The organism is Brochothrix thermosphacta DSM 20171 = FSL F6-1036 (assembly GCF_036884295.1).
Classification (GTDB): Bacteria; Bacillota; Bacilli; order Lactobacillales; family Listeriaceae; genus Brochothrix; species Brochothrix thermosphacta.
On the sequence record NZ_CP145608.1, the window covers coordinates 1,153,432 to 1,268,774 of the forward strand.

The 115,343-nt window shown below is 36.3% G+C and carries 117 protein-coding genes and 1 pseudogene (1 of these 118 running past the window's edge); 98 read left to right on the forward strand and 20 right to left on the reverse strand.

The genetic code is table 11. The features are described from left to right. The 11 genes and pseudogenes from pyrR to V6S17_RS06010 all read left to right on the forward strand — a co-directional run. On the forward strand, positions 1 to 132 hold the final stretch of the coding sequence (pyrR, locus tag V6S17_RS05960) for a bifunctional pyr operon transcriptional regulator/uracil phosphoribosyltransferase PyrR (protein ID WP_029092453.1). Its footprint begins 423 nt before the window's first position; only the last 132 of its 555 coding nucleotides appear in the window; the start codon falls outside the window, past its left edge; its stop codon occupies positions 130 to 132. A gap of 137 nt (positions 133 to 269) precedes the next feature. After that, positions 270 to 1,544, forward strand: a complete 1,275-nt coding sequence (locus V6S17_RS05965) for a uracil-xanthine permease family protein (protein ID WP_029092452.1) — start codon at positions 270 to 272, stop codon at positions 1,542 to 1,544. Between the two features lie 14 nt (positions 1,545 to 1,558). Then, complete coding sequence (locus V6S17_RS05970) at positions 1,559 to 2,452, forward strand: aspartate carbamoyltransferase catalytic subunit (RefSeq protein ID WP_029092451.1); 894 nt, start codon at positions 1,559 to 1,561, stop codon at positions 2,450 to 2,452. A gap of 1 nt (position 2,453) precedes the next feature. After that, complete coding sequence (locus V6S17_RS05975) at positions 2,454 to 3,740, forward strand: dihydroorotase (protein ID WP_029092450.1); 1,287 nt, start codon at positions 2,454 to 2,456, stop codon at positions 3,738 to 3,740. Positions 3,741 to 3,754: 14 nt separating this feature from the next. Beyond that, positions 3,755 to 4,846: a glutamine-hydrolyzing carbamoyl-phosphate synthase small subunit gene (gene carA / locus V6S17_RS05980; protein WP_029092449.1), complete on the forward strand. Its 1,092-nt coding sequence runs from the start codon at positions 3,755 to 3,757 to the stop codon at positions 4,844 to 4,846. After that, positions 4,839 to 8,015, forward strand: a complete 3,177-nt coding sequence (gene carB, locus V6S17_RS05985; RefSeq protein ID WP_029092448.1) for a carbamoyl-phosphate synthase large subunit — start codon at positions 4,839 to 4,841, stop codon at positions 8,013 to 8,015. The genes carA and carB overlap by 8 nt, the downstream gene beginning before the upstream one ends. A gap of 248 nt (positions 8,016 to 8,263) precedes the next feature. Next, positions 8,264 to 9,031: pseudogene (locus V6S17_RS05990) on the forward strand (dihydroorotate dehydrogenase electron transfer subunit); the annotation flags it as partial. After that, entirely contained in the window at positions 9,028 to 9,954 is a 927-nt protein-coding gene (locus V6S17_RS05995; protein ID WP_029092446.1) for a dihydroorotate dehydrogenase, read from the forward strand. The pseudogene V6S17_RS05990 and the gene V6S17_RS05995, both read left to right, overlap by 4 nt. Then, positions 9,947 to 10,663 (forward strand): orotidine-5'-phosphate decarboxylase, encoded by a 717-nt coding sequence (gene pyrF, locus V6S17_RS06000; RefSeq protein WP_029092445.1) that lies wholly within the window; start codon positions 9,947 to 9,949, stop codon positions 10,661 to 10,663. Before V6S17_RS05995 ends, pyrF begins: the two co-directional genes overlap by 8 nt. After that, entirely contained in the window at positions 10,650 to 11,279 is a 630-nt protein-coding gene (gene pyrE / locus V6S17_RS06005) for an orotate phosphoribosyltransferase (RefSeq protein ID WP_029092444.1), read from the forward strand. The genes pyrF and pyrE overlap by 14 nt, the downstream gene beginning before the upstream one ends. Positions 11,280 to 11,372: 93 nt before the next feature. Further along, the gene (locus V6S17_RS06010) at positions 11,373 to 11,723 is read left to right on the forward strand and encodes a DUF2200 domain-containing protein (RefSeq protein WP_029092443.1); all 351 of its coding nucleotides are present in this window, start codon (positions 11,373 to 11,375) and stop codon (positions 11,721 to 11,723) included. 46 nt (positions 11,724 to 11,769) lie between these two features. On the opposite strand, the gene V6S17_RS06015 is transcribed toward V6S17_RS06010, so the two are convergent. The 4 genes from V6S17_RS06015 to V6S17_RS12670 all read right to left on the reverse strand — a co-directional run bounded on the left by V6S17_RS06015 (position 11,770) and on the right by V6S17_RS12670 (position 15,226). Then, positions 11,770 to 12,084: a YxeA family protein gene (locus V6S17_RS06015; RefSeq protein WP_029092442.1), complete on the reverse strand. Its 315-nt coding sequence runs from the start codon at positions 12,082 to 12,084 to the stop codon at positions 11,770 to 11,772. A 13-nt stretch (positions 12,085 to 12,097) separates the two neighbouring features. Further along, a complete protein-coding gene (locus tag V6S17_RS06020) occupies positions 12,098 to 12,706 on the reverse strand; it encodes an ATP-binding cassette domain-containing protein (RefSeq protein ID WP_338515865.1) in 609 nt (202 codons plus the stop codon). 2 nt (positions 12,707 to 12,708) lie between these two features. Further along, on the reverse strand, positions 12,709 to 14,802 hold the full coding sequence (locus V6S17_RS06025) for a DUF1430 domain-containing protein (RefSeq protein ID WP_029092440.1): 2,094 nt from the start codon (positions 14,800 to 14,802) through the stop codon (positions 12,709 to 12,711). A gap of 226 nt (positions 14,803 to 15,028) precedes the next feature. Continuing rightward, entirely contained in the window at positions 15,029 to 15,226 is a 198-nt protein-coding gene (locus V6S17_RS12670; RefSeq protein ID WP_211250374.1) for a lactococcin 972 family bacteriocin, read from the reverse strand. 895 nt (positions 15,227 to 16,121) lie between these two features. On the opposite strand from V6S17_RS12670, the gene V6S17_RS06030 reads away from it, so the two are divergent. From V6S17_RS06030 to V6S17_RS06070, 9 genes are all read left to right on the forward strand, one after another. After that, positions 16,122 to 16,751 carry a hypothetical protein gene (locus V6S17_RS06030; protein ID WP_029092438.1) on the forward strand — a complete coding sequence of 210 codons (630 nt, stop codon included), beginning with the start codon at positions 16,122 to 16,124 and terminating at the stop codon, positions 16,749 to 16,751. Positions 16,752 to 16,775: 24 nt separating this feature from the next. Continuing rightward, positions 16,776 to 17,399, forward strand: a complete 624-nt coding sequence (locus tag V6S17_RS06035; RefSeq protein ID WP_029092437.1) for a hypothetical protein — start codon at positions 16,776 to 16,778, stop codon at positions 17,397 to 17,399. A 12-nt stretch (positions 17,400 to 17,411) separates the two neighbouring features. Further along, entirely contained in the window at positions 17,412 to 17,987 is a 576-nt protein-coding gene (locus tag V6S17_RS06040) for a hypothetical protein (protein ID WP_029092436.1), read from the forward strand. Between the two features lie 289 nt (positions 17,988 to 18,276). Next, positions 18,277 to 19,494, forward strand: coding sequence for an MFS transporter (locus tag V6S17_RS06045; RefSeq protein WP_029092435.1), 1,218 nt, complete (start codon positions 18,277 to 18,279; stop codon positions 19,492 to 19,494). A gap of 407 nt (positions 19,495 to 19,901) precedes the next feature. Beyond that, positions 19,902 to 20,426, forward strand: coding sequence for an SdpA family antimicrobial peptide system protein (locus tag V6S17_RS06050; RefSeq protein ID WP_029092434.1), 525 nt, complete (start codon positions 19,902 to 19,904; stop codon positions 20,424 to 20,426). After that, a complete protein-coding gene (locus V6S17_RS06055; RefSeq protein WP_029092433.1) occupies positions 20,419 to 21,309 on the forward strand; it encodes a sporulation-delaying protein SdpB family protein in 891 nt (296 codons plus the stop codon). Before V6S17_RS06050 ends, V6S17_RS06055 begins: the two co-directional genes overlap by 8 nt. A 1-nt stretch (position 21,310) precedes the next feature. Next, complete coding sequence (locus tag V6S17_RS06060; protein ID WP_051536017.1) at positions 21,311 to 21,937, forward strand: hypothetical protein; 627 nt, start codon at positions 21,311 to 21,313, stop codon at positions 21,935 to 21,937. Between the two features lie 704 nt (positions 21,938 to 22,641). Then, positions 22,642 to 23,271: a hypothetical protein gene (locus tag V6S17_RS06065; protein ID WP_029092432.1), complete on the forward strand. Its 630-nt coding sequence runs from the start codon at positions 22,642 to 22,644 to the stop codon at positions 23,269 to 23,271. 66 nt (positions 23,272 to 23,337) lie between these two features. Next, positions 23,338 to 23,967: a hypothetical protein gene (locus tag V6S17_RS06070; protein ID WP_029092431.1), complete on the forward strand. Its 630-nt coding sequence runs from the start codon at positions 23,338 to 23,340 to the stop codon at positions 23,965 to 23,967. 383 nt (positions 23,968 to 24,350) lie between these two features. Here the strand turns inward: V6S17_RS06070 and V6S17_RS06075 are convergent, their stop codons facing one another. The 3 genes from V6S17_RS06075 to V6S17_RS06085 all read right to left on the reverse strand — a co-directional run bounded on the left by V6S17_RS06075 (position 24,351) and on the right by V6S17_RS06085 (position 27,939). After that, the gene (locus V6S17_RS06075; protein ID WP_029092430.1) at positions 24,351 to 25,124 is read right to left on the reverse strand and encodes an acetoin reductase; all 774 of its coding nucleotides are present in this window, start codon (positions 25,122 to 25,124) and stop codon (positions 24,351 to 24,353) included. A gap of 89 nt (positions 25,125 to 25,213) precedes the next feature. Further along, positions 25,214 to 26,092: a DMT family transporter gene (locus V6S17_RS06080; protein WP_029092429.1), complete on the reverse strand. Its 879-nt coding sequence runs from the start codon at positions 26,090 to 26,092 to the stop codon at positions 25,214 to 25,216. A gap of 143 nt (positions 26,093 to 26,235) precedes the next feature. After that, entirely contained in the window at positions 26,236 to 27,939 is a 1,704-nt protein-coding gene (locus V6S17_RS06085; protein WP_029092428.1) for an Rqc2 family fibronectin-binding protein, read from the reverse strand. 183 nt (positions 27,940 to 28,122) lie between these two features. Between V6S17_RS06085 and gmk the strand changes: the two genes are divergently transcribed. The 14 genes from gmk to V6S17_RS06155 all read left to right on the forward strand — a co-directional run bounded on the left by gmk (position 28,123) and on the right by V6S17_RS06155 (position 43,788). Continuing rightward, positions 28,123 to 28,743 (forward strand): guanylate kinase, encoded by a 621-nt coding sequence (gene gmk / locus V6S17_RS06090; protein ID WP_029092427.1) that lies wholly within the window; start codon positions 28,123 to 28,125, stop codon positions 28,741 to 28,743. A gap of 35 nt (positions 28,744 to 28,778) precedes the next feature. Then, positions 28,779 to 28,991, forward strand: a complete 213-nt coding sequence (gene rpoZ, locus V6S17_RS06095) for a DNA-directed RNA polymerase subunit omega (RefSeq protein ID WP_029092426.1) — start codon at positions 28,779 to 28,781, stop codon at positions 28,989 to 28,991. 134 nt (positions 28,992 to 29,125) lie between these two features. Further along, positions 29,126 to 30,331 (forward strand): bifunctional phosphopantothenoylcysteine decarboxylase/phosphopantothenate--cysteine ligase CoaBC, encoded by a 1,206-nt coding sequence (coaBC, locus tag V6S17_RS06100; RefSeq protein ID WP_029092425.1) that lies wholly within the window; start codon positions 29,126 to 29,128, stop codon positions 30,329 to 30,331. Then, the gene (gene priA, locus V6S17_RS06105; protein ID WP_029092424.1) at positions 30,332 to 32,740 is read left to right on the forward strand and encodes a primosomal protein N'; all 2,409 of its coding nucleotides are present in this window, start codon (positions 30,332 to 30,334) and stop codon (positions 32,738 to 32,740) included. It abuts the gene before it with no gap. 15 nt (positions 32,741 to 32,755) lie between these two features. Beyond that, positions 32,756 to 33,700: a methionyl-tRNA formyltransferase gene (gene fmt / locus V6S17_RS06110; RefSeq protein WP_029092423.1), complete on the forward strand. Its 945-nt coding sequence runs from the start codon at positions 32,756 to 32,758 to the stop codon at positions 33,698 to 33,700. Further along, complete coding sequence (gene rsmB, locus V6S17_RS06115; protein ID WP_029092422.1) at positions 33,693 to 35,030, forward strand: 16S rRNA (cytosine(967)-C(5))-methyltransferase RsmB; 1,338 nt, start codon at positions 33,693 to 33,695, stop codon at positions 35,028 to 35,030. Before fmt ends, rsmB begins: the two co-directional genes overlap by 8 nt. Before the next feature lie 20 nt (positions 35,031 to 35,050). Beyond that, positions 35,051 to 35,803, forward strand: a complete 753-nt coding sequence (locus tag V6S17_RS06120) for a Stp1/IreP family PP2C-type Ser/Thr phosphatase (RefSeq protein ID WP_029092421.1) — start codon at positions 35,051 to 35,053, stop codon at positions 35,801 to 35,803. Further along, entirely contained in the window at positions 35,800 to 37,818 is a 2,019-nt protein-coding gene (gene pknB / locus V6S17_RS06125; RefSeq protein WP_029092420.1) for a Stk1 family PASTA domain-containing Ser/Thr kinase, read from the forward strand. Before V6S17_RS06120 ends, pknB begins: the two co-directional genes overlap by 4 nt. Before the next feature lie 18 nt (positions 37,819 to 37,836). Further along, the gene (rsgA, locus tag V6S17_RS06130; RefSeq protein ID WP_029092419.1) at positions 37,837 to 38,721 is read left to right on the forward strand and encodes a ribosome small subunit-dependent GTPase A; all 885 of its coding nucleotides are present in this window, start codon (positions 37,837 to 37,839) and stop codon (positions 38,719 to 38,721) included. Between the two features lies 1 nt (position 38,722). Beyond that, the gene (gene rpe, locus V6S17_RS06135) at positions 38,723 to 39,376 is read left to right on the forward strand and encodes a ribulose-phosphate 3-epimerase (RefSeq protein ID WP_029092418.1); all 654 of its coding nucleotides are present in this window, start codon (positions 38,723 to 38,725) and stop codon (positions 39,374 to 39,376) included. A gap of 14 nt (positions 39,377 to 39,390) precedes the next feature. Then, a complete protein-coding gene (locus tag V6S17_RS06140; RefSeq protein WP_029092417.1) occupies positions 39,391 to 40,029 on the forward strand; it encodes a thiamine diphosphokinase in 639 nt (212 codons plus the stop codon). 1,053 nt (positions 40,030 to 41,082) lie between these two features. Next, complete coding sequence (locus V6S17_RS06145; RefSeq protein ID WP_029092416.1) at positions 41,083 to 41,397, forward strand: hypothetical protein; 315 nt, start codon at positions 41,083 to 41,085, stop codon at positions 41,395 to 41,397. Between the two features lie 65 nt (positions 41,398 to 41,462). Next, positions 41,463 to 42,422: an IS30 family transposase gene (locus V6S17_RS06150; RefSeq protein ID WP_069124469.1), complete on the forward strand. Its 960-nt coding sequence runs from the start codon at positions 41,463 to 41,465 to the stop codon at positions 42,420 to 42,422. A gap of 511 nt (positions 42,423 to 42,933) precedes the next feature. After that, positions 42,934 to 43,788, forward strand: coding sequence for a MutS-related protein (locus tag V6S17_RS06155; protein ID WP_161633714.1), 855 nt, complete (start codon positions 42,934 to 42,936; stop codon positions 43,786 to 43,788). A gap of 164 nt (positions 43,789 to 43,952) precedes the next feature. Here the strand turns inward: V6S17_RS06155 and rpmB are convergent, their stop codons facing one another. Next, entirely contained in the window at positions 43,953 to 44,141 is a 189-nt protein-coding gene (rpmB, locus tag V6S17_RS06160) for a 50S ribosomal protein L28 (RefSeq protein ID WP_029091972.1), read from the reverse strand. Positions 44,142 to 44,406: 265 nt separating this feature from the next. Here rpmB and V6S17_RS06165 point away from each other — a divergent pair, with 265 nt between their 5' ends. The 17 genes from V6S17_RS06165 (at position 44,407) to V6S17_RS06245 (ending at position 62,307) form a co-directional block, all read left to right on the forward strand. Next, the gene (locus tag V6S17_RS06165; protein WP_029091971.1) at positions 44,407 to 44,769 is read left to right on the forward strand and encodes an Asp23/Gls24 family envelope stress response protein; all 363 of its coding nucleotides are present in this window, start codon (positions 44,407 to 44,409) and stop codon (positions 44,767 to 44,769) included. A gap of 33 nt (positions 44,770 to 44,802) precedes the next feature. Further along, positions 44,803 to 46,458, forward strand: a complete 1,656-nt coding sequence (locus tag V6S17_RS06170; protein ID WP_029091970.1) for a DAK2 domain-containing protein — start codon at positions 44,803 to 44,805, stop codon at positions 46,456 to 46,458. Between the two features lie 72 nt (positions 46,459 to 46,530). Next, positions 46,531 to 48,591: an ATP-dependent DNA helicase RecG gene (recG, locus tag V6S17_RS06175; RefSeq protein WP_036027516.1), complete on the forward strand. Its 2,061-nt coding sequence runs from the start codon at positions 46,531 to 46,533 to the stop codon at positions 48,589 to 48,591. A gap of 103 nt (positions 48,592 to 48,694) precedes the next feature. Further along, entirely contained in the window at positions 48,695 to 49,270 is a 576-nt protein-coding gene (gene fapR / locus V6S17_RS06180) for a transcription factor FapR (protein ID WP_029091968.1), read from the forward strand. 29 nt (positions 49,271 to 49,299) lie between these two features. Further along, entirely contained in the window at positions 49,300 to 50,310 is a 1,011-nt protein-coding gene (gene plsX, locus V6S17_RS06185) for a phosphate acyltransferase PlsX (RefSeq protein WP_029091967.1), read from the forward strand. Then, entirely contained in the window at positions 50,303 to 51,238 is a 936-nt protein-coding gene (gene fabD, locus V6S17_RS06190; protein ID WP_029091966.1) for an ACP S-malonyltransferase, read from the forward strand. Before plsX ends, fabD begins: the two co-directional genes overlap by 8 nt. Beyond that, a complete protein-coding gene (gene fabG, locus V6S17_RS06195) occupies positions 51,239 to 51,985 on the forward strand; it encodes a 3-oxoacyl-[acyl-carrier-protein] reductase (RefSeq protein ID WP_029091965.1) in 747 nt (248 codons plus the stop codon). A 309-nt stretch (positions 51,986 to 52,294) separates the two neighbouring features. Next, positions 52,295 to 52,531 (forward strand): acyl carrier protein, encoded by a 237-nt coding sequence (locus V6S17_RS06200; protein WP_029091964.1) that lies wholly within the window; start codon positions 52,295 to 52,297, stop codon positions 52,529 to 52,531. Between the two features lie 85 nt (positions 52,532 to 52,616). Beyond that, entirely contained in the window at positions 52,617 to 53,318 is a 702-nt protein-coding gene (gene rnc, locus V6S17_RS06205) for a ribonuclease III (RefSeq protein ID WP_029091963.1), read from the forward strand. A gap of 16 nt (positions 53,319 to 53,334) precedes the next feature. Beyond that, positions 53,335 to 56,898, forward strand: coding sequence for a chromosome segregation protein SMC (gene smc / locus V6S17_RS06210; RefSeq protein WP_029091962.1), 3,564 nt, complete (start codon positions 53,335 to 53,337; stop codon positions 56,896 to 56,898). A gap of 24 nt (positions 56,899 to 56,922) precedes the next feature. Next, a complete protein-coding gene (gene ftsY, locus V6S17_RS06215) occupies positions 56,923 to 57,915 on the forward strand; it encodes a signal recognition particle-docking protein FtsY (protein WP_029091961.1) in 993 nt (330 codons plus the stop codon). Between the two features lie 347 nt (positions 57,916 to 58,262). Then, positions 58,263 to 59,198, forward strand: coding sequence for an ABC transporter ATP-binding protein (locus V6S17_RS06220; RefSeq protein WP_051535998.1), 936 nt, complete (start codon positions 58,263 to 58,265; stop codon positions 59,196 to 59,198). Beyond that, positions 59,185 to 59,973 (forward strand): ABC transporter permease, encoded by a 789-nt coding sequence (locus tag V6S17_RS06225; protein WP_029091960.1) that lies wholly within the window; start codon positions 59,185 to 59,187, stop codon positions 59,971 to 59,973. The genes V6S17_RS06220 and V6S17_RS06225 overlap by 14 nt, the downstream gene beginning before the upstream one ends. Before the next feature lie 83 nt (positions 59,974 to 60,056). Next, complete coding sequence (locus V6S17_RS06230; RefSeq protein ID WP_176718508.1) at positions 60,057 to 60,755, forward strand: ABC-2 family transporter protein; 699 nt, start codon at positions 60,057 to 60,059, stop codon at positions 60,753 to 60,755. A 300-nt stretch (positions 60,756 to 61,055) separates the two neighbouring features. Then, positions 61,056 to 61,889, forward strand: a complete 834-nt coding sequence (locus V6S17_RS06235; protein ID WP_338515867.1) for an MFS transporter — start codon at positions 61,056 to 61,058, stop codon at positions 61,887 to 61,889. Next, positions 61,889 to 62,161: a hypothetical protein gene (locus V6S17_RS06240; RefSeq protein WP_029091957.1), complete on the forward strand. Its 273-nt coding sequence runs from the start codon at positions 61,889 to 61,891 to the stop codon at positions 62,159 to 62,161. Before V6S17_RS06235 ends, V6S17_RS06240 begins: the two co-directional genes overlap by 1 nt. After that, positions 62,161 to 62,307 (forward strand): DUF2087 domain-containing protein, encoded by a 147-nt coding sequence (locus V6S17_RS06245; protein WP_141690155.1) that lies wholly within the window; start codon positions 62,161 to 62,163, stop codon positions 62,305 to 62,307. Before V6S17_RS06240 ends, V6S17_RS06245 begins: the two co-directional genes overlap by 1 nt. On the opposite strand, the gene V6S17_RS06250 is transcribed toward V6S17_RS06245, so the two are convergent. Beyond that, positions 62,299 to 63,258, reverse strand: coding sequence for an IS30 family transposase (locus V6S17_RS06250; RefSeq protein WP_069124469.1), 960 nt, complete (start codon positions 63,256 to 63,258; stop codon positions 62,299 to 62,301). The genes V6S17_RS06245 and V6S17_RS06250 overlap by 9 nt on opposite strands. Before the next feature lie 69 nt (positions 63,259 to 63,327). On the opposite strand from V6S17_RS06250, the gene V6S17_RS06255 reads away from it, so the two are divergent. Further along, positions 63,328 to 63,501, forward strand: coding sequence for a DUF2087 domain-containing protein (locus tag V6S17_RS06255; protein WP_081311928.1), 174 nt, complete (start codon positions 63,328 to 63,330; stop codon positions 63,499 to 63,501). Between the two features lie 61 nt (positions 63,502 to 63,562). Here the strand turns inward: V6S17_RS06255 and V6S17_RS06260 are convergent, their stop codons facing one another. After that, a complete protein-coding gene (locus tag V6S17_RS06260; RefSeq protein WP_280512620.1) occupies positions 63,563 to 63,916 on the reverse strand; it encodes a restriction endonuclease subunit S in 354 nt (117 codons plus the stop codon). A gap of 329 nt (positions 63,917 to 64,245) precedes the next feature. On the opposite strand from V6S17_RS06260, the gene V6S17_RS06265 reads away from it, so the two are divergent. From V6S17_RS06265 to V6S17_RS06285, 5 genes are all read left to right on the forward strand, one after another. After that, positions 64,246 to 64,629 carry a hypothetical protein gene (locus V6S17_RS06265; protein WP_029091028.1) on the forward strand — a complete coding sequence of 128 codons (384 nt, stop codon included), beginning with the start codon at positions 64,246 to 64,248 and terminating at the stop codon, positions 64,627 to 64,629. 94 nt (positions 64,630 to 64,723) lie between these two features. Continuing rightward, positions 64,724 to 65,467 (forward strand): hypothetical protein, encoded by a 744-nt coding sequence (locus tag V6S17_RS06270; protein ID WP_029091027.1) that lies wholly within the window; start codon positions 64,724 to 64,726, stop codon positions 65,465 to 65,467. Next, complete coding sequence (locus V6S17_RS06275; protein WP_029091026.1) at positions 65,468 to 66,127, forward strand: ABC transporter ATP-binding protein; 660 nt, start codon at positions 65,468 to 65,470, stop codon at positions 66,125 to 66,127. 134 nt (positions 66,128 to 66,261) lie between these two features. Continuing rightward, positions 66,262 to 66,798, forward strand: a complete 537-nt coding sequence (locus tag V6S17_RS06280; protein ID WP_036026967.1) for a hypothetical protein — start codon at positions 66,262 to 66,264, stop codon at positions 66,796 to 66,798. Positions 66,799 to 66,835: 37 nt separating this feature from the next. Continuing rightward, positions 66,836 to 67,414: a hypothetical protein gene (locus tag V6S17_RS06285; RefSeq protein WP_029091024.1), complete on the forward strand. Its 579-nt coding sequence runs from the start codon at positions 66,836 to 66,838 to the stop codon at positions 67,412 to 67,414. Positions 67,415 to 67,531: 117 nt separating this feature from the next. On the opposite strand, the gene V6S17_RS06290 is transcribed toward V6S17_RS06285, so the two are convergent. Continuing rightward, positions 67,532 to 67,714, reverse strand: a complete 183-nt coding sequence (locus V6S17_RS06290; protein WP_029091023.1) for a hypothetical protein — start codon at positions 67,712 to 67,714, stop codon at positions 67,532 to 67,534. Further along, positions 67,714 to 68,046, reverse strand: coding sequence for a winged helix-turn-helix transcriptional regulator (locus V6S17_RS06295; protein ID WP_051457492.1), 333 nt, complete (start codon positions 68,044 to 68,046; stop codon positions 67,714 to 67,716). The genes V6S17_RS06290 and V6S17_RS06295 overlap by 1 nt, the downstream gene beginning before the upstream one ends. A 144-nt stretch (positions 68,047 to 68,190) precedes the next feature. On the opposite strand from V6S17_RS06295, the gene V6S17_RS06300 reads away from it, so the two are divergent. Beyond that, entirely contained in the window at positions 68,191 to 68,829 is a 639-nt protein-coding gene (locus tag V6S17_RS06300; RefSeq protein ID WP_029091021.1) for a nitroreductase family protein, read from the forward strand. Positions 68,830 to 68,932: 103 nt separating this feature from the next. Here the strand turns inward: V6S17_RS06300 and V6S17_RS06305 are convergent, their stop codons facing one another. After that, on the reverse strand, positions 68,933 to 69,571 hold the full coding sequence (locus tag V6S17_RS06305) for a membrane protein (RefSeq protein WP_029091020.1): 639 nt from the start codon (positions 69,569 to 69,571) through the stop codon (positions 68,933 to 68,935). Positions 69,572 to 69,683: 112 nt separating this feature from the next. On the opposite strand from V6S17_RS06305, the gene yeiL reads away from it, so the two are divergent. The 13 genes from yeiL to rplS all read left to right on the forward strand — a co-directional run bounded on the left by yeiL (position 69,684) and on the right by rplS (position 78,135). Continuing rightward, on the forward strand, positions 69,684 to 70,355 hold the full coding sequence (yeiL, locus tag V6S17_RS06310) for a transcriptional regulator YeiL (protein WP_029091019.1): 672 nt from the start codon (positions 69,684 to 69,686) through the stop codon (positions 70,353 to 70,355). Between the two features lie 60 nt (positions 70,356 to 70,415). Then, entirely contained in the window at positions 70,416 to 71,315 is a 900-nt protein-coding gene (locus V6S17_RS06315) for a LysR family transcriptional regulator (RefSeq protein ID WP_029091018.1), read from the forward strand. 111 nt (positions 71,316 to 71,426) lie between these two features. Next, the gene (locus tag V6S17_RS06320) at positions 71,427 to 71,879 is read left to right on the forward strand and encodes a carboxymuconolactone decarboxylase family protein (protein ID WP_211250334.1); all 453 of its coding nucleotides are present in this window, start codon (positions 71,427 to 71,429) and stop codon (positions 71,877 to 71,879) included. Between the two features lie 33 nt (positions 71,880 to 71,912). Beyond that, positions 71,913 to 72,182 carry a carboxymuconolactone decarboxylase family protein gene (locus V6S17_RS12675; protein WP_211250337.1) on the forward strand — a complete coding sequence of 90 codons (270 nt, stop codon included), beginning with the start codon at positions 71,913 to 71,915 and terminating at the stop codon, positions 72,180 to 72,182. Positions 72,183 to 72,210: 28 nt separating this feature from the next. Further along, positions 72,211 to 73,191: an aldo/keto reductase gene (locus tag V6S17_RS06325; RefSeq protein ID WP_029091017.1), complete on the forward strand. Its 981-nt coding sequence runs from the start codon at positions 72,211 to 72,213 to the stop codon at positions 73,189 to 73,191. 33 nt (positions 73,192 to 73,224) lie between these two features. Beyond that, complete coding sequence (locus V6S17_RS06330; protein WP_029091016.1) at positions 73,225 to 73,632, forward strand: cupin domain-containing protein; 408 nt, start codon at positions 73,225 to 73,227, stop codon at positions 73,630 to 73,632. 180 nt (positions 73,633 to 73,812) lie between these two features. Next, positions 73,813 to 74,151, forward strand: a complete 339-nt coding sequence (locus V6S17_RS06335; protein ID WP_029091015.1) for a putative DNA-binding protein — start codon at positions 73,813 to 73,815, stop codon at positions 74,149 to 74,151. An 11-nt stretch (positions 74,152 to 74,162) separates the two neighbouring features. After that, the gene (gene ffh, locus V6S17_RS06340) at positions 74,163 to 75,527 is read left to right on the forward strand and encodes a signal recognition particle protein (protein ID WP_029091014.1); all 1,365 of its coding nucleotides are present in this window, start codon (positions 74,163 to 74,165) and stop codon (positions 75,525 to 75,527) included. A gap of 97 nt (positions 75,528 to 75,624) precedes the next feature. Then, the gene (rpsP, locus tag V6S17_RS06345; RefSeq protein WP_029091013.1) at positions 75,625 to 75,897 is read left to right on the forward strand and encodes a 30S ribosomal protein S16; all 273 of its coding nucleotides are present in this window, start codon (positions 75,625 to 75,627) and stop codon (positions 75,895 to 75,897) included. Between the two features lie 95 nt (positions 75,898 to 75,992). Further along, the gene (locus V6S17_RS06350) at positions 75,993 to 76,385 is read left to right on the forward strand and encodes a YlqD family protein (RefSeq protein WP_029091012.1); all 393 of its coding nucleotides are present in this window, start codon (positions 75,993 to 75,995) and stop codon (positions 76,383 to 76,385) included. A gap of 6 nt (positions 76,386 to 76,391) precedes the next feature. Next, positions 76,392 to 76,910 carry a ribosome maturation factor RimM gene (rimM, locus tag V6S17_RS06355; RefSeq protein ID WP_029091011.1) on the forward strand — a complete coding sequence of 173 codons (519 nt, stop codon included), beginning with the start codon at positions 76,392 to 76,394 and terminating at the stop codon, positions 76,908 to 76,910. Then, the gene (trmD, locus tag V6S17_RS06360; RefSeq protein WP_029091010.1) at positions 76,910 to 77,659 is read left to right on the forward strand and encodes a tRNA (guanosine(37)-N1)-methyltransferase TrmD; all 750 of its coding nucleotides are present in this window, start codon (positions 76,910 to 76,912) and stop codon (positions 77,657 to 77,659) included. The genes rimM and trmD overlap by 1 nt, the downstream gene beginning before the upstream one ends. Positions 77,660 to 77,790: 131 nt before the next feature. Then, positions 77,791 to 78,135: a 50S ribosomal protein L19 gene (rplS, locus tag V6S17_RS06365; protein ID WP_029091009.1), complete on the forward strand. Its 345-nt coding sequence runs from the start codon at positions 77,791 to 77,793 to the stop codon at positions 78,133 to 78,135. Between the two features lie 509 nt (positions 78,136 to 78,644). Here rplS and V6S17_RS06370 read toward each other — a convergent pair. Together V6S17_RS06370 and V6S17_RS06375 are read right to left on the reverse strand one after the other, a co-directional pair. Then, positions 78,645 to 79,622 (reverse strand): WYL domain-containing protein, encoded by a 978-nt coding sequence (locus V6S17_RS06370; protein ID WP_029091008.1) that lies wholly within the window; start codon positions 79,620 to 79,622, stop codon positions 78,645 to 78,647. Next, the gene (locus tag V6S17_RS06375) at positions 79,615 to 80,856 is read right to left on the reverse strand and encodes a hypothetical protein (RefSeq protein WP_029091007.1); all 1,242 of its coding nucleotides are present in this window, start codon (positions 80,854 to 80,856) and stop codon (positions 79,615 to 79,617) included. The genes V6S17_RS06370 and V6S17_RS06375 overlap by 8 nt, the downstream gene beginning before the upstream one ends. A 142-nt stretch (positions 80,857 to 80,998) precedes the next feature. On the opposite strand from V6S17_RS06375, the gene V6S17_RS06380 reads away from it, so the two are divergent. From V6S17_RS06380 to V6S17_RS06420, 9 genes are all read left to right on the forward strand, one after another. Further along, on the forward strand, positions 80,999 to 82,231 hold the full coding sequence (locus tag V6S17_RS06380; protein WP_029091006.1) for an RtcB family protein: 1,233 nt from the start codon (positions 80,999 to 81,001) through the stop codon (positions 82,229 to 82,231). Between the two features lie 15 nt (positions 82,232 to 82,246). Continuing rightward, the gene (locus V6S17_RS06385) at positions 82,247 to 84,322 is read left to right on the forward strand and encodes a hypothetical protein (protein ID WP_029091005.1); all 2,076 of its coding nucleotides are present in this window, start codon (positions 82,247 to 82,249) and stop codon (positions 84,320 to 84,322) included. 243 nt (positions 84,323 to 84,565) lie between these two features. Beyond that, on the forward strand, positions 84,566 to 84,934 hold the full coding sequence (locus V6S17_RS06390; RefSeq protein ID WP_029091004.1) for a YccF domain-containing protein: 369 nt from the start codon (positions 84,566 to 84,568) through the stop codon (positions 84,932 to 84,934). Between the two features lie 33 nt (positions 84,935 to 84,967). After that, positions 84,968 to 85,426 carry a hypothetical protein gene (locus tag V6S17_RS06395; RefSeq protein WP_029091003.1) on the forward strand — a complete coding sequence of 153 codons (459 nt, stop codon included), beginning with the start codon at positions 84,968 to 84,970 and terminating at the stop codon, positions 85,424 to 85,426. A 203-nt stretch (positions 85,427 to 85,629) separates the two neighbouring features. Next, positions 85,630 to 86,373, forward strand: a complete 744-nt coding sequence (locus V6S17_RS06400) for a DM13 domain-containing protein (protein WP_029091002.1) — start codon at positions 85,630 to 85,632, stop codon at positions 86,371 to 86,373. Continuing rightward, positions 86,374 to 86,820: a DoxX family membrane protein gene (locus V6S17_RS06405; RefSeq protein WP_029091001.1), complete on the forward strand. Its 447-nt coding sequence runs from the start codon at positions 86,374 to 86,376 to the stop codon at positions 86,818 to 86,820. Positions 86,821 to 86,898: 78 nt separating this feature from the next. Beyond that, positions 86,899 to 87,588: a response regulator transcription factor gene (locus V6S17_RS06410; RefSeq protein WP_029091000.1), complete on the forward strand. Its 690-nt coding sequence runs from the start codon at positions 86,899 to 86,901 to the stop codon at positions 87,586 to 87,588. Continuing rightward, positions 87,585 to 88,616, forward strand: a complete 1,032-nt coding sequence (locus V6S17_RS06415) for a sensor histidine kinase (RefSeq protein WP_029090999.1) — start codon at positions 87,585 to 87,587, stop codon at positions 88,614 to 88,616. The genes V6S17_RS06410 and V6S17_RS06415 overlap by 4 nt, the downstream gene beginning before the upstream one ends. A 188-nt stretch (positions 88,617 to 88,804) precedes the next feature. Continuing rightward, complete coding sequence (locus tag V6S17_RS06420) at positions 88,805 to 89,770, forward strand: D-2-hydroxyacid dehydrogenase (protein ID WP_029090998.1); 966 nt, start codon at positions 88,805 to 88,807, stop codon at positions 89,768 to 89,770. Positions 89,771 to 89,876: 106 nt separating this feature from the next. Here V6S17_RS06420 and V6S17_RS06425 read toward each other — a convergent pair whose 3' ends face one another. Beyond that, positions 89,877 to 90,863 carry an ROK family transcriptional regulator gene (locus tag V6S17_RS06425; protein ID WP_029090997.1) on the reverse strand — a complete coding sequence of 329 codons (987 nt, stop codon included), beginning with the start codon at positions 90,861 to 90,863 and terminating at the stop codon, positions 89,877 to 89,879. Between the two features lie 196 nt (positions 90,864 to 91,059). On the opposite strand from V6S17_RS06425, the gene V6S17_RS06430 reads away from it, so the two are divergent. Then, positions 91,060 to 91,869 (forward strand): HAD-IIB family hydrolase, encoded by an 810-nt coding sequence (locus tag V6S17_RS06430; protein WP_029090996.1) that lies wholly within the window; start codon positions 91,060 to 91,062, stop codon positions 91,867 to 91,869. A 434-nt stretch (positions 91,870 to 92,303) separates the two neighbouring features. Here the strand turns inward: V6S17_RS06430 and V6S17_RS06435 are convergent, their stop codons facing one another. From V6S17_RS06435 to V6S17_RS06445, 3 genes are all read right to left on the reverse strand, one after another. Beyond that, positions 92,304 to 92,660: a hypothetical protein gene (locus V6S17_RS06435; RefSeq protein WP_029090995.1), complete on the reverse strand. Its 357-nt coding sequence runs from the start codon at positions 92,658 to 92,660 to the stop codon at positions 92,304 to 92,306. A 24-nt stretch (positions 92,661 to 92,684) separates the two neighbouring features. Further along, positions 92,685 to 92,972 carry a helix-turn-helix domain-containing protein gene (locus V6S17_RS06440; RefSeq protein ID WP_029090994.1) on the reverse strand — a complete coding sequence of 96 codons (288 nt, stop codon included), beginning with the start codon at positions 92,970 to 92,972 and terminating at the stop codon, positions 92,685 to 92,687. A 557-nt stretch (positions 92,973 to 93,529) separates the two neighbouring features. After that, a complete protein-coding gene (locus V6S17_RS06445; protein WP_029090993.1) occupies positions 93,530 to 94,399 on the reverse strand; it encodes a LysR family transcriptional regulator in 870 nt (289 codons plus the stop codon). Between the two features lie 335 nt (positions 94,400 to 94,734). Between V6S17_RS06445 and V6S17_RS06450 the strand changes: the two genes are divergently transcribed. The 11 genes from V6S17_RS06450 (at position 94,735) to V6S17_RS06505 (ending at position 105,532) form a co-directional block, all read left to right on the forward strand. After that, positions 94,735 to 95,229 carry a kinase gene (locus tag V6S17_RS06450; protein WP_029090992.1) on the forward strand — a complete coding sequence of 165 codons (495 nt, stop codon included), beginning with the start codon at positions 94,735 to 94,737 and terminating at the stop codon, positions 95,227 to 95,229. 237 nt (positions 95,230 to 95,466) lie between these two features. After that, on the forward strand, positions 95,467 to 95,973 hold the full coding sequence (gene lepB, locus V6S17_RS06455; protein ID WP_029090991.1) for a signal peptidase I: 507 nt from the start codon (positions 95,467 to 95,469) through the stop codon (positions 95,971 to 95,973). A gap of 278 nt (positions 95,974 to 96,251) precedes the next feature. Further along, positions 96,252 to 96,782 (forward strand): signal peptidase I, encoded by a 531-nt coding sequence (lepB, locus tag V6S17_RS06460; RefSeq protein WP_051457496.1) that lies wholly within the window; start codon positions 96,252 to 96,254, stop codon positions 96,780 to 96,782. 11 nt (positions 96,783 to 96,793) lie between these two features. Beyond that, positions 96,794 to 97,690, forward strand: coding sequence for a ribosome biogenesis GTPase YlqF (ylqF, locus tag V6S17_RS06465; protein ID WP_051535950.1), 897 nt, complete (start codon positions 96,794 to 96,796; stop codon positions 97,688 to 97,690). Further along, positions 97,674 to 98,447, forward strand: a complete 774-nt coding sequence (locus V6S17_RS06470; RefSeq protein WP_029090989.1) for a ribonuclease HII — start codon at positions 97,674 to 97,676, stop codon at positions 98,445 to 98,447. Before ylqF ends, V6S17_RS06470 begins: the two co-directional genes overlap by 17 nt. 77 nt (positions 98,448 to 98,524) lie before the next feature. Continuing rightward, positions 98,525 to 99,307: a DNA-processing protein DprA gene (gene dprA / locus V6S17_RS06475; protein WP_051457497.1), complete on the forward strand. Its 783-nt coding sequence runs from the start codon at positions 98,525 to 98,527 to the stop codon at positions 99,305 to 99,307. Between the two features lie 335 nt (positions 99,308 to 99,642). Next, a complete protein-coding gene (topA, locus tag V6S17_RS06480) occupies positions 99,643 to 101,721 on the forward strand; it encodes a type I DNA topoisomerase (RefSeq protein ID WP_029090988.1) in 2,079 nt (692 codons plus the stop codon). Positions 101,722 to 101,873: 152 nt separating this feature from the next. Next, positions 101,874 to 102,773, forward strand: coding sequence for a tyrosine recombinase XerC (gene xerC / locus V6S17_RS06485; RefSeq protein WP_029090987.1), 900 nt, complete (start codon positions 101,874 to 101,876; stop codon positions 102,771 to 102,773). Positions 102,774 to 102,999: 226 nt separating this feature from the next. Then, complete coding sequence (codY, locus tag V6S17_RS06490; RefSeq protein WP_029090986.1) at positions 103,000 to 103,782, forward strand: GTP-sensing pleiotropic transcriptional regulator CodY; 783 nt, start codon at positions 103,000 to 103,002, stop codon at positions 103,780 to 103,782. A gap of 127 nt (positions 103,783 to 103,909) precedes the next feature. Then, positions 103,910 to 104,332 carry an acyl-CoA thioesterase gene (locus V6S17_RS06495; protein ID WP_029090985.1) on the forward strand — a complete coding sequence of 141 codons (423 nt, stop codon included), beginning with the start codon at positions 103,910 to 103,912 and terminating at the stop codon, positions 104,330 to 104,332. Continuing rightward, entirely contained in the window at positions 104,333 to 105,532 is a 1,200-nt protein-coding gene (locus V6S17_RS06505; protein WP_051457498.1) for an aldose 1-epimerase family protein, read from the forward strand. Positions 105,533 to 105,657: 125 nt separating this feature from the next. On the opposite strand, the gene plsY is transcribed toward V6S17_RS06505, so the two are convergent. Beyond that, on the reverse strand, positions 105,658 to 106,269 hold the full coding sequence (gene plsY, locus V6S17_RS06510) for a glycerol-3-phosphate 1-O-acyltransferase PlsY (RefSeq protein WP_036026961.1): 612 nt from the start codon (positions 106,267 to 106,269) through the stop codon (positions 105,658 to 105,660). A gap of 517 nt (positions 106,270 to 106,786) precedes the next feature. On the opposite strand from plsY, the gene parE reads away from it, so the two are divergent. The 6 genes from parE to glnA all read left to right on the forward strand — a co-directional run bounded on the left by parE (position 106,787) and on the right by glnA (position 114,782). Beyond that, positions 106,787 to 108,766, forward strand: a complete 1,980-nt coding sequence (gene parE / locus V6S17_RS06515) for a DNA topoisomerase IV subunit B (RefSeq protein WP_029090982.1) — start codon at positions 106,787 to 106,789, stop codon at positions 108,764 to 108,766. Continuing rightward, positions 108,753 to 111,182, forward strand: a complete 2,430-nt coding sequence (gene parC / locus V6S17_RS06520) for a DNA topoisomerase IV subunit A (RefSeq protein ID WP_029090981.1) — start codon at positions 108,753 to 108,755, stop codon at positions 111,180 to 111,182. The genes parE and parC overlap by 14 nt, the downstream gene beginning before the upstream one ends. 17 nt (positions 111,183 to 111,199) lie before the next feature. Continuing rightward, the gene (locus V6S17_RS06525; RefSeq protein WP_029090980.1) at positions 111,200 to 111,931 is read left to right on the forward strand and encodes a glycerophosphodiester phosphodiesterase family protein; all 732 of its coding nucleotides are present in this window, start codon (positions 111,200 to 111,202) and stop codon (positions 111,929 to 111,931) included. Then, positions 111,924 to 112,856 (forward strand): tRNA (adenosine(37)-N6)-dimethylallyltransferase MiaA, encoded by a 933-nt coding sequence (miaA, locus tag V6S17_RS06530; protein ID WP_029090979.1) that lies wholly within the window; start codon positions 111,924 to 111,926, stop codon positions 112,854 to 112,856. Before V6S17_RS06525 ends, miaA begins: the two co-directional genes overlap by 8 nt. A gap of 203 nt (positions 112,857 to 113,059) precedes the next feature. Further along, positions 113,060 to 113,419 (forward strand): MerR family transcriptional regulator, encoded by a 360-nt coding sequence (locus V6S17_RS06535; RefSeq protein ID WP_029090978.1) that lies wholly within the window; start codon positions 113,060 to 113,062, stop codon positions 113,417 to 113,419. Between the two features lie 31 nt (positions 113,420 to 113,450). Beyond that, positions 113,451 to 114,782, forward strand: coding sequence for a type I glutamate--ammonia ligase (gene glnA, locus V6S17_RS06540; protein WP_029090977.1), 1,332 nt, complete (start codon positions 113,451 to 113,453; stop codon positions 114,780 to 114,782). The last annotated feature ends 561 nt before the right edge of the window (positions 114,783 to 115,343 follow it).

The following is a 115,343-nucleotide window of genomic DNA, read 5'->3' on the forward strand; positions in this document are numbered from 1 at the left end:
CGTGAACTACCCATTCGAGCTGATTATGTAGGAAAGAACATTCCGACAGCTCAAAGCGAAAGTGTACACGTTCACCTGTTAGAACATGATAAATTAGAACAAGATGAAGTATTAATCGATAAAACAGAATAACAACTCTTTTAAATTAGTCCAGAGAGGCTGATAAGGAGTTCCCAATAGTGATGGCGCTTTTGTGCCGTCTGCTATGCCGAACTCTTATGACCTCTCATAAGAGTTATTTTTTTGCAAAAAAAGGAGAAGATAAATATATGTCAGTTAAAAAAGCAGTTTTAGATATTCATGAAAAGCCAACAATACCACAATGGTTGATTCTTAGTATACAGCACTTATTCGCAATGTTTGGTTCAACAGTTTTAGTCCCACGTTTGGTCGGAATGGACCCAGGAGTAGCACTTGTATCAAGTGGTTTAGGGTCACTTGCTTACATCCTCATCACACGCGGTAAGATACCTGCGTATCTTGGCTCATCGTTTACGTTTATTGCATCATTACAACTTATCGGGGCACAATTTGGACCGGGTGGAATAATGATGGGAACTTTATCAGTCGGAATCGTCTACGCGATTGTTTCACTCATTGTCTATAAATATGGCATTGGCTGGATGAACACTGTTCTACCACCCATCGTAGTTGGACCTGTCATTATGGTTATTGGGTTAAGCCTAGCGCCTACAGCTGCTGGAATGGCAATGAACACTTCAGGAGGCTTGGAAAATTATAGCGTACAAAGTTTAATCGTAGCAGCAGTGACGTTAGCAGTGACAATCTTCACAATGATGTTTTTCAAAGGAATTCTTAGCCTGATCCCGATTCTCGTCGGAATAGTCGCAGGCTATATCGTCAGCATATTTGCAGGCATGGTTGATTTTTCACAAGTAACGAGCGCCGCACTTTTCTCAGTACCGAACTTCTCAATACCATTCATCACGGATACACCAGTAGTTAATGCTAGCGTGATTCTCCTAATGGCACCTTTAGCCTTTGTCACGATGGCCGAACATATGGGACATCAATTTGTCCTCAATAAAATCACGAACCGTAATTTCTTTGAAGATCCAGGCTTACACAAATCATTGCTTGGGGACGGAACAGCTTCAATCATTGCTTCGTTAATCGGTGGACCACCAGTAACATCTTATGGTGAAAATTTAGGTGTACTAGCAATCACAAGCGTTTACAGCATTTACGTTATCGCAGGGGCAGGGTTCTTCGCAGTACTGTTTGGCTTTATCGGTTATGTCAGTGCCTTCATTAACTCGATTCCAGCCGCAGTATTAGGTGGTGTATCATTCTTACTATTCGGTGTTATCGCAGCAAATGGTATGAAAATTTTAATCGACAACCAAGTCGACTTTGATGACAATCGTAACTTAGTTATTGCATCAGTTATCCTCGTTATCGGAATCGGTGGTGTTATGCTTAGCTTCGGCGGTTCAGGCATGAAGCTTGAAGGGATGTCTTTAGCAGCAATCATCGGTATCATCATTAACCTTGTCATTCCAAAAACTAAAAAAGAAGCCTAAAGGAGGTCATCCGGTTGAAAAATTTTGTAGCTATTGAAGAGTTAGACTTAACGGAGGTACATCAACTACTCGATCGGGCAACCGCCTTTAAACAAGGCGAAACTGCCACACCAACACCTGTATTTGTTGCTAACCTGTTCTTTGAGAGTTCGACACGAACGCATTTGAGTTTTGAAGTAGCTGAAAGACGAATGGGCATGCAAGTTATCCCATTTGATGCCTCTCAATCAAGCATTAATAAAGGCGAAAGCTTATACGATACGCTATTAACTTTAGAAGCAATCGGTGTTGAAGTGGCGGTGATTCGCCATACAGAAAATAATTATTATGAAGATTTAATACCACGTTTAAATATGAGTATTATTAACGGCGGTGACGGCAGTGGTCATCATCCATCACAATCATTGCTCGATTTACTCACCATCCGTGAAACATTTGGTGAGATTAGAGGATTAAACATCTTAATTTCAGGCGACTTGTTACACAGTCGTGTGGCACGCTCAAATGCACATATTCTACATCAAATGGGTGCAAACCTTTACTTCTCAGGACCAACAAAGTGGTACGATGAGTCTTTTAACCGCTACGGTCGTCATTGTGAAATTGACGCTGTTTTACCACAAATGGATGTGGTGATGCTACTGCGTGTGCAACATGAACGCCATGCTGCTGAAACATCGTTAACAAAAGACAAATACCATGATACTTATGGTTTAACGATTGCAAGAGCAAAACAATTGAAAACAACCGCAATTATCATGCATCCAAGTCCAGTTAATCGCGGCGTTGAGATCGCAGATGAGTTAGTAGAAAGTTCACATTCACGAATTGTAGAACAGATGGCAAATGGTGTTTATGCAAGAATGGCAATTTTGGAAGCAATTACAAATCAGAAAAGGGGCAACTAAAATGACAGTAATCGCAAATGGTTTTATCATTAACGAATTTAACGAACCGACACGGTGTAATATCCGCTTAGAGGAAGAAAAAATAGTTGAAATAGGTAGTGATGTTAAACCTCTACCAGGTGAAAAAGTCATTGATGCAACTGATTTGATTGTAACAGCAGGTTTTATCGATGTGCATGTACATTTAAGAGAACCCGGTTTTGAGCAAAAAGAAACAATCGCATCAGGCACGCTAGCAGCAGCACACGGAGGGTTCACAACAATTTGCGCCATGCCAAACACAAATCCAGTACCTGATTCAGCAGCCAATATGCAAGCTCTGAATAAGCGGATTAAAGCGGATGCGAAAATTCGAGTGTTGCCTTATGGTGCCATTACGAAACAGTTAAAAGCAGATGCAACAGTAGAAGAACTTGTTGATTTTGATGAAGTAGGTGCCAATGGGGCATTTGCTTTCAGCGATGACGGTGTTGGGGTTCAAACAGCAGGTACAATGTATAAGGCAATGGCTGAAGCTGCTCGCTTAAACAAAGCAATCGTCGCTCACTGTGAAGATAATTCCTTAATATTAGGAGGTTCAATGCATGACGGGAGACGAAGTGAACAACTAGGTGTTAAAGGGATTCCTAGTGTTTGTGAGTCGGTTCAAATTGCTCGTGATGTCTTGTTAGCCGAAGCAACAGGTGCGCATTATCATGTGTGTCATGTTTCAACTGTTGAATCCGTTCGTGTCATTCGTGATGCAAAAGCAGCAGGCATTCATGTGACATGTGAAGTATGCCCACACCATTTAATCAGTGATGAAAATGATATTACAGGTGATACAGGGAACTGGAAAATGAACCCACCACTACGTGCAACCCGAGATCGTCAAGCCTTGATTGCTGGTTTAATGGATGGCACCATCGACTGTATTTCAACAGACCATGCACCGCATTGTGAACATGAAAAATGTGGGAAAATGGCTGACTCAGCCTTCGGAATTGTCGGTAGTGAAACAGCGTTCGCGCAGTTATACACGCACTTTGTTAAGACTAAAATATTCACGTTAAAACAATTGTTAGACTGGATGAGTAGTGATGTGGCACGTACCTTTAACTTACCTTATGGCAAGTTAGAAGTGGGTGCATCAGCAGATATTGTCCTCATTGACTTAGATAAAGAAAAAACAATCACGACAGATGACTTTTTATCGCAAGGTAAAAATACACCCTACACAGGACAGACTTGTAGCGGTTGGCCAGTACACACTATCTATGCAGGACAAACTGTATGGATGGAAGACTAAGGGGGACGACAGAGATGAAAAATCGTATGCTAGTTTTAGAGGATGGAACGGTTTTAAAAGGCCGTGCATTCGGTAGTGAAAAAGATGCTTTTGGTGAAGTGGTTTTTAATACAGGGATGACAGGGTATCAAGAAACAATTACTGACCCCTCATATTCAGGTCAAATTATTACATTTACATACCCGTTGATTGGTAACTATGGTATTAACCGCGATGATTTTGAATCAATCGAGCCTGTCGTAAAAGGCGTTATTGTGAAAGAAGCTGCGGAGTTTGCTTCAAACTGGCGTCAACAAGAAACACTTGATACATTCTTAAAAGCAAAAGGTATCCCTGGTATTAGTGGGATTGATACGCGTTTCTTAACGCGATTAATTCGTGAACACGGGACATTAAAAGGTGTTATTGCAAACAGTGACCAATCTGTTGAAGAAATGGTGAATCGTGCCAAGGCATCAAAACTCCCAACTGACCAAATCCGTCAGGTATCGCCGTCTAAAGCTTATCCAAGTCCAGGCAGTGGTCGTCGCGTAGTGTTGATTGATTTTGGAATGAAACACAGTATTTTACGCGAATTAAATAGTCGTTTGTGTGATGTGATCGTTATGCCTTATGATACAACGGCAGAACAAATCCGTTTGTTACACCCTGATGGTGTGATGTTATCAAATGGACCAGGTAACCCAACAGATGTACCTGAAGCATTGGAAATGATCAGAGGCATTCAAGGGGATATCCCGATATTTGGAATCTGTTTAGGGCATCAATTAATCGCCTTAGCAAATGGCGCAACAACATACAAAATGAAATTTGGGCACCGCGGTGCTAACCACCCTGTTAAAGACGTTGAAACAGGCCGCGTTGATTTCACTTCACAAAACCACGGTTTTGCAGTTGATGAGGAATCATTAGTAGGGACAGACTTAGTTGTCACTCACCGTGAGCTTAACGATGGTACGAATGAAGGACTTAAACATAAAACAGCACCGGTATTTTCGGTACAGTATCATCCAGAATCAGCACCAGGACCAAGTGATGCGAATTACTTATTTGACCGTTTCATGCAATTGATGGATTCAGCTAAAGGGGGAAATGACAATGCCTAAACGTACAGACATTAATAAAATATTAGTAATCGGTTCAGGACCAATCATCATCGGCCAAGCCGCAGAATTCGATTATGCAGGCACACAAGCTTGTCTTGCTTTAAAAGAAGAAGGCTATAGCGTTGTGTTAATTAACTCAAATCCAGCTACAATTATGACGGATAAAGAGATTGCCGATAAAGTATATATTGAACCCATCTCGCTAGAATTTGTTTCACGTATTATTCGTAAAGAGCGCCCGGATGCTATCTTGCCAACATTAGGTGGACAAACAGGTCTAAACATGGCAATGAGCTTACACGAATCAGGTATTTTAGAAGAATGTAATGTTGAAGTTTTAGGTACTAAACTAGATGCCATTCAAAAAGCAGAGGATCGTGAAGAGTTCCGTACCTTAATGAATGATTTGAACGAACCCGTTCCAGATAGTGAAATTGTCCACACAATTGAAGAAGCTGTAACGTTTGTTGAACAAATCGGCTTCCCAGTTATTGTGCGACCAGCCTATACGCTCGGAGGAACTGGTGGTGGTATTTGTCACAATCAAAAAGATCTCCTTGAAATTGTTGAAGGGGGGTTAAAACTGAGCCCAGTGACACAATGCCTCATCGAACGTTCGATTGCTGGTTACAAAGAAATTGAATATGAAGTAATGCGTGACTCTAAAGATGATGCCATTGTTGTATGTAACATGGAAAATATTGATCCTGTTGGAGTACATACAGGTGACTCGATTGTTGTAGCACCAAGCCAAACATTATCTGACCGTGAGTATCAAATGTTGCGTGATGCATCATTAAAAATCATTCGTGCTTTAGGCATTGAAGGCGGTTGTAATGTACAACTAGCACTCGACCCAGACAGTTACAATTACTTCATCATCGAAGTTAACCCACGTGTGAGTCGTTCATCAGCATTAGCTTCAAAAGCAACAGGTTATCCAATCGCGAAACTTGCAGCAAAAATTGCAATTGGTTTAACTTTAGATGAGATGAAAAATCCTGTAACAGGAACAACTTATGCCGCATTTGAGCCGACTTTGGATTATGTTGTATCAAAATTACCGCGCTTCCCATTTGATAAATTTGAATCAGCTAACCGTGAATTAGGTACACAGATGAAAGCAACGGGAGAAGTAATGGCAATCGGTCGTACGTTTGAAGAATCAATGATGAAAGCTGTACGTTCAATGGAAAATGGTACCACATACTTGCATACCGATGATGCTGAGAAAGCAGATACAGCAACACTCGAAAAACACATTCGTGTCGCCAACGATAACCGTTTGTACTATCTAACTGAGGCAATGCGTCGAGGTTATACCATTGAAAAACTGCATGAAATGACGAAAATAGACCTGTTTTTCCTTTATAAATTTAATAAGATCGTCGCTTTCGAAAAAGAATTAGCAGCTAACATTGGCGATGTTGAGACATTAGAAGAAGCTAAAAATATTGGTTTTGGTGATGAACAAATCGCTGGAATTTGGGGCTGGGAAGAAGTTGCAGTTTATGAATTACGTCGTGAGAACAAATTGATGCCCGTCTACAAAATGGTAGATACATGTGCTGCGGAGTTTGAATCAAGCACACCTTACTTCTACAGTGCTTATGAACATGAAAATGAATCAGTCAAAACAGAAAAAGAATCTGTCATTGTACTAGGATCAGGTCCAATCCGTATCGGTCAAGGTGTTGAGTTTGACTATGCAACTGTTCATTCAGTATGGGCAATTCAACAAGCAGGATATGAAGCCATTATTATCAACAGTAACCCTGAAACAGTATCAACTGACTTTAGTATTTCTGATAAGTTATACTTTGAACCCCTTACAATTGAAGATGTCATGCACATTATTGATTTAGAGAATCCAAAAGGTGTTGTAGTTCAATTTGGTGGTCAAACAGCGATTAACTTAGCAGCAGGATTGGAAGCACGCGGTGTAACAATTATTGGGACATCACTAGATGATATCGACCGTGCAGAAAATCGTGACCGCTTTGAACAAGCATTAAATGAGCTTAAAATCCCAATGCCTAAAGGCCGTACAGCCACATCAGTTGAAGATGCGATTACAATTGCCGAAGATATTGGTTATCCAGTCCTTGTACGTCCATCGTATGTATTAGGTGGCCGCGCAATGGAAATTGTCGAATCACAAGCTGAACTTAAACACTATATGACAAACGCAGTTAAAGTAAATCCCAAACACCCCGTTTTAATTGACCGTTACTTGGTCGGGGAAGAAGTAGAAGTTGATGCCATTTGTGATGGGACAGACGTTCTCATCCCAGGGATTATGGAACACATCGAGCGTGCAGGCGTCCATTCAGGTGACTCAATTGCGGTCTACCCACCGCAACGATTAGCGCAAAAACATAAAGATACAATCATCGACTACACCATTCGTTTAGCACATGGTTTAGGTATTCGAGGAATGATGAACATTCAATATGTTATCTCGAAAGATGAAGTGTTTGTTATCGAGGTTAACCCGCGTGCAAGTCGTACAGCGCCATTCTTAAGCAAAATTACTGATATTCCGATGGCGAATGTGGCAACAAAAGTTATTTTAGGGCAATCACTACAAAGTCAAGGTTATAAAACGGGCTTAGCACCAGAGAAGCCAAATGTGTTTGTGAAATTACCCGTCTTCTCATTTGCCAAGTTACGTTCAGTCGATACATCATTAGGACCTGAAATGAAATCAACAGGTGAAGTAATGGGTAAAGATACAACACTAGAAAAAGCACTCTATAAAGGCTTTGCTGCCTCAGGACTAAAAATGGAAGAACACGGCACCGTCTTAGTTACAGTAAATGACCGTGATAAAGAAGAAGCCGCTGAATTAGTCAAACGCTTCTCAGCAATTGGATATGGCATTGTAGCAACGAAAGGAACAGCCGATTTCTTACGCGATATGAACATCACCGTTAAAGAAGTTAACAAAATTGGTGAAGACGGCGAAACATTGATAGACTGGATCCGCGGAGGTAAAGTACAAGCCGTAATTAACACATTAACACGCGGTAAAGAACCACAACGTGATGGTTTCCAAATCCGTCGTGAATCAGTTGAAAATGGTGTGCCAATCTTTACATCATTCGACACAGCAAGCGCAATCCTACAAGTTATGGAATCACGCTCATTCTCAGTCGCTGAAATGTAATAAAAGTGATAAACACCGTTCAGCACCAAACAAATTGGAGAAAAGAGACAAAGGCGTTTGATGCCTGCGGCGCTTTATGAAATTTGAAAGGTGTTGGTGTTTAGAACTAGAGAAAAAATAAAAGTGATAAACACCGTTCAACAGAAATGAAATAGTGATATAACACAGTGGTAGATATAGAAAAAGTGACCCGAACTGCCAGAACACAAGGTAATTCGGGTCATTCATGAGATAAAAGAAGGGGTGTAAAAATGAGAATTGAACAGATGACAGTCAAATATCAAGAAGAAATTGCAGAGCGTGTCTATGAATTGATTCTTGAAGGTGAAATGGTCGCGGAAATGATGGCAGGTCAATTCATCAACATTAAACCGACACGAAAGGATTTAATGTTACGCCGTCCAATTAGCCTCGCAAAAATTGATCAAGACAAGCAACAGTGTACGATTATTTATCGTGTGGATGGTGATGGGACCCAGACTTTTGCTGATGCAACAGTCGGTGATGTGCTTGATGTCATCGGACCGTTAGGAAAAGGTTTCCCAGTTGATGAAACACTAGCCGGTGAAACAGTGATGTTAATCGGAGGCGGAATTGGTGTACCTCCGCTTTATGAAGTTGCCCGCCAACTAAAAGCAGCGGGTGCGAATGTTGTGACTGTCTTAGGTTTTAATTCAAAAGAAGCCGTTTTTTATGAGGCGGAATTTGCTGCGCTCGGTGATGTTCATATTGCGACAGCAGATGGTAGTCACGGAACACACGGATTTGTGACGACTATTATGGATACCTTACCAGAAGCGGATACGTACTACTCATGTGGACCTACTCCCATGTTGCGTGCTCTGAATGAACGACTCATTGATAAACGCGCCTTCATCTCGTTAGAAGAACGAATGGCTTGTGGAATTGGTGCTTGTTATGCGTGTGTGTGTCATCCAACAACAGGGGAAGAAACAGCCTCTAAAAAAATCTGTGTTGACGGTCCCGTCTTTCGCACAGGGGAGGTGCAAGTATGAGCCAATTAGAAGTGACACTACCCGGTTTAAATTTGAAAAATCCGATTATGCCAGCATCCGGCTGTTTCGGATTTGGGCGTGAGTATGCTCAATTTTACGATTTAAATAAGCTAGGAGCCATTATGATCAAGGCAACAACCCCAGAACCGCGTTATGGTAATCCAACACCCCGGATTGCTGAAACGCCAAGTGGGATGCTCAATGCCATTGGTTTACAAAACCCCGGCTTACAAAAAGTTTTAACAGAAGAATTGCCCTGGTTAGCAAGTGTTTGCGACACACCGATTATTGCCAATGTTGCCGGTTCAACAGAACAAGATTACATCACTGTGTGTGAAGCTATTTCGAAAGCACCTAATGTGAAAGCGATTGAATTGAATGTAAGTTGTCCAAATGTTAAACATGGCGGTATCGCTTTTGGTACAGATCCAGAAGTTGCCTACCGTCTAACAAAAGCGGTTAAAGAAGTGTCTGATGTCCCCATATACGTTAAAATGTCACCGAATGTCACTGATATTATTCCGATTGCAAAAGCAATGGAAGAAGGAGGCGCTGATGGGTTAACACTGATTAATACGTTGTTAGGCATGCGTTTGGATTTGAAAACGCGCCGTCCCGTCATTGCGAATCAAACAGGAGGTTTAAGTGGGCCTGCCATTAAACCCGTAGCTATTCGTATGATCAAGCAAGTTAGTGCAGTTGTCGATATACCCATTATTGGAATGGGTGGGATCATGACAGTTGATGATGTACTCGAGTTTATGATGGCAGGTGCATCAGCAGTTGCAGTGGGCACTGAAAACTTTACGAATCCGTTTATTTGTCCAGAACTTGCAGAACAATTACCCGCAGCACTTGCAAAATATAATATTAGTTCAGTGGCGCAATTAATCGCTGAAGTTAAGGAGGCACGTCATGTCTAAACCAATCATCGCCTTGGATTTTTCCAGTAAGGCAGACACACTCGCATTTTTACAACCGTTTCAAACAGAAAAATTAGCCGTTAAAGTAGGAATGGAATTGTTTTACGCTGAAGGTGCCAGTTTACTTGAAGCGATAAAAGCAGATGGCCATGAAATTTTCTTGGATTTAAAATTACATGATATTCCGAATACTGTACAACGAGCAATGGCTAATTTAGCACGCTTAGGTGTGGACATGGTCAACGTGCATGCAGCAGGAGGTCAACGGATGATGGCAGCTGCAAAAGAAGGTTTAATTCAAGGATCTACCGCGGGGCATGTGCCACAATTAATTGCCGTCACACAACTTACATCAACATCTGAAGAAGAAATGTGGTCAGACCAATTAATTAAAGTGCCATTATTGGAATCAGTCACACATTATGCTAAAACGACTTTTGCCGCAGGTTTAGATGGTGTTGTTTGTTCAGCACATGAAGCAAAAGCAATCGGTGAAGCAACAGCCGCTAATTTTTTGCGCGTAACACCAGGTATTCGCCCATTATCTGCAACAGTAGGTGATCAACGACGTATTATGACACCTGCACAAGCACGAGCAAATGGTTCAACACATATTGTGGTCGGTCGTCCGATTACACAAGCTGATGATGCTGTCGCAGCATATCATGCAATCTTATCAGAATGGAGTGTTAACAATGACAATCGCTAAACAAACAGCCAAACATTTATTAGAAATAGAAGCCGTTTTTCTTAAACCGGAGGAGCCGTTTACATGGGCATCTGGCATTAAATCACCTATTTATTGTGATAACCGTATGACACTAGGCTTCCCGAATGTTCGACGCGCAATCGCAAAAGGTTTAGCCGCTGAAATTAAAGCAAACTATCCTGATGTGGATGTCATTGCAGGGACTGCAACTGCAGGTATCCCTCATGCCGCGTTTATTGCGGAAGAATTAGATTTGCCAATGATTTATGTTCGTTCTGAACCTAAAAAACATGGTAAAGGGAAACAAATTGAAGGTCCCCTTGCGCCAGGTAAAAAAGTTGTAATGATTGAAGACTTAATTTCAACAGCAGGCTCATGTTTGAAAGCTGCTAAAGCGGTTGAAGAGGCAGGCTCTGAAGTCATTGCAATCGCCGCAATTTTCACTTACGAGCTGGCAGCTGCCCAACGTAATTTAGAGGCTGCTAACATTCCATTACTGACGTTAACAAACTACTCAACATTGCTAGAAGTTGCGGCAGAAGATGGTTATGTGAAGGAAGCTGAGTTAGAAACATTACGTGAATGGAATAAAGATCCTGAGAACTGGAATAAATAATCCATTAAAACTAAGAAAAGATAAACTTTAATTAAATTGAAGTTTATCTTTTTTTGTTATAATAAAATTATTGGATAAAGGAGGGATTCAGAATTGGAAAATCATCGTCTCTATACAACAAGTTTTGCAAGTGTTTACCCGTTATACATCAAAAAGGCAGAACGTAAACAACGAACAAAAGAAGAAGTAGACAAAATTATTTTCTGGCTAACAGGATATGATACAACCAGTTTAAACCAACAATTGGAAGATGCTGTTGATTTTAAGCAATTTTTTGCTGAGGCGCCGCAAATGAATCCAAAAACGGATTTAATTAAAGGGGTTGTTTGTGGCATTCGCGTAGAGGAAATTGAACAACCTTTGATGCAACAAATTCGTTATTTAGATAAGTTAATTGATGAATTAGCAAAAGGTAAAAAAATGGATAAAATTTTAAGAAACTAATTAAAGCAAGAGTTTAAATTTTTTGTTTTCAATTGCTAGAAACCTATTAATGAGTGATATTTTCTGGTATTTTTTCTGCGGTAATATAATCAACATGCTTAACAAAATTACGTTTGTGTTTTACTTTCACATAAACACCCTCAGGATCATAACCACCAAAGTCCACAATAACGGTGTTCTTTTTGTTATCAATCAGTGTTATTCCTTTGTATATTTGAGTACCTGTTGGGACTTTGGCATAACTGGTTGTTTCTTTTACAAAGGGATTAAAGCGATTGACAGCAGCAATATCTTTAGTCGAATACGAAAATATTAAAATTAATACCGCCAACGCAATAATTAGGAAAAATATTTTTTTCATAATAAACCTCTTTCTATAAAGTGATTGTACGATCACACATAGCAGAAACAGTTTGATCGTGAGTAACGACAACAATCGTTTTACCAGCTTTTTTAAATTTAATAAGTTGAGACATCACGAATTCTTTATTAATAGCATCTAGTGAGCCAGTGGGTTCATCTGCAAGGATAATAGTGTGTGGTTTTAACATGATTCTTGCTAGAGCAATCCGCTGTTGTTCACCACCACTTAATGTAAAGACTTTTTGTTTTCTTTTATCGTATAAATTAAATTCAATCAAGACAGCTTTAATTGTTTCATTTTTATTTTTTTCTTGTGAGAATTTCATAGCAATCATCAAATTAGCTTCAACGGTTATCTGGTCAATTAAGCCATAATTTTGGAACAGGAGAGCAATATCATATCTGAGTTTGAGAATGTTTGATATGTTTTTATTGTCATTAATTGTGACAGTACCGCTATCACATTCTTCAATACCAGCAATCATATTTAATAAAGTTGTTTTCCCTGAACCACTGGGCCCCATTATTGCTATCATTTCATTTTCTAAGATGTGTTCACTGAAATCAGTAACGACACTATTTCCTTGGAATTTTTTCGAAATATTAGTTATTCTAATCATTATTACTCTCCTTTCATTACCTTATTAATACTATTTTTTTCAAACACAATAACAAAAAATAGTGTGATAATAAATGTAATCATTAAAGCAGCTGCTATAAAGATAAGCGTTCTACTATTAAGAGTAATCATTAAAGAGACGGACACTAAAACAGCAAGTAAAACCAGTAATTCTGTGAGCAAAAAGAAAATATGACGCTGTAATAAATTATAGCCATGACATTTTTTCACCGCTAACATTTTTTGTTGATACTCAATATATAAATTGGTGATAAAAAACAAGGTAATTAACAAGACGGTAGTTAAAGTTAGTAAAGTAAAGATACGCACATTTAACTCATTTTGCAACAAGACAATTTGTTGTGTGACTGTTTTTTTTACATTGTTTATATTTCGTATATTATCAACTAATTTATATTTTTCTAGAAGAGGCGTTAATTTTTTGAAGGCTTCATTTTCTCCTAAGTTTAAAAAAGCTAAACCATTAGAATAAGCGCTGGAAATCGTGCTAGGTGACGCTTTTTTACTGTCAAAAACAACGAAGATAGGCGATTCGATATTTGTATCAGAGAATTTAGTGAAAGTGTAGTCGTAAATAGGTATTTTTTGATGAGGGTATGTTTTTGACAAAACGTGAGGTGGTGTCTTTTTAGAAAGGATTAGTAATTCAGTCAAATTCTTTTTGAAAACATCTTTGTCTAATCTGTAATTATCCGGAAAGAGAGCAACTAAATCGCCTTTATTGTTTAACGATTTTTTTAATTGAGCATAATCGATTCCTAGTTGAGGATTTGCTTTAAAATAATTTAACGAAACCAATACATAAGGTAGTTCATCACTATTATCACCAAATTCTGCAGGATTCAGATAAAAATTACTAGGAGAGAGTATAAAACTGCCTTTTTTATCAAGCGCCGTATTTAATGAATGTATTTTATCTTCTACAACTTCTTCAGCGTCCTTACTAGCGGTTGTGATAGAAATACGAGTAGTATTGAACTTTTTAACCGTGTTAAAGGTTTCTAATTGAGCGATTTGATAATTTAATTGCCTTATCTCATTAGTCGTGTGTATTGATAATATCAGCAAGATTGCGAGGCATAAAAATTTAAATGTTTGTTGAACAATTAACAATTTATGATAGGGCTTTTTACCTTTGATCATCAAGTTAATTGTGATGAATTTCATGCTGATTAAACACAGATAGTAAATGAATAATACGCTTAAAAGGTAAACCACTATGAAAACAGTCGAGAAGATAAATAATTCTACTATTTGAATGCCACCATTAAACCACAAACACCAGGCAAAAATAGCACAAATGCTGATTAATATCATATAAATAATGATTCGTAATTTTTGATGGATGAACGCTACCTTTATTTGACGATTGTTATAACCTAACGTCTGGTAAATGGCAATTTCTTTAAAACGTTGCATCACTTCAAAAAAGGATATGAAAATGAAAGTAATTAAAAAGATTAAAATAGATATAATTAAAGGAACAATCATGTTTTCTGACATGATCGTATCTATCAAGTCAGTTCGTGAAATTTTTTTAACATCTTCAAAAATAAGTCCTTTTTGAATTAAAAAATCTTTTGTTTTTTTTATTTTTTCGGGAGTATCTGATTGAATGAAGTAGTAGCCAGTCAACCCTTCATTTTCAGCATTTTTGAGAGTAGTCAGCTGCACGTTTGTAATTGGATTAAAAAACTTAATTTCGTTATTTTTAGTTGATAATGTACCATTCGTGAGCAACTTTTCAGAGTCATTTTTTGACAGGTCATAGAGTGAAGAGACGCCATTTATATCACCAATTGAAACGTAGACGGTTTTATTATATTGGCTTGACACACTTTCGTTATAAAATTGGCGATAAAGATTAATCTTATTCGCTTTCGTGAAAGAATTAATTTCTTTGTTTAGAGCATTAACACTTAGATGCGAGGGTTGATCAGTCACTGAGATGGCTTCTGTGTTCGCTTTTGTTAAATAAATACTATCGTAATCTTCTTTCGCTTTATAAAGTTGAGTTGCTAAAAATAATGTAGTGATTAAACCGATAACGAAGAACAAAGACCATATTTTTTTCATATTTATATAACTCCTAATAAAAAGCCTATAAAAGTTCACAGGCTAGAGACTGAAGATAAACACTGTTCTAGGTCGTCACTCGCTCGTCGTTTCTACTATAACAGCATTTCTATTCAACCTGCTCAGATCGTAGACAAAGTTGTTTAAATCATTTTCAAATGAAAAGCAGTTTTGCGAGACTTTGTCTACAATCTGAATCCTATAAAAGTTCACAGGCTATTTTTGTTTATTTTGTATTCCAGTAAAACTGTGACGTACGCCACAATGATTTTTTTGCTGAGGCTTTAACCCATTTATTTTTAGATATCCAATCACTAGAGGTTGTGTAATTACCGACAGTCACAGAAGATTTATGTGTTTTACTTTTATGATAATAATTTGACCAAGAATAAATCTTACCATTTCCGTAATTCCATGTCACCACCAACGTTTACTTCATAAGCAAGTGCTGTTGTTGCAACTGATCCTAAAAGACCAATTGTTAAAATAGATAGCAATAATATTTTCTTCAAAACAATCTCCTCCATATTGTCAAACCTGTTTACAAACAAATAATACCATGGCTTAATAATTAAAATCAAACTAAAATAAAACCGTTAATTTGTGATTTTAAGACTATTTGTATTTAAAAGTTAGTCTTTTGGTTTATTTTTGATGAAAGAAGATGTAGTTGAAGGGCGATTTAGTATTAATAAATAGGAGGATATTATATTACTTAAAAACACTTGGAATTTAAGTATGATATTCTGCTATTAATTGAATGATTTACTTGGTACGGGATAAAATAATTAGTTGTTTGAGGGCATAAAAAAAGTGTCTGATTAGTATTATCAGACACTTTTGAATAGAGAAAACGATATGAATTTTTTTTTCATTGTTCTAGCTCTTTTTCTTAATAATTAAAATGGTTGTTTCAGCAAATGTTGCTGTCAATGCAAATAGTATTAAAACTGTGATAAATTCGCTGCCAATCGTTACATCTACAGCGGTATATAAAAAGAAGATATTACTAGCTGCTTTTATTATTTGAAAGGCTATTAGAAATGAAATTATATAAATGAGCATGTTTCTTAATTTTTTTCGCATCAGCAACCTCTATTCTTATTCAATCGTTTGTTGTTACTAAAATTAATTATATACGATTGTTCAAAGTAATTGTATAAAAAGTGTTTAAAATAAGGTGTTCAACCACAAGTTGTTAGCTCATAAACGTTGTTGTAACAAGGTTTTTAATCAAGTCTGCTTTTCAGTGTTCAAATCCAAGTAATAACGATGAAGTGCTATGCTATAATAAAATGGAACAGAAAGGAGCGAGCACAGTGAAACGTAAAACATTATTATCACTCGCTATATTAGTACTTATTATCGGAGGAGCTACAAGTTGGTTATTACTGAAAGCACCGAAAGAAAGTTATTTAAAAAGCAACGATTTAGTGGGGGCAGATGAATGGAAAGGCGTACTACATTTAATTGGAACTGATTATCGTTTGAACAAAACCGATGCTGAACGCACATTGGTTGTCTCATTGACACATTACAAAAACGGAAAACGTATTGGGAAGAGTGAACCTTTAGCAACGGGTTTAGCTGAAAAAAAAGGTGACTTTAAAATTTCATTTCTCTTCGATCAAAATGATGTTACCCATACTGATTATCAATTTAGTTTAGTAAATGATGGTACAATTACTAACTGGCCAGAAAAACCTATTGTTTTAAAAGAAAAGGATCAATTTGTAACGGATGGAACGCTTTCTGAAAAAACGGCGATCAAAAACAAACCGGTCGTTGGTTATGCTTATCGTCAAAAAGACAACAAACGTGTATTGTCACGCAAAGATGATGCGGCTCTCATTCGTAAATATAATCAACCTAAGCCAGAAATAGCAGCATTAAAAGCTTATGATGATCTCTATCTTTTTACTGCCGAATTTAAAAAAGCCATAAAATAAAAACTGCCTTTTGGGGGAGATTTAATGTCTAAAAAGAATATTTTGATTAGTACCGTAGTGTTATTTATTGCTATCGGTAGCTTGGCCTATTTTATGTTTATACTACCGCCCAAAACAAGCTACATAAAAATGCATAAACTTGCTTCTACTGAGGAATCCAGCGCACACATGATGGGTTTTGATTATAAACTGAACAAGAATGATATGACGAAAAAAGCAATTGCTCTGACGTTGGAACACTATACAAAAGGCGAGTATATTAAATCATTTGAACCAGTCATTATAACTGTATCAGAATCTAATTATTTCACGATAAGTGTATCGCCTGTCGAAAAAAATCGTGTCTACTTAAGTGTCAGAAATCAATACACAACATCCTCTTGGGAGCCTTCTTTTGTTGAACATAAGCATCAAATGGCTTCTATGATTGATAATGTAGTCACAGGAAAAACGTCATTAAGTGAAAAAGAAGTAGTGATAGGTTATCTAAATATCGTGACTTCTACTCAAGGGATGCTAGATTCTTCAGTGGATCAAAACCGGAAGCTAGTGAAAGAAGCTGATGGAAAAACCAAGCAATCTTTAGCAAAATTTGATGAATTATATGTCTTTAAGGCTAAACTAATCGACGATAAAATAAATAAATAGAGGTGAAACCTAATGAAGCACAAAATGTTACTAGGAACAATCATTGTTGCTGTAATTATGTTAAGTGCGTGTGGCTTTAACATCACACAATCATCTGATTCAGGAACTAAAAAAATTAAAACAGATGAATTGTTTGCCATGGATTATAAGGTGGCCAAAGCGGATGTTGATAAGCCTTTTATCTTTACTGTGGAGCGTTATGATAACGGCGTTTTAACATCAACTGAAGAAATAAAATTAGCTAATGAAGAACGATCAGGAACTTTGCGTGTTTTGAGCGAGAAGGATGCCTTTGCTAATTTTTGGTTTACATCAGGTAAAGGTAAGCAGGAGAGACAAGAGCATATTAAACTTAAAGATGTCGATAAACTGAGTGGTCAAATGGTTTCAGGTCAAATTTCTAAATCTGCCTTTTTGAGAGATTTTAATAAAGAGCAGCGCTTCGGTTATGTTGCGTTTGATGAAAATCCAGATGTCCAAAATACTAAAATAACATTTTCAAACTTTTTAAAGAATCAGCAAGATAAAGACTTTATTAAGCAATATAAAACAATATTTTTCTTTAATGTACGTCTAGCAGATAAATAATAGGACATCTCTTAAAACTTCATTAATTTGGGGTTAGAAGAGATGTTTTTTTGAGAGAACCCTTGTTTTTCTAGAAGCTTATGTATATATTAAAGGGACAAAGAAGAAATGTTAAGGACGTATTTCTGTGAGTGTGTCGAAAATGTAATTTAAAACTCAATGTATTTTCAAAACATTAGTTTAAATCTTTTTCTAAGAACTTATTAAGACTGAAGCATAACAGTCAGAATTATTGGTTAACTTTGGTCTTGAGGAAATATTAAGGGAATGTTTCTTTAAGGGGGATATTATGTCTAAAAAGAAGAATGAGAAACAAACGATTTCACGTAACAAGTTGTTGAAAGTTGCTGGTTTTGGTTGGTTGTTTGACGCAATGGATGTTGGAATTTTATCTTTTGTTATCGCGGCACTTGCAATTGAATGGCAGTTAACACCGACAGAGATGGGTTGGATTGGTAGTGTCAACTCAATTGGGATGGCGGTTGGAGCTTTTGTTTTTGGTGTTTTCTCAGATAGAGTAGGACGCAAAAATATCTTTATGATTACATTGATCGTGTTTTCGGTAGCGAACGGATTGTCAGCGTTCACAACATCTTTAGCTGGATTTATGGTATTGCGCTTTATTGTTGGGATGGGGCTTGGTGGTGAGCTACCAGTTGCATCAACATTAGTATCGGAAAGTGTTGCAGCACACGAACGTGGTCGAGTGGTTGTTTTACTTGAAAGTTTTTGGGCAGGTGGTTGGTTATTAGCCGCACTTATTTCTTACTTTGTTATTCCAACTTACGGTTGGCGAGTTGCATTGTTGATTACGGCAATTCCTGCACTTTATGCGATTTATTTACGCATTCACTTACCAGATTCACCACGTTTCACAGCAAAAAAAGAACAGGAAAAAGGCAGCGTTTGGCAAAATATCAAAACGGTTTGGTCCAAACAATATAAACGTCGTACGTTGATGTTATGGATTGTCTGGTTCACCGTTGTCTTTTCTTATTATGGCATGTTTTTATGGCTGCCGTCAGTCATGACAATGAAAGGTTTTAGCCTAATTAAAAGTTTTGAATACGTGTTGATTATGACGCTTGCACAATTGCCAGGTTATTTTACAGCCGCATGGTTAATTGAACGAGCTGGACGAAAGTTTGTATTAGCAGCTTACCTCACTGGGACAGCAATTTCGGCATTGGTATTTGGTAATGCAGATACAACGATGATGTTGATTATTTCGGGAATGTTCTTATCATTCTTTAACCTAGGTGCTTGGGGAGCGTTGTATGCTTATTCTCCAGAACAATACCCAACAGTCGTTCGTGGGACTGGAACAGGTATGGCAGCAGCTGTCGGACGTTTAGGAGGGGTGTTAGGTCCATTGTTAGTCGGAATGATGTTATCGAACGGCTCTTCAATTAATACAATCTTCAGCATCTTTTGCGGTGCCATTCTAGTGGGTGTTTTAGCTGTTGTTTTCCTCGGCACAGAAACAAAACAACTTGAATTGGATTAAGTGATACTCACAAAAGGTGACGCTAAAATAATGGTCCATCATTTGAATAAAAGAGCGATACTGCTTTAGTACTAATATATTGAAGAATAACATTTTGACGTTGCCGTCAGGATGTTATTTTTTTTGAGGCGGAATGATAGGATGACAAGCCGCTTGTTTAATCAACGAATTAAAACAGTTTTTCGACGAAGATATGAGAGATGAAACAGTTTATAATCAATTTTCAGATGATTAGCAGCCGCTAAAAGGCTGTTTAGTGGAATTACACTATTTATTTAGCTTCTTCAAAAAGACTGAAAAAACAGATTAATGTCGCATATCTATTGACTTTTTTAAACTGCAAATGTTAAGTTGACCTTATAAAAGGCCTTGTTAATTTTATATTATTATATTGGGAGGTTGTTAAAATGACCAAGCAATTTATTTTATTTGTAAGTTTGATACTGCTATACAGTGTTCTTTATCTGTATGCTTTAATGCCAGTAACTGCAAAGAATCCAATCAGTCAGCTACCGTTTGGAAAGATGATTAAAACGCAGCAATGGTTTCCGCAAGGCTGGGGTTTTTATAGTAAAGATCCTCGTGACATCACATTTCAAGTTGTTTCAATTAAAACAGGTAAACAAGCTGTTAGTTGGCCAAATAATCGAGCAAGCAATTGGTTCGGTCTTAAACGTTATGGGAGAGCACAAGGCATTGAAACTGGTTTGCTACAAGAAAACTTGCTATCCAAGGACTGGCATACAACAACGGAAGAGCCTTTAACCGCATTGAAAAAATTAACCCCTATCAAATTGAAAAATTTAACTCCTTCCCCAACAATTACAGGAGACATTGGTTTTATTAAACAGGAAGCATTACCTTGGGGCTGGGCAAAATATCAAAACACAACCATGCCTAGTAAGGTTTTACGGGTTTTAATTGATGATTAGACATCTTAGTCAATGGATCAATCAACGAATAACGTCATTTAATCCTTGGACCAATGTATATGGTTTAGTTAGATCTATCTTCGCTTTTTCCTTGTTTATCACTTTATTCTTCAATGATGCTACGCTATTATTTAGACCTTCATCTGGGAACCCGACATGGGTTAAAACAGATACGTTAAGTATGTTTTCGTTTGTTCCTGAAACCTCTTTTGCACTAAATTTAATTCGTATTATATGTTTAATCTTATTGCTGGTTGTTATGAGTGGTTGGCGTCCGCGTGTCACTTCTCTTTTTCATCTTTATATTGCCTACAGTATTAATTCTGGTGCGACAACTATAGATGGTGGAGAACAAGTTAATTTAGTAATGGCATTACTGTTATTACCGATTGCTCTTACGGATAATCGCAAATGGCATTGGCAAAATATAAGTTCAATTAATCGTCACTATAGCAAAACAATTGCCTATATTGCTTATGTTTTTATTCGCATACAAGTTGCGATTTTATACTTCCATTCATTTACAGCTAAATTAGATAATGATGAATGGCTAGATGGTACTGCTGTTTATTATTATCTATTAGATCCAATGCTTGGTTTACCAAACTTTCTAATGAACCCACTGCACTTTTTGTTAGCAAGTCCTTTTATAGTTGTGATTACGTGGGTAACATTATTTATTCAACTGCTGCTAGTCTGCGCTTTATTTATGAGTAAAAATAACTGGTCAAAAGTTTTGTGGTGTGCCGTATTATTTCATGAATTAATTGCTGTTTTACTCGGTTTAATAAGCTTTTCAATTGCAATGTTAGCAATGTTGATTATTTATTTACGACCATTAGAGCAAGTGTTTGTATGGCAAAAAAATAAGAGGAGGAAGTAGGATGAAACGTTCTTTAAAACACATTATTATAGCAATTGTTGTGGTTTGTTGTTTTGCTAGTGCAAGTCACTATTTCACACAATCTCAGAAAACTCAAGCAAGCGCTTTAACAAAGAATTTTAGTGGTGAGGAACTTTATCGAGGTATTTTCTTTTTTCAAGGTGAAGCAGGTAAAAAAATGAATGTAGAAGTCGCTAAGCAGGTGGAAAAAGCACAATCAAAACCTGAAACAAAACAATTTATTGATGAAAATATTGCGTATGTAAAAAAACAAGATCCTGATTACTTTAAAAAATTAGAACAGGCGATATATATAAAAGATTTTGTGAAAGTGAAACAACAAATTGCTCAAGGTAGTAAGTATTTTCAAGAAAATATGAAATCTTTCAATATGGAAGTACAAAACTCTCTTGATAGTTCTAGACAATTAGTTGCCGGACTTCTTGTTGTGGTATATGCAGGACTTATTTTCACAACTGTTGCAGGAGCAGCACATCTTGCTTACACCGTCAGCGTATATGTACAGGTAGGGATTAAACACTCAAAAGTAACCTATTATGAGGGGGATAATAATAGTAGATTTGGATTCGAAAAATTAATCAATAACGTTATTGAAAACTTTAATTAACCACCAAATTATAAAAATATTTTTGTTTTTAATTGAAGAGAAATATTTTATTGTATTATCAGTGATTTAATTACTTTGTTATTAGTAATGTATAAATTTAAAAAGACGTTTAATTGATTGGAAGTACAGTTAATATTTAATCTTTGATAATATATATTTGAGAAAAATTTTATTGTGGTATCAGTTATAAGTGTTAACTGATACTTACATAGGGAGTGATTATTTTAAAAAACCTATATTTCAATTTCGAACCAGCGCACTATTTTTATTGGTTCTATCAATGACTATTGTTGCCAGAGTAAGATTTCGATACTGCTGGCTATGCTTCAAAACTTGAGCAATCGTTTGTGTTTTTGTAGAACTTAATTTTTCAGGCAGGTTCATGATGATAAACACAAGTTAATATATTCATCATTAGCGTATACTCTCTGATAGAGCAGTCACAATTAAACTAAAAAATCTCGTGATATTAAGATCTTATCCTGTTATTTTAATTCCCATCGAATAATACCATCGGCATGGTAAAAGACCAACCATTTTTTTAAAAATTAAATATGAAGTTATCGAACAAAAATGATGTTTAATTATATTCGTCGTTGCTTCCATAAGTTTTATTACAGGAGGAACAGGTGTCAGTTTGCTAGTCCAATCAGGAAGTATCGTTGGGGTTACTTTTTAAATTAAGTTGAAAAGGAGTTTTTTAGATGAAAAAACAACTGCTTTATTTTATTCTACTTAATATTGCTGCAGTTTTTTTCTGGTGGTTAATTTGGGAGTCGTTACCTGATCAATTGCCAATGCATTCTGATGGGGCGAGGATTAATGCCTATGAACCTAAAATGCACACATTTATTACTATAACTATTTGTGTTGTAGGCTTTAGTCTATTGATGTTTATCCTATCGATTTGGCTCCTTAAATCAAAAGAAATAAGTGACAATATAACAAGGCAACAAGTAATACGTGTGCTCAATATAGTTCAAGTGATAAGCGTTGTTTTTCTAGTGCTAATTGCGCCAATGATGACCAACCAAGCACCGTATAAATATTTAGCGTTTGCTTTTCCATTAGTCCTTTTATATGAAGTTATTTTCAATCCAATTTTAAAAGTGCCTGTTTCGGGTATGTCAGCTAAGGTCTTAGGTTATCAGATTGTTAAGTACCATTTGACACAAACAGAACGAAAAGCATACGCTGTTATCGTCGTATTTTTAATTGTGTATAACTTCTTTTCAACTGATTTAACATGGTTTCTCTTGCAGTCAACTGTTTTTGTGGTTCTGTTGATGAAAATGGCTTTAAGTCTTTTAAATGAAGTTGAAAAAACAAAATGATTTTAAGTGTAAGTTGCTATTTTATAATTTATAGCGCCTATATATAATTGAAAAGGAGTTTTTTAGATGAAAAAACAACTGCTGTATTTTATTCTACTTAATGTCGCAGGAATTTTTTTCTGGTGGTTAATTTGGGAGTCGTTACCCGATCAGTTACCAATGCATTCTGATGGGGTGAGGGTTAATGCCTATGAACCTAAAATGCACGCATTTATTACTATTACTATTAGTTTTGCAGGCTTTAGTCTATTGATGTTTATAATATCGATTTGGCTCCTTAAATCAAAAAAAATAGGTGACAATATAACAAGGCAACAAGTAATACGTGTGCTCAATATAGTTCAAGTGATAAGCGCTGTTGTATCGGTGCTAAATGTACCAATGATGACCAACCAAGCACCGTATAAATATTTGGCGTTCGCTTTTCCCTTAGTCCTTTTGTATGAGGCCATTTTCAATCCAATTTTAAAAGTGCCTGTTACGGGTATGTCAGCTAAGGTCGTAGGTTATCAGATTGTTAAGTACCGTTTGACACAAACAGAACGAAAAGCATACGTCGTTATCGTCATATTTCTAATGGTGTATAACTTCTTTTCAACTGATTTAACGTGGTTTCTCTTGCAGTCAATTGTTTTGATGGTTCTGTTGATGAAAATGACCTTAAGTCTTCTAAATGAAGTTGAAAAAACAAAATGAAATTTTTTAACATAATCCATGTAAATAGTTGTACGAAAAACTTATTTATTTCAGTTATGTTAATGTTTTTAGGCTCTATAAATTACAATGTTTGTGAGTTTTCACTGATAGCTATTTTCATAAAAACACACAGTAACATTTTCAAAGTTCCTATAAAATTAAGTCACTACAACAAATTTATAGGGGGAATTAAAAATATCTTTTTCCAAAAACATGATGTTTAAAACAACTAGTGAAGGGAATTTTGAGGTTTTTTTTGTACGCATACTTACACAATAATCGTACTAGTCAATTCTCTAAAATAAAAAAACAGCCACTAATGTGACTGTTCGAGTTATATCAAAAGTAAAGATCAACCATTATTTACATTGTTTATAGAACGATTAGTTATAAACAAGACCACCATCTGTTAAAATAGTTTGCCCTGTGATATAGTCAGCGTCATCTGATGCTAAGAATGATACTAAATTCGCAACATCATCAGCAGTTTGGTAACGACCTAAAGCAATATTACCTGAAAATTTCTTGAAGGCATCACCTGGTTGCATAGAGTCATCACGCGCGACCATTGCTTCGTCAATTCGTTCCCACATACTTGTTTTGGCTACTCCAGGGCAGTAGGCATTGACAGTTATTTGTTCCGAAGCTAATTCTTTAGCAGCGACATGTGTAAATGCTTTAACCGCATGTTTTGTCGCAGAGTAGGTACCGAGCATTTCATACGCTTCATGCCCAGCAATACTACAGGCATTAATTACCTTACCTTTAGTACCTTGTTTCATGAATTGTTTTGCGGCTGCTTGCGTTCCAAAAACCACACCATTGACGTTGATTGAAAACAAGCGATTTAATTGTGCTTCATCAATCTCCAAGAAAGGTGAAACCGCATCAATGCCTGCATTATTTATAAATACATCAATATGATCAAAGGCTTTTACAGCTTCTGCAACTAAATTGAGCTGATCTGCCTGTTTCGAAACATCACCGGTGACAGCGACCGCATCAATACTGTTGTCTTTAAATTCTTTCAATGTATCGGCGAGCATGTCGCCATTAATATCATGTAATACAAGTTTAAAACCATCTTTCGCTAAACGTTGTGCAATCCCTTTACCTAAACCACCAGCTGAGCCAGTCACTACTGCTACTTTACTCATTTAAACATCTCCTTTAGTTAGATTTGGTAACCGCTTACAAGTGCATTCTAACAAACCTATTAACAATATGCTAGTGATTTGATTTAAAATTATTTTGCAGGTGGGATGAGTACCTTTTTCTGAGGTCGAATAGCATAAAAAAGACCAAAGAATATTGCTAAAATACCAATAATTTGTAACGATGAAGGTAAAAAGCCGATGATAATGATGTCTAGCAAAATCGCAACTGCAGGATCGATAAATACCATAAATGAGACGACAGTGGGTGTGAGGTTTCGAATACTACTATAGAGCAGTAAATAGACGATACCGGTATGAACAACACCAGTTAATAAAGCGTAAAACCATTGTGTATTTGTTAAATGTTGATAACTATCGTATTTAATAAAAGGAGCAAGTAACACAACTGCTGTAAACATTTGTATTAATGTCGTCATATAAACACTTGTTTTATGGAAGGTGGTTCCTAATAACATGGTACTTGCATAGAAGACAGCTGCCAAAAGGCCATAGCTGATGCCTTGCCAATTTGGTGTTTCAGCTGTGAAAACATCGGTACCCATTATAAAGATAGTTCCGACAAAACAAGCAAACATCGCAATCATAATACCGCGTGATAATTTCTCCCGGTAGATCATTGCCCCAACAACGAGCATAAGAATTGGTCCAATGTGGTAAAGCGAGATGGCAACTGTGATAGAAATTACTTCAAATGCTTTGAAAAGGAAAATCCAATTAAAAAGGTTACTGACGCCAAAGAGTGTAATCATTAACAGTTCGCGTTTGTCCCAGGTTTCTTTTTTATACGTACGGGTGAGTAGCCATACTGCTAAAAGGAATAGTGTGGCGCAGATTGAACGAACGAAAATCAATTCAATTGCAGGTAAACCAGTCAAGCGTGAAAAAAGTCCGATGGACCCAAAGATTGCCATCGCAATCGATAATTGTATTAAAGCTATTTTATTCATAGTGACCCCCCCTGTAGGTTAATGTAATTTTATTATGTAAACTTGAGGCGAAAGGTTTAAGTTTCAGATAAAAAAATACGGAGAGTATATCTCCGTATCAAGTTTGAATAATAAAGATTGTTTGTATTGCTTATGGTCCTTCGTTATTTAGCTTCTAATGACTCAACTAACTCTTTATCTGGTGTTACAAAGAGGGTTGTTTGATGATCATAAATAACATAACCAGGCTTAGCGCCATTTGGTTTGTGTACATGTTTGACTAACGTGTAGTCAACTGGGACTTGCGATGACAGTGATGCTTTAGAGTAGTAGCCGGCAATATTAGCAGCTTCTTCAAGCGTTTCTTGACTTGGCTCTAAGCTTTTCACAATAACATGTGACCCTGGTAAGTCTTTAACGTGTAGCCAAGTATCCATCTTATGAGCAAAACGATGTGTCAAATAATCATTTTGGATATTATTTCTTCCCACGAACATTTCAGTACCATCCGATGAAACATAACGGTGCAGATTTGGCTTTTTAGCTTTTTTCACTCGGTTATTTTTTGTTTTTTTAGCGCGTAAGTATCCTTGTTCAATCAACTCGTCACGAATTTCATCAATATCTGCAGGTGAAGCTGTATGAACTTGTTCAGCAACGCTGTTGAGATAAAGCAGTTCTGCCTCAGTTTTAGCTATTTGTTCAGCAACAATAATCACTGCTGTTTTAAGTTTTTGGTATTTATTGAAATAAGCCTGTGCATTTTGAGAGGGTGTTTTAAGAGGGTCAAGTGTAATAGTGACCTCTTTACCTTCATCATCATAATAGTTAACAACTCTTATTTTTGACATCCCTTTTTTAATTTCATGCATATAAGTCGTCAATAACTCACCTTGTAAACGAATATCATCCGCTTTCGTTGTTTCTTCAAGCGTTTGGTTTAACTTGGTGATTTTAAGTTCAGCTTTATTAATTTCGAGCTGTAACATATGTTCAATATCTTTTCCAATTTGATGAACTCTGTCTCGACGTGCTTTATCAGCATAAAAATTATCTAACAGCTCACTGAGTGAGTCGAATTTTTTAACCACAGTGTCGCTAGTCGCTAACTCAAAGTGGTAAAAATCCTCTTTATTGTTTGTAATAGTCCAAGTAGGCACGATAGGCTGTTTCATAGATTCTTTAAGTGCTATTAAAATAGCATTAGGATCATTTTTATCAGTAGCAGCTGCTACAACTTCGCGAGCAAATAATGGCGAGAAGCCAGCTACAACTTGTACCAAACGTTTAGCCAAGGGTAATTCATCTGCTAACATTGCTTCAATATCTGAAACGGTTAAGTCTTTTGGTGCAATTTTTTCTGTTTGAGCAGGTGGTAATAGATACGTTGCATTAGGTAGAAGTGTTCGATAAGAGTTATAGGCCATCGAAACATGTTTAATACAATCAATAATTGTGCCTTTTTCTTTATCTACTAGCAAGATATTAGAGTAACGGCCCATGATCTCAACATAAAGATCACAGAGACGCTCGTCGCCAATCTCATTTTTACCACGAAGATTAAATTTTAAAATACGTTCATTGGGCACTTGTTCAATCGATTCAATCACTGCACTTTCAATATATTTACGCAAAATCATGCAGAAGTTTGGTGGGACTGCAGGATTTGTTGTTTCCAAATCACTGATTTGAATACGTGCATAAGTTGGATGAGCAGATATAAGTAATTTATGGTTTTTACGTTGATTTCTTACGACAAAAATCAATTCCTGTGAATACGGTTGTTGGATACGCATAATTCTACCGCCGACAAGTTTTTCAGTAAGTTCTTGTGTCATAGCGGATAGAAAGAGACTGTCAAAAGCCAAATTTCTCACCCTTTCTGTTGTTTAACCTATTAATTATAACATGATGATAGATATTAATGGGAAGGAAAGGTCTAAAAAGCGAGAGTTAAGGAAAAAATATCTAACAGGATATCAATTTTTACTTGCAGTTCTGACGGATTACAAGTAATATTAGAGATGACTTTAAATAAAAGGAGTAGTCTCATGTCTGAAAAAGGTTTGTTGTTTGTATTATCAGGACCATCTGGCGTTGGTAAAGGTACGGTACGCCGTGCTGTCTTTGAAGATGAGAACACTAATTTCTCATATTCAATCTCGATGACAACCCGCACAAAACGCCCCGGTGAAGAAGAAGGCGTTGATTACTATTTCCGCACGAAAGAGGAATTCGAGTTATTGATTGAAAAAGATGAATTGCTAGAGTATGCGCAATTTGTGGATAACTATTATGGAACGCCACTGGAATATGTTGAAAAAACATTGTCAGAAGGGCAAGACGTCTTTCTAGAAATCGAAGTTCAAGGTGCGATGCAAGTACGCGAGAAAATGCCGGAAGCTGTCTTTATCTTCCTAACTCCGCCAAACTTGTCAGAGTTGAAAAATCGTATTGTTGGACGCGGAACAGAAACAAGTGATGTTGTTGATAAGCGTATGGAAACAGCACATCATGAGATTGAAATGATGAAGCATTATGATTACGCAGTGGTTAACGATGAAGTCGAACTTGCTGTTGAAAAAATCAAAGATATTGTTAGAATTGAACATATGCGTACAAAGTGGATGTATCCTAAGTATCGCTCAATGTTAGATGAAATTGTTGAATAAACCCAACGATTATAAATTGGAGGAATGTCAAAATGATGATTAAACCATCAATCGATTCATTATTAGAAAAAATAGATTCAAAATATTCACTTGTAGCTGTCGCTTCAAAGCGTGCTCGTGAAATGCTAGAAAAACCAAATAGCATGACTTTGGAAAATTATTCATCTGCTAAAAATGTTGGTAAAGCATTAGAAGAAATCGATGCTGAAACGTTGAAAATGATTCCTGCAAAAGGATACGAAGATTAAATTTAAAATTGAGAGCCGGCTCCTTAAAATGAGTTGGCTCTTTTTTTAAATCTATTGAGAAATAGCGTGGCTATTTACTGCCTAAATACTAATATCGTGGTAAAATAGACTGTATGAATAAGCGAGGTGGGACGATGATGAAAAAAAATATTGTGCTAGGTGTTACAGGCGGTATCGCATCTTATAAAGCTGTAACCTTAACCAGTCAATTAATAAAAGCCGGCTACAATGTCAAAGTCATTATGACTGAAAATGCCACACAATTTGTAACGCCGCTTACTTTCCAGGTGATGAGTCGAAATACGGTATATACTGATACATTTATAGAGCCTAATCCTGAAAAAATTGCTCATATTGAAGTGGCAGATTGGGCAGGTTTAATGATAATTGCGCCAACAACTGCCAATACAATTAGTAAAATGGCAACAGGAATTGCTGATAACATGCTAACGAGTGTTTATTTAGCAACATCAGCGCCTGTATGGGTTGCTCCTGCTATGAATGTTCATATGTATCAACACCCAGCAATTATCCGCCAAATCAATCAATTATTTGAAGATGGTATTCGTTTTATCGAACCATCTGAAGGTATATTAGCATGTGGCTACGTTGGAAAAGGCCGTCTAGAAGAGCCTGAAAAAATTGTTGCCAATATTGATGGTTTTTTTTCGAAAGAACAAACACTAGCAGGTAAAAATGTACTTGTTACTGCTGGACCTACAATTGAAGCAATCGATCCAGTGCGTTTTTTAACGAATCGCTCAACAGGTAAGATGGGTTTTGCGATTGCGAATGAGGCAGCGTCGCTAGGAGCTAACGTAACGTTGGTCACTAGCGTGAAAAATCTTGCTGTTGATGAACGGATTGAAGTGATCACAATTCAATCGGCGGAGGATATGTATAAAGCAGTGACGCAACGCAGTGAAACGATGGATATTATCATCAAAGCGGCTGCTGTAGCAGATTACACTCCGGATGCTTATCGTCCACATAAAATTAAGAAAAGCAACGACGACAAAGAAGCGTTTCATTTTATCCGTACCACAGATATACTAAAAACTTTAGGTCAAAATAAACCACAAGGACAATTGTTGATTGGTTTTGCTGCTGAGTCGCAAGATGTCGAAAAAAATGCACGCTTGAAATTAGAAGCTAAAAACCTCGATATGGTTGTTGCAAATGATATCTCTCGACAAGATACAGGATTTGGCGTTGATACCAACCAAGTGACATTGATTACAGCAAATGACATGAAAAAACTACCGCTCGTTACTAAAGAAGAAACAGCGTTGTTAATTTGGAAGGCTATTATTGCGTTACCTTTGATTGAGGTGAAGTAAATGCCGATTATTGCAAAGGTAATTGTTGATACACCTGCGATGACTGTTGACCGCCCTTTTGATTATTTGATTCCAGAACAGTGGCAAGACGTTATCCTGCCAGGAATGCGTGTAGCTGTTCCATTTGGTCCACGACAGTTGCTTGGGTATGTCGTAGCAGTCGCTGATGTGACAGCTCTTACCGATACAAAAAAATTAAAAGAAATCGTCGATATCTTTGATGTACGACCCGTTTTGACACCTGAAATGTTAGCGTTGGGTGAATGGATGGCGCAAGATTCACTTAATTTCAGAATTTCAATTTTCCAAACGATGTTACCCAACTTAATGCGTGGTTCCTATGAAAAGTATTTTGTATTGAAAAATTGGGACAATACCGCAGCTGTTAAACTGTTTGAAGGTTCTGAAACGCTTGATTGGAAAGCTGTAAAAGATAGTGAGTTTGTGACCGCGTTACAGCGCTGGATTCAAGCAGGTGACATTGAAACGGTTTATCGTGTTTCGAGTAAAGAGACCAAGAAAACAAAACGAGCATTGAAAAATTGTTTAACAGAAACTGAGTTGATTGCAGCTCTTGAGAGTTTAGGGAATCAAGCGAAAGCACAACAAAAATGTTTGGCAATGTTACTTGAATTAGAAGCAACAGAGTTGTGGGTGGATGAAGCAAAAGCGCGAGGTATTAGTGATGCTGTCTTACGTTCAGTAGCCGAAAAAGGTTGGGTGACTATTTTTGCTAAAGAAATTGATCGAGACCCATATGCTAACCACCATTTTGAAAAATCAGAGCCACTGGATTTAACGACAGATCAAGAAACAGTTTTTCAACGTATTTTTGAGGTGCAACGTGAAAAAATTGCTAAAACATTTCTGCTTCATGGTGTTACGGGCAGTGGTAAAACAGAAGTTTACCTCCAAACAATTGCCGAGGCACTTAAATTAGGGAAACAAGCGATTATGCTAGTGCCAGAAATTGCGTTGACACCACAAATGGTCGAGCGTTTCAAATCACGATTCGGAAAAAAAGTTGCCGTTCTTCATAGTGCTTTATCAGCGGGTGAGCGTTTAGATGAATGGCAAAAAATCGAACGTGAGGAAGCAGATATTGTTGTAGGTGCGCGTTCTGCTATTTTTGCACCACTAACCAATATTGGGTTAATTATTATTGATGAAGAACATGAAGCAACATATAAACAAGAAGATTACCCACGTTATCATGCACGTGAAGTTGCCTTATGGCGAGCACAACACCATCAATGTCCAGTAGTGCTTGGAAGTGCAACACCCAATGTGGAAAGTTTTGCACGTGCAACAAAGGGTGTTTATGAGTTACTAGAGTTACCCGAACGCGTTAATAATCGTCCATTACCCACGGTTGAAATTGTCGATTTGAAGGATGAGTTACGTCAAGGCAATACGAGTTCTTTTTCTACTGTGTTGCTAGATAAAATTAAAGATCGTCAGCAAAAAGGTGAACAAACTGTTTTGATGCTTAACCGTCGTGGTTTTGCATCGTTTGTCATGTGCCGTGATTGCGGTTTTGTTCCTGAATGCCCCAACTGCTCAATTACATTAACCTATCATAAATTACGTCATCAGTTAAAATGCCATTATTGTGGTCATCAAGCACCAATGCCACCCCAATGCCCAAGTTGCCAATCTGAGCATATCCGTCAATATGGTACAGGAACGCAAAAAATTGAAGAAGAATTGTTAGAATTATTACCCGATATTCGTATCATCCGGATGGATGTTGATACAACAAGTCGCAAAGGCGCTCATGAAAAATTATTAACAGCATTTGGTAACGGTGAAGCAGATATATTATTGGGCACACAAATGATTGCGAAAGGGCTCGATTTTCCTAACATTACATTAGTGGGTGTCCTCAATGCAGATACTGCATTAAATGTCCCTGATTTTAGGGCTTCTGAACGGACCTTCCAATTACTAACACAAGTGAGTGGTCGGGCAGGGCGCCATCAATTGTTAGGTGAAGTGGTGATACAAACTTTTAACCCAGATCATTACAGCATCCAACTGGCACAATATCAAAATTATATCGCTTTTTATAATCAAGAGATGGGATTGCGGAAACTTACAGGATACCCACCTTATTATTTAACAGCCTTAATACAAGTGACAAGTACTGATGAACGTAAAGGAGAAGAGACAATTGCTAATATCACTGGCTTCTTGAAACGTGAATTAAATGAGCAAACAATCCTCTTGGGACCTACACCAGCACCAATCGCTAAAATAAAAAATCGCTACCGTTACCAATGTCTGATAAAATATAAAGTAGAGCCCAATTTAAGGGATGTGTTACGACGCGTTTTAGAAACGTATCAAAAAGAAATACGAAACGGTTTGACGGTATCCATCGATTTCGAACCTTATACAATGATGTGAGACAAGGAGACATACATGACAAAAATTATCTTTATGGGAACACCTGATTTTGCAGTACCTGTATTACAAAAATTAATTGCTGACCCATCTATTAGCATCGAGGCTGTGGTAACACAACCCGATCGTAAAGTAGGGCGCAAACATATTTTGACACCAACCCCAGTTAAAAAAGCAGCAGTTGCTGCAGATTTAAACGTTCTTCAACCAGAAAAACTACGCACTTCGGAAGAATTAGAAACACTGATCAACATGGATGTTGATTTGTTAATTACAGCGGCCTATGGTCAAATTTTACCGAACAGTCTTTTGGAAGCGCCTCGTTTAGGTGCGATTAATGTGCATGCGTCATTATTGCCAAAATTACGTGGTGGGGCACCGATCCATTATGCATTGATTGAAGGGCATAAAGAAGCGGGCGTTACGATTATGTATATGGCTGAAAAATTAGATGCCGGTGACATGTTGAGCCAATCAGCAATTCCGATTGAAGAAGAAGATAATGTGGGCACGCTGTTTGAAAAATTAAGCATTGTTGGCGCTGATTTATTGGTAGAAACGTTGCCAGCAATTTTAGATGGTTCAATTGTTGCAGTGCCGCAAAATGAAGCAGAGGTAACTTTCGCGCGTAATATTAGTCGTGAGCAAGAACGTATTGACTGGAATAAGTCGGCACGTGCGATTTTTAACCATGTACGTGGAATGAACCCATTCCCATCAAGTTTCACTACATTTGAAGGTGGAAACTGGAAAATTTGGGAAGTGGTTGAAAGTTTTGAAGAAACAACAGCGCCTGCAGGTACAATCGTAAGTGTGGATCAAACAATCCGTGTCGCTGCTGGCGATGGAAAAACAGTGGATATTAAAGTATTCCAACCCGCTGGAAAACAGCGAATGACAACAAGTGATTATTTAAGAGGCTCAGGTAAAAACCTTGAAGCCGGAAAGCGTTTAGGTGAATAAAGTGGGAACAGTCCGTGAAGTATCATTAAGCATATTAGAAAAAATTGAGAAACAACAAGCATACAGTCATTTATTGATTCATGATGCGATGACAAAAAATCATGTTAAACCGATTGATAAAGGTTTGTTAACAGAACTTGTTTACGGTACGATTCAACGCCAAATGACGTTGGACTTTTACATGGAGCAATTTGTATCTAAACCAGAAAAATTAGAAATTTGGGTCAAATTATTATTGCGTGTTTCTTTTTACCAGTTATATTTCCTTGATAAAGTACCCGATCATGCCATCGTAAATGAAGCGGTCAACATTGCTAAAAAACGTGGACATGTCGGCGTGTCTAAATTAGTAAACGGCGTTTTGCGTACAGCGATTCGTGAAGGTCAACCTGATGTTGCGGCATTAGTGAAAGAGCCAATGAAACGTTTATCAATTGAAATATCTGTGCCACTTTGGTTAACAGAACGTTGGGTTGCGCAATATGGCGAAGCTAAGACACGTGAAATTGGTGAAGCTTTACTTGTACCACCACATCAAACATTACGCGTGAACCCATTAAGAGGTAACATTGATGAAATCATCGAAGCGCTCGTTGCTGATGGTTTTGAAGCAGAAGCCCATCCATTAGTACCTGAAGCGATCATGGTATTTGGTGGTAATGCTGCAAATCATCCAATGTTCCAATACGGTGCGTTTTCAATTCAAGATGAAAGTTCAATGCTTGTTGCACATGCGCTACATCCAGAACCAGGTATGCGTGTGTTAGATGCTTGTGCAGCACCGGGTGGGAAAACAACTCATATTGCTGAATTGATGAATGATGAAGGACAAATCGATGCATTAGATATTCATGCACATAAAACAAAATTGATTGCACAAGGTGCTAAACGCCTAGGTCATACTATTATCAAACCATTCCAAGCGGATGCACGCCAATATGGTAAAGATATTGAAGAAGAATTATACGATCGTATCCTTGTAGATGCACCTTGTAGTGGTTTTGGTGTTATTCGCCGCAAGCCAGATATTAAGTATCAAAAAACAGCAAAAGATGTGGCATCACTTAGCGTGATTCAATTTGATATTTTGGATGCACTTGCACCATTACTCAAAGTGGGTGGCCGTCTTGTCTATAGTACATGTACGATTGATGAAGATGAAAACCGTAACGTATGGGAACGTTTTTTAGAAGCCCATCCTAACTACGAAAAAGCGCCTTTATCATTACCAAATGATTTAACAACGTTAGATCAAACGGATTTACAGTTGTTGCCAGACAATAATTTTAGCGATGGTTTTTATATATCTTCATTTAAGCGTATTCGTTAATTGTATAGAGGTGAATATAAATGAGAGCAGTAGGCCAAACAGATAAAGGTAAAGTCAGAACAAATAATGAAGACCGTGTGGCGATTATCACAAACCAAACAGGACAACAACTATTTGTTGTTGCTGATGGGATGGGTGGTCATCGCGCTGGGCAAATCGCCAGTGAGTTGACAGTGAGTTACTTAACCACTTATTTTGAGAAGTTAATGATTCGTATGGATGATGACCAAGCACAAAGATGGTTGGGTCAAACTCTTCAATTAATTAACGAGAAACTTTTTCAAGAAGGCGAGTTAAACCCTGACCTAAAAGGGATGGGAACAACGATTGTTTGTGCGATTGATATCGATGAGGACACATTAGCTATTGCGCATGTAGGCGATAGCCGTGCCTATATCGTTAATGAAAAAGAGTTCAAGCAAATAACAGAAGATCATTCATTGGTACAAGAGCTTGTAAAAAAAGGTGAAATTTCAAATGAAGAAGCGAAGATTCATCCGCGACGTAATATTGTATTACGTTCTTTGGGTGTATCGGGATTTGTAAAAGTTGAATGTCAGATTATCGAAAAAGAAAGCAAAGATATTTTGTTGCTTTGTTCAGATGGTTTGAATGACGCTTTGACCGAACAAGAGATGATTACCCTGTTGACTTCGAAACTGACGATTGAAGATAAAGTAAAAAAACTAATTGATGCTGCAAATGCTCATGGTGGGCAAGATAATATTTCAGTTATTATTGCTGTTTCTGAAAAGGGAGGTGACGAGTTATGATAATTGGAAAACGACTGAGTGGTCGTTACGAAATTCTTCGTGTGATAGGTAGCGGGGGAATGTCTAATGTCTATCTTGCGCGTGATGTTATTCTGGAACGAGATGTAGCAGTAAAGCTAATGCGTGTTAGCATGGCCAATGAAGAACAACTCGTTCGCCGCTTTCGAAGAGAAGCACAAGCAACCACACAATTAATGCATCCTAATATTGTTGATATTTTTGATGTTGATGAGGACCATGATAATCATTTTATCGTTATGGAGTACATTGCGGGGATGGATTTAAAAGCTTATATTAATCATGCTGCGCCATTGCCCTTATCGATTGTTGTACGTATGATGCTGCAGATATTATCTGCAATTTCTCATGCGCATGGGCAACATATTATCCATCGAGATATTAAGCCTCAAAATGTCTTAATCGATGCAGAGGGTAATGCTAAAATTACAGATTTTGGTATTGCGATGGCGTTATTTGAAACATCGATGACGCAAACGAATACTACCTTAGGTTCTGTGCATTATCTCTCGCCTGAACAGGCGCGTGGGGGTGTCGCGACGCCTAAATCGGATGTTTATTCTTTAGGAATCATGCTCTACGAAATGATTACAGGTATTTTACCGTTTGACGGTGAATCTCCTGTTGCCATTGCAATTCAACAATTACAATCACCGATGCCACTCCTATCAGATAAAGTGCCTGATATTCCAATGAGTTTACAAAACATCGTGATGAAAGCAACGGCAAAAGAATCAATTAATCGTTACAGTACTGTTGAAGAAATGAAAGAAGACATTGCGACAGCCTTAATGCCTAGTCGTATCAATGAAGCACCGTATGATATTCATTCCGCTGATTATTCCGAAACAAAAACAATTCCCATTCAAACAGCAACAATTAAAGATAAGATTGCCGACATTGAAGGTTTGGAAACGAATAAGGTTGATGAACCAATTATCGATCAGAAAAAAGAAAAAAAGAGCAACAAAAAAGTAAATAAAAAGCGCCGGTGGCTTATTATTATCATCGCATTCATAGCCATAGCTGGGATTGTGGGTTCATACTTTTACTACACGAGTCAAAAAACATATGCTGTAGCTGACGTCACTAATATATCGCAGCAGGCAGCGATTGCTCGTTTACAAAAAGATGGTTTTCGTATTGGTAAAACAACGGAACAAAACAGTGATAAAGTTGAAAAAGGCTATATCATTAAGACCGATCCAGAAGCGGGTGAAAAGCTCAAAAAAGGTGACACAATTGATCTCTTTATTTCCATCGGAAAGAAAGAATTCGCAATTGATGATTACCGAGGTAAAAATATCGATGATGTAAAAGAAGAGCTGGAAAAAGCGGGCTTCAAAAAAGTAACAACTACACCAGTAAATAGTGATGAAATAGAGACTAATGAAATTACTTCGCAAAGTATTCAAAAAGGCTTAAAAATTGTGCCTAGCGAGACAACAATTGAGTTAGAATTTAGTTCAGGACCAGCTGCTATCACCTTGAAAGATTTATCAGGTTACAATAAAAGTTCTGTGAAAGATTATGCGACAGATAATGGCTTCGAATTGACAACCACTGATGAATTTTCAGATAAGGTTGCAGAAGGTCAAGTCATCTCACAAACACCTGAAGCAGGTACAGCGATGAATAAAGGTCAGGCATTAGCCGTTGTTATCTCTAAAGGTGTTGAAAAACCGGAGAAAACGATTGATAGAAAACTGACGATTAAATATACGGGTGACGAAGATATAGCAGGTGATCCTACAAAAGAAGATGAGGAAGACGAAGGCAATGACTCATCTTCTAGTGAAAAAGAAAAAACATCACAAAACATAAAAATATATCTTAAAGATAAAACGCATAAAATAAGTGATGTGTATCAATCCTTCTCGATTACAGAAGACCATGATGTCACGTTATCTTTTGTGTTAGATGCAAAAACTGAAGGTGCCTACATTATTGAACGTGATGGCGAAAAAATTGAGCAAGATACCGTTGTTTATGAATAAAACTAAAGGAGTGAGAATTTGCATAAAGGTCGAATTGTAAAGTCATTAAGCGGCTTCTACTATGTAGAAACAGCAGAAAAAGAAATGTACCAAACACGAGCGAGAGGTAACTTTCGTGCTAGCGGTATAACACCATTAGTAGGTGATTGGGTTGAATTTCAAGCAGACAACAAAAAAGAAGGTTACATTCGCGCGATGGGCAAGCGAGATAATTCGTTTGTTCGTCCACCTATTGCGAACGTTGATCAAGTATGGCTGTTTTTTTCAGCAGCAGAACCCGATCTTTCAACCACGTTGATTGATCGTTTTCTGGTGGCCATTGAAAAAGAAAATGTCACGCCATTAATGTTCATTACTAAAATGGATTTATTATCTGATGAAGAGCAAACAGAAATCAGAAAAACAACGGATGTCTATGTTAAAATGGGTTATAAAGTAATCATTTTAAATGAGTACAAACAAGAATCAATCAAAGAACATGCAGCAGAATGGCTCGGTGATAATGTTTGTGTAATTGCTGGACAATCAGGTGTTGGTAAATCAACATTTTTAAATTCATTACACCCTGAATGGAAATTAGAAACAGGCATCATTTCAGCAGCATTAAATCGTGGTAAACATACAACACGACATGTTGAATTATTACCTTTTGGATCAGGCTACATTGCTGACACACCAGGTTTTAGCCAAATTGATATAACAGACTTAACACCAGAAGGTTTGGGTTATTGTTTCCCAGACTTTATGCAACAAGGTAGCTGTAAATATCGTGGATGTGTCCATCAAAATGAACCACATTGTAAGGTGAAAGAAGCCGTTGAAACAGGTGACATTGCAGCGTTTAGATACAAACATTATTCATCGTTTTTAATTGAAATACAACAAAAAAAACGGAGGTATTAACATGAAAAAAATAGCCCCATCAATTTTAAGTGCCGATTTTTCAAAACTTGGTGAAGAGATTGCCGCAGTTGAACAAGGCGGTGCTGATTATATTCATATTGATGTAATGGATGGACAATTTGTACCTAACATTACATTTGGACCTAATATCGTTGAAGCTGTTCGTCCGACAACTAAATTACCATTAGATGTTCATTTGATGATTGTAGACCCTGACCGTTACATTGGAGACTTTGCGCGAGCAGGTGCCGATATCATTACAGTACATGTGGAAGCTTGTCCTCATGTCCACCGTACGATTCAGTTAATTCATAGTTTTGGCGTTAAGGCAGGGGTTGTTTTGAATCCAGGTACATCGCTGGATGCTTTGAAATACGTGATTAACGATGTTGACATGGTTTTAATTATGACAGTTAATCCTGGATTCGGAGGCCAATCCTTCATTGAGGATATGATACCTAAAATGAAAGAACTTCGCCAGATGATAGATGCAACAGGCAGAGACATTGAGATAGAAGTTGATGGTGGAATAAATGAAACCACTGCTAAACTTTGTGCAGATGCCGGTGTTAACGTCTTTGTAGCAGGTTCATATATTTATAATAAAGAAAATCGTAAAGCAGCAATTGAAACACTGAAAAAAGCAATTAATTAAGAGGGGGTCTTCTAGTGAGAATCTGTTTATTACTTGGTGGTCCAATGAGTAACGTGCCTGACTTGACTCCTTATAAAGACGATTATTGGGTGGGGATTGATCGAGGTGCTTTCCGTTTATTAGAAATGGGGATTACATCTAAAGCCGCTATGGGCGATTTTGACTCATTGTCTTCGAAAGAATTAGCATTTGTTAGAGATAATGTTGTTTTTGTAGAACAATATCCGGCTGAAAAAGATGAAACGGATGCGATGCTAGGTATTACTTATGCATTAAATCAAAAAGCCGATGAAATCTTAGTTTTTGGTGCAACAGGTGGGCGTATGGATCATACATTAGCCAACTTATTTATGCTTACATATGAGTCTTATCAAGCAGCGATACCAGTTACCACGTTTGTGGATAAACAAAACACACTTAAGATGTATCAACCCGGCCGATATGAGCTTGAAAAGCAAGATAAAATGAAGTACATTGCTTTTACAGTTGTGAGTGCAGAAGTGACCGGTTTGACGCTGGAAGGGTTTAAATACCCGCTAAACAACGCAACGTATCCTTTTGGATCAGCACTCTCAAGCAATGAATTTGTTGATGAACACGGTGTTTTATCATTTTCTGAAGGACTCATTTTAATGAGCCAAAGCCACGATTGAAAGTGGAAACACCTTGCTCATTCTCTAAAAAAATGGAAAAATAAAAAACATTCGTTAGGCTAGAAATTTTAGTTTATGCAGACTGCTCCATGTCTGCTCCCAAACTTAAATTTCAGGTCTAATGTTTTTTATTTGTTCTGAAATTTTGCAAGAGAATAGGTGTTGCAACTGGAGATAGAAAAAAGCGCCAAAGAGACTACTCTCCCAAATTTAGATTTCAGGTCTAGTGAGTTTTTTGTTTGTTATGAAATTACTGTCATTGTTGCGAAGTCATGAGCTTACAGTGACAGTATGGGACGGAAATTGCGTAAGCAATTGAGTACCAATCAGTAGTTAGAAGCTTTACGAGAATACCAATCAGTAGTTAAAAGCTTTACGAGAGTAGTATGGGATGCAGCGACAAACAGCACCAAATCTTCAAGAAAGCGAGCGCCAATCCTTTTTTACGGGTTAAAAGGTCGATATGGGACGGAAATTTCATCGGAAATTGAGTACGATGCTATAGCGCAATTGAGTAACAATTCTTATATTCCACCACCATGTTTTATGTTGAAGTGCTGGAGACAGACAATATAAACAAAATTACTAAGCCTACTTTTATTAAAAATTTGAAGATTCGAGAATGAAAACGACTTGTTTGGTGTTGAAAGTAGTGGAAAAATCAGCAGGTTAACTATGCGTGCTGATTTTTTGGAAATAGATAAAAATATCGGTTGTCGTAATTGTAGCTATTGTTTTTTATTTAACTTTTGCATTCATTATTAATAAAATAAGAAAAAACGCCTTTAGGAAAATTGTTTTGAGATGACTTACTTTAACTATGGTCTAACCATATAGTCTTAGAGATATAGTTTGCCACCAGCTCGATAAATTATAGTATTAGCTGTTTTAATCTTGTTATGAAATTTGTGTTCAATTAGTTTGAAGTGTTAGTGAGTGTTAATATGGAAACCTTTTTACAAATAAACATAGGTATGTTAAAGTTACGATAAATAGTTACAGCAAAAAAATGTATTTATTATAGGTGTTTCATATAATAAGGAGGTTATCTCAATGGTGTTTTGGTTAATTTTCAGCGCAATTGTTCTAGCACAATCGGCCCATAATTTGTTTGTAAAACGAAAATGTAAAAAAAGAAGTTTTCGTTTCTGGGATAAAGATTACCATAATCAACATTTAGTGACTATTTCGGATATTAAACATTATTATGAAAACCACCACAATGATAACTGCTCACTAGATGTTGATGAAACAACTTGGTCTGATTTAGAACTTGATCGTTTATTTAACCGCATCAATTATTGTCATACTAGTATTGGTGAGGAATATTTATATAACGCCGATTGTAAAATTAAGCTAGACAATTAAAAAAATCATTTGTGATACACTCAAATTGTATTTCCGACGAAAGAAAACAAGGAGAGTGATCACAAATGACCTATACACATCTTACTACAGATGAACTCGTTTTAATAGAATCATATTATCATCAAACTAAGAAAGTTAAATTTGTTGCAGAGACTTTAAAACGTTCGAGACAAACTATTTATAATGTTTACAACGCTTTAGATGATGGTTTATCTATGCTAGATTACTACCAACGATACAAAAATAATAAAAAAAATTGTGGGAGACTTCCTATCCTTTTACCTGATAATGAAACTGACTATATTCAAAAGAAAGTGGCTCAAGGGTGGACACCAGACGTGATTATTGGTCGTAACGAGTTTCCTATTTCTTGTTCTGTTCGTACTCTTTATAGACTATTTAAGCGTGGCTATTTTAACTTAGCCGCCTTACCAATGAAAGGGAAAAGAAAGCCGAATGGTCACAAAGAAAAGAGAGGTAAACAAGCTTTTAAAAGAACGATTCATCAGCGTGATAAGGAAAATCGTCACTTCAAAAGTGAGTTTGGTCACCTTGAAGGTGACACTATCGTTGGCAGAAATCATAAAAGTGCTGTTATTACCTTAGTTGAAAGACTATCAAAAGTAATTATTACGTTGAAACCTACCGGCAGACAAGCAATAGATATTGAAAACAGTTTAAACAACTGGTTTAAAACAATTCCCACTCATTTATTTAAGTCTATTACGTTTGATTGTGGTAAAGAATTTTCTAATTGGAAATCTGTCAGTAACTCCAATGATATTAATATCTACTTTGCTGATCCAGGTACTCCCTCACAAAGAGGGTTAAATGAGAACTCCAACGGATTATTACGCAAGGACGGACTACCTAAGAGAATGAATTTCAATGAAGTTGATGAAGCGTTCATTCAGTCTGTTGCTTCTAAAAGAAATAACATTCCTAGAAAGTCATTGAACTATAAAACACCATTGGAAGTATTTTTGAGTTATGTTAATAATGATATTTTGTCTAGCTTAATTTGACAAATAAAATAATAATATTAAAAAGCGTGAGTCAGTTATTGATGAAGCATTAATTGAAAAGCTCGAAACGGATAAATGTTCACGTCAGCGTTTAACGCAAATGTTCCAAAGAACGGGCTATTTAGAAGGATCTGATACGTCTGCTTTCTTTTCTAGACGTTTAGCACCACACATAAAAAAGCGTTATCTTTACTGTGCTACCTTACCGATTATATGTTTTTTACTACTGTTAATTTCGATGAAAGTGTGGCTACTTACAACGATTGCTGTCAGTTTATTTAATGTCTTCTATTTTTATCGGACAAAGTTAACTTTAGAATATGAATTGAACCGTGTTTTTTATTTAGCACGATTATTAAAGGGTAGTGCTCTTTATATAAAGTGGAAAAAGAGCGCTAATTTAACGTTAAGTTATAAAAGGTTGCTTAGTTTCCGTTTACTTGCGTTTTTTTTTAATCGCAATTCATTGGACGGAGGTATTAATCTATTCAACGTTTTTCGTGGTGTTTTTTTGTTTGATTTAATATTATATAATTTTATGCTAGGTTCAATAGCGAAAAAGCAAAGTGATGTTGCAATTATCTGGCATGCGCTTGCAAAGTTGGACATTAATATAAGTGTCTGTAAATATCGAGAGACCTTATCATTTTACGCGATACCAGTATTTTCTGACGTAGATAGATTCCTATTTAAAGAAATGGTCCACCCGCTAACAGAAGAAGGAGTGCCTAATTCGTTAACATGGAATGATAACATTATTTTAACGGGAACCAATTCCGCTGGAAAATCCACCTTCATAAAAGCTTTGGCCCTTAATGTTATTTTGGCGCAAGCTATTAATACTGTTGTAGCTGAAAAAGCAGTGTTAAACAAGATAGTTGTGCAAACATCGATGGCTATTAAGGATGATCTTTTAACAGGAGAGAGTTTTTTTGTTGCAGAAACCAAATCAATCCGACGCTTATTGACTTTAGTTGCAAAAAAACAGCCGACATTAGTGATTATGGATGAAATTTTGAAAGGAACAAATGCTAATGAGCGTATTTCTGCTTCTCTAGCGTTGATGAAATGGTTTAATCAATTTGATGAATTAAAGGTTTGTATTGCCACGCATGATTTAATGCTAGCAGAAGTAGGGATGAGAGGTTTTGTTAATTACCATTTTTCCAATAAAGTAGTAGGTGAACAGATTGAGTTTGATTACAAATTGCAAAAGGGTATTTCAAAAATAAGAAATGCTATTGGGATTTTAGCAGCCTATGATTTTCCGGCAGAAGTTGTTATGGAAGCGAAGCGTATTAGTAAATTGATTGATAGTGTTGGGGGGATTGATAACGTTGTATATAGAAGAACATATATAAAGTAATGGCGAAAATAAGTAAAAGAGAACTTTAGAAGGAATGAAATGAAAAATAGCAGTATCAATCCAACAAGTAATAGTATTTGTGTTTTTAAAATGAACTCTGAATTATTCAAAATATAGACAATAAAAAACCATCTTCCAGTGGAAGATGGTTTTTTTAGGTTAAATTAAACACGTTCAACTTTACCTGATTTTAATGCACGAGTTGAAACCCATACTTTTTTAGGTTTACCATCAACAAGAATACGAACTTTTTGCAAGTTAGCTTTCCAAGTACGACGGTTAGCGTTTAAAGCGTGAGAACGACGGTTACCAGTTGAAGTTTTACGTCCAGTAATTACACATTGTTTTGCCATTTTAGAATTTCCTCCTTTGCGTGAAGATGATGATTGCGATGAAATTCGTCAATCAAAGTTGTGTATAAGTATCTATACGATTTCGGTGTTCTAACACACTTAATTAATTTATCATATATATCTAACGTTTGCAAGTCAAAATCACTTATCTATAAAGTTTTTTTACTTGACAGCTGTTTATTGATAGAAGTCACTTTATTTATACTCAGTACTAGTGTAGAATAAAGTGGATAGTAATGCACTAAAGAAATAGGGAGGAATTTAATTGTCTATTGAAATCGAAACTAAATTGGGACAGATTGATATTGCAGATGAAGTTATTGCAACAATAGCTGGCGATGTGGCATCAAGTCAAGTTGGCGTAGTAGGCATGACTTCTAAAAAAAATATTCGCGATAGTTTTACTGACCTGTTAAAAAAAGAAAATAATTCAAAAGGCGTTGTCGTAAGCAGAAATGACAAAGGTTATGTTGTGGATGTTTATGTCGTTGTCACATACGGTGTGAAGATTTCTGAAGTCGCACGTAACATTCAAGAAAATATTAAATATAATCTAGCGAAGCAACTGAATATTCAAGCAGAAGAAATTAATGTTTATATTCAAGATGTTCGTTTGATGATCGATTAGCCAATAAAAGGCTAAAGAGGAGGATAATCACAAGTGGTTATAAAGACGATAAATGGAGATAAGTTAGCAGCGATGATTGCGCAAGGCGCAACACAGCTTGCAGCGAATGCAGAATATGTGGATTCACTAAATGTTTTCCCAGTACCGGACGGAGATACAGGCTCAAATATGAGTATGACATTGACTGCAGGTGCAGAGGAAGTATTGAAACATGAAAGCGCAACAGTAGCTATTGTTGGTAAACATCTTTCAAAAGGCTTACTTATGGGAGCACGAGGAAATTCAGGCGTGATTCTTTCACAATTATTCCGCGGTTTTTCTAAAACAATTGAAGATAAAGAAGAAATTAATGCGAGTGGACTAGCACAAGCGTTTGATAACGGTGTTAAAACAGCCTACAAGGCCGTGATGAAACCAGTAGAGGGAACAATCCTAACTGTGGCTCGTGAATCAGCAGAAGCAGGTATTAAGGCTGTGAATAACGGTGTTGAAGATGTTGTTGAACTGATGGCTATTATTACAGAAGCAGGCGAACGTTCATTAGCGGGCACGCCAGACCTCTTGCCAGTATTAAAAGAAGTTGGCGTAGTTGATAGTGGCGGCCAAGGTTTACAAATCGTTTATCAAGCGTTTTTAGCTGAATTAAAAGGTGAAGCGCAAGCGACACCGTTACAACCAACATCATTATCTAATTTAGTAACAATTGAACACGAAAACGCAGTAACTGACTACATGAATCCGGAAGATATCAAATTTGGTTACTGTACTGAAATTATGGTCCAAATTAATAATCCTGGTGAAAAAGCATTCAATGAAGATCAATTTCGTAACACATTAGCTGATTACGGGGATTCACTGATTGTCATTGCAGATGATGAAATAGCGAAAGTACATGTTCATTCCAACACGCCAGGTCAAGTCATTGATTATGGTCAATCTTTTGGACCATTGCTTAAGATTAAAGTGGATAATATGCGCGAACAAAATTCTGACTTGCAAGGTAAAAAAGCACCTGCAGCAACTCCTAAAAAAGATGTAGCAGTGATTGCTGTATCATCTGGAGCAGGCTTGGATGAAATATTCAAGAGTTTAAATGTGGATATTATAGTATCAGGTGGCCAAACAATGAACCCGAGCACAGCTGATTTATTGCGTGCAGTTGAACAAGCAAATGCGAAACATGTGATTATTTTACCTAATAATAAAAATATCATTATGGCAGCAGATCAAGCAGTTGAAATGTCTGAAACGACACAAATAGCAGTGGTGAAGTCCAAAACGATTCAACAAGGTTTAGCAGCTTGTTTCGCATATATGCCAGACGAAACGTTTGAAAATAATCAAGCAGAAATGAACGAAGCGCTTGAGAGTGTATGTAGCGGCTCAATTACAACAGCTGTTCGTGATACCGAAATTAAAGGTGTTAAAATTGTTAAAGATGAGTTTATCGGTATTGTTGAAGGCACAATCGTTCTTTCTGAAAAAGCGCGTGATGAAGCAGCTTTCAACACATTGGTACAGATGATTGAAGAAGATACTGAGATAGTTACAATTATCACAGGTGAAGAAGCAACCATCGAAGATGCAGAAGCAATTGCTGAACGCATTGAAAATAAATTTGAAGATGTTGAAATTGAAATTAAAGAAGGTAATCAAGCGGTTTATCCTTACTTATTTTCTGTCGAATAAATATTAATAGTTAGTGGAAATCGTCCATCGCAATTGTTTGTGATGGACCTTTTTTTTAGAAAGGAGTTTCTCATGAAAGTGGATTTGGCAAATGCGCCTATTAAATTTGTAAAAGGTATTGGTCCGAGTGCAGCGGAAAAATTAGAACGTTTGCATATTGAAACAGTAGCAGATATGTTGGGCTATTTCCCTTTTCGGTATGAAAATAATGAATCGGTTGATTTGAGCCAAGCGGCACATGATACACGTGTTAATGTAATTGGTGAAATTGTTACGCCTGCTATGGTCGCGTATTTTGGTCCAAAACGTAATCGTTTAACTTTTAAACTCAAAGTAGATCATCTCGTTGTACAAATCACCTTTTTTAATCAAGCGTATCTAAAAAGTAAATTGAATGTAGGTGAGCAAATTCGTGTCAGCGGCAAGTGGGATCGCGCACGGCAAGCAATTTCTGCATCAAAATATTTCTTAGTGAGTGGCAGTGAAACTGAAAGTGATGAGAAGAAATTAGAACCCGTTTATCACATGACAGAAGGCTTAAAACAATCGCAGTTTCAAAAATGGTTAAAAACAACATGGGAGGCTTATCATGAACAGATACCTGAATTGCTGCCCGAATCATTACGACAACATTATCAGTTAATCGATAGCCATGATGCCTATGAAGCGATACATTACCCGACTGATCCAGGTGTTTTACTGCAAGCGAGACGCCGTTATACTTATGAGGAACTGCTCCTGTTTCAATTAAAGATGCAATTGATGCGTCAACGAGACAAAGAACAAAGTGGTGGCATCTCGATCCAATATGATGTGCAAGAATTACGCCGTTATATAGCTTCGTTACCATTTGAGTTAACAGGAGCTCAAAAGCGTGTGGTGAATGAAATTTGTGGAGATATGCGTTCAGTCACTCACATGAATCGATTACTTCAAGGCGATGTTGGGTCTGGAAAAACAGTTGTTGCCTCAATCGCGATGTTTTCAGCAATTAATGCAGGTTTTCAAGCAGCACTCATGGTGCCAACGGAAATATTAGCTGAACAACATTTTGCGGAATTGACACGCCTGTTAACACCATTTAATATCTCAGTAGCGTTGTTGACGGGTTCAACAAAGAAAAAAGATCGTGTACAATTACATGAACAACTAGCCAACGGTTCACTCGATGTATTAATCGGGACACATGCGCTTATTCAAGAGGATGTTGTGTACCATCGCTTAGGTTTAGTAGTCACAGATGAGCAACACCGTTTTGGTGTAAATCAGCGTCGTGCATTTCGTGAAAAAGGGGAACAACCAGATGTGTTGTTTATGACAGCAACCCCCATTCCAAGAACGTTAGCCATTACGGCGTTTGGTGAAATGGATGTTAGTGTAATTAACGAACTTCCCGCAGGACGAAAACCGATTGTGACACAATGGTTTAAACATGAGCAAATGCCTGATGTCTTGGCTTTTACGCGGAATGAAATTGCCAGCGGGCGTCAAATATATATGGTAGCACCTCTGATAGAAGAATCAGAAAACATGGATTTACAAAATGCATTTGATTTACATCAGCAAATGCAACAGTACTTTGGGGATAAGATTCCAATTGGTTTAATGCACGGTCGGTTAAAATCAGCAGAGAAAGAAGCTGTTATGCAAGCCTTTGAAGCGGGAGACATCAAGATGTTAGTGACCACAACTGTTATTGAAGTGGGGGTCAATGTTCCCAATGCTAGCACGATGATTATCTACGATGCAGAACGCTTTGGATTAAGTCAACTACATCAATTGCGTGGACGTGTGGGACGAGGTGGTTATCAATCTTATTGTTACTTAGTGGCTGATCCTAAGACTGACAACGGTAAAGAACGTATGCAAATTATGTGTGAATCAAATGATGGTTTTGTTATTTCGCAACGTGACCTAGAACTTCGTGGTGCAGGAGACTTCTTTGGAAATAAACAAAGTGGTATCCCGCAATTTAAAGTTGCAGATTTAGTTGAAGATTATCGTGTCCTCGAAGTTGCACGCGATGACGCCATGGCGATTGTAAAAGAAAAGCGCTTTAAAACAAAAGAATATCAAGCACTTGCCGCCGCAGTTGAACACCAATTAGCTGTAGAAGCGGGACAATTAGATTAAACGACTGTAGAAGACTTGCGACCTATAACGTTTCTTTGTATAATGGGTAAGAGATTGTTATTGACTATTAGTACTAAGTGCTAAAGAGGAGTGAAAACAAGTTATGAGAAAACATGCGAAAAAAGATCGGCAGCGCTTATTAGTTGAAACGATTGAACGTAATCCATTTACAACTGATGATATGTTGGCGACACAATTTAATGTGAGTGTACAAACTATTCGTCTTGATCGCATGGAAATTGGTATTCCCGAACTGCGTAAACGTGTAGAAGATGTTGCCAATCGTCAATTTCAAAACGAAGTACGTTCATTGCCGTTGGAAGATATTATCGGTGATGTGATTGATTTGGAATTAGATAAACGTGCAATATCAATCTTTACAATAGAAGAGGAACATGTTTTTCAACGAAATAAAATTGCACGAGGGCACTATTTGTTTGCACAAGCCAATTCATTAGCAGTAGCCGTAATGGGCAGCGATAGTGCATTGACGGCACAAGCAAATGTAAAGTTTGTGAAGTCAGCTCAATTAGGAAATCGCGTTATTTGTAAGGTTAAAGTTGATGAAAAATCAATTGGTCATACCATTCGAATTGTAAAAGTGGAAAGTTATGTGGACAATCACGTGGTCTTAAAAGGCACGTTTGAAATGTATCCCGAAGCAGATTCGCAAGAGTAGAAGACCTATCAAAAGGAGACGAAAGACTTATGAAAATTGCCATTGATGCAATGGGTGGCGATCATGCCCCACAATCAACAGTAGAGGGTGTCATGCTAGCCGCAAAAAAACACAGTCACGTGACGTTTCAACTTTATGGGGATAAAGTTAAAATGGCTCCTTATCTAGAGCAGTTAAGCAATGTTGAAATCGTACACACGGAAGAAAAAATTGAGAGCACAGATAGTCCCGTTGAAGCTGTTCGTAAAAAGAAACAAGCATCCATGGTATTAGCCGCTAAAGCAGTTAAAGATGGTGAAGCCGAAGCCTGTATTTCAGCAGGAAACACCGGTGCATTAATGAGTGCAGGATTATTTGTCGTTGGGCGTATGAAGGGCATTAAACGTCCTGCATTAGCACCAACAATTCCAACAGTAGATGGTAGTGGTTTTGTTTTACTTGATGCAGGAGCAAATGCAGATGCGAAACCAGAACACCTTTTGCAATTTGGGATGATGGGTTCCGCTTATGTGTCAGCTGTGAAAAAAATTGAGCGTCCACGAGTGGGCTTGCTTAATATCGGAACAGAACATAATAAAGGCACCGATTTAACGAAAGATGCCTTTGCACTTCTTGACGCTAGCAGTGTGATTAATTTCGTAGGGAATGTTGAAGCACGTGATTTGTTAAATGGCGTTGCTGATGTTGTCGTTACAGATGGTTTTACAGGGAACATGGTGCTTAAAACAATTGAGGGCACAGCTGGTAACTTGATGAAAATGATTAAAGGCGCAATGACAGCGACACCTCTTAGTAAACTAGGCGCTTTAACAATGCGCAAAGGAATTTATGAAATTAAAGATATGATGGATTACAGCAACTATGGCGGTGCTTGTCTTTTTGGGCTAGCAGGAACAGTAGTAAAAGCACATGGTTCTTCAAATGCGCATGCAATAGCAACCACAGTCACGCAAGCGATTCAAATGGTTGAAGGAAACATCATTGGTAATATAAATAGTGCGTTACAACAAACAAAAGAGGAGGAAACTACAAATGAGTAAATTAGCATTTGTCTTTCCAGGACAAGGTTCACAAATTATTGGTATGGGTATGGATGCTTATGCAGCTTCACCAATTGCAAAAAAAATCTTTGATGATGCAAACGCATTATTACCGTTTGACTTAGTAGATATTATTCAAAATGGTTCAGATGAGGATTTAAAAGCATCACGTGTTGCACAACCTGCGTTAGTAACAACAAGTTCGGCATTGTTAGCATTAGTTAAAGAAGCAGGAATCACAGCTGATTATGTTGCAGGACATAGTTTAGGCGAATATTCTGCATTGGTTGCAGCGAATGTGCTTACGAGTGCAGAAGCCGCACAATTGGTTAATAAACGTGGTGAGTTGATGGAAGATGCGGCAACTGGAGCGATGGCAGCAGTCATGGGTACAAGTGAAGCCGATTTAGAAGCGATTTTAGAAACAGCACGTCAACAAAGTGGTGAAATTGTTCAATTAGCTAACCTAAATTGTCCAGGACAAATTGTTATTTCTGGTTCAGTTGTAGGTATTGAAGCCGCACAAGTTGCAGCAAATGAGGCGGGCGTTAAACGTGTTATTCCTTTAAAAGTGAGTGGTCCTTTCCACTCTGAATTAATGGCACCGGCAGCTGAAGCTTTTGCAAGTCTATTGGGAACAGCGACGTTTAGTGACGCATCAACACCCGTTATTACGAACGTCGATGCAACGCCAACAACGTTAGCTGCTGACTTCAAAGTGAAATTAGAACAACAATTAACAGCACCTGTACAATGGATTAATACAATGGCGTATTTGATTGAACAAGATGTGGATACAATCATTGAAATTGGACCAGGTAAAGTATTGGCTGGATTAATGAAAAAAATGGATCGTTCAGTGACTGTTCATAACGTTCAAGATTTAGAAACGTTAGAAGCAACACTTGCTATCTTAGGGGGTAAATAAATGGAATTAACAAATAAAGTTGCAATCGTAACAGGTGCCTCTCGTGGTATTGGCCAAGAAATCGCGTATAAATTAGCATCACTCGGTGCTAAAATTGTTGTTAATTATGCAGGTAATGTTAAAGCAGCGGATGAAACAGTCGCTAAAATTAAAGCTGATTACAACACAGAAGCAATTGCTGTACAAGCGAACGTTGCTGATGAGGACGATGTAAAACGTCTCTTTAAAGAAACGTTGGATACTTTCGGAGGCATTGATATCTTAATTAACAATGCAGGGATTACGAGAGATAATTTATTAATGCGTATGAAAGCCGAAGAATTTGATGATGTAATTAATGCTAACTTACGAGGCACATTCTTATGCCTTAAAGCAGCTGCACGTCCAATGATGAAAAAACGTCAAGGAACAATCGTAAACATGACATCTGTCGTAGGTATTACAGGTAATGCTGGTCAAGCTAACTATGTTGCTAGTAAAGCAGGCGTGATTGGCTTAACTAAAACAGCATCACGCGAGTTAGCACCGCGTGGTATTCGTGTAAACGCTGTAGCACCTGGGTTTATCGATACAGATATGACTGATGTACTACCAGAAGAAGTGAAATCAGGCATGTTATCACAAATTCCTTTAGGCGCAATGGGGAATACAAAAAACGTTGCTGACGTGGTAGCCTTCCTTGTAAGTGATGCAAGTGCTTATATGACAGGACAAACATTATCAGTTGATGGCGGAATGTCGATGTAAAAGCAGCTTCAACCTGGTAAAACATTGTAATCGAGTCAACGAACAAGTTGTCTTAATTTATCAATAAATACCTACTTGAAGATATGTGATGAACCGTGAGATTACATAAGTTTTTTCACGTGTTGGTATATAATACCAGTATTGCTTTTAGAGCTATTTTATTAACTTTTGTCACGGTCAGTGATTAAAACCACCTAGACATGATAGTCAAGAGGCTATTATTTAAGTAATGGTGGGAATAACTTGTAAAATTTCCTTTCTAAATGGGGATGAATCAATTATAATAATTGAAGGGAGGTGAATTATATAATGTCTGAAAACATATTTGATAAAGTAAAAGAAATCGTCATCGATCGTTTAGACGTTGATGAATCAAAAGTAACTAAAGAGGCCTCTTTTAAAGATGACTTGGAAGCTGATTCACTTGAAATCGTTGAATTGGTAATGGAATTTGAAGATGTATTTGATACTGAAATTTCTGATGAAGCATCAAAACAAATCCTTACAGTAGGTGACGCTGTAAAATACATTGAAGAAAACGCGTAAGTTACGATAAAAAATGATGAGGGTATGTTGTTCTGTCCATTGGATGAACGGCATCCCTCACTCATTTTATAAAAGGGGAATTAGAATGAAAACATTAAAAGAATTGCAGGAACGTATTCAGATTTCATTTAAACAAGAGGCATTACTTGAACAAGCATTCACGCATGCTTCTTATGTGAATGAAAATCGAAGCAAAGGTTCTAAGCATTATGAACGGTTGGAATTTCTTGGTGATGCAGTATTAGAGCTAACAGTTTCAGATTATTTATTCAATCGTTTTCCAGAACGTCCAGAAGGCCAACTAACAAAATTAAGAGCAGCTTGTGTGTGTGAAGGTGCTTTGGTCGTTTATGCAAAAGAATTAAACCTCAGTGACTATTTCCGTATTGGTCGAGGAGAAGAAAATGCTGGCGGACGTACACGTGACGCATTAGTCGCGGATATTTTTGAAGCATTTATCGGGGCAATGTATTTAAGTGAAGGCATCGACTGTGTACGCTCATTTTTAGGAAAAGTTATTTTTCCGAAAATTGATGATGGCACTTTTGAAGCAAATAATGATTATAAAACCTTATTACAAGAATGGTTACAAAAAGATGGCGATATTTCCATCTCATATGAGATTTTATCTGAAAATGGTCCAGCACATGATAAAGCTTTCCAAGTGCGTTTAGTGGTCAATGGCGAACCGCAATCAATGGGTGAGGGTCGCACGAAAAAAACAGCAGAACAATCAGCCGCTCAAGCAGCATTAGCATCATATCAGTCACAGGAAAAGAACAGCTAAAGGGGGAACAGTCGCAATGCAATTAAAACGTTTAGAAATGCATGGTTTCAAATCCTTTGCAGATAAAGTTGCAATCGATTTTGTACCAGGTATTACGGCTGTTGTTGGGCCAAATGGAAGTGGAAAAAGTAATGTTACAGAAGCTATCCGTTGGGTGTTAGGTGAACAATCAGCAAAAGCATTACGTGGAGGCAAAATGAGTGATGTTATCTTCTCAGGGAGTGATTCACGCGCAGCGATTAATATTGCTGAAGTAACACTTGTATTTGATAATGAAGATGGCTTTTTACCAGATGATCATACAGAAGTCAGCGTCACACGTCGCGTCTATCGTAATGGTGATAGTGAATTTGAAATTAATCAACAAGCATGTCGCCTTAAAGATATCGTAGAGTTATTTATGGACTCTGGATTAGGACGCGAGTCGTTCTCGATTGTGTCACAAGGTAAAATAGATAGTATTCTTAATAGTAAACCCACTGAACGTCGTTCTATCTTTGAAGAAGCAGCAGGCGTTTTAAAATATAAATCACGTAAAAAACAAGCAGAAACAAAGTTAGTCGAAACTGAAGACAATCTAAACCGTGTGCAAGATATCCTTTTTGAACTTCAGGATCAGGTGGAACCACTAGAAATTCAGGCAGCTATCGCCAAAGATTATCTTGCTCAAAAAGAAACACTAGAGAAGTATGAAGTTGGTGTTTTAGCAGATGAAATCCAGGAGCTAACAAAAGAGGCAGATGCTACAACTGTCGCTTTACATCAATGGCAATCTAAGTTAATCGATAGTAAGAAACAAGCACAGTCACTTTTAGAACAATGGCAAGCGAAAAAAGATTTATTTGCGAAAGTGACGCGTGATGCAGATGTTATTCAAGAAAAATTAGTTGAAACAGCGCGCGAACTTGAACGTGTTAATGGTCAATGTGACGTACTAAAAGAGCGGGCACTTCATGGTCAAGCAAGTGATTCTGATGTAGTTGAACAACTCGAAGCAATTAACGAGATTATTGTGAGTGCAACTGTTGAAAAAGAAACACAACAAGAACGTTACGATGTACTCTTGCAAAAAGTAACAGTGATGCGTGAATCTGTGAAACAACTACAAAACTATCTAGATGGTAAAGTAGAATGGACACCGGAGAAAATTGAGCGTTTGAAAAATGATTACATCGATGTGCGACATGAGCAAACGAATTTAAAAAATGAAAATGTTTTTTTCATTAAGCAACAAGAACAAAATCAACAACGTTTAGAAAAATTACGCAGTGAAAATGCGAACGTGATCAAAAATCATACCGAAACGGATGTTTTACAACAAGAAAAACAACGTCTTTTAGCTGAAAAAACAGCAAACATAGAGAGTAAACGTGCGGAATATGAGCAACTGACACAAAAACTTAAAGCTACAGAAGCTGATGCAGCAGTCGCAGACAATCAGTTATATAAAGCCTATGAAATGCGTCAACATGCAAAAGCAAAGCATGATACATTAGTTGATTTAGAAAATGATTACGCAGGTTATTATCAAGGCGTTAAGATGCTATTAAAAGAACGTCAACAATTCCCTGGGTTGATCGGTGCTGTTGCTGAACAAGTAACGATTCCATCACGCTTCGATACAGCAATTGATATTGCTCTGGGTGCAAGTACGCAACATATTATTGTCGAAGACGAACAAACGGCGCGCGCAGGTATTGGCTATTTAAAATCAAACCGTCTAGGCCGTGCAACATTCTTGCCTATTACAACAATTAAACCACGAGTAATGCCTAACGATGTCATCCAACGTTTACAACAACACGATGGCTTTTTAGGAATTGGAGCCGACTTAGTTACAATTGAGCCACGTTTCCAAGGGATTTTAGGCAACTTATTAGGTCAAGTAATTATAGCAGATACCTTAGTTAGTGCGAACCAATTGGCAAAATTAGCAAATCATCGCTTTCGTATTGTGACACTTGAAGGGGATGTTGTAAATCCTGGTGGATCAATGACTGGTGGGGCAATGAAACAAAACAAAGCGCCTTTATTAGGACGTAAAAATGAGATCGCTACTTTAGCTAAACAATTGGTACAGATGGAAGAGGTTATCCATCAACTGGAAGATAAAGTGAACAGTTTAAAACAAACGGTTATAAGTACGCGTGAAACACGCGATAGTCTAAGAGTTGAGGGTGAACGTCTAAACTTTGAAGTACAGCGTATCGAAGAAGATATTGCATCAACAACAGCAGCGATGTCACGTATTAATGAAAATATGCATATTTATGACTTTGACGTGAAAGAATTGACTGATGAAAATAATTCATTGGCACAACGATTGGCAGCAAACGAAGCAAAAATTGCTGAGATGGCACAAACATTAATCTCTCAAGAAACTGCGATTGAGCAAGCAACCCAAAATCAAAATATGGCAGATGAACAACGTGCTGAACAAGTTGAAAATCTAACAGCACAAAAAACAGAGCTAGCGGTATCAGAAGAGAAATTAACACATGCCAATACTAAGTTAGCAGAAATGCGTGCCACATTAAAAACGAATAATGAACGTCGTGAACAACTGCAAGAAAAATTAACGTTTATTCATACACAACAAACGGAACACGCGTCTTCAAGTGAACAACTTGAAGCATCTCGTGTAGCTTTGGAAGCTGTAATGTCAGAAGTCCAAACGCAATCAGATTCACTAAAAGCGAAACGTATTGATGTAGAAGCTGAGCTTAACGAAGTGGCCTCGACACGTGAGTATCAACTCAACGAAGTGGCGACCTATGAGAAACAATTCAATGAAGCATCGATGAATTTAGAACGATTCACAAGTGAACGGACGTATCGTTTAAGTGCGTTGATGGATAACTATGAATTAACTTTAACCGATGCCTTAGAACGACCAGCTTTGACGTTGCCAATTGAAGAAGCGAAGAAAAAAGTCCGTTTGATTAAACGTACAATTGATGAATTGGGCCCAGTCAACATTGGTGCCATCGATGAATTCCAACGTATCCAAACACGCTATAATTTCTTGACGCAACAACAGACAGATTTGTTGACGGCCAAAGAAACGTTAAACGTGACCATGAGTGAGATGGATGAAGAAGTTTCTCGTCGTTTTTACGCAACGTTTATGCAAATTAAAGATCAGTTTGAAAAAATCTTCCCTAAAATGTTTGGTGGAGGACAAGCTGCTTTAGTATTAACAGATCCAGAAGACTTACTGAATACAGGTGTTGATATCGTTGCACAACCGCCGGGTAAAAAGTTACAAAACTTGATGTTATTATCAGGTGGTGAACGAGCTTTAACTGCAATCACGTTGTTATTTGCGATCATTGAAACCCGTCCTGTACCATTCTGTATTCTTGATGAGGTCGAAGCAGCATTAGATGAGGCAAACGTTTTACGCTTTGGTTCCTATATGCAAGCATTCCAAAAAGAAATGCAATTCATTGTAATTACTCACCGTAAAGGTACAATGGAAGCAGCGAATGTATTATATGGTGTAACAATGCAAGAATCAGGGGTATCTAAATTGGTATCTGTTCGTCTGGAAGAAGCAAATGTGTTAACTAACACTTAAAAACAATAAAGCGAGGGCAAATAAATGGGCTTTTTTAAACGCATGAAAGATAAGATGACAAATTCATCGACAGAAATGACGGATAAATTTAAGACGGGTTTAGAAAAAACACGTGATAGTTTTTCAGGAAAACTTAATTCATTAGTGGCACGTTATCGTACGGTTGATGAAGACTTTTTTGAAGAATTAGAAGAAATTTTAATCATGGCTGATATTGGTGTTAATACCGTTATGGAATTGATTGAAGAATTAAAAGAAGAGGTAAAACTTCGTAATATTAAAGAAACAAGTGCGCTTTATGAAGTGATTTCAGAAAAATTAGTTGCTATATATGAAGAAGCGGGCGAAACAGAAACTGAGTTGAACATTAACAATGAAGGACTCAATGTTATCTTATTCGTTGGTGTTAATGGCGTTGGTAAAACAACGACAATTGGTAAATTAGCACACAAGCTTAAAGCAGAAGGTAAATCAGTTATGCTTGCAGCTGGTGATACGTTCCGAGCAGGAGCAATTGAACAACTTGAAGTTTGGGGCGAACGTGTAGGCGTACCAGTCGTTAAACAAAAAGAAGGCTCTGATCCGGCATCAGTTATTTATGATGCGTTGCAAGCAGCTAAAACACGTCATGTTGATGTGCTTATTTGTGATACCGCAGGTCGTTTACAAAACAAGGTAAACTTGATGAGTGAATTAAGCAAAGTGCGCCGTGTTATTGAACGTGAAGTACCTCATGCACCACAAGAGGTATTACAAGTGATTGATGCGACAACAGGCCAAAATGGCTTACAACAAGCGAAAGTTTTTGGTGAAGCAACAGATGTCACAGGTATCGTATTAACTAAGCTTGATGGAACAGCTAAAGGTGGGATTGCCTTAGCCATTCGTCGCGAGTTAAAAGTACCCGTTAAATTTGTAGGATTAGGTGAACAATTGAATGACTTACAAGTCTTCGATTCAAATCTATTCGTCTACGGCTTGTTTGGCGATATGATTGATGCTGAAAAAGCTGAATAAAAGATTAAAATACTAATACTAAGCTCATCATTGATATACCAGTGATGAGCTTTTTTGCTTTGTTTTTTAATAACTTGCGAGTAACATTCAATCGAGTGAGTACAATTTTTTTCATATAAAAAGGGTGATCGCTTAACGCGACATTATAAAAAATGAATTGTTAGTATACAAAGAGGTTTCTGTTAACGCTAACAAACAGTTATCGCTTTTATTAATGCTATACTAAAAGTAATTTGAATGAACTTTTGAATACATTATTGATGTTAAAATGAAAAATAGTTATTAAATCATCTTATTTTTATGAAAAATTTGAGATTGCAACAAAGAAAGAAGGGGTTTCTTTGGAAATGATAAAAATTGAAAGCGTTACCAAATCTTTTAAGCAGAAAAATAAAAAAATTATCGCCGTAAATAATGTTAGTTTAACTGTTGAACAAGGTGATATGCTCGGACTCATAGGTGTGAATGGTTCAGGCAAATCGACGTTAATTAAAATGATGAATGGTATTTTATATCCTGATCAAGGTGAAATAATAATTAATGGTAAAAATCCATGGAAGCATCAAAAAGAAATCGCATATCAAATTGGCAGTATTTTTGGACAAAAATCACAATTATGGTATCACCTGACACCTAGAGAAACGTTTATGTTCTTGGGATCTGTTTATAGTGTTAAACTCGCAGCGTTGAAATTACATGTCGCAGAGTTAATTCAACAATTTGACTTGCATTCTTTTGTTGATAGACCCGTGCGGAAATTAAGTTTGGGACAACGAATGAAATGTGAAATTGTTGCTTCATTAGTGCATAATCCGAGTATCCTTTTTTTAGACGAGCCGACAATTGGTTTGGATTTAATAGCAAAAGATAGTTTGACAAATCTATTGTCTGAATATAATAAAGTGCATAATAAAACAATGGTGATTACAACACATGATATTAGTGATATAGCAAAATTATGTAACCGGGTTGTTATTATCGATCAAGGAGTGATTATTTACAATGGAACAACAATAGCACTAACTGAGAAATTTGCGAATATTGTTTTGTTAGAAATTGTTTTAGCAAGTGATATAGCTCAATTACCTATTGAAGTATTACAACATGAAAAAAGTGATGCGTATGCACATAAAATAAAAATAAATACCGATAAAATTGCAGTTAGCGAAGTATTTAATAAATTGGAAATATATGAAATCATCAGATACTATCAACACTCTTTAGATTTAACAGCTATTGTGAGAGTGTTGTTTGAAGAAGGTGTGATCGATGACAGGAAATAAATATTTTAATATGATTGTTTTAGGGCTAAAAGAACAACTTATTTATGTTAGAGCGATGTTGTTTAGACAATTTCTAATGGTTACAATCATGATTATTTTTGTTAATTTATGGTCTGTTGTTTACCAAGGTCAAACAGAAATAAACGGTCATTCATACAATCAGGTTATTTGGTATTTATTAATTACAGAAGCTTTTTTTATGTCTCGTGCACCAGTTGCTTATAAAATAGCGGACGAAATTAAAAATGGTACATTTGCTTATACATCATCACGTCCATACAGTTATGCACTCTATCATTTTTTTGTATCTTTAGGAGACTCATCATTTAAACTTCTAACAAACTTTATTGTAGGTGCTGTTTTAGTTATGCTATTAGGGATTAAACTAAATATCAGTTTTTTAGCAATCCTTTGTTTTTTCCTTGTAATGCTCATTGGTTATATTATCGATTATTGTTTGCAATTTATGATTGGCACGTTTAGTTTTATACAAGAAGAAATTTCGGGTTATGTATTTATTTATGAGAAGTTGTTATTCATATTTGGTGGCATTATTTTTCCGCTTTCGATTCTGAGTAACTACGTCGAACAACTTTTCTTTTTGATGCCATTTGTATATGTAATTGGTTTCCCGGCACAGTTATTAACACAAGGGTTATCAGAGTTAAATATTCTTTATTTAGGACTGCAACTCCTTTATCTAATGATTTTTATAATTTCTGCCAAAGCATGTTATACAAGCTTGAGAAAAAAAACCATGATGAATGGAGGTTGACTATGTTTTATTTGAACTTATTTAAAATGAATTTTAGAAGTAATTATGAATATAAAAAAAATTTTTAAATTCAGGTGGTAACTATGTTATTAAATAATGTGTTTTTTTTAGGATATTGGATTATGTTTTTTGATATTTTCGAGTCAGATATTTTCAGTTTAATAGATATCTTTTATGTTTATTCTGTTGTATATGTTGCCTTTGGATTAACACAGTTAATCGCCGGTAATCTTCCTAATATTGCTACTATTATCGCGACTGGTCAATTAGACATTTATTTGATTAAACCACGCAATTCACTTTTATATATGATAATGTCTAAATCTTCTATTGTCGCTTTAGGTGATATTATTTATGGTTTAATTGCGCTGTCAGTTACACTTGTAAAAACCTCAGAATATTTGTTTATACTACTACTATATTGGTTGCTTTTAGTGGTATTAGTCGTAACAGTCATTGCCAGTTATTATATCATTTTAGGATCTTTAACGTTTTTTATAGGCAATTCCAAGGCAATCACAGATACAGGGACTTCGGCGCTTATTATGTTTGCAACTTATCCACAAGTAAAATTAAATCCAACGATGACATTAGTGTTATCGACGATTATTCCATCGCTAATTATTAGTATATTTCCACTACAAATACTTAGATATAGTTCTAGTTATTATCTGTTGTTGCTATTTATAGCAACAGCTGTGTTTCTGTTATTGAGTTTAGTGACGTATAAACAAGGATTAAAAAGATATGAGTCGTCAAATAGTATTAACTTAAATGTCTGAAATAAATGAACAGAATTAAAATGAGAAATTTCAACTTTTAAAATTAAGTAGCTAACTTCGTTATCAGAGGAGATTGCTACTTTTTTTATACAATAAATTTAGCAGGGCTAATTAGCGCACTCGAAAAACAGTTATGATAAGATTAAATTAAGACTTTTATGGTTTAAAGGGGACAGACAGATGGATAATGATATTATAAAGTTAGTGCGAAAATTCAATGTTATTACGGTAATGTACAGCGCGGGAATCGTTATTTGGGCCGCTAGTATTGAGTTATATTTACAATAAATTGGCTATACAATTGCTGCAATTATGCTTTTTAATTCTTTTTTTTGGATATTCAGTACGTTGAGTGAAATACCAGCAGGGGTAATATCCGATACGTTTGGTCGAAAAAAAGCGATGTTAATCAGTTGTATATTAAGAGGCTTTGGTCTCGGATTATTATTTATACCATCCCATCAGTTGTGGATATTGTTGCTTTCTGGTTTGTTAACAGCGGTTAGTGAGTCTTTTAACTCAGGAACAATGTCTGCATGGGTAATTGATAAAGTGAAAAGTATCGACGAAAAATATGACATTGAAAATATTTTTAGTAAAAATAGCTTGTTTTTAACATCAACATCCATGGTAGTAGGTTTTGTCGGTGGGAGAATATTAGGGGTGAAAAACCTTTCCTATCCTCTTTTAGCAGGAATTATCTTATTTATAATCACCATTGTTTATATTAGTCTTTTTTTCAAGGACAATTCGCACCAACAGCAAGACAATCAACCTATCAATTTATTTAGCGGTTTTGTATCTTCGTTTAAGGAAGGTTACGCTTTTTTACGAACAGATAAATTATATTTTTCACTCTGTATTTCATTTTTACCGTTAATTTTATTAATCGTTGCGCCGAGTAATAAATGGCAACTCTACTTTGGAAACGAGTATGGCGGTGTTAAAATAACAGCCTATATATGGGTTGGAATGGGTTTATTTGGGATAATAGGTTCGAGAATTCCTCAGCTATTAGCGAGGGTTATTAAAAATAAACTGAGCAGTTTGCAATTATTATTATTATTAAATATGTGCGCCATTATATTGTGTGTTGTAATAACTAATGTGTATCTTTCAGTCTTACTTTTTTAATGCACGTCAGTTTTACGACAGCTGATGCTATTATTCGAACAGGATTATTACACAACACAATCCCAGCTAAAAGTACTAATCGCAACACACTTATATCTTTCTTTTACACAATTGAATCTTGTATGACAGCAGTAGTCATCATCGTTATTGGTGTGTTAACAACCGTTATTAATTTAGGGACGATTTGGATTATGTTCGCATTGATTGCGACCGTTATTTCCCTATCAAGTTTGCGTAAGTTAAATAAAAAAATTGAAACGGAGGCTTTTTAATGGAATATAGTGCTGAACAATCTGAAGTATTGGAACGACATGTAAAGGAGCACACCATCATTTCAATTCCACGTAAATTAAAAAAGAAAGTCGTATTGTTAGAAGTCATTGCAAACGATTTTAGTATGTTTTATTTGTCAAATTAAGCTAGACAAAATATCATTATTAACATAACTCAAAAATACTTCCAATGGTGTTTTATAGTTCAATGACTTTCTAGGAATGTTATTTCTTTTAGAAGCAACAGACTGAATGAACGCTTCATCAACTTCATTGAAATTCATTCTCTTAGGTAGTCCGTCCTTGCGTAATAATCCGTTGGAGTTCTCATTTAACCCTCTTTGTGAGGGAGTACCTGGATCAGCAAAGTAGATATTAATATCATTGGAGTTACTGACAGATTTCCAATTAGAAAATTCTTTACCACAATCAAACGTAATAGACTTAAATAAATGAGTGGGAATTGTTTTAAACCAGTTGTTTAAACTGTTTTCAATATCTATTGCTTGTCTGCCGGTAGGTTTCAACGTAATAATTACTTTTGATAGTCTTTCAACTAAGGTAATAACAGCACTTTTATGATTTCTGCCAACGATAGTGTCACCTTCAAGGTGACCAAACTCACTTTTGAAGTGACGATTTTCCTTATCACGCTGATGAATCGTTCTTTTAAAAGCTTGTTTACCTCTCTTTTCTTTGTGACCATTCGGCTTTCTTTTCCCTTTCATTGGTAAGGCGGCTAAGTTAAAATAGCCACGCTTAAATAGTCTATAAAGAGTACGAACAGAACAAGAAATAGGAAACTCGTTACGACCAATAATCACGTCTGGTGTCCACCCTTGAGCCACTTTCTTTTGAATATAGTCAGTTTCATTATCAGGTAAAAGGATAGGAAGTCTCCCACAATTTTTTTTATTATTTTTGTATCGTTGGTAGTAATCTAGCATAGATAAACCATCATCTAAAGCGTTGTAAACATTATAAATAGTTTGTCTCGAACGTTTTAAAGTCTCTGCAACAAATTTAACTTTCTTAGTTTGATGATAATATGATTCTATTAAAACGAGTTCATCTGTAGTAAGATGTGTATAGGTCATTTGTGATCACTCTCCTTGTTTTCTTTCGTCGGAAATACAATTTGAGTGTATCACAAATGATTTTTTTAATTGTCTAGCTTAATTTTACAATCGGCGATGAATAAAAGTTATACGGAAAAAGAAGTGAACACCATTTTATACAATTGGTATGATGATTTCGTCATCTTAAGACGTTACTTAGTGGATTATCATTTTTTGAAGCGTGAAGATGATGGTTCATTGTATTATAAATTGGACAAATAAGTCCATAAGAGGCCGTTCCAGTGATTTATTGGGAACGGTTTTTTTGATGAGAAGACTTATTTTAAGAAAACAATATGTGTAGATAGATTAAATTACAAGAGTAGATATATTGTTTACTCCCAGAAGCTGATATTAACAAATCACCCTTAGTTGGGTAAGGATATTTTGATTTATACTCTTCAAATAATTCCCTTGATATAAAGGCGTCTGATACTCCGCCAAATGTACCGAATTTATAAAAAGGAATTTCACCATTATCTGAGGTTTCTTCTTTAAAGATACGTTTATTCATCGCTACAGAACCTAACACTCCTAACTTACGCTGTTCCCAAGTGTCAAATGAGTTAGTTATATAATTCTTTATTATCTTTATTGGATGAAAATTGCTCTTATAAATAATCTGTATATTGCTCACAGATAAAGTCTGTAAGTCTTATTTAGCGTTAGCAATTTTTTGATTGATGGCATAGGAATTAGCGTTCAAAAAGGAGAGTTGAAAATATTTTCAGTGTAACTATACGTGATGATTATATTGTGTGGAAATTGTAATAATTTAAAGGAGCAGTCGTAAAAAACATATATTTAAAAGAGTTAAAAAGGTATGTGAAACCCTTATTAAACAAAGGTTTTTCTATTGGCATATGAAATCAGGCGGTGATATAGTTGCTGTGTGAAAGCAGATGTAATCTTTCTCAAAAAAACTGAAAGGATTGATTATATGAAGAAAAAAGGAATGTTTTTCTTATGTTGTGTACATCTTTAATATTAGTTTCTACTGCAATGGATGCACATGCATCTACATATAAAAGAACCACCGAAGTAAAAAAAGCCTCACCTTGGTACGGCACCCAAATTACATTACCACGAAATGGTTGGTGGTATTCAACGACACGTAAAGCCACACAAAATACGCAAGGAATGAAGGCAAGTAAAAATAAATATAAAATGATTGGTGAAATTACAAATGTAAATAATGAAAAAGTGAGTACCACTAAGACATTTTCAGCCAAGAATAAAACAGCACAGTATTCTAGGACCTATATGACCGGTGCCAAAACAAAGGTAAGGTATAAATCTTCAGCTATTAATGTTTTAACAAATAGCGGTTATTTAGAGTGGCTCCCTTAGGTTAAACAACTGCTTGTCACGTTGCTTATTACCTTAAGTAGTGACAGGCTCTTTTTATTTGCTTTCAAACTAAAAAAGTTTATAAGGAGTGACTATGAAAAAACAACGTCTATCTTTCTTACTTATTGGTATCGTTACAATACAAGTGATTGCTATTTATTTAGGAAGTAACAACAGTCTTGTTAGATTACCACTGCACCAACAGTTTTTCGTTAATCTATTTGGCGATAATTATATCAATCTTATTATGCCGGCGTTATTCATGTGGTTAATAAGTTATCATCTCTCATTGATACATCTCACACATATGCAACAATGGTTTATTATGCGTGGTGGTTATTTTGCGTATTACCGTAAACTACTTTCTAAGGCGCTCAAATTAATTAGTGTTTATATTTTGTTAGTTGATGTATTTGGTTTCATTTGTTTGATAGTTGTGACTTTAGGTAATCGTGTGGAACATGTGAAAGAAAGTATTTTTTCAGCGCTACCATCTTTTGGAGCAGTCTTGTATTTAATTGCTAGTCAGTTTTTAAGTTTATTATTTTTAGCATTACTGGTTCTAATTATGACTCTCATTGTTAATTATCAGTGGGAAGCGGTCATTTATCCATATCTCGTTTATGCAATTGTACCGATACCGTTGGCTTATGCTTTAGATATTTGGCCTGAACGTTATATTCCGTTAACTTATTATGAAACATTGGTGATGGGTAATGAGCCTGATTCAGTCCTACATTATTTTGGACAGCTAGGTGTGTTATGTCTCTTTTGTTTGTTATTGGCAAGCATTTATTTCATGTTTGCGAAGTTGAAAATTAAAAAAGGGAGCGATTAAATGAGTTTATTAGAATTGAAAAATGTTATTAAAACATTCAAAAGAAAACGCATTTTACATGGTGTTTCACTCGAGGCAGATAAAGGGATGATTATTGGTATTTCAGGTGCTAATGGCTCTGGAAAAACAACCATATTACGCTTATTAGCGGGATTGGTTTATCCTGATAGTGGTAAGGTTTTTGTGGGGAATCAACAATTGCAAGTAGGCGATATTCCTCAGTCAGTGGGTGTTTTATTGGAGACGCCAGTGTTTATTAATAATCGTACAGCCATTGATAATTTAATGCTATTAGCTAATATTCGTGGGGCTATCAAACAGTCAGATATTGAAAAATGGCTGTTGCGTTTTGGTTTGGAAGAAGATAAAAATTTGAAAGTAAAAACATATTCTTTGGGGATGAATCAGCGTTTAGGTTTGATACAGGCAATGATGGAAAAACCGGAGGTGCTGTTACTCGATGAACCGACAAATGCTTTAGATGATTATTATAAAACTATTTTTTATGATACGTTACTGGAAGCGAAGGCGAATGGCACAACAGCGGTTATTGTGTCGCATGATCAAATTGAATTAGCGAAATTGTGTGATCGTGTCTATCGGATTGAGGAGGGACGTTTATCAACGAAGACGGCAGCGTTAGAAAGTGCAGGGAAATAATCAAGGTATTAATCCCTTATATCATCGTTACATTACTAATGTTATTATTTTTGAAAAATTATCAACCGTTTTTAATTGATCCTAACAAGACGCCTCATTTAAATGATTGGTTGTTGGATATAACAGGGTCGCTAATGATCGTTTTTTTAATGCCTTTGCTGATGTTACTTATTACTTTTACAATAACGAAGCAGCTATGGACCGGTTTTGGTAGTTTTATCTTTTTACGATTTAAATCACGTGCAGCATTAATGAAAAAATATTGCGTGCTTATACTCATTAATGCCAGTTGTTTGGTACTATTAGTGTTTTTTTTAGGATGGTTATTAGCTCCTGAAACTGGTAGAGAAAGTGTTTTAAGCGATATGTTGCCTTTTGAAAACAATGGATTTATCGTTGTTTCACGATTGCTTACTTTATGGCTAACACTTGTTATGATTGGCCTGCTCTACTTAATGGTTGTTTTTAAACTCAAAAGTATTGGGATTACATTTGCAGTAATCTTTGCTTTTAATGGTATTTTATATGCCTCTGCTCGCGATGCGTACTTTTTACCTTGGTGGTTCCCTGGGAAAATGCTGTTTTTGCCTGTGTATTGGCAACAAAATATACCACTACAGTTTGTTAATTTAGTGTATGTGCTTGAAACAATCGTCTTACAAAGTATGTGATTAAAGGGATTGATTTTACGGTTATGAGGAGAAAACGATGAACATAAAAACCATTGTATTAGTGATTTTATTATTTTTAATAGTCATTACAGAACAACAAGTAGATGGGCCGAGTATGATTACTGCAGGGGAATTAATGTTTAATGGAAAGTACGTGGTCGGTGAAAATATCATTTGGCTTGGATATACAATCACGGTGCTACTTCTTAGTAGTAAAAGTAAAGAAGTCGGTCTGGATTACTCATTTCGATATATCAGGCATCGTAATCGGAATCATCTTTTTTGGAAGACCTTTTGGAAAGGTACCGTTCGTTTAGTTTGTTATGTTAGTATGACTACAGTGATGTATGCCTATCAGGACGTTATAACATTAGCTTTATTGAAAGGGCTATTTCAAACATTTTGTGGGCTGATTATTTTAACACTTATCATCCAGATTAGTAGGATATTATACGGCTATAAACGAATGTTATTCTTAGTATTGTTGAGTTTGTTTGTTTGTATATACCCACAGTTTAATATGACAAGCATTTCAGCACTTTTAAGTGTTGTATTGACTCTTTTAGTAATGATATACACCAGTAGAGTTATCTTTTTACGAGCGGATACTCGTTAGTGATAAGTAGGATATGAAGCGGCTAAGAGTAATAGGGTTACAGCTTTAATTTTGTTACGTCAATTTAATAGATAATAAAACCACTTGCTATTACTTTGGCAAGTGGTTTTAGCGTATTTAGTTATTTTTGGCAGTTTTTCTATCATCAATATAGCGTAGAAGCAAGTAAAAAAAACCGAAAGACACAACGCCTTTTATAAAACGGCCGAACATGCCTGGAATAATTGTTTCAATGTTAAAAATGATATGAACTAATAATAGCGCTCCGAAAATAATCAGTAAAAACAGTCTGTTCTTCACTAATCAACACGCTCCTTAGGGCGGCTACAGCAATCTTCGCCCCAATCATTGAGTGCTTCGATGATAGGGTATAAAGTTTCGCCATCTTTTGATAAAGAATACTCGACGCGTGGGGGATTTTCTTGATAATCTTTTCGTATGACCATATCATGAGCGACAAGATCATCGAGCGAACGTGTTAACATGATGGTTGTAATGCCTGTGATGGTTCTTTTCAGTGTATTGAAACGAATGGGGCCTTCTTGTCCAATATGCCAAATAATAGACACACGCCATTTTCCACCAATAACAGACATCACATCTGTAATCGCACAACTTTGCATTTTGTTCATTAGATGCCTCCTGTCATTCTTTTTTATTACTATAAATATAGCTTTTTTTACTGTCAATTGCAATCAGTTAAGTAGTTACAAAAATGTGCGTACTTGTATTTTTTTGTTTAATACCTATACTTAAAGGACTAGGTAATTTATTAAATGAAAAGAGAAGGTGCACAAAAAATGGATTTAGAAAAAGTAATAAAAGAACGAAAAGCAGTAAGGCATTATAAAGAAAATGTGACAATTCCAAAATCAGAGATTGAGGAACTTTTACGTTTGAGTTCACAGTCACCGTCAGGTCATAACTTACAAAGTTGGCGTGTCGCAGTCATTACAAATAACGAGCTACGTGAAAAAATTAAACCGTTTGCTCATGATCAAGAACAAGTCGTTACAGCGTCAGCATTGCTTGTGTTTTTTGCAGATACTCATTCAGCTGAGCGTCTGGATGACATCTATAAACAAGACGTTGCTGAAGGATTTTTACCTGCCGAAATGTTAGAAGCTAAAATAGCTGACTCACATGCTTATCATGCTACTTTAACAGCGCAACAATTAACAGAAAATGCGATTATTGATACGAGCTTATTCGTAATGCACTTTATGTTATTAGCAAAAGCAAAGGGGTATGATACGGTGCCAATGCGCGGTTTTTCAGCAGATGCAATTGATGCTCTTGTTGAAACACCGGCTAATTACAAACCGTTATTATTGATGGCAATTGGAAAAGCAGAAAAAGAGGGTTATGGAACATCACGACTAGCTATTGATGAATTTGCAGAATTTATCCAATAAAAAAATAATATAGAGCGACACAATGTTTATCTTTCCCCGCTCATTTCCTCAAAAAAAGAAGAACTCTATTGTAGAGTTCTTCTTTTTCGATGTTAAATTTTCTTTATAGTCCGTTCTTTTTAACAATAAAAGCTTCAAAAGCTTTTTTAGTCAGTGAAATTGTGAAAGTAAGTAACACTAAGCTAATAATTGTACCTTCTCTTACGACAAAGGGTAAAGAACTAGCGACAGAGATAATAATAGAAATTGTTACTGAGAAAATATCGATACCATAACGTAATTTTGCAAAAGGGATAGGATGTTTATTAGAAATCTCTACGCAAACACTTTCAATCGGGAAAGCAAGCGTTTTTAAATTTAAGACCATACCTGTACCCAACCCAGCAACAATCGACCCTAACATAAATAAACCTAATTTACTTGCATAATGTGTAATCTGAATGGCATCAAATACTTGGTATGTGAAAAAATTAATAACGAAGCCAAGTGATAATACTGCAATGGCTTGTATCAAATAGGCCAACGGTTTTTTTGCTTTTGTGAGATAAATATATAACATTAAAAAGCAAAGGTTAACAATCGTCGTCATTGTACCCACTTTAACTTTGAATAGACCAGCTAAGCTTAAATTTAAAGCATTGAAGCTGCTTACTCCAACATTTGCAGCAATAGTTAAACTAATTCCAAAACCTGTTAATGTATAAAATAATAACGATAAAAATAATAAACCTGTTTTTTTCATGTGAACATCATTCCTTTCACTTGTAATATATCAAGAAACGATAGATAATAATGTGAGATATAGCACATTTTTCGAATAAAAAATTTAAGGAAACTAAGATTAGAGGTGCATAATGAAAAAAATAAGCTTGAGTAATGCTCAACACTATAAAAAATTATGGCAACCTGTCAGTAATTTGACATCATTTCAAATTGAAGAAGTTGCTCACATTGAAACATTTGAAAAAGGGCAACACATCATTCGTCATGATGAAGGAACAGAAACCTTATTTATTTTATTACAAGGGAAAGCAAAAATATACTTATTACATGAAGACGGTAAACAACTAATCGTGCACTTTGTTCAAAAAGGGGAGTTAATCGGTGAACTGAGTTTGCTTGGTGTTGAAGAACGGACAAAAGATGTGGTTGCACAAATCGATTGTATTTGTCTTGCTATTCCATTAGCCGACAATAAAGAACGATTATTAACAGATATAAACTTCTTACAACAATTAAATGTTTATTTAGCTAAAAAAATGTTGAATCGGACAGAACGTTTTGGTCAAGGGTTAAATTATCCATTGCTTAATCGACTCGCCGCTTTTATTTTATATACTGAGAATGAAGGGCTCTATCATGAAAAACATACCGAGGTAGCAGAATATTTGAGCAGCAGCTATCGTCACCTGTTGCATACTTTTGAACAATTGCGTGAAAAAAACATCATTATCAAGGAAAAACGAGGTTATCGTATTATTGATCGTATGGAGTTAGAACGTTTGGCAGGGGAGATAAAGAGTTGATTATCAAGACTTTATAATATGCCTACGAAGTTATTATCTTATAAAAAAGGAGATGGGAAGGTGCTACTTAATCAATTGAAATATTTTGTTGCTGTTGTTGAAAATAATAGTTTTACAGAAGCTGCGAGTCGTTTATATATGTCGCAATCAGCGGTTTCTCAACAGATTCAAGTGTTGGAAGAAACACTAGGCGTTGTATTATTAACAAGACAGCATCGCCGTTTTCAATTAACACCAGCAGGCAACCATTTTTATCAACGGAGTAAGATGATTCTTGCACAAGTTGATGAAATGACCAAAGAAACCATAACGATTGGCACAAATGAGGAAGTAGAACTCAAAATTGGTTATTTACGTGTGTATGGTGGTCAAGAACTACATGAAGCCATTACGCAGTTTTCAGAAATATATCCTGAAATTACCCTAAGTGTGATAAATGGGACGCACGAAGAACTTTACCATGAAATAATAAATGATCGTGTTGATATTATTTTAAGCGACCAGCGTCGTGCTTTTTCAGATGAATGCGTGAATTTTGAGTTGGTGAAATCACCTATGTATGTTGAGATATCGAAGCGGCATCCATTGAGTGAAACAAACATACTGACCTTGAAAATGTTAGAAAATACACCATGTATTTTAATCGCTGCCAATGAACAAAAAGCAGTCGAAGAGGAGTATTACAAAAATACACTTGGTTTCAGTGGTCATTTTATCTTTGCAGAAAATTTAGAGGCTGGCCGCTTGTTAGTAGCAGCCAATCAAGGTTTTCTTCCAATCGAAAGCGTCGGAACATTGGCGCCCGTCACTAGCAGAGTTAAGCGACTTCCCTTATACAGAACTGAGCAACCCATTATCAGAAATTATTGTGCGTTTTGGATGAAAAGAACAGCTAACTACTATATTGAAGAATTTGCACTGATTTTACAAAAGTTATTACAGAAAGATGCCACTCTATAAATGAGCGGCTTTTTTTGTATAAGTAATACTTATACTAGCGATTAGTAACTCAAATTGATAGGGCATTATCCAAGTATTACAATGAATGTATCATAGAAGAGGGGGAAGAAAATGATGATCACAAAAGCAGCAGAAGCTTATCATGAAAAAATGTTTCCCGACTATCAATCCAGTTTTTTAGAAACGGATCCAGAATTTATTACATTGTTTGATAACTTTGCATTCGATACTGTTATAAATCAAGCTGATTTCGATAATAAAACAAGAATGCAGGTTATCCTTGCCGTTTTGATTGGTTGTCAAAGTTTGGCTGAATATAAGGCGATGTTACCCGCTGCATTAAATTTTGGTGTGTCTCCAATTGTTGTGAAAGAAATTATTTATCAAGCCGTTGCTTATTTAGGAATCGGTCGTGTGTATCCTTTTTTAATCGCAACAAATGACATTTTAACAGAAAAAGGTATTGCTTTACCACTTGCTAATCAAGCCACAGTAACAGAAAAAACACGACTTTCAGATGGTGAAGCAGCACAAATTGCTATTTTTGGCGAAGAGATGAAATGATTTGCGCAATCAGGACCAAAATTAAGTCGCCATATTAACCAGTGGTTAACTGAAAATTGTTTTGGTGACTACTACACTCGAACTGGTTTAGATTTAAAAAAAAGAGAGCTTTTAACCGCTTGCTTTTTGTTAGCACAAGGAGGCTGCGAGCCACAGTTAATCGCACATTTTAAAGCAAATATTCGCTTGGGCAATGACCCGGAATTTTTAGTAACGATGATATCCCAATGTATACCCTATATTGGTTATCCGCGCAGTTTAAACGCATTGCGTTGTCTTACTGAAGCTGAAATGAATGAATAAATAAATCTATTAAATAGGAGGAATTACAATGGACTATGTAAAATTTGGTAATACAGGAATGGATGTTTCTAAAATATGTTTAGGCACAATGGGATTTGGTGATCCTAATAGTGGATTCCATGAATGGGTCAATGAGGAAGAAGAAAGTACCGAAGTTATCAAAAAAGCATTAGACGTAGGCATTAATTTTTTTGATACTGCAAATATTTATTCGTATGGAGCAAGTGAAACGATATTAGGAAACGCTCTGAAAAAACATGCCAATCGCGATGAAATTGTTGTGGCAACAAAGGCATACATGAAAATGAAAGATGCCCCTAATAGTGGCGGTTTATCACGTAAGGCGTTATTTTATCAATTAGACCAAAGTTTAGAACGGTTACAAATGGATTACGTTGATTTGTTTATCATTCATAGATGGGACTATGAGACACCCATTGAAGAAACGATGGAAGCCTTACATGATATTGTAAAAGCTGGTAAAGCTCGTTATATTGGAGCCTCTGCGATGTATGCTTGGCAATTTGAAAAAGCACAACAAGTTGCTGAAAAAAATGGTTGGACAAAATTTGTTTCTATGCAGAATCATCTCAACTTGTTATATCGTGAAGAAGAACGTGAAATGTTACCGCTATGTGAAGATCAAGGGGTGGCGGTTACACCATATAGCCCATTAGCATCAGGGCGATTAACACGTGATTGGGAAGCGATGACAGAGCGTTATCTAAAAGATCAAACGGCAAAATCAAAATATGATAAAACAGCTGAACAGGATAAAATAATTGTTCAACGGGTGGCAGAAATAGCGGAAAAATACAATGTGAAACGTGCTCAAGTTGCATTGGCATGGTTGCTTCAAAAAGAAGCAGTGGTATCTCCTATCATTGGTGCAACAAAAATAAGCCATCTATTAGATGCTTTACCTGCAATCGATTTACAGATAGACCCAGCAGATATTAGCTACTTAGAAGGGGCCTACTTACCTCACGAAGTTGTTGGGGCCATCTAATACAAAGCTAAAGAATGAAAAGGGGGAACTAAGATGGCAAAATTTGAAGAAATTAAACAAGGAACAATCTTTCCAATTGGAGAAAAAAACAAGGCATTTGCCCATTATTTTACAGGACAAAGTTATTTGCGAACATTGGTGGCTGATGAAGCTATTGATGTTGGCGTAGCAACAGTCAGCTTCGAACCTGGTTGCCGTAATAATTGGCATATCCACTGTAACGGCTATCAACTATTGCTAGTGACAGGTGGTGAAGGATGGTATCAGGAAGAAGGCGAAGTCGCACAATCATTAAAAGTAGGGGATGTCGTTGCAACGCATGACGGAGTGAAACATTGGCATGGCGCCAAAAAAGATAGTTGGTTCGAACATATTGCCATCACAGCAGGGACACCAGAATGGCTTGAAGCAGTGGCGGATGATTGGTACCAAGCACTTTAGTTATAGTTGAAAAAGATAAGAATGACTTTTGAAAACGCAGAGATCTATCTGCGTTTTTTTGCATAGACAATTTAATTACACATCAATTTAAAATTAAACGCGCTCATTTAGACAAGGTAATTGTCTTTACAGGCAAATACATGTAAAATAGGGGTATGCATAAAAATTGAGGTGAAATCGATGCTTGAAAAAACAACGCGTATCAATATGCTTTTCGCCTTTTATCAACCTTTGCTAACAGCAAAACAAAGCGAGTACATGACGCTGTACTATGAGGATGATTATTCGCTTGGAGAAATCGCTGAAGAGTATGAAATCTCACGCCAAGCGGTTTACGATAACATTAAACGAACGGTGAAAATTCTTGAAACTTATGAAGAAAAACTGGGGCTTGTTGCTGTCTTTAAAAAGCAAAACGATATTGTCACAGGTTTAAGGCATCAAATCACTGAAAATCAGTGGGAAGATCCTAAAGTAACTGCTCTATTAAACGAACTTGATGAAATTAACTTATATTAGGAGGTCCTACAATGGCTTTTGAAGGATTGTCAGAACGATTACAGAATACGATACAAAGAATGCGTGGAAAAGGTAAGATTAGTGAAGCAGACGTTAAAGAGATGATGCGTGAGGTACGCCTTGCATTGCTTGAAGCGGATGTTAACTTTAAAGTTGTTAAAAACTTTGTTAAAACAGTAGGAGAGCGTGCGATTGGCCAGGATGTCATGAGCAGCTTAACACCAGGTCAGCAAGTCGTTAAAATCGTTAATGAAGAACTGACTGACTTAATGGGTGGGGAAGAAAGCAAGCTCACAATGAGCACACAACCTCCAACCGTATTAATGATGGTTGGTTTACAAGGTGCTGGTAAAACAACGACGACAGGTAAATTAGCTTCGTTATTACGTAAAAAATACAATAAGAAACCATTATTAGTTGCTGCCGATGTTTATCGTCCAGCTGCGATTCAACAACTTGAAACACTAGGGAAACAACTGGATATGCCTGTATTTAGTATGGGAGATCAAGTGAGTCCCGTTGAGATTGCTAAAAAAGCAATTGAACATGCTAAAGCGGAACATTTAGATTACGTTTTAATCGATACAGCAGGTCGCCTGCATGTTGATGAAGCATTAATGACTGAATTAGTTGAAGTGAAAGAAATAGCGAAACCTGATGATATTTTACTTGTTGTCGATGCGATGACAGGTCAAGATGCAGTGAATGTTGCACAAAACTTCAACGAAACACTTGAATTAACAGGTGTAGTATTAACAAAATTAGACGGGGATACTCGTGGTGGGGCAGCATTATCAATCCGCTCTGTTACTGGGAAGCCAATCAAATTCGTTGGTATGGGTGAAAAACTGGATGCGTTAGAACCTTTCCATCCTGATCGTATGGCATCACGTATATTAGGTATGGGTGACGTTATGAGCTTGATTGAAAAAGCACAAGCTAACGTTGATGAAGAAAAAGCAATGGAATTAGCGAATAAAATGAAAGATAATTCAATGACATTCGATGATTTCTTAGAACAATTGCAACAAGTTAAACAAATGGGACCATTAGATGATTTATTAAAAATGATTCCAGGTATGAACAAAATGAAAGGCGTCGAAAACATGTCGATTGATGACAAACAAATGGCGCACATCGAAGCAATCATCAAATCAATGACAACGAAAGAACGTACAGATCCAACGTTGTTAAATGCAAGTCGTCGTCGCCGTATTGCAACTGGGAGTGGACGTCCTGTGCAAGAAGTGAATAAACTTGTTAAACAATTTGATGAAATGAAAAAAATGATGAAACAAATGAGTGGAATGGGCGGTAAAAAAGGTAAAAAGAATCCTTTAGCAGGCCTTGGTGGCAATTTTAAACTGCCATTTTAAACTTTTTTGAAGATGTAAAGAAAAAATATTTTACAACCAGAAGAATTGATGGTAATATTAATTCTTGTGAGATACAAATTATGGAGGTGTTATTCAAATGGCAGTTAAGATTCGTTTAAAACGTATGGGTTCTCGTAAATCTCCTTTCTACCGTGTCGTAGTAGCAGACTCACGTTCACCACGTGATGGTCGTTACATCGAAACAGTTGGGACATTTAATCCTTTAACTCAACCAGAAACAGTTGTAATTAATGAAGAATCTGTTTTATCATGGTTAAGCAAAGGTGCGCAACCTTCTGATACAGTTCGTACTTTATTATCATCAAAAGGAATTTTAGAAAAATTCCACAACGCTAAATACTCTAAATAAGATATTAAGCAATCATATTTAATGAAACCGTCCCATCATTTATATTCATTTATGATGTGGGCGGTTTTTTTATTTTATTAAAGAGGGGTGCTCGTATGAATATTTTGCAACGTATCCAAGTCAAGCGAGTCTTAACAACGGAAGCGCTTGAACATATTCAAGAATCTTTTGATCTGAAAAAAAAGCAACTTCAAATGGAAATTGAACAATTGAAATTTCAACAGAAGAAACAGCTTCACCTTTCTAAACAACCAGAAGATAAAATTACAGCCTACTTTGTTAATGAAATAGAAAAACGAGAAGAACAACTTGCTATCATTGTTTATGAAGGCGATCAACTCAATATATTACCCCTCGGTTCTGAAATTATCGAACGGGAAGTTGAAGCGTTGGTGCCGATTAAAGTGGGTGACCAAGGGTCGTCAATCCAAACAAATAAAGAAATCGTGATTAAAGACGATATTATAATAGAAATTAGAACGAGGTGAAACACAATGACAGAATATTTGAATGTAGGTAAGATTGTTAATACGCACGGTGTTCAAGGTGAATTACGTGTGATGAGTGTGACCGATTTTGCTGAAGAACGTTTCCAAGTGGGTAATGAATTAACAATGTTTAAACCAGGTGAAACAAAACCGACGAAAGTTAAAATTTTAACACACCGTCAACACAAAAACTTTGATTTGATTACACTGGAAAATGTGTATAACTTAAAATTAGCTGAGGAACTTAAAAACAGCGAACTCAAAATTGAAAAAGATCGTGTACAAGCATTGCCAGAAGGCGAATATTACTACCATGAAATTTTAGGATGCGTTGTTTTTGCTGAAGACGGCTCTAAAATTGGTGAAGTTAAAGAAGTTTTAGAAACAGGTGCCAACGATGTCTGGGTTGTAAAAGATGCCAAAGGGAAAGATCAGTTAATTCCATTTATCCCATCAATCGTATTAGAAGTTGATGTTGCTGAAAAACGTATTGTGATTGAAGTGATAGAAGGGCTGTTAAGCTAATGAAAATTGATATCCTTACGCTATTTCCAGAGATGTTTAAAGGTGTCACTGAATCATCAATTATCAAAAATGCGATTGAAAAAAAGTTGGTCGATGTAACGGCGAATGATTTTCGTCCTTTTTCGACACATCGCCAAGGTCATGTGGATGATTATCCTTATGGTGGTGGCGCAGGGATGCTCTTAATGGCACAGCCATTATTTGACGCTGTAGCGCATTTGAAAAAAGATGAGGTAAAACCCCGCGTTATCTTGCTGGACCCCGCAGGTGTGCCTTATACGCAGAAATTAGCGGAAGAACTTGCACAAGAAGAACAATTAATTATGATTTGTGGGCATTATGAAGGTTATGATGAACGTATTCGCGAGCATCTAGTAACAGATGAAATCTCAATCGGTGATTATATCTTAACAGGTGGCGAAGTTGGTGCAATGGCGATTATGGATAGTGTGGTGCGTTTGTTACCAGGTGCATTAGGTAATGATGAATCTGCTATTACTGATTCATTTTCAACTGGTTTACTGGAACACCCACACTACACGCGCCCAGCAGAGTTTCGTGGGTTAGAAGTGCCTAGTATCTTAACAAGCGGCCATCATGCTAATATCGAACGCTGGCGCCATGAGGAATCATTACGCCGTACAGCAGTGCGACGCCCTGATTTATTGGAAGTTTATCCATTAACTGATGAAGACCGAGCCTTTTTAAAAGCAGAAAACCTTTTTGAAGCTAAAGAAACAAACATATAAAGAATAACTACTTGTCAGGCAACTAATAATATGATAACATTACATGGTGACTGAAAAAATCAGTCCAATTAACGATATTCCGCTTTGCGTCAATAGTGCGAAAGAATGTCCGTTGAGGAGGAGAAAATTAAATGCATATTCTTGATGAAATTACTAAAGGTCAATTGCGTACTGATGTACCGGATTTCCGTCCTGGTGACACTGTCATCGTACACGCGAAAGTTGTCGAAGGAACACGCGAACGTATCCAACTTTTTGAAGGTGTGGTTATTAAACGTCGTGGTGCTGGAATCAGCGAAACTTTCACTGTTCGTAAAATTTCTTACGGCGTAGGTGTTGAGCGTACATTCCCTGTACACACTCCACGTATTGCTAAATTAGAAGTTAAACGTCACGGTAAAGTACGTCGTGCTAAATTGTACTACTTACGTGAATTACGTGGTAAAGCTGCACGTATCAAAGAAGTTCGTCGCTAAGAATCGCTTAATCGCGTTCAAAGGTACAACTTTTGGAGACCCCTTGTTTATACAAGGGGTCTTTTTTACTGTCCTCGTAGCGGATTTATCCGCTTTACGAGGACAGTATGGGACGGAAATTGCGGAGGCAATTGAGTACCAATCCTTTGATTAAAATCGTTGCGAATTTATTCGTTTTACGAGAACAGTATGGGTGCTAATATCGTAGTGGATTTATCCACTTTACGAGGATAGTATGGGACGGAAATTGCGGAGGCAATTGAGTACCAATCCTTTGATTAAAATCGTTGCGAATCTATTCGTTTTATGAGGACAGTATGGGACGACGGAGCGACAGCGAGTACCAATCCATAGTGAATGGAGTACCACTCCATGTATTAATAACTAAAGAGTACTACTCCATAGAAAATTGATTACCAACTTATTAGCAGATTCTCTCCCAAGTAGTGTAGATGAGAAAAATAAAGCACAAAACAACCCCCTAAAATCTAATTTTAGGGGGTTTATTATTAAAAATTATCTAATAGCTGTGCTTGTGCGTCGACACGTTCTTTAATTTTAGCTACAAATTCTGTGGGGCTTGTAACGGTTATAAAGGGTCCAAATGATAGTAGGCGAATGAGTAGTTCTGTTTCATCGCCAAGATAATAGTGAATTGTGAGTTGATAGCGCGTATCATCTAAACGTTGTGTGCTTTTATTGTAGTCAGCAAAATGTAGCATGCTGCGTTCTAAGGCTTTGCGTTTATCAACAAGAATACAAGTCATCTGTGCTTGTCTACGCCGTGCTGTAATTGGTAATTCAAGGTACTTGCGTGTCGCCTTAGCTGGATGAACAGTAAGCATACGATTGAGATTCAGTGTGACTTCAAAGCGACTGTTGCGTAACAAGCGCCATGCACGTAAGCGAAAGAGATTGTTTTTCTGTGAATATTCCAGTTTAACAGGTAAAAAGAGCGCTTTTTTACTGGGAATATTCGGACGTCGTTGATACTCAATTTTCACAGGTTGCTCTGTGTTTATCGCAGCGAGGAGTTGTTTAAAATGAGCGTGTTGTTGTTTTTGCTCAACCAGCGAGTCTACTTGGTTAAAATGATCATAATAAGTCACCGCTTCTAAATCAAATAAAGGTTCAACATGGATAAGTTGCTGTTGTAATTCTGCAATCTCAGCCTTATCCAAAAAGAATAATAATCGAGGATCATTTATAAGTGTCTTTAGCCACCGTCTCTCTATATTGGTATTTATAAGCGGTGTTTTATTTTGTGTGATAGGAGACCAATGATCTATCGTTTCTTCTTTTAACAAATACCATGGGGTGCGCTGATTTGTTAATGAAGGCAATAGTTGAAACGCTGTCTCGTCAAATCCTTGCTCTTTGATGAGGCATTCCAGTTCTTTTACCGTCAAAGTCTGCTGTTTACTTAAAATTGTTCGAACAATAGTGAAATAGGTGCCATGAACTTCGTGAAATAAAGAATCAGTCATGAATACCATCCTCCTCAGGCGTGTGATAAAGCGTAATTAACTCTTTCATATCATCAATGAAGTGCGCTTTCCAAGTGTTATCATTCGTTTCAATCGAAACGATACGCCCAATAAAAGTTCTAAGGAAAGGATTAATCGCATAGAGGTCAATGAGTTCGATTTCAAAAACAACTGTCATAGAATCAAGTCGTTTACTGCTACCCATTCGCTGTTCGCGAGCAAGACGAGTAATTAAATAATCTTCAGTACCTTCTTGAACCCGCAACAACACCCGTAAATGTTTTAAAGGTTGTCTATTAAAGCTGCCATTCCATGACGTATTTTTTTTAAGAGCAAAACGTTGCTTTATTTTAGGATAATTAGTAATGCTGTCCATCATTCTTACTTCTTTAATATTATCCAGTCTTATTGATGTTAATAGTTTTTTGTGCAAGTAGCCCACTAAATATTGGCGACCCGTTTCCGTACTAACATAAAGTGATAAGGGTGTAATATCTGTTTCTTTTCCGTTATATTGCATCACCTTTAAAGAAAAGTGGAGAGAAATTGCTTCTAAACAATTTAGAGCAATTTGTTCGTCAAGGGTATGGACAATAAAATGATGTTTAAAAGCAAAGGGACTCTCACTGTCTGAATCAATTTGATTTAAAAGAAACTGGCCAACGACACCACCAGGCATTACTTCCTTAAAAAAGTGCAGGACGGGGACAAGATTAGCAGAAATGTGTAGCGGTGCTGCTATTTTATAAGACAGTCGCTTTTCATTTTCTACTTCTTGAAGAACTCCTAATTGGCAGTATTCTTTCAGCTTGTTGCGAACAGTAATCTCAGAAAATGTGGGTGCCTCATCAAACTGGCTCAAATAACAATCATGAAGAAGCTCAGTTAATTGTGTGAGTGACAGCAAATTGTCATTAACCAAACAATCAAGAAGTGTGAAATGTAAGAAAATATCATTTTTAGTAAAACTTTTTGTTTGCCATAACTTAAAAAAAGGATTGGCTGCGGGTTGTTGCTGTTTCAATTCTAAACGGATACTTTTACCATTACTATTTTGTTCAGACTCAATGTATTGATGTAAATAACTTTCAATGCGACGACGTTCATTATCGTAACTCCGTAGGCTTTTTTCGCGAAATTCTTCACGAAGTTTAAAACCATTAATGTAGAACTCGCGGGCATACAAACGAATACTATTAAACTCTTTTATTAATTCATTAAACTGTCTGCTCATGTTAATTCCCCACTCATTTATTTATTACATTCTATTATATCATGTAAGCTCGCAACATTTTTTTAACGCGGTTACTTTTAAAATATTTTACAATAAAGGCAGTTAAGAGATATAAAAGATATTAGAAATGAGGAGTGAGAAAATGTTTGTACATTATAATGAAACTCAAAATTACGTTCCAATTAAGGTCTGGTTGCCAGAAAAAGAACTTGAGGATAATGTTCTTGCACAGACGAAAGAGTTAGCTCAATTGCCGTTTGTCTTTAAATGGGTAGCATTGATGCCAGACTGTCACTACGGGTATGGTATGCCAATCGGTGGTGTTATGGCAGCAAAAAATGGAATAGTCCCTAATGCTGTTGGTATGGATATCGGTTGTGGCATGTGTTATATTCAAACTGATATGTTATATGATGATTTGGCAAAAGTTCAACACGATCGTCAACCGCTTTTGAAATTAATTGTGAATCAAGTCATGCGAGATGTACCCGTTGGTTACAATCTACATAGAGATAAGCAAACATCGGATGTTGTCGATAAAGCTTTAATTGAAATGGCAAATGACCAAAGTTTACCTGGTGGAATAGAACTTCTAGAAAATGCTTATTACCAAATTGGAACGTTAGGTGGAGGTAATCACTTTATCGAATTTCAACAAGATACTGAGGGTTATATTGGTATCATGCTTCACTCTGGAAGTCGCAATTTAGGAGCGAAAATTTGTGAGTATTTTAATGGGGTTGCAAAGGAACTCAATGTTAGCTGGTACAGCAATGTTCCGGAAAATAATCAATTACCTTTTTTACCAACCTCAACGGCAGAAGGTCAAGCGTATCTTAAATGGATGAATATTGCTTTAGATTATGCCTATGAAAATCGTGAGAAAATGCTTGAGCAAACAATGGCAATTTTCACTCGTTTGGTATCTAAACATATGAATAGGGATGTTAATTATAGTATGCGTATTAATTGTCATCATAATTATGCCGCTTTGGAAAATCATTATGGTGAAAATGTTTGGGTGCATCGAAAAGGTGCAACTCGTGCACGTGAAGGTGATTTAGGAATTATTCCGGGAGCAATGGGATCATCAAGCTATCTTGTTAAGGGCTTAGGAAATGCCGAGAGTTTTAATTCATCATCACATGGCGCTGGACGCGTGTATTCTCGTACAAAAGCGAAAGCAGAAATTTCAGTGGAACAAGTTATTGTTGATTTGAAAGAACAAGATGTTATTCTTGGAAAAGTAAAAAAAGCGGATGTAGCAGAAGAAAGTCGCTTCGCTTATAAAGAGATTGATGAAGTAATGGCTAATCAACAAGATTTAGTCGTTCCGATAAAAAAATTGAAAACGATTGGTGTAATCAAAGGGTAGAGAAGAGGAGACGTTATGGTAAAAGCTATCATTAATCTAGAGAATCATCATTATGATAATTTTGAAAAAAGTATAAAAGATGACTTCGCGGAGATTATTAAAAATAAAAAGCAGTTATTTAAGGTTAGGATATCAACAGATTTATGGGAAGCTTATATCGATGCTCTGGATCCCAATGAAAGGCAACAATACAAGTGCAGTTGCTGTCGAAGCTTTATTAGAAAATACGGCGACTTAGTAATTATAGACACTGATGGTCGTTTGAAATCTGCTATTTGGCATCCCGCTAGCGCACCTAGCTATTTCAAAGAAGCAGTCGGAAATTTGAAATTGTTAGTTGAAGAAAGTCGAGTTACATCTGTTTTTCATTCCGATCAACGTCATTTAGGTAAAGTTATGTCTGGTGAAAGACATCATTTGGCTGTAGCTTTACCTGAAAGTTATATCAATCAGTCCGTTTGGAAAAAAGCTAATCAGTTAATGATTGAAAGTCAAAAAGACTTTGAACAACTTTCAGCTGCTTTAAACACATATAGGACAGAAAGTGTTGCAACAATAAAAGCGCTTATCTTATCTGATGTACTTTATCGAGGGGGACGTTTTAGTGATATGATCTCTTGGTTTAATCAAGTGATACTACATGTTGAAAATGAAACTGATCTCGAAGTCATTCGACATCTAACATGGTTATACGTTGCCGAAGCTAAATCAGGCTATTGTGATATAAAAAAATCTGTGGTTGGAGCATTGATAGCGGACTATGAATTTGGGATACCAATTGAGACGATAATACAGCGTTATAACGAAAAGTTAGATCCTGCTAACTATATGCGCATAAGAAAAAAACCTTCAGAAGAAGAAGTTATTAAAGCTGAAGAATTAGTTGGGAAACTGGGTATCACGGATTCGTTAAAACGTCGTTATGCAAAGTTAGAAGATATTCCAACCTTTATGTGGCGTTCTAGATATAGTGATAATGGAAATGTATTTAGTAAAATAATTACTCAAAGTAGACCGTTTGAGATTCCTCGATTACGTGTACCAATAAAAACAATGACTTGGAAAAAATTCAAGGAAACGGTGCTGCCGAAAGCAACGAATATCGAAGCAAAAGTTGAGAACACAAGTCGTCTGATGGGATTAGTAACCGAAAGTATTTCAAATTCAAAACCACTTTTTCAATGGAATAATGCTTTTTCATGGTATTATCATGGTGGTGTCGACGGGAAAATAAAAAAAGGTAGCCAGTCGGTGAAAATCAGCGATGATAGTAGTGAAAAAGATCGTGAAATTGAACGTCGCATTCAAGTAGCTGGTGGTAAATATGATGATAATGATATTCGTTGTTCATTGAGATGGGAAAATTATACTGATTTAGATTTACAGTGTCTCACTCCAAAAGGCAAGCAGATAGACTTTAGTCGCAATAAAGTGGGGAAAGGAAAAATGGACGTTGACATGAACCTTATGGGTGAGAGTGAAATGCCTGTTGCAAACATTCGTTGGCCCAAAAATACTGCAGCAAATGGTTCGTACTGTTTTACTGTTGTTAACTATGATGATCGAAGTAACGGAAGTGGTACTTTTTATAAGGTTGAGTTAGAAGTTGAAGGATATATTTACCATTATCACGGTTATTTTCCGTTTGATGATATGCATGAACATGTTTTTGAGTTCAACTATGAAAAAGGACGTCCAATTAATCTTATAGGGGTATATCATAACTTGGGTTATAGTGATTGGAACCTTGAAATAGGTAATTTTAAGACGGTGAACGCTATCGTTAAATCGCCAAATTTATGGGATGGTAAAGATGCTGAAGAGAGTGGTAATCATACATTTTTCTTGCTAGAAGGATGCCACGATAAAAGCAAGGGCAAAAGCAGGGGATTCTTTAATGAAATGTTAAGATCTGATTTTAAAGAGATAAACAAAATTCTTGAAGCTTATACCGCTTCAACGCCTATACAAGGAGCAGAGGATGCAACTGCCTGTGGGCTTGGTTTCAGTAAGGAATCAACTTGGAATTTAACGCTAAAAGTTACTGCTGATGGATTGGAACGATTGATTTTAATTGATCGTTTTGATTGATTTTATAAATAAATAGGTTATTTTATCCACTTGAGCAGCCTATTTTGGCTGCTCTTTATTATATTACGGCATTAAGCGAGTGTATAAAAAAGTTATTATTGTATGTTATACCTATAGTAGTAACTTGTTAGCAATTTATCCATAAATTGAAAAATACCGTTATAGAAACCTAGTTATTTCTGTCATATGATAATTGTGAATGATATACTAGAAAAAAGTTTTTTAAATAGAGGTGGTGTCATAATGGGCTGTTTAGGAAATATACTTTGGTTTATTTTTGGTGGTTTGGTACAAGGTCTCGCGTGGTTTTTAACAGGTTGTTTATGGTATATTTCAATAGTCGGGATTCCAATTGGTTTACAATGTTTTAAAATATCTAAATTATCATTCTTCCCGTTTGGTAAGGAAGTTGTTTATGGTGGCGGGGTTGGTTCCTTTTTATTGAATTTAATTTGGCTACTCATCAGCGGTATTTGGTTGGCTATTAGTTCAGCACTATTAGGTGTTGTGTTTTGTGTGACAGTAGTTGGGATTCCTTTTGGTTTACAGTGTTTTAAACTAGCAAAACTATCGTTGCTGCCATTTGGTACAACAATTGTAACTTATCGCTAAATCACACAAACTAAAGGGGGGAGAGAATGACAAATGTCGCTAAGTTTGGAAAATATTACGTTTGAGCTAAATACTAAAACGAGAGATACTGCTTTTTTTATTCATGATGGGACTAACGGTTTGGAGTATATGATGGATTGTACTTTTAGAGAAGGCGCCTATGATGGTTGCGAGATAACACCTTATTTATGTATCAATTCGATAGAAACAACTGCTGTTACTAAAGAAGAACTAGTTGGGATATCTTTCAGTATTCACAGCATTGAAGAAGCAGATGAGCGTGAGGATAGTTTTTATGTTTTTGAACATGAACCATTGGAGCAATATCACTTGCAAATACTTGAAATCAAAAATGAAAAAGCACGTATTCATTGCAGAGGAACAGCGATTGTTGATGGGTATGCTAATCCTTATGTCACGAAAAATTTTGAGATTGATTGCTGGTTGCCGATCATTACAAACGTTTCTGATTGGCATAAATTTAATCTTTAGGAATTTGAAAAGAATCGAGTAATCGGTTCTTTTTTTGTGATTTAAGGTTTATGTAGTCCTTACGTAAGAAACAGTTAATGTTTATTTGTTAAGCTTTCTACATGTTCTAAATAACTCAATGAAGTTTTTATAAGCGATTTATTCCAGTAATGGATAAAATAACTTTTGAATACTAAATTGAAGATGAAAGAGGAGAAGAGAAAATGAAAACATTTAAAATTTTATTTATTACTGCATTAGCCACAATTGTGTTAGCGGCATGTAATAACACCACAGAGGAAAAAGATAATGGGAAAATGGACAGTGGCTCAAAAAGTGGCATGATGAAAGAGAAGTCAGATAAAGAGATGACAGCAACTTTTATGGGTGACTTCAAAGGAGAGAGTGGACATACTGTCAGTGGTAAAACGAAGATAAAAGACGGTAAATTGATGTTAACAGATTTTAAAACAGATGAAGGTCCAGACCTCCATGTTTATTTAAGTAAAGGAACAGATGTGAAAGATGCAAAAGAAATTTCAAAAATTGATCTAAAAGAATCAGAGCAAACGTTTGATTTGGCAGGTATTGATGTTGAAAAGTATGATACTGTGTTAATATATTGTGATAAAGCTCATGAGTTGTTCGGTAGCGCAATGTACAGTGATAAAACAGCTGATATGATGGGAAATTTTAAAGGGTTAAACGATAAAAAAGTTACTGGAATGGTAACGCTTAACGATAATAAACTGATGCTTTCTGATTTTTCAACTGATAAAGGCCCTGATCTTCATGTTTATTTAGTGAAAAATGACAAAATTGAAAGTGGTGTATCGTTAGGTAAAGTGGACTTAAAAAACAAAGAACAATCTTTTTCAATCCCAAAGGATATTAATCTGAAAGATTATAAAAAAGTAGTGATTTATTGTGATGAAGCACATGTCATGTTTGGAGAAGCGGTGTTGTAAATGTTAGTCGAGAAAATTTCGGCGTATGTTTTAACGCTATTACGACTACTGCTCGGATTCTCATGGTTACAAGAAGTTATCTTTAAAGTACAGGCACATTTTAATATACAAGGATTAGTCAATACAATCGATGGAGGAACTGCTTCTCCAGGGTGGTATCAACACTTTTTTAGTACAGTTGTTTCATCCTCAGTCCCGTTGTTTAATTTTTTAATCCCCGCAGGAGAAATAGCAATTGGATTAGGCTTAATCTTTGGTATATTGACACGCAGTGCAATTTTAGCTGCTTGTTTTATGGCAATCAACTATTGGTTGGCAAACATGATATATATTTATCCAATACAATTAATGGGTAGTATAATATTGTTAGCATGTTATAATCAAGCTACAAAATACCGCTTATTATCTTTATGGCGTTACTTCAAAAAAAGAAAATTAGCATCTTAATAATCATATAAACAAGTGAAGCATAAGTTAAATAGACTTATGTTTCATTTGTCATTTTGTTGGTAAAGGAGGGGTAATATGAAAAGAACTATTTTACTTGTAGATGATGAAAGAACAATTATTGATATTTCAAAAAAATATTTAGAAAAAGAAGGTTATCGTGTATTTCAAGCAACGAGTGCAAAAGAGGCGATGAGCATTTATGATAATCAAACAATCGATTTGATTATTACGGATATCATGATGCCGGAAATTGATGGTTATGAGTTTATAATGGACACACTCGAAAAGAATGAGCAGATACCATTTATTTTTATCACAGCAAAAAATGCCAATCAAGATCGTTTATATTCCTTAACATTAGGGGCAGACGATTATATTACAAAACCGTTCAATCCACTAGAACTTGTACTAAGAGTTAAAAATATCTTACGTAGAGTGTATCGTGAAACAGATAAGACAATTGAAATTGCTCAGTTATCAATGGATTTTGATCGTCGTTTTGTTAAAATTGGAGAACAATCCCTCGATTTAACAACGAAAGAATTTATGCTATTATGGGTGCTATCAAACGACTCTGATAAGGTGTTCTCAAAATCGGAAATTCTGAGCTTGGTTTGGGATAGTTATAGTAGGGATGATCGTAACACTGTGAATGTTCATATCCACCGACTGAGAGAAAAATTAGCCCCTTATTCTGATATTGTGGGTGCACCATTAATTAAGACAATCTGGGGCACAGGGTATAAATTAGAGGTAACGTCATGAAATTAAGAAGAATAATATTTTTTAGTTATATTGGTGTTTTTTTATTGGTCTTACTTGTTACAAAATACTTTTTGAAATACATGTTATTTGAGCAAAAAACAGCAAATATCGTTATGATTGTTGCTCTCGTTATTACGGTTTTATTGTTGTGCTTAAATTATTTAATTATGAAACCAATATTAAAAATTATTATAGCATTACAAATAACAAGTCAAAAAAATGCTAATGGCGATTTTACTATTTTAAAAGAAAAAGCATTTGCTTCAGAAATTGCGCTACTCTTGAATGATTACAATGTGATGGTGAAACAATTGGAGCAACAGGTTGTACAAATAAAAGCAGGTGAAAAAGAGAAGAATGAGATAATTGCTAACCTATCTCATGATATTAAAACGCCAGTAGCTTCACTAACGGCCGTAGGTCAGGCTTTATCCGATGACATTTTAGATGATGACGAAAAGAAATACTATTTACAAGCTGTATTAGATAATTGTCACCGAATTGCTGATTTATCAGATGAGCTTGCTCAATTCGTGGAACAAGAGAGTGCTGTGATAGGGATGTGCAAAGACGAAATATGGTTGGATGAAGTTTTAATCAGTGTTTTAACAGCATTCAAAGGAAAAATTGATCGTTCCCAGCGAGAAATTCTTGTCGAAGGTACTGAATTTTCAGAGCCTATTTATTCCAATGAATCCGCGATATTCCGCATCCTTTACAACGTGATTGATAATAGTTTGAAGTACTCACAACCACAAACACCTATAAAAATCAGCGTGGAAAAGCAGCCTACTTATATTAGGATTTCGATTAAGGATTTTGGTCAAGGTATTGCTGAAGCTGAATTAGAAAAAATCTTCCAACGGACCTATCGCATAGAAAAATCACGCAACCAAACGACAGGGGGCAATGGCTTGGGGTTGTCGATTGCTAAAAAACTATTAGAAAATTTAGGTGGAAATATTTCAGTTTGCTCAAAAGAAGGCGAAGGAAGTACATTCTGCATTGAAGTACCGTACCGTGTTTAAAATGTAACGTAATCCATTCAAACAGTTTGATAAAACCAAATTTTCACCAAAAGAGATAAGGTTTAGTACGTGTTAAAAATACGACAATCGAGATTATACATAAAACAGACATAGTAATAAAGCTATTAACACTGCAAAATAGTGTACAATGAAAGTGGTTAAATAGATGATGAAGGGGAGTCACATACATGAAAATGGTTATTTTAGATGGATACGGTTTAAATCCGGGAGACATTAGTTGGGCACCTTTGGAGACTTTAGGAGAAATCAGTGTGTATGATCGTACGCCGGAAAATGATACAGCCTTAATTATTGAAAGAATTGGGGATGCCCGTATTATTTTCACTAATAAAGTACCAATCACACAAGAGGTAATGCTTGCATGTCCACAACTAGAGTATATCGGAGTGTTAGCGACAGGCTATAACGTTGTAGATATCGAAGCAGCGAAAGAAAAACATATTGTTGTGACAAATGTACCTAGTTATGGAACAGATGCAGTCGCACAATTTACATTTGCATTGTTATTAGAAATTGCGAGCCAAGTTGGTTTGCATAATCGTTCTGTGAAAGCTGGGGATTGGCAAAATAGCCCTGATTTCACTTACTGGAAACAACCGTTATTTGAACTGTCTGGTAAAACGCTTGGATTGGTTGGTTATGGTTTAATCGCTCAAAAAGTAGCGGAAATTGCAGTTGTTTTTGGCATGACAGTTATCTACTATAATCATCGTCATAAACAGTCTAAAACACAAGGTGTTAAGCAGGTAACGTTGAGTGAGGTTTATCATGAAGCGGATATCATTAGTTTACATGTGCCACAAATGCCAGAAACAACGCAGATGATTAATAATGAAGCAATCCAACAAATGAAAGAGGATGTCATACTAATTAACACGTCTCGTGGTGGCTTATTAGATGAAGAAGCAGTTGCTGCTGCATTAAATACAGGTAAAATTGCAGCTTTGGGTGCGGATGTAGTCACAAAAGAACCAATATTGGCAACAAACCCCTTATTAACAGCAAAAAATTGTTACTTAACACCGCATATTGCTTGGGCACCCGTTGAGGCAAGAGAACGTTTGTTGGGTATAGCAGTCGATAATGTGAAAAAATTCTTGGAAGGCACACCGCAAAATAACGTTGCTAACTAAAGAGCTACATCATGGGTTGATAGAGTAACAAATTTTATATCATAAATATAGAAAAACAACAGTTCAATCACGTTATGATGTGACGGAGCTGTTGTTTTTATTTGTGTTATGCATAGATAGTATCTTTTGTTGCAAGCCATTGTAAACCGATAAAAGTATGCGCCACAAAATCATCTGCAAGGTGAAATTTTGGCTTATTAGGCTGTTTTTTTAACATGTCATGTTGTGATATTAGTTTATTAAAAGTATTTTCAGCAAGTGCTGGTTTATAAATAACAAAATGTTGAGGTGCAACAACAACATTATAGATACAAATTATTTCTAGTAATTGTTTAATTTCAGCGTCAATCTCTTGATGAAAAGGCTCGTTAATAATATGCGGTAAGTACTTACCCTCACCAGCTAAACCATTTTGGCTCAATAACAACGTTTTACGAGAAAATACGCAAATTCCTGGTCGACTTTGTTCGGGATAATAGACACCTACGACAACATCTTTTAGAGGTAGTTGCTGTTTAAGGCAGTACCCAATTGTTGCGAGATTTGCATCGTTTTCAATATGAATGGGTAAGTCAGTAATGATTGAAAAAGCTTGTTTGAACGACCAGCCGTTAAATTCATCACCCCAACTAGAAACGACGATATCATCAACAATCTTACCAGGGAAAGAGAGGTTGATACTCGTGATGATATTAGAATGTGAGAGCATTTCTGCCACAATATTGCGCAATCCATCTATCGTAATGGGTGAAAAAGCAAAACGGCGATGTTCAATGGTAAGTCCGGCTAAATTAGTAATGTTGGCAACGATTTGTAATTTTTTATTTTCTTCCAGCATTAAAATATCAAGAGAGTGATGTTGATCATAGTTAAAATGAAACAATGCAGCAGGGCGTCCCATCTTTTGCTGAACATGTTCACCTTCAATGAAACATTTTTCCGAAACAAGTTCTTTTACAAGCGTGTTAACAGTGACAGTACTAACGTCAATTGCTTCAGCAAGTTGCGTTTTTGTTGCAGTCTTATGCTTGAAAAGATATTGTTGCAATTTAATTTTATTTTCATTTTGAATGGGAGTTTTGTTTTTGGACATGATGTCTCCTTTCAAAAACAATGTTTGATATAACATCTCTAACTATATAGGCAAATATCAGAAAAGTAAATGTTTTATGAGTGAAAATACTTGTCGCTATCTCTATTTGATGATATATTAAAGTCACTTAATTAAGTATCTTTATTATGATGCTGATCAAGTGTTTTTACTATCTTATTATATGAGGAGAATGATGATGATAAAATTGGTTATTTCGGATATGGATGGTACATTTTTGAACAGTGCTGGTGATTTTAATCGCCCGTTTTATAAAGAAGTTAAACAATTAATGGATCAGCAAGGTGTACAATTTGCAGCATGTACAGGAAAACAATGTGAACGAGTAGAAGCAATATTTGGTGAAGAAGCAAATGATATTTGGATTCTTGGTGACAGTGCTACCCGTATTAAACGAAAAGGGGAGTATGTATACGAATCATTATTAGCAAATGAAATTGGTTTAGCACTTATTAAAAAAATAGAAACAGTAGCACCTAACGTTGTTATCATTGCTTGTACAGCAAATGGTGCAATGGTTAAAAAAGATATTACCGAAGATGCGATAGCAATTGTGCGTGGTTCATATCACGAAGTCGGTTTTGTAGAAGATTACGCTACAATCACAGATGATTTTGTAAAAATCACTGTTTATGATAAAAATTTAAACTGTTTTGAAACAGTGAAAGAACTTGAAACGTTTACAGATAAAGCTTATATCGTCGCTTCCGAAGCAGCGTGGATTGATGTATCCAATTATGATGTGCATAAAGGAACGACTGTGAAGAAATTACAAGCGATGTTAGATGTAACAGCAGATGAAACAATGTGTTTTGGAGATGGTTTAAATGATATTGAATTAATGGAAGAATTTACCTACAGTTTCGCTATGCGCAATGGTTTTGAAGCAACGAAGGATGTTGCTCGTTTTGTGACAGGGACAAATGATGAGGAAGCTGTACTGCATACTATTCAAGAGATTTTAGCGTTACAAACCCCATCAAAATAATGGAAGATAAGTTGTTGCGAGTTTTTAATTTCAGTAAATAATAAACAAAGACAGTCCAATAAAAAGGACTGTCTTTGTTTGCTGTTACTATTAAATCAGTGACTAGGATTATTATAATAAGTAGTCTAAAGAGAAATATAACCTTTTTTATAGTTATTTTACTGACGTAATCTTGTTTGAAACTATTCATTTTAAAAACAAAAATGATAATAACTCATTTGTTTCGGCTAGAGTTTATTTTTTCTATAAGCGTGTCAATTCTGGTAATATCTTTCATTTTAGACTCATTTTTTATAGTATCTACTGATTTTTTTCTATTGTTTGCACTGAACAAACTGTTAAAAAAGCAATAATACACAGTATTAAAATAATAATACTTTTATTCATCTGCTCATCCCCTTTGATTAAAAATCCCTATTTTTAAAATAGTTTATTCAAAAAAATTTAGTTAATGAATTAATGTTGGTAAAAGAAAAAATCATACGCTTATTCTTTTTATATTTTGAAAAACTCAGTTTACCTTCACGATAGAGTGTGTCGTTTTTGGCTAAAGCAACTTTTTTTGCGTTTTTAAAATCAATATTCTTTTCATTGCTGATTTTAATTATTTTTAATTGATCAAATGTTTGTGCTAAAAAAATTTCTTTGAGGTTAGTACTGTATGTCATCATATCGATGTTACCTTTTTTGAGCCAATTGAAGTTTAAAGCAGTCAAGTTTTGTTTTATTAACTGGATGCGTTTACGCATCGAAACATTTCTATTAAAAGATTGTTTTTCTAAATTCTCCATTTTGCACCTCTTTTTCTTAATACGCTATTTTTTAGTAATATCAGCTTCGCTAGCTGTGATTTCATGTATTTTATCTACAACACTTGCCGACATTCCTGCTAATTTTTTTGTTCGTATATAAAGATAGTCTGCTGCTGGTAATGCAATTGTTTGTCGATGACTGGTTCGGAAAAGTTTAACATTGTGATTCCGTTCAATGTAAGCGATATGCTGAGAGACAGTTGGTTGGGTAATATGTAATTCTTCAGCTGCTCTTGTATAATTGAGCGTTTCGTATACTTTTAAAAAAGTGTAATAACGTATGTCTAACATTTTGTTTTTTCCCTTCTCACTTGCTAAGTAATAAGTAGTGAAAGTAGATTTAATTTTCAATTAGCTTTCAATAGTTCACTTCCTTAAAATCACTTACTCTACTTTTTAAAGTATACGCCCTTAATTTTCAGCCGTGAAATAATCGTTTTTAATGTATCCATTCATTTTTTTAATAGTTATTATAAAAAAAGAAATATAGTATCATATTTTTCTTTAAAAGCAATCTTTTTTGGAATTTTGTATTTGGGAGGAAAAGGGGGATTTTATCTGCTATTTCCAAAAGATGTACGATGAAAAAATAGGAGAATTTGTTTTAAAAATGAAAAAAGACCTTTTAAAATTATTTTCGAAGGTATTTTATGATATCTAAAAGATATTTAAGATTAACTGCTTGAATAAAACTTAGCAAAATAAGATACGATTATTACGTTAAATAAGTGCTTTGATTTTTGATCAGGTAATTAGGGCTTTTTATAATATTTTTTGCATAGATAACACACTATTAAATACAAAAAAGCTATTTCTGGTTAAGAAATAGCTTTTCGGGACTTTTTTAATTATTGAAATTTTTCTTTCATTTTCAGAATGAAATCCGTGGTTGGATTATCCGATAAATAAACAAAATTCATATTTTTCGGATCGAAGGGTTCTTTAAAATGAAGTTGTTTTAAACTACCTCTAGCTAATTCTTCTTCGACACAAACATCAAAAAGAAAACTGATACCGATATTTTTCTCGACGACACGCTTAATTAGGTCGATACTACCTAATTTTGTTTGATGCTTAAAACTTGTAATATCTATTTGTTCTTTTTGTAAAATGTTTTCAAGCGAAGAGAGTGTTCCTGAACCTAATTCACAAGTGATTAATTGATAATCAAAAAGATCTTCAAATTTTACTTCTTGATCTGCTAGTTCGAATTCAGGAGAGCAGACACCAACTATCGTTGATTGAGCAAATGGAAAACTAGAAAAAACATCTTGATTAAAATCACCTTCTATAAAGGCTGCGTCAATTTTCCCTTGCGCCAAATAATCAAGCAATATTTGTGTGTTCTCAACCATGACATCAAGACGAAATTCTTTTTGGTCATGAAACATTTGTACAAAGAAAGAAGGGATAATATAATCGCTGATGGAAAGAGTACACCCTAAATTTATCTTAGTATAGTCCAGCGAATGTAATTCATCAAGTGTTTTTGTTGAGTAGTTTAGCATAAATTGTATTTTGTTAAATAGGAAAGTGCCTTCATTTGTTAAATAGACTTTTTTGTTTTTATGATAAAATAATTTTGTACCCATTCGCTGTTCTAAAAATGCTATATGATTACTTACAGCGGGTTGACTCATGTTTAATGCTTCAACAGCTCGAGTATAATTAAGCGTTTTACAAACAGTTAAAAACGTTTCGTAGTGATAATCTAGCATATTTAAAATAGTAGTATCTAAAAAGACACCACTAATTCCCCCCTTTACTATATGGATTCTTTCTTCTATTATATTGCAAAGAGATAGGGTTTACAATTTTTCATAGAGGTGATGCGTTAAAGAATCAACAAAAAGGTTGGGTGATTTCTGAGTATAAAGATTAATTTTAAGATATCAGTAAATCAACGCTTAAGTTTTCTATTAAGAATTTTCAACTCATAACGCAGATGAATTAGCATCTCAGTGCTAAATGTGTTTAGTCTTATCAAAAATATAACTTGAATTTTTAATATGTTATATTAAGAGTGGCTAACTTTAAAAAGGGAAGTGTTAGGATGTCAAAATTAATTATTTTGCGTGGTAATTCTGGCAGTGGTAAAACGACAGTGGCTAATCGATTACAAAAACAACTGGGTGAAAACACACTTGTTGTCTCACAAGATATAGTGCGTCGAACCATGCTCAAAACACATGATCGAGAAAATAATCTTTCGATAAATTTAATAAGTCAAATTGCAAAATATGGTAAAGCTAATTGTGATATTTGTATTGTTGAAGGTATTTTAGTGAAAGAGTATTATGGTGAGATGCTTATAACGCTGATGGCGGATTTTGATGAAGCTTATGTTTACTATTTTGATCTTCCGTTTGAAGAGACATTAGTAAGGCATCAACAGCGCAAACAGTCCGCCGAATTTGATGGGAACAAAATGAAGAGTTGGTGGGTGGATAGTGATTACTTAGGAACGATTAATGAAAAATTATTAACAACAGAAATGACTGAAACACATTTGGTAAGTGTTATTTTGTCGGATATTGCAGATGATTAGAAATAGCATACGATAAATCGCTGAAGTATGTGATAAGCCGGTCAAAATAGGGTATATTAGTTAGGATAGCTCATCTATTGAGTATAATGATAATTGATTTTTGCTAACTGATTCTATCATAAAAAGAATTAGGTCAGAAGTCGCATTTAATTTACATAATTAACGGCTTATTGTTCGATTGTTGTTGTCTATTTTGCTATAATATATAGGAAAGATTGATTTTAAGGAGGATGACGAATGAAAAAGGCAGGGTCGTTTATTTGGGATATATTGAAAGTAGTCATAGTGGCGCTGATAATTACGATGGTCGTTCGTACATATCTCTTTGCAGCAGTAAAAGTAGATGGAGATTCAATGGATCCAACATTATACTCAGGAGAATACTTATTTATTAATAAGTTAAAGACAGCAGATCGTTTTGATATCGTTGTTTTCCCTGCACCAGATAATGAATCAGCGGAGTACATTAAACGCGTGATTGGTTTGCCAGGTGATAAATTGGAGTACAAAGATGATACACTTTACATTAACGGAAAGAAATACGAGGAACCGTATCTTGATGAGTTCAAGAAGCAAGAATCGAGCGCATTGACACCTAACTTCGTTATTGAAAAAATTCCTGAAGGGAAATATTTCCTCATGGGAGATAACAGACGCGTAAGTAATGATAGTCGTTATTTTGGTGCTGTTAATGAATCAACAATCGATGGGGTTGTCATCAAATGGGGTAAGAAGAACCTATAATGTAACTTTATAAAAAATAATAAGATGAATATGAAGTAGTAAACCAAATTGGTTTGCTACTTTTTCTTTCCAATCAAAGAAACTACATAAGATATGTTGTCTTTTTTTATTGTCATTTGTCTATAAGGGTTGAAAAAATGCTATAATAGTAAAGATGTTTCATACAATTTGAGAAAATGATAAATGTTATTAAATAAAGGGTTCGTTATTTAAAACCTCTTAATAATGTTAAAAAACATAACATTTCAAGATAGTTATATCACATAAGGAGGAGCACAATGAGCAAACTCTCGAGAGATACGAAATACAGCATTGTTAAGTGGTTTCGTCTGAGTGTGGTAGCCTTAATATTATGTTTGATTGTGCGGTTTCTCGTTTTTGTTCCAGTTACAGTTGATGGCTACTCGATGATGCCAACTCTTAAAATGAAAGAAGTTGTTTTGGTTAATCGTTTAAGTGAAGTACATCGTTTCGATACGATTGTTTTTAATGTTGATAAACATCAGTATGTTAAGCGAGTAATTGGTATGCCAGGTGACCATATAGTTTATAAGAATGACAAACTGTACGTTAATGGCGTTTTGCATAAAGAATCATATTTACAGGCTTACCGCGATAAATTAAATAAAAACGATACTTTTATGAGTGATTATGATATTACAGTTGATCCCAATACATATTATGTTTTAGGTGATAATCGTGATAATAGCAATGATAGTCGTTATTTTGGAACGATACCCACAGATAGTGCGGTTGGTGTTGCCAAATATGTTTATCTACCACTTAATGAGATGAGAGTCGTCAAATAGGAGGAAAAAGAATGACAATACAATGGTTTCCAGGTCATATGGCCAAAGCACGTCGTCAAGTAACAGAAAAATTAAAATTGGTGGATATTATTTTTGAATTGGTAGATGCACGTTTGCCGATTAGTTCAGCAAACCCAATGATGCATGAAATTATTCATCAAAAACGCCGTGTGGTTATTTTAAATAAAAGTGATATGGCTGACCCAAGTATAACTGAAAAATGGTTGGAATATTACGAGAAGCAAGGTATCCGAGCAGTAGCTATCAACTCTAAAGATGGTAAAGGATTACACAAACTCACTAAAGCTGCTCAAGCAGAAATGAGTGAAAAATTTGAACGTAATTTAAAACGTGGGATGCGTCCGCGTGCCATTCGTGCGATGATTTTAGGAATCCCAAATGTTGGTAAATCAACGCTGATTAATAGACTGGTGAAAAAGAATATCACTCAGACTGGAAACCGTCCGGGTGTTACAAAAGCACAACAATGGATTAAAGTGGGCAAAGAGCTGGAATTATTAGATACTCCGGGGATTTTATGGCCGAAATTCGAGGACTCAGAAGTAGGCTACCGTCTTGCTTTGACAGGCGCTATCAAGGATGATATTTTAAATCTGATTGACGTATCAGATTATGGTTATGATTACGCTGCTAAATATTACCCTGCGTTTTTAATGTCATATTTAGGTACTGATGAACCGATGACACCAAAAGAAATGCTTGAACGTTTGGCTCTCAATCGTCAACTTACAGACGGCGAGCATATCGATTATAGTCGTGCTGCTGAACATTTTGTCCGCGATTTCCGTGCCTTAAAACTTGGTCGTATCACGTTGGATCGTCCGGAAGAGTTAGAGATGGCAGAAGAAGCTGACGAAGAGGTGGTTTCAAGTGACGAACAAGCCTAGTATTGCTGCCATTAAAGCACAATTAGCGAATGTTAGCGCCCTGACAGATCCATTGCTGCTAGAGTATGCAAATGATGAACGAAAAGGTGTTCAACAAGCATTGGCGCAATGGCAACGACGTCACCAAGCATTAAAAGCATTAGAGTTGAAACGTGAAGAAATGTGGCTCTATGAAACAGAATTCATCGCTAAAAACTATGCTTATATTGCAGGCGTTGATGAAGTGGGACGTGGTCCATTAGCAGGTCCTGTCGTTGCTGCGGCTGTAATATTACCACAAAATACAAAATTAACTGGAATCGATGACTCGAAAAAGTTAAGTTATGATAAAAAACAAGCGATGTACAAAGCCATTAAAGCGGAAGCCATTGCAATTGGTGTTGGAATAATCGATGAGAAAACAATTGATGCCGTTAATATTTATGAAGCTACAAAATTAGCGATGTCCGATGCGTTGGCACAACTTGATCCTCAGCCTGATGCTGTTTTGATTGATGCCATGCCGTTGAAATACGAAGATGCTCAAATATTGTCGATTATTAAAGGGGATCAAAAAAGTTTATCCATTGCAGCTGCTTCAATTATTGCGAAAGTTATTCGTGATGAGATGATGACTGAGTATGCGAAAACTTACCCTGGATACGATTTTGAACATAATTTTGGTTACGGTACTGCGAAACATTTAGCTGGATTAGAGGCCCAAGGCGCATGTCCGATACATCGTCGTAGCTTTTCACCTGTTAAAAACGTTTTATAGCAAAAAAAAGCGCAAGTAAATAACTCAAATAAACGTTTCTTTTTCTTGTAAACTTAAAGAAAAGGAGGCGTTTTTTGATGTGGACAGAAAGGAAAAAATGGTTATTTGAGGCATCACATTCTTATTCAAATCGACGTCATATGTTAGAAGAAATAGTGAAAAAAGATAATTTAAAATGCATAAAAACACCATCATTATACAAAGGATATGAAAAACAAGAGATTGTATTTATTACACAATCTGATGAAGAATATCCCGAAGCTTTTCGTGAAATGTATGATCCGCCACTTTATTTTTACGCAAAAGGAAATTTAACACTTTTACGAAAAAAGATGATAGCGATTGTTGGTGCAAGGCAATGTAATAAAGGAATAGATAGACTGATGCAACCGATTATTAAACAACTAGTAGCAGCGGATGTCGGTATTGTTAGCGGATTAGCCACAGGTATAGATACTCATGCGCATCGCATCACTCTCATAGAAAAAGGAGATACAATTGCCGTTCTAGGTAGTGGGATGTACCGACTTTACCCACAAGAAAACGCATTATTATACAATTATATGCTTCGCAAAGAATTGGTCATCAGTGAGTATGCGCCACCAATATCTGCCCGTAAATGGACGTTTGTTGAACGTAATCGACTTGTTAGTGCATTGTCACAAGGGGTATGGGTAGTGGAAGCCGCAGAAAAAAGTGGCAGTTTAATCACAGTTGATTACGCATTAGATGAAGGTAAATCGATCTTTGCGACACCTGGTTCACCTTTGAACAAGCAAGCAGTGGGGTGTAATCGTTTGCTGCAAGAAGGAGCGATACTGGTGATCTCTGCTGATGATATTTTAAGAGAAATAACTTAGAGGAGTTGTTGATATTAAAGGGCTTCTTCTTTATAGTTGTATATCGTTTGTATTTTTTCTTCTATTATATAGCGTTTGTTTTTAAAGACGTTAAAAAAATAGCTTTAAATAGCGACGTATTTTAGTCAATATTGTTGCAGTAATATGGAGGCTTTGAATGAGCTTTATTTTACTTTTGGAATAGTTGCATGATACAATTCGAACGTACTGTTAATTAATATCTCGTGAAAAGGCTTGTAACTCGCGGGTTTTTCTATTATAGTATGTTATGTTAACTTAAACGCAACCGCTTACCATTATTAAATGGAATTGAAAGATGAGAGGACTGAAATAGTATGGCTGATTATCTAGTCATTGTTGAGTCACCAGCGAAAGCTAAAACAATTGAAAAGTATCTTGGAAAAAAGTATAAAGTAAAAGCCTCAATGGGACACTTACGTGACCTTCCTAAAAGTCAAATGGGCGTTGATACTGAAAATAATTATGAACCACGTTATATTACAATTAGAGGAAAAGGTAGTATCCTAAAAGAATTGAAACAAGCAGCAAAAAAAGTGAAAAAAGTTTATCTCGCAGCCGATCCAGATCGAGAGGGAGAAGCAATTGCATGGCATTTAGCTAACAGTTTAAACCTTGATTTAGAAGACGATCTCCGTGTGGTATTTAATGAAATCACACGGGATGCTGTTAAAGAATCGTTTAAACACCCTCGAAAGTTAGACATGGATTTGGTTAATGCACAACAAGCACGCCGTGTCCTTGACCGTTTAGTAGGGTACAATATCAGCCCTGTTTTATGGAAAAAAGTAAAAAAAGGTTTGAGTGCTGGTCGTGTACAATCGATTGCATTAAAATTAATCATTGATCGTGAACATGAAGTTAATAAGTTTGTACCTGAAGAGTATTGGACAATTGATGGTCAATTCATTAAAGGTAAAAAACAATTCCAAGCCAATTTTTATGGATTAAATGGCAAGAAAAAAGAATTGAAAGATAGCAATGATGTTAAAGAAATCGTTGATCAAATTAAGAGCAAGGATTTTGTGGTTGATAAAGTAACCAAAAAAGAACGTAAACGGAATCCTGCCGCGCCTTTTACAACGTCTTCACTGCAACAAGAAGCTGCGCGTAAACTTAATTTTAAAACACGTAAAACAATGATGATTGCACAGCAATTATATGAAGGAATCGCGATTGGACGTTCGGGTACAGTAGGTTTAATTACTTATATGCGTACCGATTCAACGCGTATATCTGATACGGCTATTGAAGCAGCAAAAACATTTATTGGTGAAACTTATGGTGAAGAGTACCTTCGTACTGAAGCGCGTAAAGATAAGAAACAAAAAGGGGCTCAAGAAGCCCATGAAGCTGTACGTCCTTCCCGTTTAGATAAATCACCAACAGAAATCAAAAAATACTTATCGCGCGATCAATTCCGTCTATATAAATTAATTTGGGAACGTTTTATTGCCAGTCAAATGGCACCTGCAGTTTTAGATACAATGAGAGTTGATTTATCTAATAATAATGTTAATTTCCGTGCGAATGGTTCTAAAATTAAATTTAATGGTTTCATGAAAGTTTACGTTGAAGGCTCTGATGATGGTACGGATGAAAAAGAAAACATTTTACCTGATATGAAAGAAGGCGAAACTGTTAAATCAGTAACCGTTGATCCCCGTCAGCATTTTACGCAGCCACCTCCACGCTATACAGAGGCCCGTTTAGTAAAAACGCTCGAGGAAATTGGAATCGGTCGTCCTTCAACTTATGCACCAACGCTTGATACGATTCAACGACGAAATTACGTCACGTTAGATAACAAACGTTTTATGCCAACTGAATTAGGTGAAATCGTTTATGGTCTGATTGCTGAGTATTTCCCTGAAATTATCGACGTTACGTTTACAGCCACAATGGAAGATAAATTAGATGCTGTCGAACATGGTAAAATGGAATGGATCCGAGTGATTGATGAGTTTTATCAACCGTTTGAAAAAGAGATCCAAAAAGCAGAAGCTGAAATGGAAAAAATTGTCATTGAAGATGAACCTGCTGGCATCGATTGCGAGTTATGTGGCAAACCGATGGTAATTAAAATGGGCCGTTACGGTAAGTTTATGGCCTGCAGTGGTTTCCCTGATTGCCGTAACACAAAGGCGATTGTAAAAGAAATCGGTGTAATGTGTCCTAAATGTAAAGAAGGTCAGGTTATTGAACGTAAGAGTAAAAAGAACCGTATTTTCTACGGGTGTGATCGTTATCCTGCTTGTGAGTATGTGAGCTGGGATCGTCCAATCGAACGACCTTGTCCAAAATGTAACGAGCATACGCTGGTTGTTAAAAAGCTTAAAAAAGGAAATCAAATCACATGTACATCTTGTGATTATAAAGAACAAGAACAACAATAGTTATCATGCTGGGGCAATTATCCATTTTGGGATTAGCCTCAGTTTTTTTAATTTTTACCTATAAACAGGAAAGTTCTGAAAGTTCGGAATTGTTTACAAATAAGCTTTTAGTATGATACGATGAATACGATTAAGGAGGCACCAACATGGAAATCAATCAAGAGAACAACCTTAATTTCAAAAAATATTTAGAAGTTGAACGAAATTATTCACCAGCTACTGTTGTGGCTTATATGGCTGATTTGAATGAATTTACATCATTTTTAATAGAAGAAAATATTACTTCGTATCTTGCAGTGGAACTTTTAGACGTTCGACTATTTTTGACGCGTTTGCATGAACAACAATTATCACGTTCGTCAGTTTCACGAAAACTATCAAGTTTACGTCAATTTTATGATTATTTATTGAGAACAGCGCAGCTTGCTGAGAACCCGTTTACCTCGATATCACATGCACGTAAGTATGTTAGTCTACCGCATTTCTTTTACTCAGAAGAAATGACTGAACTTTTCGAAACAGCTGAAAAACGTCAAACAAAGCTTGCTAGCCGTGATCGTGCGTTACTTGAAGTTTTGTACGGGACGGGAATGCGTGTTGCAGAGTGTGAAGCAATGACGATGGCGGATATTGATTGGAACTATAAAACAGTCTTAGTCCATGGTAAAGGTAACAAAGAGCGACATGTGCCATTGGGGCAGTTTGCGCTTGAGGCATTGGAACTCTATATAGAGGAGTGTCGAACACCGTTGCTCGCTCATTTTAACAAAGAACATTCGACGGTTTTTATTAATAAAAATGGAGGTCCTCTCACAGCAAGAGGGATTCGTTACTGCCTGGAACAACTGATGAAAGAAACAACTTTAACATCAAATATCCATCCGCATATGTTGCGTCATACCTTTGCGACTGATTTAATGAATGCTGGAGCCGATATGCGAACAGTACAAGAGTTATTAGGTCATGTGAGTCTTTCATCCACACAAATATATACACATGTAACGAAAGAACATCTACAAGCTACTTATCGCAAGGCACACCCACGTGCATAGCTTAATAAATAAGGTGAATTTGAACAATTTGTTTTTTATTTAAATCATTTTGGATATAAAACAATGATTAACAGTGTTTAATTGTCGCATAACATGATATACTACCAAAGGATGTAATTGTAGTTAAAAAAATATTATACTTATCTTAATTGAATTTTAATTTTTTATTGCAAAAACAAGTATTGAGCTATATTAAATAGTCAATATATATTAGGAGGAACAAACAATGAACCTTACGTTATTACAGAAAACACGAGGAATTAACTCATTATTACAAAAATCTGCAGGTCACTCTGTTGATTTTAGTGAAATGGCGCTCACGATGAGCCAACTTATTGAAGCTAACGTTTATATCGTTAGTCGCAAAGGAAAACTATTAGGTGTTTCTGAACAAATTGAAATCAATAACAATCGTATGATTAGTTTTATTGAGAGCCGTCAATTTCCTGCAGATTACACAAATAGCTTGTTTAACATTACAGAAACAACTCAAAACATTGATTTTGAAAGTCGTTATACTGTTTTCCCAGTTGAAAATGCTGGTATTTTTAAACAAGGCTTAACAACGATCGTACCTATCATCGGTGGCGGAGAACGTCTAGGAACATTAATCCTTTCACGATTAACTGAAGGTTTTAATGATGATGATTTAATTCTTGCTGAATACGGCTCAACTGTTGTTGGGATGGAAATTCTACGTGAGAAAACAGAAGAAATCGAAGAAGAAGCTCGCAGTAAAGCAGTTGTTCAAATGGCAATCAATTCACTATCATACAGTGAACATGGCGCTATCGAACATATCTTTGAAGAATTAGGTGGAAAAGAAGGTCTACTTGTTGCATCAAAAATCGCTGACCGTGTAGGTATTACGCGTTCGGTTATTGTTAATGCGCTTCGTAAATTAGAAAGTGCTGGCGTGATTGAATCACGTTCACTCGGTATGAAAGGGACTTATATTAAAGTTCTTAATGACAAATTTTTAGTAGCGCTTGAAAAAACACGCATGTAATCAGTAATATCTTAATTTAATAATACTTTGGATCATGCCGCTTGGTGAGATTTTGACTACCGCAAAGGAACGATCTAATAGATTGTTCCTTTTTGGTTTGAAAAGAATGTTAGGAAGGAAGTTGACGATGAAGACAATTAATGAAACAGAAATTAGAGTGCGTTATAGTGAAACAGATCAAATGGCCGTTGTTTATCATACAAATTATCTTGTTTGGTGTGAAATTGGTCGAACTAATTTAATTTCGCAATTGGGATTTGATTATGTACAAATGGAAGAACAAGGTTTTTTAGCACCGGTTTTAGATGTGCATTTGCAATATAAAGCTCCGTTACGTTATGGGCAGTCAGCTATTGTTAAAACTTGGATTGAAACATACGATGGCTTACGCACCACTTATGGCTACGAAGTGAGAGTGAAAGAAACAGGAGAACTTTCCTTGTTAGCAACAACGCAACATGCAATTGTTACAAAAGAAAAATTCAAACCTGCATCATTTAGACGTCATTTTCCGGAGTGGGATAAAGTTTATAAAAAGGAAGTTGAGTAAATGGCTTTTGGAATTAAGCGTTCAGAGTTAAATGATTGGAAAAAACGTGTCTCGCAAGGAGAAATAGCCTTTTTAACACATTGGTGGCAAGATAAACGTTTCCCAGGTGTAAAGAGTTTTACAAAAGTTGGCTGTGCCGACCGCGAGAAATTAATTGAATGGGGCCGTCAATATGGTTTACAGCCTGAATGGATGGATTTGAAACACGAAGATTTCCCTCATTTTGATTTATTTGGAGATAATCAATACCATATATTACGTGCTGAAGGCTTAGAGGCAACATTTGAAAGATTTGACATCACTTTATCCGAAGGAGAGACAAAGATGACGACACACACACTTATAAACGATAAAGCGAGCATTAAAGTGGCAACGCTAGGTGCAGAATTGCAATCCTTTGTTCTAAAAGAAACGGGAATAGAATATTTATGGCAAGCAGACCCTGCTTATTGGGGACGACACTCACCGATATTGTTTCCTAATGTAGGCCGCTTAAAAGAAGACTGCTTTTATTTTGAAGGCGAACGTTATGAGCAGCCACAACATGGCTTTGCACGAGATAGTGAGTTTACATTGTTAACATCCTCACCGACTCATTTATTATTTGAATTAACAGAGTCTGAAAAAACGTTAAAGAACTACCCGTTCCGTTTTAAATTACACGTGGGTTATTACTTGGATGGGGCAACTTTAAAAGTTGAATGGACGGTTGAAAACCCTGCGGATACTGATTTGTATTTTTCAATTGGAGGGCATCCAGCCTTTAATATTCCATTAGAAGCGGGTAAAAAGTTGGCTGATTATCGCTTGGCTTTCGATGCGCCGTATACAGGAGAATTATTAGGGTTAAAAGGCCCGTACTTAGAAGCGTCAGAACGTCATAAATTAACAGAAACACCTCAACAATTTATTACTTTAGAAAAAAGTTTATTTGAAAAAGATGCATTGATTTTTGATGACTTAAAAACGATTAAATTAGAGGATCAACTCGGTCGTCATGGCGTGTGCGTGAACACTGCTGAAATGGCATTTGTCGGTGTCTGGTCTCCAACTGATGCTGCGCCATTTATATGTATTGAGCCGTGGCAAGGCATTGCAGATACGGTAGATACAACGCAAGATTGGACTAAAAAATTTGGATCGCATCAATTAGCGCCGCAACAAATTTATAAAACAGCTTATGAAATCACACTTTACTAGTTTTTTAATAAATGTAGTTGAGTTGAGCTGAGCTGAGCTAATACGAACAAACACCGCTTTAGGGCAGGTGTTTTTTTGTATAAAAAAAGCACTGATAATATGTCAATTACCAACGCTTTAAAAAATTAAGAAGTTTTTTTACTAGATTTAAATTTAATTTTAGATTCGGTACCATTCTTAATACGTGAGATGTTGGCGCGGTGACGGTAAAGAATAAAGATTGTCAGAATCGCCATAACGATAATTAACACGTAGTCCTTTAAGAAGATGCTAGCGATTAAACCAACAACAACGGCAATCATTGAGCTAAGTGACACGTAACGTGAAATAACTAGAACGATTACAAACACAGCCATGAGTACTAAGAAGACGCTTGGACTATACCCAAGCAGAATCCCTGCAGAAGTTGCGACAGCCTTGCCGCCACGAAGTTTTGCGTAGGCTGGGTAAATATGCCCGATAACCGCGAAAACACCGATGAGTAAGGGATTGATTGGGACATGAAGCCATACAGGAAGCAAAGTTGCCAAGGTACCTTTTAAAACATCGATTATCATTACGACAATACCCGCTTTAACACCTAGTATTCTAAATGAGTTAGTAGCACCTAAGTTATGACTACCATATTCTCTGATATCTTTTTTAAAGAACCATTTTCCAATCCATAGTCCGGCAGTAAACGATCCAATTAGATAGGCAACAAGCATTAATCCAATAACTTGTGCAATAAATAGCATACGAATTCCTCTTCTCTTTAAAAATACTTAACAAGGTAATTATAGAGTATCTCTGTCATAAAAGAAACGTTTATTTTCACCAAGTGTGCTAGAATAGGGGACGGGACCAATAGACTGTTTTGTCACAGTAAACAATCACGTAACGCGACAAAGAAACACCGTTGCTTTTATCATCATAACTGCCGATAAGTAGTGAAAATGATAAGGCGGGGCATTTTTACCGGTATAGAGTACGACGATTAAACGATTGTAGTGTCATAATTAATGGTGAATTTTAGTAGATATTATAAAATTTTAAAAGATGTCGATGATTTTTTTGCGACAATCGGTTACACTTAAATTATCGATTCTAAAGTAAAGCTGTGATTTAATTGCTGAATATGCCGTAAGTATTGAGGGAGTTATACCCGTCCGTCAATGGCTTTATTTGACAAGCGAGTCTTATTTTTGCTATTTTTAATAACGAACGCACGTTTGTGAAAGCAAACATCACATGATAGAAAGGCGCTGTTAAGCATTGGTAAAACAAACAACTGAATATAATGATGATGCAATACAGATATTAGAAGGATTAGAAGCTGTTCGAAAACGTCCAGCAATGTATATTGGTTCAACCGATGCGCGAGGTTTACATCATCTTGTGTATGAAATAGTAGATAACTCTGTTGATGAGGTCCTTTCTGGGTTTGGTCAAAAAATTGAAATTACAATAAAAAAAGATAATAGTATCGTCGTAAGTGACGAAGGACGTGGTATGCCTGTTGGTATGCATAGTTCTGGTAAACCAACAGTTGAAGTTATTTTAACTGTGCTTCATGCTGGTGGTAAGTTTGGTCAAGGTGGCTATAAAACATCTGGGGGCTTACACGGTGTAGGTGCATCTGTTGTTAACGCTTTGAGCGAATGGTTAAAAGTTACCGTTTATCGTGATGGGTATGAGTATGAACAAACATTTAAAAACGGTGGGGTACCAGTCACAAAACTTGTTAAGCTGGGAAAAACTAAACGCAATGGAACAACGTTGCATTTTAAACCAGACCCAACCATTTTTTCAACAACAACTTATAATTATGATGTTCTTAGCGAACGTTTGCGCGAATCAGCTTTCTTGCTTAAAGGCGTTGAAATTATATTAACGGACGAACGTGAAGCAGATAAGTCAGAAACATTCCTTTACGAGGATGGAATTGCTGCGTTTGTCAGTTATTTAAATGAAGATAAAGAAGGCCTACACGATACAGTTGTGATGGAGGGCGTTCAATCTGAAATGGAAATTGAAATGGCTTTTCAGTTCAATGATGCCTATTCAGAAACAATTCTTAGTTTTGTAAATAATGTACGTACAAAAGGCGGGGGAACGCACGAAGCTGGAGCTAAAGCGGCAATGACACGCGTCATGAATGAATATGCTCGCCGTACAGGTATGTTAAAAGAAAAAGATAAGAACCTTGAAGGTAGTGATATACGTGAGGGGATGGCAGCTGTTATCTCAATTCGTGTACCAGAAGAATACCTCCAATTTGAAGGTCAAACAAAAGAAAAATTAGGAACATCTGAAGCTCGTGCAGCTGTTGATGCCGTTGTTTCTGAACAATTAGCCTACTTCTTAAACGAAAACCCAGAAGTAAGTCAACTGTTAATTCGTAAATCAATCAAAGCACAACAAGCGCGTGATGCAGCGCGTAAAGCCCGTGAAGACACGCGTAATGGTAAAAAACGTAAGCGTTCAGATACACTATTATCAGGTAAATTAACGCCAGCTCAATCACGTAACCCATTGAAAAATGAATTGTACTTAGTCGAAGGGGATTCGGCCGGTGGTTCTGCCAAGCAAGGTCGTGATCGTCGTTTCCAAGCTGTGTTACCTTTACGAGGAAAAGTTATCAATACTGAAAAAGCTAAATTAGCTGATATTATGAAAAATGAAGAAATTAGTACAATCATTCATACTATTGGTGCCGGCGTAGGTGCTGATTTTGATATTGAAGATTGTAATTACGATAAAATTATTATTATGACCGATGCGGATACTGATGGGGCACATATTCAAGTCTTGCTCTTAACGTTCTTTTATCGTTACATGTTGCCGTTGATTAAAGCAGGCAAGATTTATATTGCTTTGCCACCCCTTTATAAAGTAAGTAAAGGTGCCGGTAAAAAAGAAGTGATTGAATACGCGTGGACGGACGATGAGTTAGAAGTGGTCTTAAAAAACTTTAGCCGTGGTTATATTATTCAGCGTTACAAAGGTTTAGGTGAGATGAATGCAGATCAATTATGGTCTACTACAATGGATCCGGAATCACGTACGTTGATTCGTGTACGCATTGATGATGCTGCGCGTTCTGAACGTCGTATTTCAACGCTGATGGGCGATAAAGTTGAACCGCGTCGTCGTTGGATTGAAGGTAATGTAGAGTTTACATTAGAAGATGAACAAAGTATTTTAGAAAACGAAAATGTAATGATTGAGGGGGATTCCGATGCCAATTCATGATGGGATTCAAGATTTACCATTAGAAGAAGTCGTTGGCGACCGTTTTGGTCGTTATAGTAAATATATTATTCAAGAACGTGCCTTACCAGATATCCGTGATGGACTAAAACCTGTACAACGTCGTATTTTATATGCCATGTATGCGGAAGGTAATACCAATGAAAAAGGGTTCCGTAAATCAGCTAAAACAGTCGGTAACGTTATCGGTAACTATCACCCACACGGTGATTCATCAGTGTATGAAGCAATGGTTCGTATGAGTCAAGATTGGAAAAACCGTATGCCTTTAATTGAAATGCATGGTAACAACGGTAGTATTGATGGTGACTCTGCAGCTGCGATGCGTTATACAGAAGCACGTTTAGGTGCACTGTCGGCTCATTTATTGCAAGACCTTGAAAAAGGTACAGTGGATATGATCTCAAACTTCGATGAAACAACGCATGAACCAACGGTGTTACCTGCACATTTCCCTAACTTGTTAGTGAATGGTGCAACAGGTATTGCTGCGGGTTATGCAACAGATATTCCGCCACATAACTTAGCGGAAGTGATTGAAGCGGTTATTTATCGACTAAAACATCAAAATTGTAGCATTGATGATATCATGAAAAAAATTCCTGGCCCTGACTTTCCAACAGGCGGTATCATTCAAGGTGTTAGTGGTATTAGAAAAGCGTATGAAACTGGTAAAGGTAAGATTTTCATTCGTTCTAAAACTGAAATTGAGACAATTCGTAGTGGTCGTCAACAAATTATTGTGACTGAAATACCTTATGAAGTAAACAAAGCAAACCTTGTCAAACGTATTGATGAGTTACGTCTCGATAAAAAAGTCGAAGGTATTTCTGAAGTCCGTGATGAAACAGATAGAACAGGCTTACGCATTGCAATTGAATTGAAAAAAGAAGTGAATGTCACTGGTATTCTTAACTATTTATATAAAAATACGGATTTACAAGTGTCGTATAACTTCAACTTAGTGGCAATTGATAATAAACGCCCACGTTTAAACGGCATTTTAGGTTTTATTGATGCTTACATTAAGCATCAGCATGAAATTATTACACGCCGTTCGCATTTTGAGATGAAAAAAGCGCGTGAACGTCAACATATCATCGAAGGTTTGATGAAAGCCTTATCAATTCTTGATGAAGTGATTGCAACAATTCGCTCATCAAAAGATAAGAAAAATGCAAAAGATAATATCATTGAAAAATATCAATTTTCTGTTGAACAAGCGGAAGCAATTGTTACTTTACAACTTTATCGTTTAACAAACACTGATATTACTGATTTGCGTTCAGAAGGTCAGGCGCTATCGGATAAAATTGCGCAATTAGAGGCGATTTTAAGTGATGTAAAAGTAATGAATGCAACACTTGTTAACAACTTGAAAATGATTAATAAACAATTCCCAAGTGTACGCCGCTCTCAAATTGAAGAGAAAATTGAGGAATTAACAATCGATCGAACTGTTTTAGTTGCGAGTGAAGAAGTAATGGTGACTGTTTCAGAACAAGGATACGTGAAACGTTCTGGTCTCCGTTCATTCAGCGCTTCAAACGGCATCGCTGAACTGGGCATGAAAGAAAATGATCATGCTGTTTTTGCTCAGCAAATGAATACCATGGATTTTGTGCTCTTGTTCACAGATAAAGGGAATTATATTTATCGTCCTGTTCACGAGCTCACTGACATACGTTGGAAAGATTTAGGTGAACATATTAGTCACTTAGCACATGCAGATAGCAGTGAACGAGTGATTGCTGTTTTACCTGTGAAAGAATTTGATGAATCGACGTCAGTTGTCTTTACGACAGCCAACGGGATGATCAAACGCAGTGCGCTTAATCTTTATAATCCACAGCGTTATGCGCGAAGTCTAGCAGCTGTTAAGTTAAAAGCAGGGGATGAAGTTATCAATGTTTTCCTTGTTCAAGACACAGATACCGTAACAATGACGACTAATTTTGGGTATAACCTTACTTTTGCAATTACCGATGTACCTGTAGGTAATGTGCGAACATCAGGTGTAAAAGCGATCAACTTGAAAAAAGAGGATAAGGTAATTGGTTGTGTGAAACTTGAAAAACAACATGACTTGTTATTGGTCACTCAACGTGGGTCTGTTAAACGTTTCTCTCAACGCCATTTAGAAGTTCAAAACCGTGCATTGCGTGGTTTATTGATGTTGCGTGAATTGAAAGCAAAACCACACCGTTATATCGCAATGATGTCTGTTACAGCAGATGACAAAGTGAATGTGCTGACAGATAAAGGTGAGGTAACAGTGGTAGAAGTTAAAACAGTTAACAGCGTTTCTGATCGTTATTCAAACGGTTCATTTATATTAGATGAAAATGAAGATGGTCAGGTTAGTGCGGTATGGTTAGACGTTAACGTCGCTAAATAACCCTAGGGAGGTCTTTGATGACTGAGATATATGCACATCGAGGAAGCAAGGGGACACACCCTGAGAATACCTTGATAGCCTTTAGAGAATGCCTTAATTTGGCCATTACAGGAATAGAGCTGGATGTCCATTTATCGAAAGATGGCAAACTGATTGTGATGCATGATGACTTTATTGATCGTACGACCAATGGTAAAGGTGAAATTCGCAACTATACACTTGCTGAGTTGAAAAAATTTGATGTGGGTAATTATCGTGATGAACCACAAAAAATTCCTACGTTGGAGGAAGTACTTGATTTATGTCAGTCATCAGGCTTAACCTTGAACATTGAGCTTAAAACAGATGTAAATCGTTACCGAGGCATTGAACGAAAAGTTTTGCGTTTACTCAAGAAAAAGCAGGGTGATTTAACCGTTATTTTTTGTTCGTTTAACTTTAAAACGCTGCGCCGTTTACGTCGCTTAAATCGAAAAGCGAACCTCAATGTTCTAATTAAACGTAATCTAAAGCCCGGTTTAAAATGGGCAAAAAAAGTGAAAGCTGATGCGATGCATCCGCCGTTTTACATGAAAAATAAAGCTGAGGCGTGGGAAACACTTTATAAAACCCGTTATTGGACGATTAACAAAGTCGAGGATATGCGTGAGTGTTTTGCAAATCCAAATGTAACAGGCTTTATGACGGATTTTCCTGCGTTAGCAGCAGAAATTAAAGAAGAGATGGAAAGGGCGGAAACAGATGTCTAAACGTCCCGTTGTGGCCTTAATTGGCCCAACAGCTGTTGGGAAAACCGCTTTAAGTTTACATTTAGCGCAACGATTTGGATCTGAAATCATCAGTGGTGATTCGATGCAAATCTATCGTGAGATGAATATTGGTACGGCGAAAGCAAGCGCAGCTGAGCAAAAACAAGTACGTCACCATATGATTGATATCGTTGATCCGACGACGAACTTTGATGTCTCGCAGTTTGTGCAGACAGCACGTCAAGAAATTGATGCCATGCCAATTACTGCTGTCCCCTTAATTGTTGGTGGCACTGGATTATACATTCAATCCGTGTTATTCGATTTTAAATTAGGACAAGCACCTGATAACCCAATTGTAAGAGCTAAATACGAACAACTGTTATCGGAACAAGGAAAAGTAGCGTTATTTGCTGAATTAGAAGCAAACGATCCTGTTTCCGCAACGTTGATTCACCCCAATAATACGCGTCGTGTGATTCGTGCGCTTGAGGTGACTGAGGTAACAGGTATTCCTTTTTCTCAACAACAACCAGAACCGCCCCAAGCACATTACCCACATTTAATTATTGGTCTTAATACAGAACGAGAGCGATTGTATGAGCGTATTAATCAACGTGTGGACCAAATGATGAGCGAAGGTCTTGTTGCTGAAGTAAAGGCCTTACAGAGTAAACTAACAGCTACAACCGCCTATCAAGCAATTGGTTACAAGGAAATTTTAGACTACTTGGACGGACGCTGTTCATACGAAGCTGCCGTCGATTTAATCAAGCAACGGTCGCGTCATTATGCCAAACGACAATTAACGTGGTTCAATAATCGGATGAACGTTTCTTGGCTTGATGCAGAAGATCCTGAATTGCTAGAGAAAGCGACAAAATTAGTAGAAAATTTTATAAATAATACAAAAAAAACTATCTAACTGGGATAGTTTTTTTGTTGCTTAAAAGTTGATTTATCAATGTTTGTTAGCAAATTGGACTATACAAATGTAACAAAAACTAACAAAATAAAGTCATCTGTAAGAATATCTAACATAATGATTGTAATTGAATTTAAAGTCGAGTAAACTTACACTATCATCTTCGTTAAGGTGACAAATTCAAGGTAATGAGGTGATTGGAAGTGGCTAACAGAGAAATTAGACGAACGTTTGCTGTTTTTCCAATTGGTTCCGTCATGAAACTAACAAATTTTAGTGCACGACAAATTCGTTATTATGAGGAGCAACAACTCATCACTCCCGATCGTAATCAAGGCAATCATCGCTTGTTTTCACTAGATGACATTGATCGTTTGCTAGAAATTAGAGATTTTTTAGATGAAGGTTACACTATTGCGGATGTGCGTGATATTTATCGTCGCCGCTTAGAATCTGATAAATCTGACGATGCCAAAACACGTCGTTTATTACGCGAGGAAATTCTAAACTCAGGTCCATTTAGGCAACAGGGGCAAATGCCAGGTAGCACATTTAGACAATAAACTATTTTACCTATTTTAAGGAGGAAGATTAATGAGTTATACGAAAGAGGATTTACTAGCGATTGCAGAAACAGAGCACGTCAAGTTTGTGCGTTTACAGTTCACAGATGTTAACGGTACGATTAAAAATGTTGAGGTGCCAGTTAGTCAACTCGATAAGGCACTTAGCAATAAAATGATGTTCGATGGTTCATCAATCGACGGTTTTACTCGTATTGAAGAAAGTGATATGTTATTATATCCCGATTTTAACACATGGGTGATTTTTCCATGGACGGCAGAAAAAGGCAAAGTAGCACGATTAATTTGTGATGTTTACACACCTAATCTACAACCGTTTACTGGAGATCCTCGTATGAACTTGAAACGTGTTTTAAAAGAAATGGAAGCAGAAGGGTTCACATCATTCAACTTAGGACCTGAACCAGAGTTTTTCTTATTCAAACTTGATGAAAATGGTAAACCCACTTTAGAATTAAATGATAACGCTGGTTACTTTGATTTAGCACCCACTGATTTAGGTGAAAATTGTCGTCGTGATATTGTACTTGAATTAGAAGCAATGGGCTTTGAAATTGAAGCGTCACATCACGAAGTAGCTTCTGGTCAACATGAAATCGACTGGAAATATGCTGATGCAGTTTCGGCGTGTGATAATATCCAAACATTTAAATTAGTTGTTAAAACAATTGCTCGTAAACATGGTTTGCATGCAACATTTATGCCAAAACCTATTTATGGCATTAACGGTTCAGGAATGCATTTCAACATGTCATTATTTAACGAAAAAGGAAATGCCTTTTACGATGAAAATGGCAAAGACGGTTTAAGTGAACTCGCTTATCACTTTATTGCAGGGATTTTACGCCATGCAAAAGGGTATACAGCGGTTACTAACCCAACAGTTAACTCATACAAACGCTTAGTACCTGGCTACGAAGCGCCAAGTTACATCGCATGGTCATCTTCTAACAGAAGTCCACTTGTTCGTATTCCATCGTCACGTGGCTTATCAACACGCGTTGAATTACGTAGCGTTGATCCATCAGCGAACCCATATCTTTCTATGGCAGTTGTATTACGTGCTGGTTTAGATGGTATTAAACGCAAATTAGAAGTACCTGCACCAATCGATCGTAACATTTACAGTATGACAGCAAGTGAACTAGAAGAAAATGGCATTGATCAATTACCAAGTGATCTTAGCCGAGCACTTGAAGCCTTATCAAAAGATCAAACAATCATTGATGGATTAGGTGAGCATATTTATGCCAACTTCCTTGAATTGAAAAACCTTGAATGGGATTCTTATAGAACGACTGTACATGCTTGGGAACAAGAGCAATACCTCGAACTTTATTAATCACCCTAATTAAAGCCCGCCAGACTAATGTTTGGTGGTTTTTTTTTTGCTGACAGCGTTGCGAATTTATTCGCTTACGAAAGCAGTATGGGACGGAGCATTCGAAAGAAAGTGAGTACTATTCATCTGAATTTTTGAAGTTGTATTCTAGAAATACTTTTTCAATGTTCTTAGACTGCGTTTCATTTGTGGAGAAATCAATTTGTTGTCACCAAAAATAAGTGTTTGATAGAATGAATCTTAGCCATTTTTTCACACTTATTTGTAGTTAGTTGTTAACAGGTGATACGAAATGAAAAGGTAAATATAAGTTGTTATTGCTTGAATTCGAGTTATAATTCTCGTACAATATAAATAGAGAGAGGCATGCGTCAACATAGCCCTCAATGTAGAACCGTTTAAAGACGATGGCTAGAATTAAATAGTTATCAAAAAACCATCTAAGACTGGCAAAAGAGTTAGATGGTTATTTTTTGCTGTTTTTGTATAATAACACCAACGCTGCAAATTGAATAACAAGCGCTAATGACTCATATACCGTCATGCTTACCTTTCTAAAAA

What these genes read in the sequence shown, in the direction of transcription:
- V6S17_RS05965 (WP_029092452.1), top strand. Translation starts at nt 270, where the DNA reads ATGTCAGTTAAAAAAGCAGTTTTAGATATTCATGAAAAGCCAACAATA.
- V6S17_RS05975 (WP_029092450.1), top strand. Translation starts at nt 2,454, where the DNA reads ATGACAGTAATCGCAAATGGTTTTATCATTAACGAATTTAACGAACCG.
- carA (WP_029092449.1), top strand. Translation starts at nt 3,755, where the DNA reads ATGAAAAATCGTATGCTAGTTTTAGAGGATGGAACGGTTTTAAAAGGC.
- carB (WP_029092448.1), top strand. Translation starts at nt 4,839, where the DNA reads ATGCCTAAACGTACAGACATTAATAAAATATTAGTAATCGGTTCAGGA.
- V6S17_RS05995 (WP_029092446.1), top strand. Translation starts at nt 9,028, where the DNA reads ATGAGCCAATTAGAAGTGACACTACCCGGTTTAAATTTGAAAAATCCG.
- pyrF (WP_029092445.1), top strand. Translation starts at nt 9,947, where the DNA reads ATGTCTAAACCAATCATCGCCTTGGATTTTTCCAGTAAGGCAGACACA.
- pyrE (WP_029092444.1), top strand. Translation starts at nt 10,650, where the DNA reads ATGACAATCGCTAAACAAACAGCCAAACATTTATTAGAAATAGAAGCC.
- V6S17_RS06015 (WP_029092442.1), bottom strand. Translation starts at nt 12,084, where the DNA reads ATGAAAAAAATATTTTTCCTAATTATTGCGTTGGCGGTATTAATTTTA.
- V6S17_RS06020 (WP_338515865.1), bottom strand. Translation starts at nt 12,706, where the DNA reads ATGATTAGAATAACTAATATTTCGAAAAAATTCCAAGGAAATAGTGTC.
- V6S17_RS06025 (WP_029092440.1), bottom strand. Translation starts at nt 14,802, where the DNA reads ATGAAAAAAATATGGTCTTTGTTCTTCGTTATCGGTTTAATCACTACA.
- V6S17_RS06035 (WP_029092437.1), top strand. Translation starts at nt 16,776, where the DNA reads ATGTCTAAAAAGAATATTTTGATTAGTACCGTAGTGTTATTTATTGCT.
- V6S17_RS06040 (WP_029092436.1), top strand. Translation starts at nt 17,412, where the DNA reads ATGAAGCACAAAATGTTACTAGGAACAATCATTGTTGCTGTAATTATG.
- V6S17_RS06045 (WP_029092435.1), top strand. Translation starts at nt 18,277, where the DNA reads ATGTCTAAAAAGAAGAATGAGAAACAAACGATTTCACGTAACAAGTTG.
- V6S17_RS06050 (WP_029092434.1), top strand. Translation starts at nt 19,902, where the DNA reads ATGACCAAGCAATTTATTTTATTTGTAAGTTTGATACTGCTATACAGT.
- V6S17_RS06055 (WP_029092433.1), top strand. Translation starts at nt 20,419, where the DNA reads ATGATTAGACATCTTAGTCAATGGATCAATCAACGAATAACGTCATTT.
- V6S17_RS06060 (WP_051536017.1), top strand. Translation starts at nt 21,311, where the DNA reads ATGAAACGTTCTTTAAAACACATTATTATAGCAATTGTTGTGGTTTGT.
- V6S17_RS06065 (WP_029092432.1), top strand. Translation starts at nt 22,642, where the DNA reads ATGAAAAAACAACTGCTTTATTTTATTCTACTTAATATTGCTGCAGTT.
- V6S17_RS06070 (WP_029092431.1), top strand. Translation starts at nt 23,338, where the DNA reads ATGAAAAAACAACTGCTGTATTTTATTCTACTTAATGTCGCAGGAATT.
- V6S17_RS06075 (WP_029092430.1), bottom strand. Translation starts at nt 25,124, where the DNA reads ATGAGTAAAGTAGCAGTAGTGACTGGCTCAGCTGGTGGTTTAGGTAAA.
- V6S17_RS06080 (WP_029092429.1), bottom strand. Translation starts at nt 26,092, where the DNA reads ATGAATAAAATAGCTTTAATACAATTATCGATTGCGATGGCAATCTTT.
- gmk (WP_029092427.1), top strand. Translation starts at nt 28,123, where the DNA reads ATGTCTGAAAAAGGTTTGTTGTTTGTATTATCAGGACCATCTGGCGTT.
- rpoZ (WP_029092426.1), top strand. Translation starts at nt 28,779, where the DNA reads ATGATTAAACCATCAATCGATTCATTATTAGAAAAAATAGATTCAAAA.
- coaBC (WP_029092425.1), top strand. Translation starts at nt 29,126, where the DNA reads ATGATGAAAAAAAATATTGTGCTAGGTGTTACAGGCGGTATCGCATCT.
- priA (WP_029092424.1), top strand. Translation starts at nt 30,332, where the DNA reads ATGCCGATTATTGCAAAGGTAATTGTTGATACACCTGCGATGACTGTT.
- fmt (WP_029092423.1), top strand. Translation starts at nt 32,756, where the DNA reads ATGACAAAAATTATCTTTATGGGAACACCTGATTTTGCAGTACCTGTA.
- V6S17_RS06120 (WP_029092421.1), top strand. Translation starts at nt 35,051, where the DNA reads ATGAGAGCAGTAGGCCAAACAGATAAAGGTAAAGTCAGAACAAATAAT.
- pknB (WP_029092420.1), top strand. Translation starts at nt 35,800, where the DNA reads ATGATAATTGGAAAACGACTGAGTGGTCGTTACGAAATTCTTCGTGTG.
- rpe (WP_029092418.1), top strand. Translation starts at nt 38,723, where the DNA reads ATGAAAAAAATAGCCCCATCAATTTTAAGTGCCGATTTTTCAAAACTT.
- V6S17_RS06145 (WP_029092416.1), top strand. Translation starts at nt 41,083, where the DNA reads ATGGTGTTTTGGTTAATTTTCAGCGCAATTGTTCTAGCACAATCGGCC.
- V6S17_RS06150 (WP_069124469.1), top strand. Translation starts at nt 41,463, where the DNA reads ATGACCTATACACATCTTACTACAGATGAACTCGTTTTAATAGAATCA.
- rpmB (WP_029091972.1), bottom strand. Translation starts at nt 44,141, where the DNA reads ATGGCAAAACAATGTGTAATTACTGGACGTAAAACTTCAACTGGTAAC.
- recG (WP_036027516.1), top strand. Translation starts at nt 46,531, where the DNA reads ATGAAAGTGGATTTGGCAAATGCGCCTATTAAATTTGTAAAAGGTATT.
- fapR (WP_029091968.1), top strand. Translation starts at nt 48,695, where the DNA reads ATGAGAAAACATGCGAAAAAAGATCGGCAGCGCTTATTAGTTGAAACG.
- plsX (WP_029091967.1), top strand. Translation starts at nt 49,300, where the DNA reads ATGAAAATTGCCATTGATGCAATGGGTGGCGATCATGCCCCACAATCA.
- fabD (WP_029091966.1), top strand. Translation starts at nt 50,303, where the DNA reads ATGAGTAAATTAGCATTTGTCTTTCCAGGACAAGGTTCACAAATTATT.
- fabG (WP_029091965.1), top strand. Translation starts at nt 51,239, where the DNA reads ATGGAATTAACAAATAAAGTTGCAATCGTAACAGGTGCCTCTCGTGGT.
- V6S17_RS06200 (WP_029091964.1), top strand. Translation starts at nt 52,295, where the DNA reads ATGTCTGAAAACATATTTGATAAAGTAAAAGAAATCGTCATCGATCGT.
- rnc (WP_029091963.1), top strand. Translation starts at nt 52,617, where the DNA reads ATGAAAACATTAAAAGAATTGCAGGAACGTATTCAGATTTCATTTAAA.
- smc (WP_029091962.1), top strand. Translation starts at nt 53,335, where the DNA reads ATGCAATTAAAACGTTTAGAAATGCATGGTTTCAAATCCTTTGCAGAT.
- ftsY (WP_029091961.1), top strand. Translation starts at nt 56,923, where the DNA reads ATGGGCTTTTTTAAACGCATGAAAGATAAGATGACAAATTCATCGACA.
- V6S17_RS06220 (WP_051535998.1), top strand. Translation starts at nt 58,263, where the DNA reads ATGATAAAAATTGAAAGCGTTACCAAATCTTTTAAGCAGAAAAATAAA.
- V6S17_RS06225 (WP_029091960.1), top strand. Translation starts at nt 59,185, where the DNA reads ATGACAGGAAATAAATATTTTAATATGATTGTTTTAGGGCTAAAAGAA.
- V6S17_RS06230 (WP_176718508.1), top strand. Translation starts at nt 60,057, where the DNA reads ATGTTATTAAATAATGTGTTTTTTTTAGGATATTGGATTATGTTTTTT.
- V6S17_RS06240 (WP_029091957.1), top strand. Translation starts at nt 61,889, where the DNA reads ATGCACGTCAGTTTTACGACAGCTGATGCTATTATTCGAACAGGATTA.
- V6S17_RS06245 (WP_141690155.1), top strand. Translation starts at nt 62,161, where the DNA reads ATGGAATATAGTGCTGAACAATCTGAAGTATTGGAACGACATGTAAAG.
- V6S17_RS06250 (WP_069124469.1), bottom strand. Translation starts at nt 63,258, where the DNA reads ATGACCTATACACATCTTACTACAGATGAACTCGTTTTAATAGAATCA.
- V6S17_RS06265 (WP_029091028.1), top strand. Translation starts at nt 64,246, where the DNA reads ATGTTGTGTACATCTTTAATATTAGTTTCTACTGCAATGGATGCACAT.
- V6S17_RS06270 (WP_029091027.1), top strand. Translation starts at nt 64,724, where the DNA reads ATGAAAAAACAACGTCTATCTTTCTTACTTATTGGTATCGTTACAATA.
- V6S17_RS06275 (WP_029091026.1), top strand. Translation starts at nt 65,468, where the DNA reads ATGAGTTTATTAGAATTGAAAAATGTTATTAAAACATTCAAAAGAAAA.
- V6S17_RS06280 (WP_036026967.1), top strand. Translation starts at nt 66,262, where the DNA reads ATGATCGTTTTTTTAATGCCTTTGCTGATGTTACTTATTACTTTTACA.
- V6S17_RS06285 (WP_029091024.1), top strand. Translation starts at nt 66,836, where the DNA reads ATGAACATAAAAACCATTGTATTAGTGATTTTATTATTTTTAATAGTC.
- V6S17_RS06295 (WP_051457492.1), bottom strand. Translation starts at nt 68,046, where the DNA reads ATGAACAAAATGCAAAGTTGTGCGATTACAGATGTGATGTCTGTTATT.
- V6S17_RS06300 (WP_029091021.1), top strand. Translation starts at nt 68,191, where the DNA reads ATGAAAAGAGAAGGTGCACAAAAAATGGATTTAGAAAAAGTAATAAAA.
- V6S17_RS06305 (WP_029091020.1), bottom strand. Translation starts at nt 69,571, where the DNA reads ATGAAAAAAACAGGTTTATTATTTTTATCGTTATTATTTTATACATTA.
- yeiL (WP_029091019.1), top strand. Translation starts at nt 69,684, where the DNA reads ATGAAAAAAATAAGCTTGAGTAATGCTCAACACTATAAAAAATTATGG.
- V6S17_RS06320 (WP_211250334.1), top strand. Translation starts at nt 71,427, where the DNA reads ATGATGATCACAAAAGCAGCAGAAGCTTATCATGAAAAAATGTTTCCC.
- V6S17_RS06325 (WP_029091017.1), top strand. Translation starts at nt 72,211, where the DNA reads ATGGACTATGTAAAATTTGGTAATACAGGAATGGATGTTTCTAAAATA.
- V6S17_RS06330 (WP_029091016.1), top strand. Translation starts at nt 73,225, where the DNA reads ATGGCAAAATTTGAAGAAATTAAACAAGGAACAATCTTTCCAATTGGA.
- V6S17_RS06335 (WP_029091015.1), top strand. Translation starts at nt 73,813, where the DNA reads ATGCTTGAAAAAACAACGCGTATCAATATGCTTTTCGCCTTTTATCAA.
- ffh (WP_029091014.1), top strand. Translation starts at nt 74,163, where the DNA reads ATGGCTTTTGAAGGATTGTCAGAACGATTACAGAATACGATACAAAGA.
- rpsP (WP_029091013.1), top strand. Translation starts at nt 75,625, where the DNA reads ATGGCAGTTAAGATTCGTTTAAAACGTATGGGTTCTCGTAAATCTCCT.
- V6S17_RS06350 (WP_029091012.1), top strand. Translation starts at nt 75,993, where the DNA reads ATGAATATTTTGCAACGTATCCAAGTCAAGCGAGTCTTAACAACGGAA.
- rimM (WP_029091011.1), top strand. Translation starts at nt 76,392, where the DNA reads ATGACAGAATATTTGAATGTAGGTAAGATTGTTAATACGCACGGTGTT.
- trmD (WP_029091010.1), top strand. Translation starts at nt 76,910, where the DNA reads ATGAAAATTGATATCCTTACGCTATTTCCAGAGATGTTTAAAGGTGTC.
- rplS (WP_029091009.1), top strand. Translation starts at nt 77,791, where the DNA reads ATGCATATTCTTGATGAAATTACTAAAGGTCAATTGCGTACTGATGTA.
- V6S17_RS06370 (WP_029091008.1), bottom strand. Translation starts at nt 79,622, where the DNA reads ATGACTGATTCTTTATTTCACGAAGTTCATGGCACCTATTTCACTATT.
- V6S17_RS06375 (WP_029091007.1), bottom strand. Translation starts at nt 80,856, where the DNA reads ATGAGCAGACAGTTTAATGAATTAATAAAAGAGTTTAATAGTATTCGT.
- V6S17_RS06380 (WP_029091006.1), top strand. Translation starts at nt 80,999, where the DNA reads ATGTTTGTACATTATAATGAAACTCAAAATTACGTTCCAATTAAGGTC.
- V6S17_RS06385 (WP_029091005.1), top strand. Translation starts at nt 82,247, where the DNA reads ATGGTAAAAGCTATCATTAATCTAGAGAATCATCATTATGATAATTTT.
- V6S17_RS06390 (WP_029091004.1), top strand. Translation starts at nt 84,566, where the DNA reads ATGGGCTGTTTAGGAAATATACTTTGGTTTATTTTTGGTGGTTTGGTA.
- V6S17_RS06395 (WP_029091003.1), top strand. Translation starts at nt 84,968, where the DNA reads ATGTCGCTAAGTTTGGAAAATATTACGTTTGAGCTAAATACTAAAACG.
- V6S17_RS06400 (WP_029091002.1), top strand. Translation starts at nt 85,630, where the DNA reads ATGAAAACATTTAAAATTTTATTTATTACTGCATTAGCCACAATTGTG.
- V6S17_RS06405 (WP_029091001.1), top strand. Translation starts at nt 86,374, where the DNA reads ATGTTAGTCGAGAAAATTTCGGCGTATGTTTTAACGCTATTACGACTA.
- V6S17_RS06410 (WP_029091000.1), top strand. Translation starts at nt 86,899, where the DNA reads ATGAAAAGAACTATTTTACTTGTAGATGATGAAAGAACAATTATTGAT.
- V6S17_RS06415 (WP_029090999.1), top strand. Translation starts at nt 87,585, where the DNA reads ATGAAATTAAGAAGAATAATATTTTTTAGTTATATTGGTGTTTTTTTA.
- V6S17_RS06420 (WP_029090998.1), top strand. Translation starts at nt 88,805, where the DNA reads ATGAAAATGGTTATTTTAGATGGATACGGTTTAAATCCGGGAGACATT.
- V6S17_RS06425 (WP_029090997.1), bottom strand. Translation starts at nt 90,863, where the DNA reads ATGTCCAAAAACAAAACTCCCATTCAAAATGAAAATAAAATTAAATTG.
- V6S17_RS06430 (WP_029090996.1), top strand. Translation starts at nt 91,060, where the DNA reads ATGATAAAATTGGTTATTTCGGATATGGATGGTACATTTTTGAACAGT.
- V6S17_RS06435 (WP_029090995.1), bottom strand. Translation starts at nt 92,660, where the DNA reads ATGGAGAATTTAGAAAAACAATCTTTTAATAGAAATGTTTCGATGCGT.
- V6S17_RS06440 (WP_029090994.1), bottom strand. Translation starts at nt 92,972, where the DNA reads ATGTTAGACATACGTTATTACACTTTTTTAAAAGTATACGAAACGCTC.
- V6S17_RS06445 (WP_029090993.1), bottom strand. Translation starts at nt 94,399, where the DNA reads ATGCTAGATTATCACTACGAAACGTTTTTAACTGTTTGTAAAACGCTT.
- V6S17_RS06450 (WP_029090992.1), top strand. Translation starts at nt 94,735, where the DNA reads ATGTCAAAATTAATTATTTTGCGTGGTAATTCTGGCAGTGGTAAAACG.
- lepB (WP_029090991.1), top strand. Translation starts at nt 95,467, where the DNA reads ATGAAAAAGGCAGGGTCGTTTATTTGGGATATATTGAAAGTAGTCATA.
- lepB (WP_051457496.1), top strand. Translation starts at nt 96,252, where the DNA reads ATGAGCAAACTCTCGAGAGATACGAAATACAGCATTGTTAAGTGGTTT.
- ylqF (WP_051535950.1), top strand. Translation starts at nt 96,794, where the DNA reads ATGACAATACAATGGTTTCCAGGTCATATGGCCAAAGCACGTCGTCAA.
- dprA (WP_051457497.1), top strand. Translation starts at nt 98,525, where the DNA reads ATGTGGACAGAAAGGAAAAAATGGTTATTTGAGGCATCACATTCTTAT.
- topA (WP_029090988.1), top strand. Translation starts at nt 99,643, where the DNA reads ATGGCTGATTATCTAGTCATTGTTGAGTCACCAGCGAAAGCTAAAACA.
- codY (WP_029090986.1), top strand. Translation starts at nt 103,000, where the DNA reads ATGAACCTTACGTTATTACAGAAAACACGAGGAATTAACTCATTATTA.
- V6S17_RS06495 (WP_029090985.1), top strand. Translation starts at nt 103,910, where the DNA reads ATGAAGACAATTAATGAAACAGAAATTAGAGTGCGTTATAGTGAAACA.
- V6S17_RS06505 (WP_051457498.1), top strand. Translation starts at nt 104,333, where the DNA reads ATGGCTTTTGGAATTAAGCGTTCAGAGTTAAATGATTGGAAAAAACGT.
- plsY (WP_036026961.1), bottom strand. Translation starts at nt 106,269, where the DNA reads ATGCTATTTATTGCACAAGTTATTGGATTAATGCTTGTTGCCTATCTA.
- parC (WP_029090981.1), top strand. Translation starts at nt 108,753, where the DNA reads ATGCCAATTCATGATGGGATTCAAGATTTACCATTAGAAGAAGTCGTT.
- V6S17_RS06525 (WP_029090980.1), top strand. Translation starts at nt 111,200, where the DNA reads ATGACTGAGATATATGCACATCGAGGAAGCAAGGGGACACACCCTGAG.
- miaA (WP_029090979.1), top strand. Translation starts at nt 111,924, where the DNA reads ATGTCTAAACGTCCCGTTGTGGCCTTAATTGGCCCAACAGCTGTTGGG.
- glnA (WP_029090977.1), top strand. Translation starts at nt 113,451, where the DNA reads ATGAGTTATACGAAAGAGGATTTACTAGCGATTGCAGAAACAGAGCAC.